Source organism: Pseudokineococcus lusitanus, assembly GCF_003751265.1.
GTDB classification, from domain to species: domain Bacteria; phylum Actinomycetota; class Actinomycetes; order Actinomycetales; family Quadrisphaeraceae; genus Pseudokineococcus; species Pseudokineococcus lusitanus.
In genome coordinates, this window is the sequence record NZ_RJKN01000002.1 from 170,754 (window position 1) to 286,096 (window position 115,343).

The window sequence follows — 115,343 nt, forward strand, 5'->3', positions numbered from 1 at the left end:
CCGGCGCCGCCGGGACGGTCTCGGTCGTGATGGCCATGGCGCCCATCGTGCACCGACCATTCACCCATGTCGATATTGACAGCCACGGATGCCCACTGTCAGGGTCGGCGATCGACACACGTCGATGGAGGAGCTGCCCGCATGAGTGACCTGGTCGCAGAGAACGCCCAGAGGGGACCGCAGGCGCCGGTGCTGGCGCGGCTGTCGACGCTGGACCGGTTCCTGCCGGTGTGGATCGTGCTGGCGATGGTCGCCGGGCTGCTGCTGGGCCGCCTGGTGCCGGGCCTGGACGCCGCGCTCAGCGCGGTCGAGGTGGGCGACGTGAGCCTGCCGATCGCGGTCGGGCTGCTGCTGATGATGTACCCGGTGCTGGCCAAGGTCCGGTACTCCGAGACCGGCCGGGTGACCTCCGACCGGCGGCTGCTGGTGACCTCGCTGGTGCTGAACTGGCTCGTCGGACCGGCGCTGATGTTCGCCCTCGCGTGGCTGCTGCTGCCCGACCAGCCCGAGTACCGCACCGGGCTGATCATCGTCGGCCTGGCGCGGTGCATCGCGATGGTGCTGATCTGGAACGACCTGTCCTGCGGGGACCGCGAGGCCGCGGCCGTCCTGGTCGCGATCAACTCGGTGTTCCAGGTCGTGGCCTTCGCCGCCCTCGGCTGGTTCTACCTGCAGGTCCTGCCCGGCTGGCTCGGGCTGCCGACCACCAGCGCCGACTTCTCCGTGGGCGCCATCGTCGTGTCGGTCCTGGTGTTCCTCGGCATCCCGCTGCTGGCGGGCTTCCTCACCCGCACGTTGGGTGAGCGGGCCAAGGGGCGCGAGTGGTACGAGGAGCGGTTCCTGCCGCGGATCGGGCCGGTGGCCCTGTACGGGCTGCTGTTCACGATCGTGCTGCTGTTCGCCCTGCAGGGCGACGCCATCACCTCCCAGCCCGGCGCCGTCGCCCGGATCGCGCTGCCGCTGCTGGCGTACTTCGTCCTCATGTTCGGCGTCTCCTTCGTCGCCGGCCGGGCGCTGGGCATGTCCTACGCCAAGACCGCGACGCTGTCGTTCACCGCGTCGGGCAACAACTTCGAGCTCGCCATCGCCGTGGCGATCGGCACCTTCGGCGTCACCTCCGGGCAGGCGCTGGCCGGCGTCGTCGGCCCCCTCATCGAGGTCCCCGTCCTGGTCGGGCTGGTCTACGTCTCCCTGTGGGCCTCGCGGCGCTTCTTCCCCGGCGACCCGACCGTCCCCGCCACCCGCACCCGCTGACCCGCGCCCCCCGAGCACGCACGCACCGAGCAGGAGGAGCAGATGACGATCGAGTACCCCGGCCGTCAGCAGCCGGCGCTGCTGGCCCCCGACCGCGTCCTGCACCGCAGGGCCGCGGAGCTGTCCACGAAGTTCGCCGGGACCGTCGGCGCCGAGACCGTCGAGCGGCTGGTGCTCGAGTCCTACGCCGCGCTGCGACGGACCGCGACCGTCGACACCCACCTGCCCGTGCTGGCCGGCCGCTTCGCCGAGGAGCGCCTGACCGCCCTGGCCCAGGCCAAGGGGACCTGGGCCGAGGAGCGCCCCGAGGTGCTGTTCGTCTGCGTCCACAACGCCGGCCGGTCCCAGCTGGCCGCGGCCCTGATGACCGAGCTGTCCGGCGGGCGGGTGCACGTGCGCTCGGCCGGGTCACAGCCCGCCGCCCAGGTCGACCCGGCCGTGGCCGCCGTCATCGCCGAGGACGGCCTGGACCGCCCCGAGGCCCAGGCCTTCCCCAAGCCGCTGACCGACGACGTCGTCCAGGCCGCCGACGTCGTGGTGACGATGGGCTGCGGTGACGCCTGCCCGATCTACCCCGGCAAGCGGTACGAGGACTGGGACGTCGCCGACCCCTTCGGCCTCAACGTCGAAGCCGTGCGCGCCATCCGCGACGACATCGCCACCCACGTCCGGCGCCTGCTCGCCGAGCTGCTGCCCGACCAGACCCCCCACTGACGTACCCACCACCGACGTCACCCACGCCACCACCCACGCCCGCCCACGCCGCGCCGCCACCGGCGCGTCCGTGCGTGCGCCGGCACCACAGGAGGCACCAGCCATGACTGCTCCCACGACCACCGTGCAGACGGCGCCCACGCGGGTCCCCACGACCGAGGGGCGTGGGCTGCCCGTCGTCGTCATCGGGGCGGGACCGGTCGGCCTGGCCGCGGCCGCCCACCTGCTCGAGCGCGGGCTGGAGCCGCTGGTCCTGGAAGCCGGGGACCAGGTCGGCGCCGCGGTCCGGGGCTGGGAGCACATCCGCCTGTTCTCCCCGTGGCGCTACGACGTCGACGCCGCCGCCGCCCGGCTGCTGTCACCCACCGGCTGGCAGCACCCGAAGATGACCGGCCTGCCCACCGGCACCGACCTGGTTCAGGCCTACCTCGCACCGCTGGCCGCGACCGCCGCCCTGGCCCCCCGCATCCGCACCGGCGCACGGGTCGTGGCCGTCAGCCGGGTCGGGCTCGACAAGACCCACGCCGCCGGCCGCCACGAGCAGCCGTTCCTCGTCCGCACCCGCACCCGCGACGACCACGGACACCTGCAGGTCGTCGACCACCACGCCCGCGCCGTCATCGACGCCTCGGGGACGTGGGAGCAGCGCAACCCGTTGGGCGTCTCGGGTCTGGCCGCCCTCGGGGAGGAGCAGGCCGCCGCCGTGATGGCCGGGCCGCTGCCCGACGTCCTCGGCACCGACCGGGCCCGCTTCGCCGGCCGCCGGACCCTGGTCGTGGGCGCGGGGCACTCGGCGACCAACACGCTGCTGCACCTGGTCGCCCTGGCCGACGACGACCCCGCCGACGGGCCCACCACCCGCATCGTGTGGGCGGTCCGGGGCGCGTCGGTGGCCCGCACCTTCGGCGGCGGTGACCTCGACGGACTACCCGCACGCGGGGCACTGGGCGCGCGGCTGCGCCGCGCCGTCGACGACGGCCGCATCGAGCTGCACACGCAGGTCACCATCGACGAGATCTGCACCCGCCCCACCACCACCACCGGCAGCAGCGGCGCCGGTGGGTCCGGTGGGTCCGGTGGGTCCGGCGAGGGCGAGGGGGGCCAGGAGGTCGTCGTGGTCGCCGGCACGCCGAGCGGGCGCCGGGAGCTGGTCGTCGACGTCATCGCCGCCGCCACCGGCTTCCGCCCCGACCTGGGCATGCTGCGTGAGCTGCGGCTGGACCTGGACCCCGGTGTGGAGGCGCCCTCTCTCCTGGCGCCGATGATCGACCCCGAGTTCCACTCCTGCGGCACGGTGCCTCCGCACGGCGCGGACGTGCTGGCCCACCCCGGTGAGCCCGGGTTCTTCGTGGCCGGGATGAAGAGCTACGGGCGTGCGCCCACGTTCCTGCTGGCCACCGGCTACGAGCAGGTCCGCTCGATCGCCGCCCACCTCGCCGGCGACGCCCAGGCCGCCGCCGCCGTCCACCTGGACCTGCCCGAGACGGGCGTGTGCTCGACCGCCCCGCCCACCGTCGCCGCGGACGGCACCGCCGAGGTCGACGACAACGCGACCGGCGGCTCCTGCTGCGGCACTACCGCCCCCACGACTGCCGAGCCGATCACCATCGGGATCGGCGCCGGTGTCGGGGCCCGCCTCGGCGCCAGCACCGGCGTCACCGCCGGCGGTAGCCGAGGGTTCGCGACCGGCTCGGCGCACGGCCGGTCCGGCGAGCTCGACGATGCCTCCGACGATGCCTCCGACGATGCCCGCGACGTCAGCCCCGCCACCACGTCCCACGGGTCGTCCGGCAGCTCGTCCGACGGCTGCTGCTGACCAGCTGCTCCACGAACCGGCACCACGGCCGGTCCGAGCTTCGTTCCCCTCTTCCCCTATCCCCTGCACCCATCCAGCTCTTCGGAGGACGTCGTGACCGAGACCGCCACCAAGCCCAGCGTGATCTTCGTGTGCGTGCACAACGCCGGCCGGTCCCAGATGGCCGCCGGCTTCATGACCGCCCTGTCCGGCGGCGCGGTCGAGGTCCGCTCCGCCGGGTCCATGCCGGCCGACCAGATCAACCCCGTCGCCGTCGAGGCCATGGCCGAGGTCGGCATCGACATCACCGCCGAGCAGCCCAAGGTGCTGACCCCCGAGGCCGTGCAGGCCTCCGACGCCGTCATCACGATGGGCTGCGGCGACGCCTGCCCGTTCTACCCGGGCAAGCGCTACGAGGACTGGGCCCTGACCGACCCCGCCGGCCAGGGCATCGAGGTCGTGCGCCAGGTCCGCGAGGAGATCCGCGGCCGCGTCCAGGCACTGCTGGCCGACCTGGCCCCCACTGCCATCGCCGGGGCCGCCGGGACGGCGCGGGCATGATCCCCACCACCGGCTTCATCACCCTGGCCCCCACCGCCGACCAGACCCCCGACGGCAGTCAGGCGCAGCACCCGGCGCAGGACCCGGCACAGGACCCGGCGCAGGACCGCCCCACGGGCGGCCAGGGCGACGCCGGCGCCCAGCACGACAGCGGCGGTGAGGTCCGAGACGTCGTCATCGTCGGCTCAGGCCCCTCGGGGTACACCGCAGCGGTCTACGCCGCCCGCGCCGCGCTGCGGCCCGTCGTCATCGCCGGGTCGGTCACCGCCGGCGGGGCGCTGGTGCAGACCACCGAAGTGGAGAACTACCCCGGCTTCGCCGACGGGATCATGGGCCCGGACCTGATGAGCGCCATGCAGGCCCAGGCCGAGCGGTTCGGCGCCGAGCTGGTCCTCGACGACGCCACCGAGGTCGACCTCACCGAGCCCATCAAGGTCGTCCGCGACGGCAGCGGCCGCACCTACCGAGCCCGCGCGGTCATCCTGGCCACCGGCTCGGGCTACCGGCGCCTGGACGTGCCCGGCGAGGAGCGCCTCACCGGGCACGGGGTGTCCTGGTGCGCGACCTGCGACGGATTCTTCTTCCGCGACAAGGACGTCGTCGTCGTCGGCGGCGGTGACTCCGCGGTCGAGGAGGCCACCTTCCTGACCCGCTTCGCCAGCTCGGTCACCCTCGTCCACCGCCGCGACGCCCTGCGGGCCTCGAAGATCATGGCCGAGCGGGCCCAGGCCGACCCGAAGATCCGCTTCGCCTGGAACAGCGAGGTCGTCGAGGTCCTCGGTCAGGACACCGTCGAAGCCGTCACGCTGGCCGACACCCGCACCGGGCAGCAGCGCCGGCTGGAGACCGCCGGGGTGTTCATCGCCATCGGCCACGACCCCCGCAGCGAGCTGCTGCGCCGTCAGGTCCGCACCGACTCCGAGGGGTACGTGCTGGTCTCCTCCCCCACCACCCACACGAACCTGCCGGGCGTCTTCGCGTGCGGCGACCTGGTCGACTCCCGCTACCGCCAGGCCATCACAGCCGCCGGCACCGGCTGCTCCGCGGCCCTGGACGCCGAGCACTACCTCGCCGGCCTCGACGACGCTGCCCGCACCGGCGACGCCGTTCAGGCCGCCGTCGTCTGAGCGAGCCCACCCACGCCGCCGCAAGGCCGCACAGCGAGGCCGCCCCCTCGAGACGGGCACGCACGCCCGCGTCCACACCCAGGCCCGGCGCCGGTCATCACCGACCAGCGTCGGGCCTGCGTGCTGCCCACCGGGCCGACACGCGCACTCGTCGACAAGCGCTCCACAACTCGCGTCCGTTGCTCCACTGCTCCTCAACGTCCGGGCTCGTGGCGCACTGTTCCGGACGCCGCCGCAGCGCCGAGGCGACGCCTGCCCCAGAATTCATCGAAATAGAATGGCGGTCCTTCAACTGGAGGGTTCGCACAACTAGGCGGGCATGACTTGCGCCTTGGGTAGGTGGGTCGACCTCCCGCACGGCGGGGCGGTGAGGACGGCTGATACTTCGGTCGTCTTGGTCGCTGCGAGGAGGCTGTCGATGGGCATGAGGTTCGGTGGAGCCGACGACGCTCGTGGTGGTGGGCGGCGCGGCGCCGGGTCTGGTCGGCGGCGACGTTCGACCACGGTGCTGCTGACGGCGGGGCTGCTGGCCTCGGCTGTGGTGGCCTTCGTGTCCCACGAGCTGGGCGCGACGGTGCACTCGGTCATCAGCCTGGCGGTCATCGCGGTGGTGGCGACCCATGTGGTGTCCCAGCGCCGGTGGCTCCGCTCGGCGGTCCGGCGGAGGCTGCACCACCCCGAGCGGGTGCTGGTGGTCTACAACCTGCTGTTCGCGACGACGTTCGTGCTGGTCAACGTCTCCGGGGTGCCGGTGTGGTTCTGGGACGTCGGCGGGCTCGTCGCCGAGGTCCACAACGTGACGGGCTTGCTGTTCCTCGTGCTGGTCTTCGGGCACCTGGCCCTGAACGGGCGCCGGTTGCTGACGCGGCTGCGGGGCCGCCGCCCGCAGGCGCCACCGGTGACTACCGCTGCCTGACGCGAGCACGGACACGGGCACCGCAGACGACAAGGGGCGAGGGGTGACCACCGGCCACCCCTCGCCCCTGCCACACGCCGCCCCTACGGCGCCCTGGCCTCAGCGGCGGGGCAGGGAGTCGATGACCTGGCGGGGGCTGCGGGCGGCGGGGCCACGGTTGTAGGGCAGCAGCGCCAGGCCCCGGGCCATCGGGCAGGTCCCGGACAGCGCGGAAGCGGTCAGGCCGAGGCCGATGCCGCCGGCGACGAAGCGGGTGGCGGGCGCAGCGATGCTGGCGACGATGCTGGCCAGCACGACCGAGCCGGCGGCGAGGCGGACCTGGCGGTCCATGGCCCAGCGCTGGCGGCCGCGGACGACAGGAGCGCCGGCGGCGCCGAGGGCGTCGACGCCGCCGTCGAGGACCTGCACGCGGGCGGCCTCGAGGCCGGCGGCGGTCAGCAGCTTGGCGGCCTGCTGGGCGCGGGCGCCGGACTGGCAGAGCAGGACGACGTCGCCGTCGCCGAGGCGTCCGGCGATCTCGCGGGCGTGGTCGCCGAGCAGGTTCAGCGGGACGTTGTGGGAGCCGGTGACGTGCGCGGTCTCGTGCTCGGCGGGGGTACGCACGTCGATCAGCGTCGGCGCGGTACCGCCCTGCAGGCGGTCGGCGACGTCGGCGACCGGCACGCGGCGCGGCTCACCGCCGGGCACGGGCGCGGCGGCGCTGGTGGCGGCGGCGGGACGGACGGTGGTGGTGCTCACGGGGGTGTCCTCCAGGGGTTGCTGATGACAGGTGGTGCCCCGGCGTCAGGCGCAGGGCAGGGAGAAGGGAACGCCGTCGGGGTGCGACGGCGGGTCGTGCTGATCTGCGGGTCCTGGCAGGCGCCTGGCCACCCGGGCCCGGTGGCCCGGAGGTACGGGTGCGGGACGTCGAGCCCGCGGTGGCGCGGAGGGGCGCGGGGTCAGGCCAGGGAGAGGAACAGCTTCTCGAGCTGGGCCTCGTCGACGCGGCTCTGCTCGCCGTCGGCGCCCTCGACCATGCACTGCCGCAGGCCGGTGGAGATGATCTTGAAGCCGGCGCGGTCCAGGGCCCGGGAGGCGGCGGCGAGCTGGGTGACGACGTCGGAGCAGTCGCGGCCTTCCTCGATCATCCGCACGACGGCGCCGATCTGGCCCTGCACGCGGCGCAGCCGCGTCAGGACGTCACCGAGCTGGTCTGCCTGCACGTCCATGGGTCCTCCTCGTACGGTCTGGTCACGCTAACCCCGGGGGGTATCCACTTCATGCCCTCGCCGTGGGTACGCGCCCCGCCCACGCCCCTCACGCGGCGGCGGCAGCGGCCGGGCCGACCGGGCGTCGGCGCACAGGACAGGGCACCGCGGGGTGGCGGCATACCACGACGGCCAGGGCGACCAGGGCCGCGGCGCCGACCAGCACGGCCCCGGCGGTGGCGGGCAGCTCCTGCACCAGCACCACCAGGCCCATGACGAGGACGAAGACGCCGAAGCCGCGGCGCAGCGCCGCCTCGGGGACCAGCGGGACCAGGCGGGCGCCCAGCAGCGACCCGACGACGGCCACGGCCGTGACCGCGCCGACCAGGGTCCAGTCGAGGCTGACGCCGGTGAGGTAGCCGGCGAGACCGCCGGCGGACTTCATCGCGATGACCAGCAGCGACGTGCCCACGGCCGCCGGCATCCCCAGGCCGCCGAGCAGGACGAGCGCGGGAACGACGAGGAACCCGCCGCCCGCACCGACCAGGCCGGTGACCAGCCCGACGGCCAGGCCGTCCAGGACGACCCGGGCCACCTTGCGCTCGTGGGCGCCCTCGCCGGCGCCGCTGCGGGCACGGCGGCCCCGGAGCATCGCGGCGGCGGTGGCGAGCATCATCACGGCGAAGGCGACCATCAGGACCGCGCCCGGGATCCGTGAGCCGATCACGCCGCCGGCGAAGGCGCCGGCCATGCCCGCGGCCCCGAACAGCAGACCGGTCCCCCACCGCACGTTCCCGCGGCGGGCGTGGCTGAGAGCGGCCACGGCCGAGGTCACACCCACGACCACCAGCGACGAGGCGACGGCCTCGTGGGGCTCCATCCCCGCGACGTAGGTCAGCAGCGGCACGGCCAGGATCGACCCCCCGCCGCCGAGCAGCCCCAGCGACAGGCCGACGACCAGCGCCAGCGGCAGGACCAGCACGACCGACCCCACGGAGACCTCCACAGCTCAGGGGCCGCTCCAGCCCGCACGTCGACGACCGGTCATCCCTCCCGGCCGCCACCACCGTCACACATACCCCCGGGGGTATGCAAGAACGGCGTAGGGCGGCGAGCTCGGCGCCCCCAGCCCGAGGGCGACCGCCCCCGTGGCGCAGCCCCGTTCACCGACAGGGCCTGCCGCGCGCCGTCCTCCTGTCGAGTGGTGGCACCCACGGAACAGATACCCCCGGGGGTATGTTGGACGCATCGACCCCGCCGGTCCCGCTCTCACCGGGACGGGGCCCGGGGACGTCGAGCGCCGGCGGACCGACCGCCGCCCGAACCGCAGGAAGGACCACCCGCATGCTCATCGAGAGGCTCTACGACGAGGACCTCGCCCAGGCGAGCTACGTCATCGGCTGTCAGGCCACCGGCGAGGCGCTGGTGGTCGACCCGCGCCGTGACGTGCAGGACTACCTCGACCTCACCGCGAAGCACGGGATGCGGATCACCGCCGTCACCGAGACCCACGTCCACGCCGACTACCTGTCCGGCACCCGCGAGCTGGCCCGCGCGACCGGCGCGCAGACGTACGTCTCGGGCGAGGGCGGCGCGGACTGGCAGTACGGCTTCGAGGCCACCCGCCTGCACGACGGCGACGCGATCACCATCGGCAACATCACCGTCCGGGCCCGCCACACGCCGGGCCACACCCCCGAGCACCTCGCCTTCCTGGTGACCGACGGCGCCTTCGCCGACGAGCCCGGGTTCCTGCTGTCCGGCGACTTCGTCTTCGCCGGCGACCTCGGCCGCCCCGACCTGCTCGACGAGGCCGCCGGCGGCGTCGACACCCGCTTCGCCGGCGCCCGGCAGATCTTCCGCAGCCTGCGCGAGGTCTTCCTGACCCTGCCCGACCACGTCCAGGTCTTCCCCGGCCACGGCTCGGGCAGCGCCTGCGGCAAGGCCCTCGGCGCGCTGCCGTCGACCACCGTCGGGTACGAGCGCCTGCACGCCTGGTGGGGCCCCTACCTGGCCACCGGCGACGAGGACGGCTTCGTGGCCGAGCTGCTCGACGGCCAGCCCGACGCCCACGCCTACTTCGCCCGCATGAAGCGCGAGAACCTTCAGGGCCCGGCCCTGCTCGGCGACCTGCCCCCGCTGACCCGCCTCGAGGGCGACGACCTCGCCCGCGCCCTGGCCGCCGACGAGGTGACCCTGCTCGACCTGCGCTCCCCCGACCGGGTCCACACCGGCACCGCCGACGGCGCCCTCGTCGTCCCGACCGTCGCCAGGTCGGCCTCCTTCGGCGCCTGGGCCTACGACCCCGAGGCCGACGACATGCCGCTCGTGGCCCTCGTGCCCGACGAGGCCACCGCGCAGGAGGTCCGCGCCCACCTCGTGCGCGTCGGCGTCGACGCCCTCACGGCCTACGCCACCACCCTCGACGGAGTTCCGCTGGTCCGGCCCGCCACCGTCGCACCCGCCGACCTCGACGACCTGGCCCCCACCGCGGTGATCGACGTCCGCGGCAAGGCCGAGCACGCCGCCGGCCACGTCCCCGGATCCACCCACCTCGGCGCCGGCCGCCTCCTCTGGCACCTCGACGAGCTCCCCCAGCAAGGCCCCCTCGTCACCTACTGCCAGTCCGGCCTGCGCAACGCCGTCGCCGCGAGCGTCCTGCGCCGCGCCGGCTACGACGTCGTCGAGCTCGAGGGCAGCTACGCCGGCTGGTCCGCCTGGGCCGCCACCCAGCCCGCGACCGCCTGACCAACTCCCTCCCCGAGAACCACCTCGGCCCACCTCGACAGCCACGACCCAAGGGCGGGGCCGCGACCAGCGGCCCCGCCCTTCGGCGCGCCTGAGGGCCCCTCGCGGCCCCCGACCGGCAACCGGCACGACCGCCACACCGTGATCCCTCTCTCCCTCGTCCTTCGTCCCCGCAACCGCCGGTCGGCGAGCTGTCATGCGGCCACACACACGCCGCGGATCCTGGGCAGCAGGACCGACCAGCGCCCCAGCACGCCACTCGACGCCGGTCACACAGGGGCACCAACCTGTGCGGGTGCGCGGCGATGAAGAGCGAGTGGTGGCGGCGTTCTGCGCCTGGCTGACCGAGCAGGGCTGGACCGTCACCCGCGAGGTCGACTTCTTCGACGTCCTCGCCGAACGCCCGGGCCAGCGTCTGGTGGCCGAGGTCAAGGGCCGCACGGCCAGCACCGGCCTGGACGTCGACACCATGTTCGGCCAGCTCCTGCGCCGCATGGGCGACGCGGACGACCACACCCGCTACGCGGCAGTCGTACCCATCAACGCGCTATCGGCCGTCCAGCGGGTGTCCGGCCACGTCCGCGACCTCCTCCGCATCGACGTCTTCACGGTGGACGACACCGGCGTCGTCCGGAGGGCGTGACCGCGACGCACGCGCCACGCTCCTCAGCCGCGGCGCTGCCCCTCGACACCGACCGCTGCCCGACTACATGGCCGCGACAGGCGCAGCAGTCGACAGCTGTCTCTTGATGGGTGTCCGTCGCTCCACTGCGCAACGACGTCGGGCGTAGTGGGACAGCGTCCTGGACGCCCATCGCGTCGGCCGCCCGCCGGTGTGTCAGAAACCATCGATCAAGGGCGTGTCATTGCCGTTGTCGAGGTATGCCCGCCATCTGTCGACGACGTCACGACCGTCGAACGCGCGCCTACCGCTGAGGGCGGCAGCCGCTCGAGCGCCGAAACCGCTGGCGGTGCGGGACCCGGCCGACGGGTCGGCCCGGACACCCTCGGACCAGGGCGCACCGAGGTCCACCACAGCGACGACGTCGCCGACGAGAGGCGGGGAAGACGTCGTTGCGGGCGCGAGGGCGCAGCCGCCGCCGCTACCTGACGCTCGAGCAGACGCGCTGATCGCCACCTCCAGCACCGCTGAGCACCCCAGATCTGCCGCCTCGGCTCGCGCCCGGGCCCTGCGCCCTCGCAGGACGGCGCACGACGGAGGAGCATGCCCGGGGCCGCGGTCCTCGGGGTCGTCACGGAGCGGAGCAGCGCGCATGGGTGTGGTGGACAACGCCGTCTACGTCGGCGGTCGGCGGGCGGCGGACCCGACGAGCCTGGAGGCGACCTACGAGCTCGTCCGGGAGCACGCAGGGATGGCGTGGATCGGCCTCTACCGGCCCTCGCACGAGGAGATCCGTTCTGTCGCGGACGAGTTCGGGATCCACGAGCTCGCCGTCGAGGACACGGTCCTGGCCCACCAGCGCCCCAAGCTCGAGCGGTACGACGACGTCCTCTTCACCGTGCTGCGGCCCGCCCGGTACCTCGACGTCGAGGAGGAGGTCGAGTTCGGCGAGGTGCACGTCATCACCGGCCCCGACTTCGTCGTCACCGTCCGGCACGCCGAGGCGCCGGACCTCGCCCGGGTCCGCCGTCGGGTGGAGGCGGACCCGCAGCTGCTGGGCTTCGGCCCGCAGGCGGTGCTCTACGCCGTCCTCGACCAGGTCGTCGACGACTACTCCCCGGTGCTCGCTGGCCTCGAGAACGACATCGACGAGATCGAGGACCAGGTCTTCGGCGGGGACCCGGCGGTGTCGCGGCGCATCTACGAGCTGCTGCGGGAGGTCATCGCCTTCCAGCGGGCCACCCACCCCCTCGTGGGGATGCTCGCCGACCTCGACGCCGGCTCGCGCGCGTACGGGGTGTCCGAGGAGCTGCAGCGGTACCTGCGCGACGTGCAGGACCACGCCGTGCGCGTCGTCGAGCGGGCGGACGCCTTCCGCGTCCTCCTCCACAACATCCTCACCGTCAACGCGACGCTCGTCGGTCAGCGGCAGAACGAGGAGACGCAGCGGCTGACGGAGGCGAGCCTCGCCCAGAGCGAGGAGGTGAAGCGCATCTCCTCGTGGGCGGCCATCCTCTTCGCCCCGACCCTCGTGGGGACGATCTACGGGATGAACTTCGAGACGATGCCGGAGCTCGGCTGGCGCTTCGGCTACCCCTTCGCCGTCGCGCTCATGCTGCTGTGCGGCGTCGCGCTGCACGCGGTCTTCAAGCGCCGCGGGTGGCTCTGACGGCCGTCGCGGCTCAGTAGCTCGACGACGCGGTCAGGCCCACGAGCACCGTCCAGCCGAGCGACACCGGCAGGGCGACGACGGCGGCCCACAGCAGCGGGAGCCGCGCCGGGGGCCGCCGCACGGCCACGACCATCGCGACGAGGGCGGCCACCACGAGGACGCCCTGGCCCACGGGCCCGGCGAGCAGCCACCGCTCGGCCGGGGCGCAGAGGGCCTCGACGTCCGGGACGGGCTCGCTCGTGCAGCCGGTGAGGACGCCGAAGGAGGTGAAGAGGTAGCCGACCGTGCCCAGGAGGAGCGCCGCGAGGACGAGCTGCAGCAGCACGAGCACCGGTGCCCACCAGCCGATCCGCGGTGCGGCCACCGGCTCGGCCGTCGCTGCCGCCATCGTCGTCCCCCGCCCGTCGTCCTCGGGGCATCGTGCCGCAGCCGCGACGCCGCTGTCCCGGGTCCCGGCATCTCGGGCGTTTCGGCCCGACGACGCCCGCCCCGGTGCGACGCTGCCGCCGTGCGCCGACGTGCCCTCGTACCGCTGATGGTCGTGACCGCCTCCGCGACGGCTCTTCTCGCGGGCTGCGGGGGCGGCGGGGTGCCGACGCTGGGGCCCGAGGCGTCGCCGGAGGTCGTCGTCGCGACGTACCTGGCGGCGGCGCAGAGCGGGGACGCGGCGACCGCGCGCTCGCTCATGACGCCGGAGCACGCCGAGCAGCACGGCACCGAGGCCACCGGCGGTCGGCTCTCGGACGTCGTCATCGGCGAGCCGCTGAGCATCGGCGACTCCGAGGAGGGCGAGGGGCCCGGCAGCACCACCGGCGGCCGGGCAGAGGTCAGCGTCCCGGTGGACGCCCAGGTCACCGGCAGCGACATCTCGGTGCCCGACGGAAGCCTCACCTGGTTCGTCCGCCTCGTCCGCGAGGGAGGCGGGCCCTGGCTCGTCGCGGGCGAGGGCACCGGCCCCTGACCCGGCGACCGGGCTGGGAGGCTGCCTCGCGTGAGGCCCACCCGATGACCACGACCCGCTGGAGCGGCACCTGCCGCTCACGGGCCCTCCCCGTCGCCCTGCTCGCGGGCGCCGCGCTGGTTCTCGCCGCCGCGGCGGTCGTCCTCGCCGTCGCGCCCGACGCCGTCCCGCCGTCGGCGGGTGCCAGGACGGTCGCCGCCGTCGCGGTGCTCGTCCCGGTCGTCCTCCTGGCCGGGGTCGGCGTCGCCTTCTCCTCCCTGCGCGTCGACGTCGACGACGAGCGCGTGCAGGTTCGCTGCGGCCCCTGGGGCCGGCCGCGGTGGTCGCGGCGGCGCGACGAGCTGGCCGCCGCCGGCGTGGCAGACCTCCGCGCGGGGCGCTGGGGCGGCTGGGGGTGGCGCTGGTCGGGCGCCGGCACCGCCGTGCTCCTGCGCTCGGGTCCCGCCCTGCGGCTGGTGCCGCGCGACGGGCGCCCCTTCTCCGTCAGCCTCGACGACCCGGCGGGCGCCGTCGCGGCGCTGGGCCTGCCGCCGGCCTGATCTCCCGGGGTCGGTGCGTCGATCTGACGGCGGACCGCCACATCGACGCACCGACCCCCCGACGCTCGGGGGACGTGCTCAGCGCGCCGGACGCCGCCGGGACCCATCGCGCGGGAACGCGACCAGCAGGGCGACGACACCGAGGGCCAGCCCGCCGGCCCCCAGCCACCGGGCCGTCGTGTCGCCCTCCGCGGTCGCCGTCGCCCCGTCGTCCGCGACGGGGGTCGTCGTCCCGACCTCGCCGGTCGACGCCGCGACCGTGGTGAACGAGGGGGCGGGGAACTCGGGCTCCTCCTGCCCCTCAGCCACCGGCTCGTCCCAGGCGACGACCTCCCCGTCGGAGTAGGTCTGCGTCGTCGGCAGCACCACGTCGGTGCCCTCGGCGGGCAGCGGCCCGGCCACGACCACGAACCGCTGGAACTCGTCCGGGCCGATCTGGACGCCCTCGTCGGCCGTCCACGTCACCGAGAGGACGGCCCGGGTGACCGTCCCCTCCTCGGACGTCACCGGCTCCGGCAGGTCGCCCCGGACGACCTCGGCGGTCCACCCGGGCACGGGCTCGACGGACACGAAGGTGATCGGGGTGTCGGTGGGCAGCTGGACGGCGACCTCCGTGGTCCCCGCGGTGTCCGACTCGTTGGGCACGCGGAAGGTCATGACGCTGTAGGCGCCGCCGCTCGCGTCGTCGACGCCGACGCGCACGTGCGCCGAGGCCGCGGCCGCGGGCAGGACGACGAGCCCGGCGACGAGGGCGACGGTGAGGGCGGGGCGGTGGGTGGTCGAGGACGTGCGAGGGGTGGGACGGACGGTGGTGCGGGTCATGGGTGCCTCCGGGCACGAGGGGTCGCGGGCAGGGCCGCGCGACGAGGGGGCAGGCCACCGCCGCAGGGCGGACGGCCGTGCCGTCGACGAGGGGCGCCGGCACCGGCGGTGCCGTGGCGCGGGCACCCGACGGCGCGTGCCGTCGGGGTCGGGAGGAGAGGTCGGTCAGGCGGCGAGCAGCGCCGCCGGCGGTCCGCGCCGCGGGCGCGTGCTCAGCACCACGGCGGCGGGCACGACCACCCGGGTGCGGCGCGTGCGGCGGGCGCGCGGCGCGCCGGCGGGCACGAGGGGGCGCAGGGCCACGGCGAGCGCGGGGACCAGGCGGTCGAGCCACGTGAGGGCGGCGGCCCAGGCACGGTCGGCGCTCACGGCGACGAGGGCGGTGACGGCGGCCGCGAGGGCGTGGGCGAGCGTCATGGCCGCGGACGGGGCGACGACGTCGGGGCCGACCTCCCCGACCGCGGGCAGCACCGCGGCGCCGTGGAGGTGGACGCCCCCCACGGGCGCCGCGTCGGCGGCGGGCAGCGGCGCGGCCAGGACGGCGAGGGCGTGGTGCAGCGCCCACTGCCCGGCCACGAGGGCGGGGACGAGCGTGCGGCGACGCAGCCGGCGGCGGCCGACGACCGTGGTGGCGGCGAGCGTGACGGCCGCGAGGGCGACGAGGAGGGCCGGCGCCGGCAGCGCGTCACCGGCGAGGACGTGCGCGCCCGCCGCCAGGGACAGCACGAGCGCGGCGAGGAGACCGGCGCGCACGCGCTGCACCGCCCGGCGGCCGTCGTCCCCCACGTCCCGGAGACTACGCACGGCTCGTGCCGCCGAGGGCGCCCGGGCGCCGACCGCGCCGGGCTCAGCCGGGCGCCGGGCCCCCGTCCTCGACGACGTCGACGAGCGCCTCGACCCCGCTGACGCGCAGGACGTGCCGCACCTGCGGCGGCGGGTCGACGACGGTGAGCCGGACGCCGGCGAGGCGGGCGCCGCCCATCGCGGCGGTGAGGCACCGCAGCCCCGTCGAGTCCATGAAGGTGACGCCGCCCGCCTCGACCACGCGGACGCCGCGGAGCGCCTCCCACAGGCCGGTGCCGGCCGCCTCGACGGCGTGGAGGTCGACGTCGCCGGTGAGCCACAGGCGCTCCGGGTCGGCCGGGTCGACGTGGACGGCGGCCCGGAGGGGCTGCTGCTCGGACCCGGTACCCACGCCGGCCGGGTCTTGACCTGCTGCGCTCATGGCGCAGGGTCCCAGCAGGACCCCTCCCCCGCCCGTCGGACGGGGAGCCGCCCTCAGCCGGCGACGCGGCGCAGCACCGCGGCGGCGACGGCGTCGGCCGCGCCCGGCGTGACGTCGAGGAAGAGGGACGGCTCCGCCAGCTCGAGCTCGAGGAGGACCGGGCCGTCCTCGGAGGGCAGGAGGTCCACGCGGGCGTAGAGCGGCGCCCGGCCGGTGCGCCCGCGGACGACGTCGAGCGCGGCGCGCGCCACCTCGAGCTCGGCCTCCGCCGCCGTGCGGGCGCTGATGTTCTCCTCGGCGAAGAGGCCCTCGACCCGACCGCCGCCGCGCTCGAGGAGCGGACCCTTGCGGACGGCGTGCACCACCTCGCCGTCGGCGCAGACCACCGCGGTCTCGCCGTCGTCGTCCACCGCCGCGAGGTAGGGCTGGACGAGAGCCGTCCGCCCCTCGGCGTGCAGGGCGAGCACGTGGTCGGCCGAGCGGCGGGCGCCCTCGGCGTCCGCGCCGAGGCGCAGCGTGTCCTTGGACCCGGCGGAGACGGTCGGCTTGACGACGTGCTCGACGCCGAGGAAGGGGTGGTCGCCGCCGTCGCCGGGCGCGAGGACCGCCGAGGGCACGACGGGCAGGCCGGCGGCGCGCAGGTCCTCGAGGTAGGCCTTGTCCGTGCTCCACCGCAGGAGGTCGGGCGGGTTCTCCAGCCGGGTGACGGCGGCGACCCGCGCGGCCCACGCGAGGTACTCCTCGCGCCGGGGCACGTAGTCCCAGGTCGAGCGGACGACGACGAGGTCGGCGGCCGCCCAGTCGACCTCGGCGTCCCAGACGGCGGGACGCACGTCCGCACCGCGCGCCCGCAGCGCGTCGGCGAGGGCGCGGCTGTCGGCGTCGAGGTCGGCGACCTCCGCGCAGGTGGCGAGCAGGACGACGGGGGCGGCGGTCACGCGCGCATCCTGCCGGAGCGCGGCCCCTGCCCGCCCTCCCCCTCCCGCCCCCTCATCGCCCCTCCCTCCCCCGGTCTTCGTGCGCTTCCACCGCCCTCGAGGCTCTCCACGGCGGTGAAAGGGCACGAAGACCAGGGAGGGCAGGCGCGGGAAGGGGCGACGGCGGGCGGGCGCGGACGCGACGACGCCCGGGCCCGCCGGGGTGGCGGGGCCGGGCGTCGTCGTCAGCCGGTCAGCGGAGCCGCGACAGGTTCCGGTAGCTCAGCTTGGCCAGCTCGAGCGACTGGGCCGGGGCGGTGGCGCTGGGCGCGGTGTCCTGCTCCCACATGGCGTTGAGGTCGCCGCCGCGGATCTCGCTGCCGATCCGCGAGAAGAAGGTCGCGTAGTCGATGTCGCCGAGCCCGAAGGGGACGATGGCGTAGCCGTTGCCGACGCCCTCGGCCTCGCCCGTCGCGTCGCCGTCCTTCGCGTGGAAGAGCGGGTAGCGCGAGCGGTTGGCCGCGACGAGCGCGGCGGGGTCGAAGACCTTGCGGACGAGCGTGCCGTCCTCGGCCGTGTAGGTCGGGAAGGAGTGCTGGGCCACGTGCGCCCAGAAGACGTCGAGCTCGAGGTACACGAGCGTCGGGTCGGTGATCTGCAGGAAGTACTCCAGCATCCGGGTGCCCGTCGAGCGGGTCGGCAGGCCGGCCTCGTCGAGGGGGCCCGCGTCGAGCAGGAAGTTGTAGGCCTGCTGGTGGTTGTGCGTGTACAGCTTGAGGCCCCGCGCCTTGGCCATCGCGCCCCAGTGCTGCCACACCTCGGCGGCGGCGTCCCAGTCGGCGCGGTAGCGGCTGCGCGTGGGGTCGCTGCCGGTGCCGATGTGCTCCAGGCCGAGCGTCTGCGCGACGTCCATCGTCGTCTCGAAGGCGGCGGTCGTCTCCGGCGTCACCGTCGCGGGCACGGAGCCGTGGTTGCCCTGGGCGTCGAGCCCGTACTCGTCGAGCCAGCTCTTGAGCAGGCGGGCGCCCGCGACGTTGTTGACGTCACCGCCCTCGGCGTTGGCGTTCTGCCGGAAGCCGGCGAACTCGATCTGCTTGTAGCCGATCCTGCTCAGCTCGCGGAGCACCTCGCGGAAGCCGGACGGGAGGTCGCTGGTGAGCGGGTCCCGGGAGATGGCGTCGCGCACCGAGTACAGGATGATGCCGCGCTTGCTCGGGACGACGAGGGGACGGGCCGCCGCCGGCGACGCGGTCGCCGTGGCGAGGACGGGGACGGCGAGGCCGGCCGCGGCGGCCGCCATGACCTGGCGGCGGGACAGGCCCAGCGAGGCGCCGAGGGCGGCGTTGCCCTGGAGCTGCGGGTCACCGGTGGTGCGGAACTTCCTCATGGGAACTCCTCGGTCGAGGGGGCCGGCGGGCCGGCCGTGGTGCTCGGAGGTGCTGGCTGCGTGCGCGGTCCCGGCCGGCGGCGAGGACGTCGCCGCCGGCGGGACCCGGTGCTGCGGGGAGGTCGGCGGGACGGGCACGGGCCCGCCCCGCCGACCGGTGGTCCGCCGGGGTCGGTCAGACCGCGGCGGGCCCGGCGGCGGCCGCCGCCGCCGCGCCGGCCGCCGCGCGCTCGGCGGCGCGGTCGGCCACGGCCGCGACGGCCGCGGACCGGTCCGCCGGCACCGCCACGAGGCGCATGGCCGCCGGCTCGGGCAGCTCGGCGCACTGGCCGGACGCGCTGCCGCGGAAGCGGTTCCCCGTCCCGACCGGTGCCGGCTCGTTGCCGGTGCACCGGACGGCGCCGCGGACGACGGTGTCGGAGACGCGGACGCCGCCGACGTTGTCCCGCAGGACGAGGTCGCCGGTGAGGAAGTTGGCCCCGCACTCCCCGACCGCCGCGTCGCCGAGGGACACGAGCCCCTGGGCGCCGCGCACCGTCGTCGTGCCGTCGACCTCGCTCTCGCACACCGCGGCCCCGGCCAGCGGCCCCGTGACGGACAGGCCCCGCGAGACCCAGCTGTCGTAGAGGTCGGTGAGGGTGCCGCCCGTCGTCGTCACCGCACCGGTGACGACGGAGGACTCGAGGACCGTCTCGCCGTCGGCGGCCCGCAGGTCGCCGCGGTGGTCGGAGCCCGTCGAGTAGACGAAGCCGCCGCCCGTGGCCCGGACGGCCTGGACGTCGGAGCCGTCGAGCGAGGCGCCGAAGGCCCCGTTGAGCCGGACCTCGCCGCCGAGCGTCGTGCCCGACGTCTCGAGGTACCCGTCGGTGGCGACGGTGACCGTGCCCGAGACCGAGCCGCCGTCCATGAGCAGCGTCGCGCCCTGGCGGACGGTGACGGCGCCGCGGACCACGAGACCCGTGGCGTCGCAGGACTGCCCGGCCGGGACGACGAGCGCCCCGTCGACGATGCCCGCGCCCGCCGTGCCGAAGCACGACGTCGTGAGGGCGGCCTGCGCCGGGGTGGCCATCCCGGCCGCGAGGAGGCCCGTGGCCAGGGCCCCGGCGGCCGCCGCCGCGACGCGGCGACGGGTGGGGCTGGTGGTCGCGTGCATGGTCGTGCCCTCCGTGACGGCGGTGCGGGTGGTGGTGCGGCGGCTCATCGCGCGGTCCAGCCGGCGACGAGGGCGTCCGCGTCGCGCTGGAAGAGCGCGCGGAGCTCGGGGTCGGCGACCCAGGCCCGGTTGGACGCAGCAGCCTTGAAGGCCTCCGCGGCCCGGACCGCCTGCGCGGTCCGGCCGGCGTCCTCGTGGCGGACGAGGACGGCGAGGCGCGTCTGGAGCTGGTTCGCGCCGCGGCGGGACAGGAGCCCGTCGTCCTCGAAGCGGGACACGAGGGCGACGAGGTCGTCCGTCGAGGTCTCGAGCGTGATCGTCGAGCTCGCCGTCGCCGTGTTGCCGGCGACGTCGGTGGCCGTGACGACGTACTCGTGCTCGCCGAGCGGGAAGCGCCAGAGCTCGAGCTCCTCGCCCACCGGCACCTCGACCCCGCCGAGCGTGGCCGTCGTCGTGGCGACGCCGGAGGTGGCGTCGGTGACGTCACCGCCCGGCACCAGGACGTCGGAGTCGCCGAAGGTCGCGCCGTCCTCGACGCCGGTGGAGACCACGGGCGCCTCCGAGTCGATCTTCACCTCGAGCGTGCCGACCGCCGAGACGTTGCCGCCCGCGTCGACCGCCCGGTACTGCACCTGCGTGACGCCCTGCGCGGTGACCTGGAAGGGCGCCACGACCCCGCGGGAGAGGACGTTCGTCCACGTCGCCCCGCCGTCGAGCGAGCGCTCGACCCGGGACAGCGTGCCGTTGTCCGTCGCCGCCAGCTGGACGGTGACGGGACCGGTCCACCAGCCGCCCTGACCGCTGGGCGCGGTCGGGGTGGTCGTGGCCGTGACCACCGGGGCCGCGACGTCGGCGACGCCCGGGCCCTCGAAGGTCATCGAGTCGACGTCGAAGCCGCCGGTGCTCGTGACGTAGAGGACGCCGGAGCCGGTGGGGGCGTCGGCCAGCGCGACGGTCGTGTCGGTCCACGCCTCCGCGGCGGCGACGGGGACCGTCATGAAGGGCTCCGCGTCGGCGGCGCCCCAGCGGAGCTCGAGGGCGCCGGCGCCGCCACGGGTGCGGGCCACGACCTCCTCGACGCCGGTGAGGTTGACCGGGTCGTTGGCGATCCAGTCACCGGGCTCGAAGCCGGAGACGTACGCGCGGCCGCTCGCGGAGGCGTCCTCGACGACCTCCACGCCCTGGGTGGCGTCGTGGTGCTCCGCCTCCTGCGTCTTCGGGTTGAGGGTCAGCGACGCCTCGCCCGTCGCGCCGGCCAGGCCGTCCGCACCGCGGTCGGTGTAGGTGACGACGACGACGCCGTAGAGCTTCTCGGTGTCACCGTGCTCGGGGGCGTCGGCCGGCGTGGCCCACGCGCCCTGGCAGCCAGTGCCGAGGATCTCCGGGTGCGCGTGCTCGGCGTGGCCGAGGCCGAAGGTCCAGGAGACCTTCGTGCAGTCGGTCGCGGTGCCGTCCTCCGGGTCGTCGGTGGTGATGCGGAAGGGCACCGAGTCGCCCCAGCTGAAGAAGCCGCCGTCGGGCGGGTCCTGGATCGTCACCGTCGGGGCGACGTTGCCGACCGAGATGCGACGGCTCGTGACGCCGACCTTGCCGGAGGCGTCCGTGACGCGGAGGACCGCGGTGAACAGGCCGCGCTCGGTGTAGGTGTGCGTCGCCGTCGGGCCCTCGGCGTCGACCGTGCCGTCGCCGTCGAAGTCCCAGCCGTAGGTGAGGGCGCTGCCCTCGGGGTCGACCGACGCCGAGCCGTCGAAGGTGACCTCGAGCGGGGCGTCGCTGCCGGAGACCGGCGTGGCGGTGAAGGACGCCTGCGGCGTCTTGTTGCCCGGCGCCCAGTCGACGCGGTAGAGGCCCGCGTCGGGGTTCTGGCGGAAGAAGCCGTCGCCGTAGTCCAGGACGTAGAGCGACCCGTCGGGGCCGAACTCGATGTCCATCGGGTTGTCCCACACCGGCTGCGCCGCGTCGAGGAGGGCGTCGTTCGGCAGGAAGTTCTCGATCTGCGTCACCGGGCCCGCGGGCCAGTCGACGGTGAAGGCCGCCACGTAGTCCTGGGAGAACTCGGCGAAGAAGGACTTCTGGTCCCAGTGCTCGGGGAACTTCGTCTGCGAGGGGTTCTCGGCGTCGTAGTGGTAGACGGGGCCGCCCATGGGGCCCTGGCCACCGGGGCCGAAGTCGGTCAGCTCGGGCCACGGCTGGTCGTCGGTGTCGTCGCCGTACCAGAGCGTCGCCGGCGTGGCCGGGGGCACCTGGTCGAGGCCCGTGTTCCACCGGGAGGTGTTGGTGGGGCCGGCGTCGCAGTCGAACCAGTCGCGCGGGGTCGCGGTGGCGAAGTCCCAGTCGTTGTAGGCCGACTGGTCACCGGTGCAGTACGGCCACCCGGAGTTGCCGGGCTGGTCGACGCCGGTGGTGACCCACTCGACGAGGCCCATGGGCCCGCGGGCCGGGTCGGCCGCACCGGCGTCCGGGCCGTAGTCGCCCCAGCTGACGCTGCCGGTCTCGGCGTCGACGTCCATGCGGAACGGGTTGCGGACGCCCATGTAGAAGATCTCGGGGCGCGTGCTCTCGGTGCCCGGGGCGAAGAGGTTGTCGTCCGGGGTCGTGTACGAGCCGTCCTCGGCCACCCGGAGCTGGAGCACCTTGCCGCGCAGGTCGTTCGTGCTGCCGGCGCCGCGACGGGCGTCCAGGCCGGGGTTCATGCCGGGCGCGTCGTTGTTCGGCGCGTAGCCGTTGGCGCCGGGGGTGCCGGCCGGCGTGTTGTCGCCCGTGGCCAGGTAGACGTCGCCGTCGGCGTCGAAGTCGAAGTCGCCGCCGACGTGGCAGCACTGGCCGCGCTGCACCTCGACCTTGATGATCACCTGCTCGGTGGCCATGTCGAAGGTGCGGGCCTCGGCGTCGTACTTGACCCGGCTCAGCTGGTTGTACCCGAGCCACTGCTGCCAGTAGGTCGCGTCGTCCGCGCCCGGGGGGAGCGTGGTCGGCGCGGAGCCGGCCGCCGTCGTCGACGGGTAGGGCAGGCCGTTGGTGGCCGTCCCCTCCATCTCCCGCGGCGCGTAGTAGACGTAGACCCAGCCGCTCTCCTCGAAGTCCGGCGCCAGACCGATGGTCTGCATCCCGTCCTCGGAGTTGGCGTAGACGTCGAAGCGGGCGATGACGTCCGTCGTCCCGGCGTCGGGGTCGGTCAGCCGCACGTCGCCGTTGCGGGCGGTGTGGAGCACCTCCCCGTCGGGCAGGACGGCGAGGTCGATGGGCTCGCCGGTGTCCTTCGTCAGCAGGACGCGCTCGTAGTTGCCCCAGTCGAGCGCGTCGTCGGCGGCCGCGGCGGGCTGGCCGTGGTCGTGCCCGGGGTGCGCTGCGGCGGGCAGCCCCACGAGCAGCGCGGCGGGCAAGGCGAGCGCTCCGAGCGTCGCCCCCAGCGCCACCCTCGATGACTTCTTCGTCATGGTCCCTCTGGTCTCTCGTGCCGGCCCGCGCCCGGACCGGCGCGGGGTACGACGACCACGGGAGCGGGATCAGGGGCATCTGGGCGTGCGGCATCGCCTCGTGGGCCCACAGGGGCTCACGGGGGGAGGACGGGTGCCTGGGGCTCTGACCACTGCTCTGTGGCCGGGGCATCGGTCGCCCCACGACGGACTTTTGCAGCCTTCGTGCAGAAGAGCAAGGACTTCGGGGAAACGTCTCGGCGACCGGGGGCCGGTGACGCGCCGTCGCGCCCCTGACCCGGCGTCACCCCTCAGGCGCCGGGCAGGTGCCTCTCCGCCGGGCCGTCGTAGGCCGACAGCGGGCGGATGAGGGAGTTGGCCGCACGCTGCTCCATGACGTGGGCGGTCCAGCCGACCACCCGCGACGCCACGAAGAGCGGCGTGAAGGCCTCCGTGTCGAAGCCGAGGAGGCGGTAGGCGGGGCCGCTCGGGTAGTCGAGGTTGGGCTTGATGCCCTTGCGCGCGTCCATCGCCGCGGCGAGCCGGGCGTACAGCTCGGCCGTGCCGGTGGCGTCGTGCTCGGCGACGAGCCGGTCGAGCGACGCCTCCATGGTGGGCACGCGGGAGTCTCCGTCCTTGTACACGCGGTGGCCGAACCCCATGATCTTCCGGCCGTCCGCGAGGGCGCCGTCCAGCCAGGCCTCCGCCGCGTCGGCCGTGCCGACCTCGTCGAGCATGCGGACCACGGCCTCGTTGGCGCCGCCGTGCAGGGGGCCCTTGAGCGCGCCCACGGCGGCGACCACGGCCGAGTGCAGGTCCGCCAGCGTCGAGGTGACGACGCGCGCGGTGAAGGTCGAGGCGTTGAACGAGTGCTCGGCGTACAGCACCATCGACACGCGGAACGCCTCCGCGGCGACGTCCGTCGGCTCCTCGCCGAAGGTCGTCCAGAGGAAGTTGCGGGCGTGGTCGAGGTCGTCGCGCGGCTCGACGACGTCCAGGCCCCGTCGCCGGCGCTGGTCGTAGGCGACCATCCCCGGGACCGCGGCGAGCAGCCGCTCGGCCTTGGCCAGCTCGGCACGCGGGCTGTCGTCGGCGGCGTCGGGGTCGAGGGCGCCGGCACAGCTGATCGCGGTGCGCAGCACGTCCATCGGGTGCGCCGTCGTCGGGCAGCGGTCGACGACCTCGCGCACCTGCGGGTGCAGCGCGCGGCCGGCCCGCTCCCGGGCCTCGAGGGCCGCGAGCTCCTCGGCGGTCGGCAGCTCGCCGTGCCACAGGAGCCACGCGACCTGCTCGAACGAGCACCGCGCCGCCAGCTCCTGCACCGGGTAGCCCCGGTAGAGCAGCGAGCTCGTCGTCGGGTCGACCCGCGAGATCGCCGTCGTGTCGACGACGACCCCCGCCAGCCCCTTGCGGATGCCGTCCGTCACGTCCGTGCCCTCGTCCACCGGTGACCTCCTCGTCAGCTCGTGCGGTTGTCGCGCAGGTCGAAGGACACGACGCCCTCGTCGAAGGCGGCGTAGCCCGCGTAGTCGACGAGCTCGTAGAGCCGCGCCCGCGTCTGCATGGTCGGGACCTGGCCGGCGAGCGTCCCCGTGGCGGCCAGCTCGTCGAGGGCCCGCTCGACCGCGCCCATGGCGACGCGGAGCATGGACACGGGGAAGATCACCATGTCGACGCCGACGTCCTGCAGCTGCTGGACGGTGAAGAGGTCGCTCCTGCCGAACTCGGTCATGTTGGCGAGCAGCGGCACGTCGACGGCGGCCCGCATCGCCGCGAACTCCTCGAGGGAGGCCATGGCCTCGGGGAAGACGGCGTCGGCGCCCGCGTCCACGAGCGCCCTCGCCCGGTCGGTGGCGGCCGCCAGGCCGCTCACGCCCCGGACGTCGGTGCGCGCCATGACGACGAGGTCGGGGTCGCGCCGCGCGCCGACGGCGGCGCGGACGCGCCGCACCGCCGTCGCCTCGTCGACGACCTCCTTGCCGTCGAGGTGGCCGCACCGCTTGGGGTTGACCTGGTCCTCGACGTGCAGCCCGGCCACGCCGGCGTCCTCGAGCGCCTGCACGGTGCGCGCGACGTTCATCGGCTCGCCGAAGCCCGTGTCGGCGTCCACGAGCACGGGCAGGTCCGTCGCCGAGGCGACCTGGGTCGCCCGCAGCGCCACCTCGGTGAGCGTCGTCAGCCCGACGTCGGGCAGCCCCAGCTCGTTGGCCATGACGGCGCCCGAGAGGTAGACGCCCTCGAAGCCCTTCTCCTGCACCAGCCGCGTGGACAGCGGCGTGAAGGCGCCGGGGAACCGCTGGGTCGTGCCGGAGGCCAGCCCGGCGCGGAAGGCGCGCCGCTTCTCGGACGGCGTGCGGGTGGAGGACAGCATCAGAACAGCCCTCCCGGCGCCTCGGGCAGCCCTGCCGCCGTGAGGGTCAGCCCGTCCAGCTCGTCGGGCCGGAGCTCGGGGAGCCGCTCCACGACGGACAGGAAGCGCTCCACCTCCTCGTCGGCGACGACGCCCGCGGCGAGGGTGCGCAGCTTCGCGACGTACTCGGCCCTCCCGAAGGGCCGGGCGCCGAGGGGGTGGGCGTCGGCGACGGCGATCTCCTCGACGACGCGGCGGCCGTCGACGAGGTCGATCTCCACCCGCCCTCCGAAGGCCTTCTCGGACAGGTCGTCCGAGTGGTAGCGGCGGGTCCACTCCGCGTCCTCCACCGTCTCGACGGTGCGCCACAGCGCCACCGTGTCCGGGCGCCCCGCCCGCTCGGGCGTGTAGGAGCCCATGTGGTGCCAGGCGCCGTCCTGCAGCGCCACGGCGAAGATGTAGGGCAGCGAGTGGTCGAGCGTCTCGCGGCTGGCGGCCGGGTCGTACTTCTGCGGGTCGTTCGCGCCGGAGCCGATGACGACGTGCGTGTGGTGGCTCGTGGCCACGAGCACCCGCCGCACGTTCGCGGGGTCGCGCAGCTCCGGGTGGCGGCGGCCGAGGGAGCGGGCGAGGTCGATCCAGGCCTGCGCCTGGTACTCGGCGGAGTGCTCCTTCGTGTACGTGTCGAGGATGGCGCGCCGCGGCTCGCCCGGCTCGGGCAGCGGCACGAGGTACCGCGCGTCCGGCCCGTCGAGGAGCCGCGCGACGACGCCGTCCTCGCCCTCCCAGATCGGGGCGGGGCTGGTCTGGCCGCGCAGGGCCCGGTCGACGGCCTCGACGGCGGCCTTGCCCGCGAAGGCGGGGGCGTAGGCCTTCCACGTCGAGATATCGCCCTTGCGGGACTGCCGCGTCGCGGTCGTCGTGTGCAGGGCCTGGCCGATCGCCTGGTAGGTCACCTCCGGCGGCAGGCCGAGCAGCGTGCCGATGCCGGCCGCGGCGCTCGGGCCGAGGTGCGCCACGTGGTCGATCTTGTGGGCGTGCAGGCTGATGGCCCGGGCCAGGTCCACCTGCACCTCGTAGCCGGTGACGATCCCCGCGAGCAGGGCCGCGCCGTCCCGGCCGGCGTGCTGCGCCACCGCGAGCACGGGCGGGACGTTGTCGGCCGGGTGGGAGTACTCGGCCGCCAGGAAGGTGTCGTGGTAGTCCAGCTCGCGCACCGCGGTGCCGTTGGCCCAGGCCGCCCACTCCGGCGAGAACCGGCCGGGGACACCCATGACCGTCGCTCCCGGCGTGGCCGGGTGCGCCTCCGCCTGCCCGCGGGCGGCGACGACGGGGGCCCGGTGCAGGGCGGCGACCGCGACGGCCGCGTTGTCGACGACGCGGTTGACCACCATGTCGGCCACGTCGTCGTCCACCGGGACCGGCTCGGCCGCCAGCCGCGCCAGGTGCCAGGCGAGGTGCTCCTCCCGGGGGAAGTCCTCCTCGCTGCGCCGTACCCGGACCTCGACCGTCCTCATGCCGTCTCCTCCTGGCCCCGTGCCGCCGCGAGGGTCACGACGATGGTCTCGAGCGACGCCCGCAGGTGGACGACCGTCGCCGCCGCCGCCAGCACGGCGTCGCCGTCGGCGACCGCCCGGCAGATCGCGGCGTGCTCGTGCGCGGCGGCGAGCATCCGCGCCGGGTTGTCGGCGGCGAGCCGCCGGGCCCGGGCGAGGTGCACCCGGGAGCCGTCGAGGGCGGCCTGCAGCGAGCGGCTGCCCACCGCGTCGTCCACCGCCCGGTCGAAGCGCCGGATGACGCCGTAGTAGGCGTCGACGTCCTCGGTGCCGAGCGCCCGCGCCGACGCGTCGAACGCCTCGGCGAGCGCGGCGAAGACCTCCGGCCGGCCGCGCCGGGCCGCCAGCCGCGCCGCGTGCACCTCGAGGGCCTCGCGGAGCTCGAAGAGCTCGCGGACGCTCTCCGCCGACACGTCGGGGACGACGCCCGTGCGGCCGCGGGACGTGTCCACGAGGCCCTCCAGCGCCAGCCGGGCGAGGGCCGCCCGCAGCGGCGTGCGGGACACCCCGAGGCGGCCCGCCAGCTCCACCTCGTTGAGGGCGGTGCCGGCCGGCAGGCGCCACGTGAGGATCTCCTCGCGCAGCTGCGCGTAGACGGCGTCGCTCGTCCGGACCTGCTTCGGCACGGGCGGCACCATAGAAGTCTGTGTACAGAACGCACAACCTCTTGCCATCCGGAGGCCGAGGAGGGAGGTTCTGTACACAGCACCGCCCCACGAGGAGGTCGGCGATGACGCCCGCACCCACGCCCGCCCCGACGCGCCCGCGCCCGGCCGCCCCTGCCCGGCCCCCCGCGACGGCGGTGCCGCGGTGAGGTCCGCCGTCGTCGTCGACGCCGTCCGGACCCCGTCCGGCCGCGGCAAGCCCGGCGGGCAGCTCGCCCACCTGCACCCCGTCGACCTCCTCGCGACGACGCTCGCCGCCCTCGTGGACCGGACGGGCCTGGACCCGGCGCTCGTCGACGACGTCATCGGCGGGTGCCTGTCCCAGGTGGGCACCCAGGCCGTCAACGTCACCCGCCACGCGGTGCTCGCCGCGGGCTTCCCCGAGCACGTGCCCGCGACGACGGTGGACCGCCAGTGCGGCTCGGGCCAGCAGGCGGTCGCCTTCGCGGCCCAGGGCGTCGTCGCCGGCGCCTACGACGTCGTCGTCGCCGGCGGCGTCGAGATGATGAGCTCGCACCCGATCGGCGTCGCGACGCTGGGCGAGGACGTCGCGGGCCCCGCGGTGGCCGCGCGGTACGGCGGCCCGCTCGTGGGCCAGGGCGTCTCGGCCGAGCTCGTCGCGGCCCGGTGGGGCCTGTCGCGGGAGCGGATGGACGAGTTCGCCGCCGCGTCGCACCACCGCGCGGCCGAGGCCGCGGCGGCCGGCGTCTTCGACGACGAGGTCGTGGCCGTGGGGGACGCGGTGCGGGACGAGACCGTCCGGCCGGGCACGACGGTCGAGGCGCTCGCGGGGCTGCGGCCCGCCTTCGTCGACGCCGCGACCGCCGCCCGCTTCCCGGAGATCTCGTGGAGCGTCACCCCCGGCAACTCCTCGCCGCTGACGGACGGCGCGTCGGCGGTGCTCGTCATGGGCGACGACACGGCCCGCGACCTCGGTCTGCGGCCCCGGGCACGGCTGCTCACCTCCGTGGTCGTCGGGTCCGACCCCCTCGAGATGCTCACCGGGGTCGTCCCCGCCACGGAGCGGCTGCTGCGCCGGGCGGGGCTCGGCGTCGACGAGGTGGACGTCTTCGAGGTCAACGAGGCCTTCGCCTCCGTGCCCCTGGCCTGGCTGGCCGCGACGGGCGCCGACCCGGCGCGCGTCAACGTCCACGGCGGGGCCATCGCCCTCGGGCACGCGCTCGGCTCCTCGGGCACGCGCCTGCTCACCACGATGATCACCACGCTCGAGCGCACCGGGGGCCGCTACGGCGTCCAGATCATGTGCGAGGGCGGCGGGATGGCCAACGCGACGCTCGTCGAGAGGATCCCCGCATGAACGTCGAGGGCACCGTCGCGCTGGTGACGGGCGGCGCGTCCGGCCTCGGGCTGGCCACCACCCGTGCCCTGGTGGACGCCGGCGCCCGGGTGGTCGTCGTCGACCTGCCGGGGCAGGCCGCCGCCGTGGCGGACCTGGGGCCGTCGGTGACCTTCGCCGCCGCCGACGTCACCGACGAGGAGCAGGTGGCCGCCGCCGTCGCCGTCGCCACGGACCTCGGCCCGCTGCGGGCGGTCGTGCTGTGCGCCGGGGTGGCCCCGGCGGCCCGCGTCGTCGGCCGCGACGGGCCGCACCCGCTCGACCTCTTCGAGCGGACGGTGCGCGTCAACCTCCTCGGCACCTTCGCCGTGCTGCGGCTGGCGGCCACGGCGATGGCGGCCACGGCCCCGGTCGACGGCGAGCGCGGCGTCGTCGTCATGACGTCCTCGGTGGCCGCCTTCGACGGCCAGGTCGGCCAGGCGGCGTACGCGGCCTCCAAGGGCGCCGTCGCGGCCATGACGCTGCCCGTCGCGCGCGAGCTCGCGGCCCACGCCGTCCGCGTGGTGTCCGTGGCCCCGGGCGTCTTCGAGACGCCCCTCGTCGCCGGCCTGCGCGACGACGTCCGCGCCTCGCTGGGGAGCCAGGTCCCGCACCCGTCGCGGCTCGGGCGCCCCGAGGAGTTCGCGGCGCTCGTCCTCCACGTCGTCGCCAACCCGTACCTGAACGGCGAGGTGGTCCGGCTCGACGGCGCCCTGCGGATGGGCGCGTCGTGACGACGGCGGCGGGCGGTCGCACCCCGTGGACGGACCCGGACGTCCTGTCCTACCGGGACCTGCTGCCGGGCCCGGACCGCGCCCGGCTCGACGCCGCCCGCGAGGTCTTCGACCGCTGCCTGCGCCCCCTCGTCCCGGCGCACTGGGACGCCGGCACCTTCCCGGACGCCGCCGTCGCCGCGCTGGCCCCCCTCGACCTCGTCGCGCTCGCGGCCGAGCCGGGCCGGGCCCTGCTGCACGGCCTCGTGCACGTCGAGCTCGCCCGCGTCGACCTGTCGCTGTCGGTCTTCCTCGGCGTGCAGGGCGTCCTCGTGGCCGAGGCCTTGCGGCGCCTGGGGTCCGACGAGCAGCGGGCGCGCTACCTGCCGGACCTCCGCGCCCTGCGGCGCGTGGGCGCCTTCGCGCTCACCGAGCCCGAGCACGGCTCGGACATCTCGCGGCACATGGCCACCACCGCCGTGCGGAGCGGCGGCTCGTGGACGCTGCGCGGGACCAAGCGCTGGATCGGGAACGGCACCCACGCCGACCACCTGCTCGTCTGGGCCCGGGACACCGCCGACGGGGAGATCAAGGGCTTCCTCGTCGACCGCGGCACGCCGGGGCTCCGCACCTCCCCGGTGGGGCCCAAGATCGGCCTGCGCATCGTGCAGAACGCGGACGTCGTGCTCGACGACGTCGTCGTCGGCGACGACCGCCTGCTCGAGGGCGCGACGGGCTTCGCCGCCACGAACGACCTGCTGACGAGCTCGCGCCTGTGGGTCGCCTGGCAGACGGTCGGCCTGCAGTTCGCGGCGTACGACCAGGCGCTCGCCTACACGCTGGGACGGGTGCAGTTCGGGCGGCCCGTCGCGGCGACGCAGCTGGTGCAGGAGAAGCTCGTCCGCATCCTCGAGAACGCCACGACGACCCTCGGCCTCCTCGTGCGCCTCGCCCAGCTGCAGGACGAGGGGCGGCTCCGCGCGGAGCACGCGGCCCTGGCCAAGGCGTCGGGGAGCGCGCGCATGCGCGAGTCGGTGGCCGCCGCCCGCGCCCTCCTCGGCGGCAACGGCCTCGCGACGGCGCACGGCGTCGGACGCACCTTCTGCGACGCCGAGGCCCTGTACAGCTACGAGGGCAGCCACGAGATCAACACCCTCGTGGTCGGACGGGCCGTCACCGGCCTGTCCGCCTTCTGAGCCGGCCGCCCCGCCGTCCGGCAGGATCGCCACGGTGACGACCGAGCAGCCCCCCTCCCGCTCCGTCGAGGTCGAGCGGCGCGGCCGGGCGGGGTGGGTCCGGCTCTCGCGGCCCGAGGCGCTCAACGCCCTCGACGGGGCGCTCGTCGGGGAGCTGGTCGCCGCCGTGCGGGAGCTCGACGCGGACGACGACGTGGCCGTCGTCGTGCTCACCGGCGCCGGACGGGCCTTCGCCGCGGGCGCCGACATCACGGCCCTCGCGGACCGGACCTACCTCGACATGCACCTGCACGACCCGCTGCGGGCGCTGGAGGAGGTCGGCCGCCTGCGGACGCCCGTCGTCGCCGGCGTCTCCGGCTACGCGCTGGGCGGCGGCTGCGAGCTGGCGATGATGTGCGACGTCGTCGTGGCCGCGGAGGGCTCGCGCTTCGGGCTGCCCGAGCTCGGGCTCGGCGTCGTGCCCGGCCTCGGCGGCACGCAACGTCTGCCCCGCGCGGTCGGCAAGGCGCTCGCCGCCGACATGGTCCTCACCGGCCGGCTCCTCGACGCCGAGGAGGCGCGGCAGGCGGGGCTGGTCTCCCGCGTCGTCCCCGCCGAGGAGCTGCTCGCCGAGGTGGCCCGCGTCGCCGACGCCGTCGCGGCGCGGTCGCTGCCCGTCCTCGTCTCCGCGAAGGAGGCGCTGCAGGCCGCGCAGGAGACGCCGCTCGCCGAGGGACTGCGCCTCGAGCGGCTCGCCTTCGCCGCCACCTTCGCCCTCGCCGACCGGGCGGAGGGGATGGCGGCCTTCCGCGACAGGCGCCCGCCACGGTTCGAGGACCGCTGAGCCGGGCGCCCGGCCGGGGTCGACGCCCGTCGCGGGGTCACGGCAGCGGCCGGGTCGCGATCTCGAGCAGCTCCAGCACGTGCTGGTACGGACGCCCGGTCGCCCGCGTCATCCCCAGCTCGCAGGTGCGGTTCGCCGAGACGTGCGCGTCGTACGCGCGCCCGACGACCTCGGCCGCCTCCCGCGCGGTCGCGCTGGCGGTGAGCTCCGGGTGCAGCAGCCCGCGGTCCCCGGCGTAGGCGCAGCAGCCCCAGGCGTCCGGGACGACGACCTCGTCGGCCACGGCGCGGGCCAGGGCGACCATGGCGCCGGTGGTGCCGAGCGCCGTCGTCGAGCAGGTGGGGTGCACGACCACCGAGCCCAGCCGGCGGGTGACGACGAGGCGGTCGAGCAGGTGGTCGGCCACGAACTGCGTGGCGTCCACGACCGTGAGGGCCGGCTCCGCGCCGGCGGCCGTCCCCGTGAGGCCCTCGGTGCAGGAGGCGGCGTCGCAGACCACGGGCAGGACGCCGCCGCGGGTGGCCCGCTGCAGCGCGGGCAGCACGCGGGACGCCATCGCGGCGTGCCCCGTCGCGAGCCCCTTGGACTTCCACGGGGTGCCGCAGCAGAGGGAGCCGAGGCCCTCGGGCGTCACCAGGGCCACGCCCGCGCGCTCGGCGAGGGCGACGAGCGCCGCGGTCGCCCCGGGCGCCCCGGCCTCGTCGGGGCCGAACATCGTGCCGATGCAGGCGGCGAAGAGCACCGCCGCGGGCTCGGTGGCGGGCGTCAGCGTCGGTCGGCGCCGTCCTCCCCCGGGCAGCTCCGCCGCGTAGGAGGGCACGCGGTCGGCGCCGAGCACCGCGCGGGCCGCCGTCGTCGTCGCCCGCACGATGGGCGCGGGCAGCACCTTGGCCGCGGACAGGGCCGCGCCGCCGGCGCGGGAGGCCGCGCCCCAGTGCCGTGCCGCCACGGCCCAGCCCGCGTCGAGCGCCGCGGGCGCCGCCTCCGCGCGCAGGCGGCGGACGAGGTCCCCGGTGTTGATGTCCACCGGGCAGGCCTGCGCGCACAGCCCGTCGACCGCGCAGGTCTGCAGGCCGGCGTACTCGTAGTCGCGCTCCAGCGACGCCGCCAGCCCCTCGTCGCCGGCGGCCCGGGCCGCGGCGGCGTCGCGGCGCAGCACGATCCGCTGCCGCGGGGTGAGGGTGAGGTCCTTGCTGGGGCAGGCGGGCTCGCAGTACCCGCACTCCACGCAGCGGTCGACCTCCGCCTCGACCGGGGGCACCGACTTGAGGTGGTGCAGCCACGCGTCGGCGTCGGGCTCGATGACGACGCCCGGGTTGAGCAGCCCGCCCGGGTCGAGCAGGCGCTTGACCTCGACCATGAGCGCGTAGAGGACGTCGCCGTACTGGAGGCGGACGAACGGCGCCATGATCCGGCCGGTGCCGTGCTCCGCCTTGAGCGAGCCGCCCGCGGCGAGGACGAGGTCCACGAGGTCGGCGGTGAAGCGCTGGTAGCGGGCCAGGCTGGCCGGGTCGTCGAAGCGCTCGTTGACGAGGAAGTGCAGGTTGCCGTCCTTGGCGTGGCCGAAGATCACCGACCCCTCGTAGCCGTGCTCGTCGAGCAGGCGGGTCAGGCGCTCGCAGGTGGGCAGCAGGGCGTCGACGGGGACGACGACGTCCTCCAGCAGCGCGGTCGTCCCGGACGGTCGCGCCCCGGCGACCGCGGTGTAGAGCCCCTTGCGGACGTGCCACAGCGCGGCGCGGCCGGCGGGGTCGCTCGTCAGCACCGCGCCGACGGTGAGGGGCAGCGACGCGAGCAGCGGGGCCGCCGCCTCCCGCGCGGCGGCCAGCCCGTCGGCGGTGGCGGCCTGGAGCTCGACGAGCAGCGCCGCGTGGCCGTCGACGTCGACCGCCGCGATCTCGGGCGGGACGTCCGACAGGCCCTGGGCGACGACGAGGGCGGCGGCGTCGAGCAGCTCGGCGGTGGCCACCCCCTGCGCCACGAGGGCGGGGAGGGCCCCCGTGGCGGCGGCGAGGCTCGGGAAGACGAGCAGCCCCGTCGCGACGTGCGGGTGCACGGGCACGGTGTCGAAGGTCGCCTCGGCGACGAAGGCGAGCGTGCCCTCGCTGCCCACGAGCAGGTGGGCGAGGACCTCGACCGCGCTCGTGTGGTCGAGGAACGCGTTGATGCCGTAGCCCATGGTGTTCTTCATCGAGAACTGCCGACGCACCTCCGCCACGGCGGCCGGGTCGGCGAGCAGCCGCTCCCGCAGCGCCAGCAGGCCGGCGTGGACGTCGGGACGGTCGGCGCGCAGCCGCTCGTCGGCGTCGGGGGCGCCCGTGTCGACGACGGTGCCGTCGGCCAGCACCGCGACGAGGGACCGCAGCGTCCGGTAGGTGTTCTCGGTGGTCCCGCAGGCCATCCCGCTGGAGTTGTTGGCGACGACACCGCCGACGGTGCAGGCGACCTCGCTGGCCGGGTCCGGCCCGAGCCGGCGACCGTGCCGCGCGAGCCGGGCGTTGACGTCGCGCACGGTGGCCCCCGGCTGGGCGGTGACGACGAGGCCGCCGGGGCCGACGTCGACGCGCCGGAAGCCCGCACGCGTGTCGAGCAGCAGGCCGTCGGACTGGGCCTGCCCGGACAGGCTCGTGCCGCCCGAGCGGAAGGTGACGGGCAGCCCGCGGGCGCTCGCCCCCGCCAGCGCCGCGGCCACGCCCGCCGCGTCGCGCGCGGTGGCCACCACCTGCGGCAGGAGGAGGTAGTGCGACGCGTCGTGCGCCCGGGCGTGCCGGTCGAGGTCGCGGCGGCTGGCGGTGACGCCGTCGGCCCACACCTCCGCCCGGTCCCGCGGCAGGGCCTCGAGGGGGGTCGTCGGGGCGCTGGGGGCGTCGGTGCCGGTCACGCGTCACCTCGGGGGGCGGGAGGCAGCAGGGGCAGGGAGAGGACGGTCACGGCGACGGTGTGCTCGCGCCGCCCACCAGGGTCCAGGACGGGGGCGCCGGCGTGCGCACCGGCCCCCGGCCCGTCGCGGTCCGGGCCGAAGAGCGGCGCGGTGGCCGGCTCGAGCGCCAGCGCCCAGCGGCCGCGCGTCGGCAGGACCCACTGGTGGAGGCGGGGCAGCGTCGCGGCGCTCCAGCCGACGCGCACGCGGAAGCCGTCCGGGCTGGTGACGACGGCGCTCGCCGTCCCCGCCGCGGCCCGCACGCCGCGGTGCTCGGCGACGGCCTCGACCAGCTCGTCGCAGGGCTCGGGGAGGACGCCGACGTCGGGCACCTGCGGGCACGGCTCCCGCAGGACCACCTCGTCCGCCGCGACCTCGACCGTGGTGCCGGGCACGACGAGCGGGGCGCCGAGGTTGACGTGGTAGAGCACGGCGACCGGGCAGGGCACGGACCCGGTGTTGACCACCGTGTCGTGCACGACGACGCGCGGGCGGCCGTCGTCGTCGAGGTCGACGGTGACGCGCCGCTCGGTGCGCAGCGACGGGCCGAAGAGGCCCGCGCGCTCCACGTCGGCCTCCAGCACCGCCCGCGCGGCGCCGCGCGACGGCTGGACGCGCACCCGCCGGGCGGGGGTGTGGTGGTGGTCGCCGTGCAGCCCGTGCCCCGCCCGCGGCGGGCCGGTGCTCAGCGGCCCGCAGGTGGTGAGGAGCCCGCCGAGGAAGCGGTCCGCCCAGGCGGTGCCGCTCGGGACGTCGAGGGAGCGCGCGTCGGAGGAGGCGGAGCGCCACGACAGCGGCAGCCCGCCCACCCACGCGTCCCCGAGGTCGAAGCCGCGGGCCGGCAGGACGTCGAGCGCGAGGGCTCCCCCGACGCGCGCGTGCAGCACGCGGGGGTGGCCCTCGCCCGGCACGCCGTGGTGCTCGACCACCTCGGCCACCGGGTCGTCGCTCGCCAGGAGGCCGCGCGCGCGCAGGCCCGCGAGGCCTCCCGGCACCGGGGCCGGGGTCGTCACGGCCGCGGCGGGCGGGCGACGAGCACCCGGCCGCGGCCCGTGAGGGCGACGCGGCCGGCCGCGGCGGCGACCAGCGCCGTCGCCCCGCGCGCGAGCGTGGTCGACCCGCCCGCCCCGGTGGCCCGCACGGCACCCTCGACGCCGAGGAGCACGGCGAGACCCGCGTCGAGCGCCACGGCGTCGGCCCCGGCGCCTCCCACGGGGGTGTCCACCACCACCTCCTCGAGGCGGAAGAAGGGCTCGGTGCCGGGCGCCAGACCCCGGAGGGCGCCGCCGGACGGCGCGCCGCGGTCCGTGGCGCGCACCACGAGCCGTGCCACGTCGTCGGGGGTCAGCGCCCGGCGGTCCACCGCCGCCAGCGCCGTGCCGAAGCCCAGCCCCAGGTGGCCGTCGGCCGCGCCGTCGAGCGCGAAGTCGCGCCACTCCAGGAGGATCGACAGGTCCTCGGGCTGCTGGACCTCCAGGAGCAGCACCCCCTCGCCGACCGCGTGCAGGGTGCCGGCCGGCACCGAGACGGAGTCGCCGGCGGCCACGGGGACGGCGTGCAGCAGGTCCAGCAGCGCCTCGCAGTCCTGCTCCGCGACGAGGGAGTCCAGCTCGTCGGCCGTCACGTCGCGGCGCAGGCCCACGTGCACCACCCCCGGCTCGAGGACGTGCCACGCCTCCGCCTTGCCGTGGGCTGCCCCGAGGTGGTGCGCGGCGAAGGCGTCGTCGGGGTGGGCGTGCACGGGCAGCCGCTGCCCGGCGTCGAGCAGCTTGACGAGCAGCATCGGGTCGGCGCCCCACCGGTCGACGTGCTCCTGCCCGAGCCAGGCGACGGGGTCCGCGGCGAGCGCGTCGCGCAGGAGCCGGCCGTCCGGCAGCGTCGTCAGCCCGGTGGCCGGCTCCCCGCGCACCGTCGTGGCCGAGGCCACCCAGTCCTCGGGGGTGCGGGGGGCCGCGACGCCGTCGCCGCGCAGGTCGGCGATGCGCTGCCCGCCGCGGTAGAAGCGGTCGGCCGGCTGGTTGGCCGGCAGGAGCAGGGGCGAGTCCGGGGCACCCTGCGGCGCAGGCTGTCCCGCGAGGAGCCCGGCGAGCGACGGGTCGAGCTCCACGACCCGCGCCGGCGTCGGGCGCGTCCCCGCGACGACCGCCGCGGCGCACGCGGAGGCCAGGCGGACGGCCTGCTCGGGCGTCGCCCCCCGGGCGAGCGCGTGCAGCAGCCCGGCGGTGGAGGCGTCCCCGGCGCCGTTGGTCGTGGTCGCCTGCGGCACCGGCAGGGCCGGCAGCCGCACCCGCCGGTCCGCCCACGTCCCGGCGAGCGGGGCCAGCGCCCGGCCGCCGGCCCGGAGCCGGTCGGCCCCGGCCGTGCGCAGCAGGGCCCCGCGCTCGCCGTCGGAGAGCAGGACGACGGCGGCGCCCCAGCCCAGGAGCCGGTCCGCCAGCTCCTCGGCCAGCGCGGCGGCGTCCGCGGCGGTGGCGGGCGTCGGCAGCCCCAGCGCGCTCGTGAGGTCGTCGAGGCTCGGCGACAGCACGTCCGTCTCGGCGGTCGTCCGTGCCAGCAGCGCGTGCCAGTCGAGCCGGCCGACGTCGGTGCCGGGGTCGACGACGACGAGGTCGACCGAGGTCGTCGTCCCCTGCGCCCGGGCCGCGGCCAGCAGCGCCGCGAGCGGGGCACCGCCGTCGACGAGCAGCGCCGGCAGGAGCGCCGGGTAGCCCACGTGGAGGAGGTCGACCGGCCCCGCGGGGCCGGTGAGGTCGAGGCCGCTGCCGTCGAAGGCGGCGTTGGCCCCGGTGTGGTGCCAGAAGACCCGGTCGACGCCGGGCGGCTGCACGACGACGGAGTAGGAGGTGGCGGCGTCGAGCACCTGCAGCCGCGGGGTGACGAGCGGCCCCCGCAGGCCGGCCTGGACGAGGCGCCCCAGCTCGTCGTCGCCGACGCCGGCGTGCACGGTCACGGGGTGCCCCAGGTCGACGAGGGCGCCGGCCGTGTTGGCGACGCACCCGCCCAGGGAGAAGGCCAGCGGGCCGACCTCGACGAGGGCTCCCGGGTCGAGGCGGGGGGTCCCGCCGAGGGCCGGCGTGAGGTCCGCGCAGACGTGGCCGGCGAGGGCGGTGGTGAGCACGGTGGCGACCTCCCCTGCCAGAGCGGCAGGCATAGACAACGTTGTCCCGACGTGCGTACTGTCGCACACGCAGCGCTGCGGTGACCAGCCCCGGCGCGATGGGACCCCGAGGGCCGACGACGGCCAGCAAGGCAGGAGCGATGACGCTGTTCCGGCTCAACCGCCTCTTCAACCCGCGCTCGGGGAGGGCCCTCGACGTCGCCGTCGACCACGGCTTCTTCGGCGAGCGCTCCTTCCTCACCGGCATCGAGGACATGCGCTCGGTGGTCGCCACGCTCGTCGAGGCGAACCCCGACGCGGTCCAGCTGACGCTCGGCCAGGCCCGCCACCTGCAGTCCGTGCCGGGCCGCGCGAAGCCCGCGCTCGTGCTGCGGACCGACGTCGCCAACGTCTACGGCAACCCCCTGGACCCGCACGTCTTCAGCCACCACGTCCCGCACGCGATCGAGGAGGCCGTCCGCCTCGACGCCGTCGCGGTCTGCGTCAACCTCATGCAGCTGCCCGGGCGCCCCGAGATCCGCGAGGCGTGCATCCGCTCCATCACCGCGCTGCGGGCCGAGGCCACGCGCTACGGCATGCCGCTCATGGTCGAGCCGCTCGTCATGGCGGACAACGCCACCTCCGGCGGGTACATGGTCGACGGCGACGTCGACAAGATCATGACGCTGGTGCGCCAGGCCGTGGAGCTCGGCGCCGACCTCGTCAAGGCCGACCCGTGCGACGACGTCGAGGAGTACCACCGGGTCGTCGAGGTGGCCGGCGACGTGCCGGTGCTCGTCCGCGGCGGCGGCCGGGTGCCCGACGGCGAGCTGCTCGAGCGGACCGCCGCCGTGCTGCGCGCCGGCGCCTCCGGGATCGTCTACGGCCGCAACGTCGTCCAGCACCCCGACCCGGCCGGCATCACCGCCGCCCTCATGTCCGTGCTCCACGACGGCGTCGCCCCCGCCGACGCCCTCGCCACCCTGCAGGCGCGCACGGCGGGGGGCGACCGATGAGCACCACCGCCGAGCAGGCCCCCGGGCAGGCCGGGCGGCAGGAGCCGCAGCAGGTCGGCGTCGCCATCGTCGGCGGCGGGCTCATGGGCCGGGAGATCGCCGCGGCGCTCGCGCGCTGGCCCGCGCTCGTCGACCACCCGGTCCGTCCGCGGCTCGTCGGCGTCGCCGACGTCAACCCGGCGGCGCTGGAGTGGTTCTCGGAGATCGGCACCGTCGAGATCCTCACGGCCGACTACCGCGAGCTGCTCGCCGACGACCGCGTCGACGTCGTCTACGTGGCCGTGCGCCACGACCTGCACGAGCAGATCTACGTCGACGTCGTCGAGGCCGGGAAGTCGCTGCTGGCCGAGAAGCCGTTCGGCATCGACGGCGACGCCGCCCGCGCCGTCCTCGCCGCCGTGGAGGCCCACCCGGAGAGCTTCGTGCGGTGCTCCTCGGAGATGCCGTACTTCCCCGGGGCGCAGATGGCGGTGCGCTACATCGAGTCCGGCGCGCTGGGCGAGGTCGTCAGCGCCCGGTGCTCCTTCCTCCACGCGAGCGACCTCGACCGCGCGAAGCCGTCGAGCTGGAAGCGGGTCGCGAAGTTCTGCGGCGAGGCCGGCGTCCTCAACGACCTCGGCATGCACACGTGGCACGTGCCGCTGCGGCTCGGCTGGCGCCCCGAGCGGGTCTACGGGGTGCTGCAGGACGTCGTCACCGAGCGCCCGGGCCCCGACGGCACCCCCGTGCCCTGCGACACCTGGGACAACGCCACCATCCACAGCTGGGTCGCCCAGCCGGGCGCCAAGGCCTTCCCGCTGACGACCGAGACCCGGCGCATCGACCCGGGGCAGAAGAACACGTGGGAGCTCGAGGCGATCGGGATGGACGGCAGCGTCCGGTTCTCCACGAAGAACCCCAAGCTCGTCGAGGTCTTCGGCCTCCTCGACGTCCCGGGCACGGGCCGCGAGCAGGTGTGGCACCACCTGGACGCCGGCAGCCAGGCGAGCTGGCCGACGGTCACCGGGCCCAACTTCGAGAGCGGCTTCTCCGACGCCATCCTCCAGATGTGGGCCGTGTTCCTCGCCGAGCGCGCCGGCGCGCTCGGGGACCGCTTCGGGGCGGTGCGCCCGGAGGAGGCGGCCCTGACGCACGAGATCTTCCGCGCCGCCGTCGCGTCGCACGAGGAGCAGCGGGCGGTCGCCCTCTGAGGACCCGCCCGGGACCACCGATGTCACCCGCGGGGGGCGCGCGCCGTCCGGGAAGGGGTATGCAGTGACCGTGCTCCCCCGCCCGGCCGCCCGCGCGCGCCCCACGATGAACGACGTCGCCCGCGAGGCCGACGTCGCGCTGAAGACGGTCTCGCGGTACGTCAACGGCGAGCAGAACATCAACGCGGCGATGGCCGAGCGCATCGCCGACGCCATCGCGCGGCTCGGCTACCGCCGCAACCTGTCCGCGGCGAGCCTGCGCCCCGGGCGGTCCAGCCGGACCGTCGGCCTCGTCATCAGCGACCTGGCCAACCCGCACTGGGCGGCGCTGGCACGGGGGGCGGAGCGCGCCGCGACCGACCGCGGCTACCTCCTCGTCACCGGCAGCTCGGAGGAGGACGGCGCCCGCCACGACGCCCTCGTGGACCGGATGCTCGACCAGCGCCTCGACGGCCTCGTCGTCGTGCCGCCCCGCGAGCCGGGGCGGCCGTGGAGCGCCCTGGTGCCCCCCGTGCCCCCGGTCGTCTTCGTCGACCGGCCGCTCGACACCCCCGGGGCCCACGCCATCCTCGCCGACGACCGCGACGGCGCCCGCGCCGCCGTCGCGTCCCTCGTGCGGGCGGGGGCCCGGCGCGTGGCCCTCGTCGGGGACTCCTGGCTCATCCCCGCGATGGCCGCCCGGCGGGAGGGGTACCGCGACGCCCTGGCCGACGCGGGCCTGCCCGACGACCCCGCCCTCCAGCACGACGGCGCCCACTCCCTCACGCAGGCGCAAGAGCTCGTGGCCGGCCTCCTCGGCACGCCCGCGGGCGGCGCCCCGCCCGTCGACGCCGTCTTCGCCGCGAACAACCGCGCCTCGCTCGGCGCGCTCCACGCCTTCCGCGACGCCGGCCGCCGCCTGCCCCTCGTCGGCTTCGACGACTTCGAGGCCGCCACCCTGCTGGACCCGCCGGTCTCGGTGGTCGCCCAGGACGTCGGCGGCATGGGCGCCGCGGCCGTCCACCTGCTGCTGGACCTCCTGGGCGGCACCGCCGACGTCCCCTCCCGCGTCGTGGTGCCGACGACCCTGCACCTGCGGGGCTCGGAGCGGCCCTGAGCGCCGGCGTCAGCCCTCGAGCAGGTCCGCCGCGGCGCTGAGGGCGCCGACGACGCCGGAGGCGTCGCCCAGCCCGACCGGCACGACGAGCCGCCCGGCGTCGTCGGCCAGCGGGGACGGCCCGTACCCGGCGGCGAGACGGCCGACCTGCCGGCGGACCTCGTGGAGGAGGCCCGGCGTCTTGAGCACGCCGCCGCCGAGGACCATGCGCTGGGTCCCGACGAAGAGTGCTGTCGCGCAGACGAGCTGGGCGACGTAGAAGCCGAGGACGGGGACCGCGGCGGCGCGGGCGGCGTCGTCCATCGACGAGGCGTCCCGGCCCCACCGGCCGATGACGGCGGGCCCGGCCGCGAGCCCCTCGAGGCAGTCGCCGTGGAAGGGGCAGCTGCCGGCGAAGTCGTCGTCGGGATGACGGCGCACGAGCAGGTGACCGGCCTCCGGCCAGCCCGAGCCCCCCACGACCCGGCCGTCGACGACGAGACCCACCCCGATGCCCGTGCCGACCGTCGCGTAGGCGGCGTGGCGCGCGCCGCGGGCCGCGCCCCACCGCTGCTCGCCGAGGGCCGCGGCGGCGACGTCGTGGAGGAAGGCCACGGGGACGTCGCCGGCGGCGTCGACCGCCCGCAGGACGTCGATGTCGCTCCACCCGGCCTTGGGGGTGCTCGTGATCCACCCGTAGCGGCCGCTCCGGCGGTCGGTGTCGACCGGCCCGAACGAGGCGATGCCGAGCGCCTCCACGGGCTCCCGCTCGGCGCAGCGCCGGACGAAGGCGTTGATGCGGGCGAAGGTCTCCTCCGGCCCGGTCGTGGGGAAGCGGTCGACCTCCTCGACGACGTCCGGGGACGTCCGGGACGCGACCCCGCAGACGATCTTCGTGCCCCCGGTCTCGACGCCGATGACGCTCAACAGCCGCTCCTCGTCGTGGCCCGCCCGGTGCGGCGACCGGTGCGCGGACCGCCGCCGCGGAGTGTGGGACGGCGTCGGCCCCGGCGTCAAGGACACGGCCCACGCCCGACGGCGCGCGTGACGAGCCCCTCGACCGCGGCGGACCGGTCCACGGCAGAACCCACCCTTGACAGCCGTGACACCGATGTCATAGACAGTCACCGCGCCATGGCACCGGTGTCACGACGCGAAGCCCCTCCCACCGACCGTGGGGAGCGCGGTGCCGCGCGGGCCGACCAGGTGAGCCGTCCCCGGACGGAGGAGGGAGCGCCCGTGGTGACCGGCAGCGTGCACGTGGGCCTGGACGTGGGCTCGACCCGGACCAAGGCCGTCGCCTACGACGGGGCGGGCCGGCCGGTGGCCGAGCACCACGTGGCGACGCCGTGGACGACGAGCGCGCAGGGGCGCACCGAGACCTCGGGAGCGGCCCTGCTGGCCGGCGCCCTCGCCGCCGTCCACGGCCTGCTCCCCCGGCTGGGCGACCCCTCGCGGCGCGTGGCCTCGCTCGGGGTGACCGGGATGGCCGAGTCCGGGGTGCTCCTGGACGCGACGGGCGCGGAGTCCGCCCCGGTGGTCGCCTGGTACGACCCCCGCGGCGCCGAGGAGATGGCGGCGCTGCCGGGCTGCGTCGCCGCCGCCTTCACCGCCACGACGGGGTTGCGCGCCGACGCGCAGCCCAGCGCCGCCACGCTCGCGTGGGGCCTGCGCCACGGCTGGCGCGTCACCCCGGCGTCGACCTGGCTGACGGTGCCCGAGCACGTCGTCGCGGCGCTCGGCGGCGACCGGGTGGCCGAGCCCTCGCTGGCCTCGCGCACGGGGCTGCTCGACACCACCCGCCTCGTCCCCGCCGACGACCTGGCCGACGCCCTCGGCCTGCCCCGCACCCTCCTGCCGCCGCTGCGCCGGGCCGGGACGAGCGCCGGCCGGGTCACGCTCGCGGACGCCGACCCCCGCCTCCGCGGCGCCGTGCTCACCGTCGCGGGCCACGACCACCCGGTGGGGGCCGTCGGGGCGGGCGCCACCGGCGCCGCGCACCTCTTCAACGGCGCCGGCACCGCCGACGTGCTGCTGCGCTCCGCGGCCGGCCCGGTCGCCGCGGCCGACCGCGCCCGGCTGGCCGCCGCGGGGGTCTCCGTCGGCGCGCACGTGCTCGAGGACCTGTCGGCGGTGGTGGGCGGCGTCAGCGCCGGCGTGGTGCTGCGCCGGGTCCTGTCGCTCGTGGGGGCCGTCGACGGCGCGCGCCGCGACGCCGTCGACGCGGCCGCGGCGCTGGTCCCCCGGCCGGTGCCGGGCGTCACCGTGCGCGCCGGCGGCCGCGGCGGGGACGACGTGCAGGTCGTCGTCACGCGCGAGGCCGAGCCGGCCGAGCTGCTGGCCGCCGCGCTCCACCACGTCGGGGAGCAGACGTCCGCCCTCGTCGACCTCATGACCTCCGCCGTCGGCCCCCACACGGCCGCGCTGTGCGTGGGCGGGTGGACGCGGATGGCGAGCGTGCGCGCCCTCAAGCAGGACGTGCTGCCGGGCGTCGAGCTCGCCGACGTCGCGCTGCCCGGCTGCCGCGGCGCCGCCGCCCTCGGGGCCCTCGCCGCGATGGGCGCGCACGACCAGCACGACCTCACCGACCTGCTGGCCGCTTGGGGCACCCCCCTGCCGGCCGGCGTCCGACCACCCCACCCCGCCCCCTCCGGAGGAGCACTGTGAACGAGCTCACGACCCTCGAGAAGCGCGCCCTGGCGCGCGTCAGCACCGCGGACGGCCACATGCTCATCGTGGCCGCCGACCAGCGCAACGGCATGAAGGCCGTCATGAAGGACGGCCCCGGCGGGCCCGACGCGGTGACCCGCGAGCAGCTCGCGGACGCCAAGGGCGACCTCGTGCGCCACCTGGCCTCGCACGCCCCGGCGATCCTCCTCGACCCCGAGGTCGCGCTCCCGCAGCTCGTCGACGAGGGGGTGCTCGACGCCGGGGGCACCGCGCTCGTCGTCGGCATGGACGCCTCGGGCTTCGACACCGTCGACGGGCTGCGGCACACCCGCTTCAGCGCCGGCGTCACCCCGCGCACCGTCCGCGACCTGGGCGGCGACGCCGCGAAGATGCTCTGGTACCTGCGGCCCGACCGCCAGGACGCCGGCTCCGACGTGGTCCGCCAGATCCACGAGCTCGTCGAGGCGTGCACCGCCGAGGGCGTGCTCCTCATCGTCGAGATCCTCACCTACCGGCTCGAGGACGAGACCGAGGAGCAGTACGCGGAGCGCTTCCCGCAGCTCGTCGTCGACGCCACGCGCCTGTCGGTGGAGGCCGGCGCGAAGGTGCTCAAGCTCCCCTACCCGGGCTCGGCGGAGGCGTGCGCCGCCGTCACCGAGGCCGCGGCCGGCGTGCCGTGGGCGGTCCTGTCGGCCGGCGTCGACCACACGACCTTCATCGAGCAGGTCCGCACCGCGGTGGCGCACGGCGCCGGCGGCGCCATGGCCGGGCGCTCGCTGTGGAAGGACGCGCTGTCGGTCTCCCCGGCGGTCCGCGAGGAGCTGCTCACCACGCGCGCCCTCCCGCGGCTGCGCGAGCTCCGGGCGGCCGTCGACCGCGCCGACGTGCCCGTCGGCGCCTGAGCACCCCGCCCCCGGGCCGCGCAGGGCGGGTCGGGGGCGGGGCCACCACCCCGGACGGCGTCAGCCGCGCAGCGCCGCCGCGAGGCCCTCGAGGTCGAGCGGCGCCGACGTGTCGACGGCGACGTGCGGGGCCACCGGCGGCGTGAGGTCCAGCCGGGACAGGTGGGCGTCGAGGTCGGCCAGCTTGGCGGCGTCACGACCCGCTCCGCGCCGGACGAGCCTCTCGCGCAGCACCTCCCGCGGGGCGTGGGCCCACACGAGCGTGGGGCGGCCGCCCGCCCCGGCCAGGCGCCCGCCCAGGCCCGCCCACGCCGGCCCCGACGCCCGCTCCGCGGTGAAGGGGGCGACGAGGACGACGGGCGTCCCGCAGCGGAGGCAGTCCTCCGCGACGGCGAGCAGGACCTCGTAGCGGGCCGCACGGGTGGCGCCGGCGAGCGCGGCGCCGTCGAGGTCGTCGCTGCCGAGCAGGCCCGCCACGACCTCCACCAGCGGTGCGGTGGCCGTGTCGAGGTCGAGGAGCGCCGCCCCCAGGCGGGCGGCGAGCGTCGCGGCGAGGGTGGTCTTGCCGACGCCCGCGGGCCCGGCCACCACGGCGGCGGTCGGGACGACGCCCCCGCTCGACTGATCGCGTGTCATCGGTGTCATGGTGCCGTGCCGGCCTCCGTGACGCCACCCCCGGCGCCGGGCGGACCGGCGCTGTGGCAGGTTCGGGGGTCGAGCAGCAGGAGGAGGGTCACCGGTGGCGACCATGCGCGAGGTGGCGCTCCGTGCCGGGGTGAGCGTCAAGACCGTCTCCCGGGTCTTCAACGACGACCCCCACGTGCTCCCGGACACGCGCCGTCGGGTGCAGGAGGCCCTCGCGGGCCTCAACTACACCCCCAACTCGCTGGCGCGGACCTTCCGCGACGGGCGCGCGCCCGTGGTGGGCGTGGCCGTGCCGAGCATCTCCGACCCCTTCTTCGCCGCCATCGCCGGCGGCGTGGAGGAGGTGGCCTCGCGGCACGACATGTCGGTCGTCGTCACGAGCCTCGGGGAGGACGGCGACCGCGAGCGGGAGCTGGTGGAGTCCCTCCTGCAGCGCCAGGTGGGCGCCCTCGTCATGACCCCGGTGGCGGCCGACCAGTCCTACCTGGCGCGGTGGGCGGCGAGGACGCCGGTCGTCGTCGTCGACCGCCCGGCGCGGGGCGTGGACGTCGACTGCTTCGTCGAGGACGACCTCGGCGGCGCCCGCGCCGCGACGGCGCACCTGCTGGCCCGCGGGCACCGACGGGTCGCCTTCGCGGGCGACCGCGAGTCGGTGCCGACCACGGCCAACCGCCTCGCCGGCTACCGCGCCGCCCTGGAGGAGGCGGGCCTCGAGGTCGACCCACGCCTCGTGCAGCTCGGCGCCTCGGACCCCGACGGGGCCGCCGCGGCCGCACGCCGCCTGGCCGCCCTCGACCCGGCCCCCACGGCGCTGTTCTCCTCGGACGCGCGGACCACCATGGTCCTCGTCCCCGCACTGGCGTCCCGCCGGATGGCCGTCACCGGCTTCGGCGACTTCCCCATGGCCTCAATGCTGTCGCCGGCGCTCACCGTCGTGGACCAGGACCCGGCCGCGCTGGGCCGCCGGGCCGCCGAGCGCGCCATGCGGCGGCTGGACGGCTCGGTCGAGGGAGCGGGCGAGCACGTTGTCCTCCCGGTGCGCCTGCTCGAGCGCTCGTCGTGCCGCCCGCCGGACCGGCTGCTCGAGCTGTTCCCCTGGACCGTGCCCGCCGGCGCCGAGCGCGTCGTGTGGTCGTCCGCGCCGTCCGGCGCCCCCACGGCGCCCGCCCGCGGCTGAGACGCGCGTCACGGGGCGTCCACCACGGACGGCCCTTGACACCGGTGTCAGGGGCTGGTTCTCTCCTCTCATCAGCGTGACACCGATGTCACGGGCGTGACGGCCGCCCCCGCGAGGACGGCTCAGCGCCCGCGCCGCACCACCACCACCCGCACGAGGTCCTTGACAGCCCCGACGCTGCGACGGACCCTTGCGGACGGAACAACGTTGTTTCCGACCTGAGGAGCGTCATGTCAGAGCCTCTGCTGAGGGCCACCGGCCTCACGAAGCAGTACGGCCAGGTCAAGGCCCTGCAGGGGGCGGACTTCGACGTCCACGCCGGCGAGGTCGTCGCCCTCATCGGCGACAACGGCGCCGGGAAGTCGACCCTCGTGCGGATGCTGTCGGGCAGCGAGCAGGCCGACGAGGGCACCGTCGAGTTCGACGGCCGGACGGTCGAGCTCACCGACCCCATCGCCGCCCGCCGCCTGGGGATCGAGACGGTCTTCCAGGACCTCGCCCTGGCCCCCCACCTCGACCCCATCCAGAACCTCTTCCTGGGGCGGGAGGTGATGCGCAAGGGCCTGCTCGGCCGGCTCGGCTTCATGGACACCGCGGCGATGCGGGCGTCCGGCCGGAAGAGCTTCGACAGCCTCGGCTCGACGGTGCGCAGCTTCAGCACCCCGATCGGCGCGATGTCCGGCGGCCAGAAGCAGTCCATCGCCGTCGCCCGGGCCGCCGCCTGGGCCAGCAAGGTGATCTTCCTCGACGAGCCCACCGCGGCCCTCGGCGTCGTCCAGACCAAGGGCGTCCTCGACCTCATCCGCCGCGTGCGCGACGAGGGCATCGGGGTGGTCTTCATCAGCCACTCGATGCCGCACGTCCTCGAGGTCAGCGACCGGGTGCAGGTGATGCGCCACGGGCGCCGGGTGGCCACGTACGCCGCCCGCGACAGCAGCGTCGAGCAGCTCGTCGGCGCCATGACCGGCGCCCTCGACGTCCGCGAGCCGGCGGCGTGAGCGCCCCGGTGCGGCACCCGGCCCCCCCGACCGCGACCCCGCGATCCGCGAAGGACCCCTCCGTGACCACGACCTCCCCCGCGGCGGCGCCCGCCCCGGCCGCTGCCGCCGGCGGGCCGAACCGCCTCCAGCGGGTGCTCGGCCTCCAGGCGCTGCAGATCGTCCTCATCCTGGCGGTGATCGTGGCCATCTTCGGCACGCTCGCGCCGGAGTCGTTCCTCTCGGCCTTCAACATCCGCAGCATCGTCATCAACACGTCGATCCTCGCCGTGCTGGGCGTCGGCATGACCTTCGTCATCATCACCGGCGGCATCGACCTCTCGGTCGGCAGCGTGCTGGTGTTCTCCGGCGTCGTCGCCAGCAAGGTCATGGTCGCCGTCGGCGGCGAGGGCTGGGGCGTCGCGCTCGTCGGGCTGCTGGCCGCCTGCCTCAGCGGGCTCGGGTGGGGGCTCGTCAACGGGCTGGTCATCTCGCGGCTGAAGGTGCCGCCGCTCATCGCCACCCTCGGCACCTTCGGCGCGGCCCTCGGCTTCGCGCAGATCATCACCGGCGGCATCGACCTCCGCGACGCGCCCCAGGTGCTCGTCGACACCGTCGGCTTCGGCAACGTCGTCGGCCAGGTGCCGGTGCTCTCCGTCGTCGCCGCCCTCGTGGTGGTGCTCGGCATGGTGCTGCTGCACCGGACGCGCTTCGGCCTCTACACCTACGCCATCGGCTCCAACATCGAGGCCGGCCGCCGCACGGGCGTCAAGGTCGACCGGCAGACCCTCAAGGTCTACGCCTTCGCCGGCCTGCTGTCCGGCTTCGCGGGCCTGCTCAACCTGGCCTTCTTCCAGTCCACCACCATCGGTGGCCAGTCGAACACCAACCTCAACGTCATCGCCGGCGTCGTCATCGGCGGGACCAGCCTCTTCGGCGGGTTCGGCACCGTGTTCGGCACCGTCATCGGCCTCTTCATCCCCACCACCCTGCAGAGCGGCTTCGTGATCATCGGGGTCCAGCCGTTCTGGCAGCAGGTCGTGGTCGGGGTGGTCCTCATCGCCGCTGTCTGGCTCGACCAGCAGCGAAGGGCGAGCGCCCAGTCGGGCAAGCCTCGTCGATCGCTCCTCGCCCGCCGTGGGCGCGGCTCCTCGAAGGGAATCTGAGATGCGCAGGAACAACGTCGTCCTGACCGTCGGCATGGCTGCCGCCCTCGTCATGACCATGAGCGCCTGCGGGGCGGCGGAGGGCAACGCGCCCGCCGGCTCCACGGGGGCCTCCGCCGGGGGCGACGACGGCGAGGCGAAGAGCATCACGTTCATCCAGGGCGTGGCGGGTGACAACTTCTACATCTCCATGCAGTGCGCCGCCGAGGCCGCGGCCGAGGCCGCCGGCGCCGAGCTGGACACCCAGGGCCCGCAGAAGTTCGACCCGACGCTGCAGACGCCCATCCTCACCTCGGCCATCGCGGCCGGCCCCGACGCGATCATGATCGCGCCGACCGACGTGACGGCCATGCAGCAGCCGCTGCAGCAGGCCGCCGACGCCGGCATCAAGGTGGTCCTCGTCGACACCACCGTCAGCGACCCGTCGATGGCGGTCTCGCAGATCTCCTCCGACAACGTGGGCGGCGGCGAGGCGGCGTTCGACGCGATCAAGCAGCTGGCGCCCGACGGCGGCAAGGTGCTCGTCATCGACAACCAGCCGGGCATCAGCACCACCGAGGCGCGCACGAAGGGCTTCACGGAGGCGGCCGCGGCGGACGGGAGCTACCCGAGCGTCGGCGTGCAGTACTCCAAGAACGAGCCCGCCGTCGCCGCCCAGCTCGTGACCGCCGCGCTGGCCAAGGACCCCGACATCGTCGGCATCTTCGCCACCAACCTCTTCTCCGCGGAGGGCGCCGCCACCGGCGTGCGCCAGGCCGGCAAGGACGGCGAGGTGAAGATCGTCGGCTTCGACGCCGGGCCCGACCAGGTCGAGGCGCTCGAGGCGGGCACCGTCCAGGCGCTCATCGCCCAGCAGCCGGGCACCATCGGCGAGGACGGCGTCGAGCAGGCCCTCGCGGCGATCGACGGCGAGCCGACCGAGGCCGAGATCCAGACGGGCTTCACCATCATCACCGCCGACAACCTGGACTCCCCGGAGAGCCAGGCCGCCGTCTACAAGGCGAGCTGCTGACCCGGCAGCCCCCGCCCGACGCCTGAGCAGGCCCCCCGCGCCCGTGCACCACGGGTGCGGGGGGCCTGCCGCGTCACCCGGGTCGCCGGCCTTGCCCGCGACCTGCTGACCCACCGCCACCCGTCACCGACGCCCGCCCGAGGGGCGGGCACCACCGAGGAGCCCTCATGAGCACGCCCACCACCACCGTCGGCGCCGGACTCGCCGGCCGCACCGTCCTCGTCACGGGGGCCGCCGGGGGCATCGGCGGCGCGATCGTGCGGCGGCTGGTCGCCGCCGGGGCCGACGTCGTCGCCGCCGGCCGGGACGAGGCCGGGCTGGCGGCGATCGTGGCCGAGACCGGCGCCCGCCCCCTCGCCTTCGACGTCGAGCACGAGGAGAGCGTCCGCGGCGCCCTCGAGGGCCTCGACCTCTACGGCGTCGTCAACTGCGCCGGCTTCGGCGGCGAGATCGCCACGCCCATGGACACCGACATCGACGTCTTCGACCGGGTGGTCCGCATCAACGCGCGCGGCGCCCTGCTCGTCCTCAAGTACGCCTCGCGGTCGATGGTCCGCCTGGGCCGCGGCGGCGCCGTCGTCAACGTCTCGAGCCAGGCGAGCCTCGTGGCCCTGCCCGGCCACATCTCCTACGGCTCGTCCAAGGCGGCGCTGGACAACATCACGCGCGTCGGCGCCCTGGAGCTCGGGGGCCACGGCATCCGCGTCAACGGCGTCAACCCGACGGTCGTCATGACGCCCATGTCCGCCTGGTACTGGGGCCGGGAGGACGTCGAGACGCCCTTCCTCGAGGCGATGCCGCTCCACCGCTGGGCCACCGAGGACGAGATCGCCGCCCCGGTCGTCTTCCTGCTCAGCGACGACGCCTCGATGATCACCGGCGTCTCGCTCGCGGTCGACGGCGGGTACAGCTGCCGCTGAGCCCGCCGGGCCCACGACGGACGAAGCCCCCGACCCGCGCGTCCGCGGGTCGAGGGCTTCGTCCGTCGCTGTCTCAACGAGCGCGCCCGGAGGGACTCGAACCCCCAACCTTCTGATCCGTAGTCAGATGCTCTATCCGTTGAGCTACGGGCGCAGCGGCCTGGCGAGCAGGCCGGGAGGAACAGTACCTGCAACCGGCCGAGGGCCGAAATCGAGATCCGTGGACCGGCGGCGGACGCAACGACCCGAACGCAAGCCCTTGCTCGCTATCTGCAAGAACACGTCATCGAGCCTGTGACCTGCGTCTCGACCGGCCCTCGACCGGCCCTCAGCGGTACCTCCGGACGCGCCGCGGTCCCTAGCGTCCCGCCGCATGACGACCACCGAGCACCGCCCGACGGCCGCCACCCCCTCCTCCCTGCACGGCACCTCGCACGCCCCCCTCGCGGCGTGGGTCGCGGAGGTCGCCGAGCTGACGCAGCCGGACGCCGTGCGCTGGGCCGACGGCTCCGAGACGGAGTGGCGCGGGATCACCGACGCCCTCGTCGCCGACGGCACCGCCCTGCGCCTCGACCCGGCCCGCAAGCCCGACAGCTTCCTCGTCCGGTCCGACCCGGACGACGTCGCCCGCGTCGAGGACCGGACCTTCATCTGCTCGCGGGACGAGCGGGACGCCGGCCCCACGAACAACTGGGTCGACCCCGACGTCATGCGCGCCGAGCTCACCGGGCTGTTCCGGGGCTCGATGCGCGGCCGGACGATGTACGTCGTCCCCTTCGTCATGGGGTCGCTGCAGGCCGACCCGCCGATGTTCGGCGTCGAGATCACCGACTCCCCCTACGTCGTCGCCTCGATGCACGTCATGGCGACGGTGGGCGCGGACGTGCTCGCCGAGCTCGAGCGCCGCGAGGCGGACTTCGTCCCGTGCCTGCACTCCGTCGGCGCGCCGCTCGAGCCGGGCCAGGAGGACGTCCCGTGGCCGTGCAACGAGACCAAGCGGATCGTCCACTTCCCCGAGGAGCGCTCGATCTGGAGCTTCGGCTCGGGCTACGGCGGCAACGCCCTGCTGGGCAAGAAGTGCTACGCGCTGCGGATCGCCTCGGTCATCGGGCGGGACGAGGGCTGGCTCGCCGAGCACATGCTCGTCCTGCGCCTCACCAGCCCCCGGCAGGAGGTCCACCACCTCGCCGCCGCCTTCCCCAGCGCCTGCGGCAAGACGAACCTCGCCATGCTGCAGACGACGCTGCCCGGCTGGACGGCGGAGACGGTCGGCGACGACATCGCGTGGATCCGGCCGGACGGCGAGGGCGGCCTCACGGCGGTCAACCCCGAGGCGGGCCTCTTCGGCGTCGCCCCCGGCACCGGGTGGTCGACCAACCCGACGGCGATGCGCGCCGTCTCGGCCGGGCGGTCGATCTTCACCAACGTCGCGCTGACCGACGACGGCGACGTGTGGTGGGAGGGGATGACCGACGAGCCGCCGGCGCACCTCGTCGACTGGCGCGGCGAGAGCTGGACGCCGGACGCGGGCCGGCCGGCCGCGCACCCGAACTCGCGGTTCTGCACGCCGATCCACCAGCTGCCGGGCCTGGCCGCCGAGTACGACGACCCGCGCGGCGTGCCGCTGTCCGCGGTGCTCGTCGGCGGTCGTCGGCGAACGACCGTGCCGCTCGTCGTCGAGGCGCGGGACTGGCGCCACGGCACCTTCCTCGCCGCCACGCTGTCGTCCGAGACGACGGCCGCCGCGACCGGGGAGGTCGGCGTGGTCCGCCGCGACCCCGTGGCGATGCTCCCGTTCATCGGCTACGACGCGGGCGACTACCTCTCGCACTGGCTCGCCGTCGGCGAGGGCACCGACCCGGCCCGGAGGCCGCGCGTGTTCTGCGTCAACTGGTTCCGCCGCGGCGACGACGGCCGCTTCCTGTGGCCGGGCTTCGGGGAGAACACCCGGGTGCTGGCCTGGGTCGTCGACCGGCTCGAGGGCCGCGGCGAGGCCGTCGAGACACCCGTCGGCCTCGTCCCGCCGGCCGGGGCGCTCGACCTCTCGGGCCTCGACGTGGACCCGGCCGACGTCACGGCCGCCCTGGCGGTCGACGTCGAGGAGTGGCGGGCCGAGCTGCCGGAGATCGAGGCGTGGCTCGACCTGCTGGGCCCGACCGTGCCGCAGGCCCTCCACGACGAGCTGGACGGCCTCCGGCGCCGCCTGCGCTGACACCGCCCCGACGACGACGCGGCGCCGCCCCTCGACAGGGGCGGCGCCGCGTCGTCGTCAGGGGCGGCGCCGCGTCGTCGTCAGGGACCGCGGTCAGCGGCGCCCCGCGAAGGCGTGGGCCATGTGCGCCTGCTCCTGCAGGACCGCGCCGATCCGCTCCTGCACCGAGCCGAGCCGGCTGATGAGCTCGCTCGTCTCGAGGATCCCGGCCGAGACCTCGCGGCTCGAGTCCTGGATGGTGCGGACCTGCTCGGAGACGCGGTCGGTGGCGGTCGCCGTCTCGCGGGCCAGCTGCTTGACCTCGCCGGCCACGACGGCGAACCCGCGGCCGACGTCGCCGGCACGGGCCGCCTCGATGGTGGCGTTGAGCGCGAGGAGGTTGGTCTGCGCCGCGATTGAGGAGATGACGTCGATGACGTCGCTGACGGCCGTCGACGCGCTGCCGAGCGCCTCCACGTCGGCGGTGAGGGTGGTGGCGCGGGCGACGGCCGCCTCGGCCGCCTCCCACGCCTCGGCCGTCGCCTGGCGCACCCGGTCGACCGTGCCCATGAGCTCGGAGGCGCTGCGGACGTCCTGCTCGGCCCGCCGGATCAGCGCGAGGTGCTGGGAGACGAGCTGGCCGACGCTGCGGAGCGCCTCCACGCGGGACGCGCTCAGCGCGCGGACGTCGTCGTGCGTGAAGAAGTCCATGGTGCCGACGACCTCGTGGTCGACGACGAGCGGCAGGCAGACGCCGGAGCGGACCCCGGCGCGGACGGCGGCAGGCGCCCGGACGCAGTCGGTGTCGCCGAGGTCGCGCACGAAGACGAGGTCCCGGTCGCGCCAGACCTGCCCGGCCAGCCCCTCCCCCCGGCGGAAGACCGCGGCCCGGGTGACGCGGCGGAACTCCTCGGCCTCCGACCCGGCCTCGACGCCGAAGCGGAGGACGTCGTCGTCGACGACGAAGTGCGAGGCGTAGACCCACCCGAAGGCCGAGCGCACCGACTCGAGGGCCCGGCGGACCGCCGTCTCCTCGTCGCGGGCGTCGCCGACGGCCTCGACGACCGTCGTCACGGCGTGCCGGTCGCTGGCCGTCGCGGTCAGCTCGGCCGAGGCGACGGCGCCGCGCCGGGCCTGGGAGGCGATGCGCCACAGCGCCGCCCACTTCTCGCCGCGGGCGCCCGCGAAGGGCATGGCGCCGTCGGTGTAGTACTCCTGCAGCGCCACGACGCGGCCGTCCTCGACGACCGGCACGCAGCACCCCGAGGTCATCCCGGCGGCCTCGGCGGCGCGCCAGCGCGGGCACAGGACGGGGTCCTCGGTGGAGGACAGGACGGTGCGGTGGGCCACGAGCGCCCGCTGCAGCAGGCCCTCCGGGGCCGTCTCGAGCGGGCCGGCCAGGACGCCGACGAGGTCGCCGGCCTCGGCGGCACGGCGCCAGCGGCCCTCGGCGGCGGGCAGCCAGAGCGCGCCGTAGCGCAGCGACAGGGCGGGGACGAGCGTCGTGACGACCCGCGCGTGGGCGTCGACGTCGTCGCGCACCCCCGCGTCGAGCGCGACGATGACCTCCTCGAGGGCCTCGACGTCGCGCGGCGGCGTGAAGGGGCGACCGGCGGGCGCGGCGCTCCCGGGCGCCGGGGAGGGCGCACCGGGGGCCGTGGCCGTCCCCGGGGTCGCGGGCACGGCGCCCGGACGGTGCTTCCTCGAGCGGTGGCGCAGCACGGTTCCCCTTCCCGGGCCGACGGCAGGGGACCACCGACCTCCGCGGGAGGCATCGGCACACGGGGCCACGACCTGCAGCCCTGCGGGAGGCGTATTGCGGGGCGCCGCCGGGCGTCTGTACCCTCGCCCGCGGAGGCGTCGCCTAGTCAGGTCTATGGCGCCCGCCTGCTAAGCGGGTTTGGGGCCAAAACCCCATCGCGGGTTCAAATCCCGCCGCCTCCGCCACGGCCCCCAGCGCCCGCCCCCGAGGCGGGGCTGGGGGTTCCTCGCGTCGGGGGCCGGGCGTCCGGAGCGTCCCGGCCGGAGGGGCCTCAGCTGGCGGCGCAGATGTCCTCGGCGCCGGAGCGCGCCTCGATGGTGGCGGCCGCGGTGGGCTCCGCCTCGGCCCGGTCCGGCAACGGCTGGTCGCCGAGGCGGTTGGGGACCTCGACGACGGCGGGCGCCCCCGTGCCGAGCGTGACGACGAGGGTGCCGGTCAGGCTCGGGTCCTCGACGACGTTCGCCCCGGGGAAGGCGGCGGCCACGGTCTCGGCCGCGGCCTCGGCCCCCGTCGGGTAGGTGACGCGGACGCCGTCGAACGCGCCCGCCTCGGCGTTGCCGAGCGCGCCGATGCCGAAGCCCTGCAGCGCCAGGTCCTCGGCCGCCTCGCCGGCCTTCCCCCCGAGACCCGTGCCGTTGAGGACGTCGACGACGACGTCGGCCGGGGAGACGGTGAGCGGCTCGGGCGTCGCCGCGGGCGTCGGCTCCGGCTCGGGCTCCGAGCCGGGCAGCGGGGAGTCGGTACGGATGGCGGCCCAGAGGTCCGCGGCCGCGGGCGCCCACTGGAGGCGGTTGGGGTCCGGCGCGTACTCCTCGAAGGGCACGGTGACGAAGGAGACGTCGTCGGGCCGCAGCGAGGACATGCTCTGCGCCAGCCCGGTGAGGTCGCCGATGCTCGCGAGCCCGGGGTCGGTTGTCAGGGAGCTCGTCGCGGCGTCGAGGAAGCGGAAGAGACGGTCCGGCCGCAGGAGGATGCCCGCGCTCGTGACCTCCTGGACCATCGAGGAGAGGAACTGCTGCTGGCGGCCGATGCGGCTCACGTCGCTGCCGTCGCTGCCCGCGAAGTTGTAGCGGGCGCGCACGTACGCCAGCGCCTGGTCGCCGGACACCCGGCTGATCCCGGCGGGCAGGTCGAGGTGGCTCTTCTCGTCCTGGACGGCCTCGGGCAGGCACACGTCCACGCCGCCGAGGGCGTCGACCATGTCCTGGAAGCCGTCGAAGTCGACGACGGCGAAGTGGTCGATCCGGATGCCGGTGTTGTCCTCGACGGTCTGGATGGCGCACGCCGGCCCGCCGCCCGCGAGGGCCGAGTTGAACATCGCCGTCCGCGGCTCGCCGTCGGGGTTGCCCCGGGCGCAGCCGGGGACCTCCACCATCGAGTCGCGGGGGATGCTCACGGCCACGGCGCTCTTCCGGTCGCCCGCGACGTGGACGAGGAGCGTCGTGTCCGACCCGCCGCCGCCGATGTCCCCGCCGAAGGACCCGCTGTCGCGCAGGCCCGACCGGTCGTCCGACCCCATGACGAGGATCTGCAGCGGCTCGTACGTGGTGTCGCCCGCCGCCTCGTCGACCGGGCGGTCGCCGCCCAGCTGGGCGTCGACGTCGACCGACGTGATGTTGCTCCCGAGCCGGGAGACCACGGCCGCGCCGGCCGCACCGCCGACCACCGTGACCCCGACGACCGCGGCGGCGGCACCGGCGACGACGCGTCGCGCGGTGGACCGGGGACGGACGTGGCGGCCGGCGGCCGTGCGGGCGGCGGGACTCATGCGGGGCGACCTCTTCCGCTGGGGGGCAGGACGGCGGTGCGTCGGTGCGGGGGTGCGGCGCCGGCGGTCACGGGCGGGGCCGGTGGCACGCGCGGGCGCGCCGATGGTACGACCGGACCCTGCGAGGACGCTGTGCCGGACGAGGAGCCGGGCCCGGTGCTCGCCCGTCCGGCGGCCGCGGCGGCCCCGCAGCGCCCGCGCTCCGCACGGGACCGGCTGCGCACGACGGCCTCCCGCCGCGTCCTGCCCCGCGACCGGCCGCGGGGTGGCACTCTCGCCCCGTGCCGTCTCCCTCGCGCCGGACCGTCGCCGTCGCCGTCAGCGCCCTCCTCGTCGTCGGCCTCGGGGTCGGCGGCGCCGTCGCCCTCGCCGGCCGCGCCGACCGCGAGCGCGACGACGCCGCGCGGGCCGCGGCCGAGGCCGTCGTGGCCGCCTGGACCGCCGACGACCTGTCGGCCGCGCCCGTGCGGCCGGCGGGGGGCGGGGGCGGCGCCGACGAGGTCGCCGCCGCCTACGCCGCGACCGTCGAGGGCGTGGGCGACCTGCGGCCCGAGGTGACGCTCGTCGACGTCGTCCGCCCCGAGGGCTCCGAGGGCACGGGGGCCACCGCGACGGCGACCCTGCGGCTCTCGTGGGCGGTCGGCCCCGGCCGCACGACGGAGACCGAGCTACCGCTGACCGCCACGGGCGACGACCGCGAGACGTCGGGGTGGACGGCGGAGTGGTCCGCCGGCGTCGTCGACCCGGCGCTCGCCGAGGGCGACGCGCTCGGCCTCGACCGCACGCCCGCGGTGCGCGGCGACGTCGTCGACCGGAAGGGCGAGCCGCTCGTCGAGGAGCGCCCGGTCGTCGACGTGCAGGTGAACCCGGCGCTCGTCGAGGACGTCGACGCACTGGTCGCCCGGCTGTCGGCCGAGCTCGGCGTCGACGGCGCGTCCCTCGCCGAGCGCATCGCCGCGGCGCCGGAGGGGCAGGCGGTCGAGGTCATCACGCTGCGGCAGGCCGCCTGGGAGGAGGTCCGCGACCGCGTCCGCCTCCCCGGGGTGCAGACGCTCGCGGGCACGCGCCCCCTCGCGCCGACGGCCGCCTTCGCCCGCGGCCTCCTCGGCACCGTCGGCGAGGCGACCGCCGAGGTCGTCGAGCAGTCGGAGGGGCGGGTGGCGGCGGGCGACGTCGCCGGGCTGTCCGGCGTGCAGCGGCAGTACGACGAGCGGCTCGCCGGCACGGCCGGCACCGCGCTGGTCCGGGTGCCCGGCGGCGCGCTGCCCGTCGAGGAGGGCGCCGACGCCCCCGCGGGCGAGCCGTCGGTGCTCGTGGAGTCCGCGCCGGTGGACGGGCAGGACGTGCAGCTGTCCCTCGACGTCGACGTGCAGCTGGCGGCCGACGCCGCCCTCGCCGCGGCGGGCGCGAGCGGGGCCCTCGTCGTCGTCGACGTGGAGAGCGGGGACCTGCTCGCCGTCTCGAGCGCCCCGTCCACGGGCGCCGACCTCGCGCTGACGGGTCAGTACGCGCCCGGCTCCACCTTCAAGGTCGTGACGACGCAGGCGCTGCTCGCGGCGGGCCTCTCCCCCGACGAGACCGTCGACTGCCCCGCGACGGCGACCGTGGACGGCCGCTCCTACGGCAACGCCGAGGGCGGCGAGCTGGGCGCGGTGCCCTTCTCGCTCGACTTCGCGCGCTCGTGCAACACGGCCTTCGTGTCGCTGCGGGACCGGCTGGGGCCCACGTCGCTCGCCGAGGCGGCGGCGCCGCTCGGCCTCGGCGGCGACTGGGAGGTCGGCGTGCCGCTCTTCACGGGCGACGTCCCGACGACGGAGGGCGAGACCGACCTGGCGAGCTCGATGATCGGCCAGGGCCGCGTGCTCGCGAGCCCGGCGGCCATGGCCGTCGCGACGTCGACCGTGGCCCGCGGCTCCTGGCTCGCGCCCCGCGTCGTCCTCGACCCGGCGCCGGCGGAGGCCGCCGCACCGCCGGGGCCGGTGGCGGACCTCGCCGTCGTGCGCGACCTCATGCGCCTCGTCGTCACCGACGGGACGGCGTCCGCCCTCGCCGACGTCCCGGGCGAGCCCGTCGTCGCGAAGACCGGCACCGCCGAGACGGGCGAGCCGGGCCCCGACGGCACCCTCCCGACGAACGCCTGGACGGTGGCCGCCCAGCCCGGCGCCGGGCCCGGCGCGGACGGCGTGGCCGTCGCCGCGCTCGTCGAGGGCGGTCGGGCGGGCGGCGCCGTCGCGGCCCCCGTCGTCGCGGACCTGCTCACGCAGCTGTCCGGCGCCGAGCAGGGCTGACCGGGGCCGTCGCCCCGCCGCCGGGCTCGGGGCCCCTCGGCGAGCGCGGCCCGGCCCCCGACGTGCGACCTCGTCGGGCCCCGTGATCGCTCACGGGGCCCGAGGAGGTCGCACGTCGGGGGGGGTTGTCAGGCCGAGCGGAGCAGCGTGAGGGAGCGGTCGCGGACGAAGAGCTCCTTGACCTCCTTGCCCACCTCCTGCTCCGGGTCGCTCGACAGCGCGAGCCGCCAGCGGCCCTCCGGCGCGTCCGGGACGACGAAGTCCACCGGCCCGTCCGCCGCGTTGAGGAGCAGGAGGAAGGCGGCGCCCCCCTCGGAGCCCTCGCCCGGCGTCAGCTGCACGCCGAGCGAGCGGCCGTTCGCGTCGGCCCAGTCCTCGGGCGTCATGTCGACGCCGTCGGCGCGCAGCATCCGCACCGAGCGGGTGCCGGCGCCCTCGTCGCCGTACCAGCGCGGGCGCAGGACGGGGTTCTCGCGGCGCAGCCGGACGAGCTCGGTGGCGAAGGCGAGGAGGTCGGTGTCCGCCCCCTCCCAGTCGAACCACGAGATCTCGTCGTCCTGGCAGTAGGCGTTGTTGTTGCCGCCCTGCGTGCGGGCGATCTCGTCGCCGCCGAGGATCATCGGGACGCCGGCCGACAGCAGCAGCGTGCCGAGGAGGTTGCGGCGCTGGCGGTCCCGGCGCTCGGTGACCTCCCCGTCCGCGGTCGGGCCCTCCGCGCCGTTGTTGTCGGAGCGGTTGTCGCTCTCCCCGTCCTCGCCCGCCTCGCCGTTCGCCTCGTTGCGCTTCTGCTCGTACATCGTGAGGTCGGCGAGCGTGAAGCCGTCGTGGGCGGTGACGAAGTTGATGCTGCAGAGCGCGGAGCGGCCCGCGCCCTCGTAGATGTCGGGGCTGCCCGTGAGGCGCTGCGCGAGGGCGCCGGTCGCGCCGGCCTCCCCGCGCCAGAAGTCGCGGACGTCGTCGCGGAACTTGCCGTTCCACTCCGACCAGCGGGCCGGGAAGCCGCCCACCTGGTAGCCGGCCACGTCCCACGGCTCGGCGATCAGCTTGACCCGCGCGAGCACCGGGTCCTGGTGCACGAGGGACAGGAACGCGCTGTGCACCTCGGCGTCGCCGTCCTGGCGGGTCAGCGTCGTGGCGAGGTCGAAGCGGAAGCCGTCGACGTGCATCTCGGTGACCCAGTAGCGCAGCGAGTCCATGATCAGCTGCAGGGCCGCCGGGTGGCCGACGTTGAGGCTGTTGCCCGTGCCGGTCGTGTCGAAGTAGTGCGCCTCGTCCTCCTCGACCAGCCGGTACGAGGAGCCGTTGTCGATGCCCTTGAGCGACAGCGTCGGCCCGAGGTGGTTGCCCTCGGCCGTGTGGTTGTAGACGACGTCGAGGATCACCTCGAGGCCCGCGGCGTGCAGCGCCTTGACGAGGGCCTTGAACTCGGCGACCTGCCCGCCGCCGTCGCCGGCCGAGGAGTAGTCGCCGTGGGGGGCGAGGAAGCCGATGGAGTTGTAGCCCCAGTAGTTGCGCAGCCCCTTCTCGAGGAGGTGGCTGTCCTGCGCGAACTGGTGCACGGGCAGCAGCTCGACCGCGGTGACGCCGAGGTCCACGAGGTGCTGGACCGCCGCCGGGTGGGCGAGCCCCGCGTAGGTGCCGCGGATCTCCGCCGGGACGTCGGGGTGGGTCTGCGTGAAGCCCTTGACGTGGACCTCGTAGACGACGGTCTCGTCCATCGGCGTCCGCGGTGCGCGGTCGTCGCCCCAGTCGAAGTCGTCGTCGACGACGACGCAGCGCGGGCTGGACGCCGCCGAGTCGGCCGCGTTGAGGGTCTCCGGCTCCTCGTGGAGGTGACCGAAGACGTCCTCGGACCAGTCCCACTCCCCCTCGACCGCCTTGGCGTAGGGGTCGAGCAGCAGCTTGTGGGGGTTGTGGCGCAGCCCCTCGGCCGGGGCCCAGGGGCCCTCGACGCGCAGCCCGTACCGGGTGCCCGGGCCGGCGCCGTCGACGAGGCCGTGGAAGACGTGGCCCGTGCGCTCGGTGAGCCGGACGCGCCGCTCCTCGGTCGGCTCGTCGCCGGTGCCGAAGAGGCACACGTCGACGGCGTCGGCGGTCTCGGAGTAGACGGCGACGTCGAGGACGCCGTCGCGCCACGTGGCGCCGAGCGGGTACGGGAGGGAGCGCGGGGAGGTCACAGGCGTCGATCCTGCGTGGTCGCGCCCGCCCCCGCGATCCGGCGCCGTGCGGGGGCGGGGCGGGACGCCCTCAGCGGAAGGCGAAGACGGGCGGGAGGACCACGACGACGACCGCGGCCCACACCACCAGCACGGGCAGGTAGGCCGTCTGCCAGCGCGCCGGGCGGTCCGCGCCCGCCCGGCCCGCGAGGAAGCGGACGGCCAGCACCGCGGCCACGACGAGGTCCACGAGCAGCACGGCGTTGAGCCCCAGCGCCGCGACCCGGTTGGGCGTGGGCCCCAGCTCCCCGAGCCGTCCGAGCAGCGACGCCAGCACGAGGGCGTCGAGCACGAGCGCGCTGACGACGGCGACGAGCTGCACCCGGTCCATGACGCCGGGCCGGCGCGTCGGCTCCTGGGCGGAGAGGGCGTAGAGGACCAGGCCGAGCACGACGAGCAGCAGCAGGTCGAAGCCGAGGAGGAGGTCGCGGTCGAAGTCGGCCGCGAGGCCCGTCGTCGCGTAGACGACCGCCGAGGCGGCCAGCACGAGCGCCACGAGCGGCGTGAAGACCGCCGTCAGCACCGGTGCCATGTTCTCGACGACCTGCTGCTTGGCCTCGACGAGCCAGGCGGCCACGACGACGGCGCCCGCCGCGCCGGAGGGCACGAGCCACAGCAGGACCTGCTCGAGGACGGGCTCCCCGGCGGGCTGGAGCAGCAGCACGGTGAGGCCGACGACCACACCGCCGCCCAGCGCGACGAGGGCGTAGTAGACGACCCACTCGCCGGTGAAGCGGACGACGTCCATCCGCGCCTCGTGCGAGCGCCACCGCCCCCCGGCGTGCGCGTGGCCGACGGCCGCCCACAGCAGCACGGGCAGGTGGAGGACGACGAGCACCTCGGTCGACGAGCCCTCCGCCCAGGGCGGCGCGAGGACGGCGACCGCCCCGACGACGAAGGGCACCGCCGCGACGAGCCACCCGCGCGGGCCGAGGGCCGCGCCGGCCCGCGTGCCGACGAGCACGACGAGGAACGGCAGGACGAGCAGCACGAGGAGACCGAGGTCGGCCGGCCGCTCGACCCCCGCGCCGAGCAGCCGCGGCACCTGGACGGCGAGCCCCGCCCCGACCGCCAGCAGGAGGGCCTGCCGGAGCCGGCCGCGCGAGCGGCGGTCCTCCGCCGGCGGCGCCAGCACCAGCTGCTTCCACAGCCGGTCGCCGTGCTCGCGGGCGTACTCGGCGGACAGCCCGTCGACGGCGCCGAGGCGCCGCACCGCCACGAGGAAGGCCTCGTCGTCGTCGAGCCCCACGCGCCGGAGGTCCTCGACCTGGTCGCGCAGGTGGCTCTCGAGCTCCTCGACGTCGACGCCCGCCACGGCCGGCGACCGGCCGACGTGGGTGCGCCACTCCGCGAGCCGCTGCTCGAGGACGTCCATCACGCACCCCCGGGGGCGGGCAGCGCCGCCGACGGGAGCGAGGGCCAGACGCCCTCGAGCGCCCGGACGACGGCGCCCCACTGCCGCCGCTGCTCGGCGAGCGCGGCCCGCCCCTCGGGCGTGATCGCGTAGTACTTGCGCCGTCGACCGCCGGGCGGGGTGCGCCAGTCCGCCGTCACCCAGCGCTGCCGCTCGAGCCGGTGGAGCAGCGGGTAGAGCATGCCGTCCGCCCACTCCATGTCCCCGCCGCTCACCTCGCGGACTCGCTGCAGGAGGGCGTACCCGTAGGTCTCGCCCTCGCAGAGGATCGCCAGCACGAGCGGCGACGCCGAGGCCGCCACGAGGTCCTTGTCGATGCGCACCGCGCCCTCCTCCGTCCCTGACACCTGGTAGCGCTATGCATAGCACCGCGAGGTGCCGGTGTCGCCGACCCGAGGAGGTCTCCCAGGGACTTCCCGGGGAGCGGGCGGGGCGCCACCATCGGGCCATGGCCGACGACGCCCTCGCCGCCCGGGTCCGCGCGCTGCTCGCCGACGGGCCGGACGCGGCCGACGTCGACGAGCGCCGCATGTTCGGCGGCGTGGCCTTCCTCGTCGGCGGACGGATGGCCGTGGCGGCGAGCGGGCAGGGCGGGCTCATGGTCCGCGGCGCGCCGGAGGACGCCCGGATCTGGCAGGCCGAGCCGGGCGTCGGACCGCTGCTCATGCGCGGGAGCCCTTCCCGCGGCTGGGTCCTCGTCGACGTCGACCCCCTCGACGACGACGCGCTCGAGGCGTGGGTGGCCCGCGGCGTCGCCCACGTCCGGGTGCTGGCGGCCGAGGGCGCGCCCCGTGGGTCGAGGGGCCGTCGCGCGGCGGGACGCGCAGGCTGATCCCGTGCCTCCCCGCGCCGAGCCCGACGAGACCCGCCACGGCGTCGCGCTCCACCACCTCGACGACGCGCTCTTCGACGGCGCCGGCGCGACGAAGCGCGACCTCGTCGACCACGTCGAGGCCTTCGGCGACCGCCTCCTGCCCGCGCTGGCCGGACGGCCGCTCACGGTCGTGCGCGTCCGCCCGGGGCAGCGCCCCTTCGTCCAGAAGAACGCGCCGGCGTCGGCCCCGTCGTGGCTGCGGGTGCAGGAGGTCTGGTCGCCGGCGTCCCGCCGCACCGTCCGCTACCCCGTCGTCGAGCACGTGCGGGACCTCGTGTGGCTGGCCGGCCAGCGCGCCGTCGAGCTGCCCCCCACGGTCCTCGACGGCGAGGGACGGGTGACCCACCTCGTCCTCGACCTCGACCCGCCGGAGGGCGCAGCGGTCGGGGCCGTCGTCCACGCGGCCCGGCTCGTGCGCGCGGCGCTCGACGCGGCGGGCCTCGACGCGGCCGTGAAGACGAGCGGGGCGAAGGGCCTGCACGTCGTCGTGCCCGTCCGCGACGTCGAGCCGGGCGACGCCGCGGCCGCCACCCGGGCGCTGGCGGCCCGGGCCGAGCGGCTGGACCCGGACGCGGCCACGACGGCGTTCGTCGTCGCCGACCGCGGCGGCCGCGTCTACCTCGACCCGACCCGCGCCGGCGGGGCCACGCTCGCCTGCGTCTGGTCGCCGCGCGCCCGCCCCGGCACGCCCGTCGGCGTGCCGGTGGCGTGGGACGCGCTCGACGACGTCGTGCCCGGCACTCCGACCGTCCGCACCGCGGCGTCCGTGGTCGGCGACGGCGACCCGTGGCGCGCCGCGCTGCCGGCGCCGCAGGCGGTACCGGCCGGGCTCGTCGCCGAGGGGCACGATCTCCCGCCGCCCCGGGTGGCGGCGATGCACGAGGGGCGGCGGCGCGCGAGGGAGGCCGGGAGGTCCTGAGCCGCCCCTGGCCCGGCGCGCGCCGGCGCGGGGGCGGCCGCCCCTCAGGCGTCCATGACGACGGGGATGATGAGCGGGCTACGCCGGTGCGTGCGGTGCGCCCAGGTGCTGATGGCCCTGGCGACCAGCTGCTCGAGCTGCTCCTGGTCGTCGACGCCGTCGCGGGCGGCCTTGGCGAGGACCTTCTCGATCGCCGGGACGACGGCGTCGAAGGTGGTCTCGTCCTGCACGAGCCCGCGGGTGAGGAACTCCGGCCGCTCGACCGACAGCCCCGTGTCGGGGTCGACGGTGACGAGGACCGTGATGACACCCTCGGCGGCGAGGGTCCGCCGCTCGGCCAGGGAGTCCTCGGTGGCCCCGCCGACGGTGTTGCCGTCGACGTAGACGTGGTGCGACGGGACCTTGCCGGTCGCGGCGACCCGGCCGCCCACGAGGTCGATGACGACGCCGTCCTCGGCGACGACGACCCGGTCGGGCTCGACGCCCGTCTTGATCGCCAGGTCGGCGTTGGCCCGCAGGTGCCGCCACTCGCCGTGGACGGGCATGACGTTGCGCGGCCTCACGAGGTTGTAGCAGTACACGAGCTCGCCGGCGCTGGCGTGGCCGGAGACGTGGACCTTGGCGTTGCCCTTGTGGACGACGTTGGCGCCCCACTTGGTGAGCCCGTTGATGACGCGGTAGATCGCGTTCTCGTTGCCCGGGATGAGCGAGCTGGCGAGCAGCACCGTGTCGCCCTCGCCGATGCGGATCACGTGGTCACGGGTGGCCATCCGCGAGAGCGCGGCCATGGGCTCGCCCTGGGAGCCGGTGCAGACGAGCGCCACCTTGCGGTCGGGCAGCTTGTCGAGGTCCTTGAGGTCGACCACGAGGCCGTCCGGCACCGTGAGGTAGCCGAGGTCCCGGGCGATGCCCATGTTGCGGACCATCGAGCGGCCGACGAAGGCGACCTTGCGGCCGTGCGCGTGGGCCGCGTCGAGCACCTGCTGGATGCGGTGCACGTGGCTGGCGAAGCTCGAGACGACCACCCGTCGCGGCGCGGTGCGGAACACCGTCTCGATGGCCGGCGTGAGCTCCTGCTCGGACAGCGTGAAGCCCGGGACCTCGGCGTTGGTCGAGTCGGTGAGGAAGAGGTCGACCCCCTCCTCGCCCCAGCGCGCGAAGGCGCGCAGGTCGGTGATCCGGCCGTCGAGGGGGAACTGGTCCATCTTGAAGTCGCCCGTGTGCACGACGAGGCCCGCCGCGGTGCGGATGCCCACCGCCAGGCTGTCGGGGATGGAGTGGTTGACGGCGGCGAACTCGAGGTCGAAGGGCCCCAGGTCGCGCCGCTCGCCCTCGCGGACCTCGACGGTGACCGGGCGGATGCCGTGCTCCTGGAGCTTCGCCGAGACGAAGGCCAGCGTCAGCCTCGACCCCACCAGGGGGATGTCACGCCGCTCGCGCAGCAGGTAGGGCACGCCGCCGATGTGGTCCTCGTGGCCGTGCGTCAGCACGAGGCCGACGACGTCGTCGAGGCGGTCCCGGAGGAAGGAGAAGTCCGGGAGGATCACGTCGACGCCGGGCTGGTGCTCCTCGGGGAACAGCACCCCGCAGTCGACGACGAGCAGCTTCCCGGCGTGCTCGAAGACGGTCATGTTGCGGCCGATCTCGCCGAGCCCGCCCAGCGCGACGACGCGCAGGCCGTCGCGGGGCAGGGGCGGCGGGGTGCCGAGGCGGGAGTGGGGCTGGGTCTGGGGGAAGGCCTGGCGGCCGCCTCGTCGGGAACGGGTCATCCCGTGATCGTCCCGGTCCGGGGTCCCACCGTCCACGTCGGGGGGCGCGCCCAGGCCGTCCGGACCTCGACGCGTCCCCGTCCGCGGTCGTCAGCCGCGGCTGACGACGACCTTCCCGACGACCCGCGAGGACTCCACCAGCAGGTGCGCCGCGCGCAGCGCGTCGGCGTCCAGGGGCGTCAGGTGCTCGGTCATCGTGGTGCGCACGCGGCCGGCGTCCACGAGGCGGGCGACCTCCTCCAGCAGGTGGTGCTGGTAAGGGTCGTCGGGCAGGGACAGCGGCCGGGTGAACATCAGCTCCCAGTGCCAGGTCTGGCTCTTGGCCTTGAGCGGGAGCAGGTCCAGCCCGACGGGGTCGTCGACGGCCACCACCGCGCCGTGGACGGGGAGCAGCTCGGCGTAGGCCTCGACGTTCCCGTCGGAGAAGGCGCTGACGACGTGGTCGACGCCGCCGGGCGCGACCTCCCGCACGGACGCGACGAGGTCGCGGTGGTCGACGACGTGGTGCGCGCCCATCTCGGTCGCCCAGCGCTCCGACTCCGGGCGGGCAGCGGTGGCGACGACGGTGAGCCCGGTGAGGGCACGGGCCAGCTGGACGACCATGGACCCCACGCCACCGGCACCACCGACGACGAGGAGCGTCCCCGTGCTCCCCGCGGTCAGGCGGAGGCGGTCGAAGAGGACCTCCCAGGCCGTGATCGACGTCAGCGGCATCGCGGCGGCCTCCGCGAAGGACAGCGTCGACGGCTTCGGCCCGACGACCCGCTCGTCGACCAGGTGCAGCGCCGCGTTCGTCCCCGACCGGGCGACGGAGCCGGCGTACCAGACCTCGTCACCGACGGCGAAGGAGTCGACCTCCGCGCCCACGGCGACGACGACGCCGGCCGCGTCGTAGCCCAGGACCTTGGGGGCGTCCGCGACGTCGAAGGAGGTCCGCACCTTGTGGTCGACGGGGTTGACCGACACGGCCCGGACCTCGACGAGCAGGTCGTGCGGTCCCGGCGGGTCGAGGGCCACCTCCACCGGCACGAAGGAGTCGGGGTCCTGCGCCCGTCCGGGCCGCAGGCTGGCGATGGCGGTCGTGGTGCGGGGGGTGGTCACGGAGACTCCCCAGCGGCGATCGGGTGGGCGCTATTCCTGGTCCGGCGTCAGGCCCGCCAGAGCGGCCGTGTCCGCCACACCTGCTGCAGCGGCAGCACCAGGACCCCGCGCGCGGCGAGGTCCCGCCGCGCCTGCCGCCGGGTCCGCACGACCATGACGAGCCCCAGCGCCCACCCGACGTACTGGACGGCGAAGGCCCAGCGGAAGTCGGCGAGGGTCGGCGTCGACGTCCCCGCGAGCAGGTCGAGCACGACGCCGACCGCGAGCACCGTCAGCAGCGACGCCGTGAAGCCGCCCGTGTTGACGAGGCCGGTGGCGCTGCCGAGGCGGTCCGGCGGGTTGTAGGTGCGGGCGAGGTCGAAGCCGACCATCGAGCCCGGGCCGCCGGCCGACAGGACGAGCACGAGGACGACGAGCAGCACCGGCGGGACGCCGCCCGGCCACAGGAGGACGAGCGTCCACACGACGACGGTGACGCCGACGATGCCGAGGACGAGGTTCGAGCGGCGGAGCGGGTGCAGCGCCGTCAGTCGACCGAGCACCGGACCGGCCGCCACGGCCCCGCCGACGAGGACGGTGAGCATCGAGCCGGCCGCCACCGTCGACAGGCCGAGCCCCTGCGTCATGAACGGGAATCCCCACAGCAGGGCGAAGACCATGCCCGCGAACTGCGAGGAGAAGTGGCACCAGAAGCCGAGCCGCGTCCCGGGCTCGCGCCACGCCGACGCCAGCTCGCCGCGGACCTGACGGACGGTGCGGTGCGTGCGGACGACGACGGCGTCCGGCGGCGAGTCCCGCAGCGCCACGAGGACGAGGACGGCCACGAGCGCGCCCACCGCGGCGGCGCCGCCGAAGGCCACCGACCACCCGGGGCCGGCGAGGACGGCGGCCAGCGGCACGGCCGAGAGCACCTGCCCCAGCTGGCCGACCATCCCCGTCACCTGCGTGAGGACGGGCACGCGCTGCGGCGGGAACCACGCCGGCACGAGGCGGAGCACGCTGATGAAGGTCATGGCGTCGCCGAGGCCGACGAGCACGCGGCCGGCGAAGGCGCCGGGCACCGCGGTCGTCACGGCGAGGACGGTCTGCCCCGCCACCATGACCAGCGCGCCCGCGAGGAGGAGGCGCTTGGTGCCGAAGCGGTCGAGCAGCACCCCGACGGGGATCTGCATCGCCGCGTAGACGACCAGCTGGACGACGGCGAAGGTCGACAGGACCGCGGCGCCCGTCGAGAAGCGCTCCAGCGCGGACGGTCCCGCGACCCCGAGCGACGTCCGGTTGAAGATCGCGATGATGTAGGCCAGCAGCCCGACGCCCCACACGAGGTACGCCCGGCCCGACGCGCGCCGGCCGACGGCGACGGCCGCGCTCACCGGGCGTCCCGCAGGACGTCGCGCGCGCTGCGGACGTGCTCGCGCGTCAGCCGCCGGAAGGCCGGGCCGTCACCGGCCGCGAGCGCGGCGAGCAGGCCCTCGTGCTCGCGCACCGCCCGCTCGCGGCGGGGCGGGTCCATGTCCATCGCCGCGGCGCCCATGCACAGCTGGCGGTCGCGCAGCGAGGCGTAGAGGCGGGACAGGACGGCGTTGCCGGCGGCCTCGACGACGGCCTCGTGGAAGGCGCGGTCCGCCTCGACGAGCGCGGCGGCGTCGTCGGCCGCCAGCGCCGCGCGCATCGCCGCCAGGTGCTCCTCCAGCGCGGGCACGAGCCGGGCGGACCGCTCGAGCGCCCGCGGGGCCGCCCACTCCTCGACGAGCTCCCGGGCCTCGAGGACGTCGCGGGCCTCGGCGTCGGTGACCGCGAGGACCAGCGCGCCCCGCTTGGGGAAGAGCTCGACGAGGCGCTCGGCCTGCAGCCGCAGCAGCGCCTCGCGGACCGGGGTGCGGGAGACGCCGACCCGCTCGGCCACCTCGCCCTCGGTGACGAGGGTGCCGCCCGGGTACGTGCGGTCGAGGACGCCGCGCTTGAGGTGGGCGTAGGCCCGCTCGGAGGCCGGCGCGCCCTCCGCGGTCTCGGCGGGGTCGGCGACGGCGGGGCTGGGGCGCATGATGCATCCATGGTGCGTCCCGGACGTGTCCCGGTGGGGCGCCGTCTCAGCGCGCGGGACACCCGACGCCGCCCCTAGCGTCCGGCGCCATGACGGTCGTCGGCTTCCACGCCTCGCACGAGCAGATACCCCCCAGCCGCCTCCTCGAGGACGTCGTGCACGCCGAGGAGGTCGGGTTCTCGGCGGCGATGTGCTCCGACCACATCACCCCCTGGGGCACCGACCAGGGCCAGTCCGGCTTCGCCTGGAGCTGGCTGGGCGCCGCGCTCGCCCGCACCGACCTCACCTTCGGCGTCGTCCACGCCCCCGGGCAGCGCTACCACCCGGCCGTCTCCGCGCAGATGGTCGCGACGCTCGCCGAGATGTTCCCGCAGCGCTTCTGGGCCGCGCTCGGCACCGGCCAGTACATGAACGAGCACGTCACCGGGCAGGGCTGGCCGGAGAAGACCGAGCGCGACGCCCGGCTCGCCGAGACCGTCGACGTGATGCGCCGGCTGCTGGCCGGCGAGGAGGTCACCCACGTCGGCCGGGTCGTCGTCGACCGCGCGAAGGTCTGGAGCCGCCCGCCCGCCGCGGCGGCGCCGGGCCTGCTCGCCGCCGCCATCACCCCCCGCACCGCGGGCTGGGCCGGCTCGTGGGCCGACGGGCTCATCACGGTCAACTCCTCGCCCGACGTCCTGCGCGAGGTCCTCGGCGCCTACCGCGAGGGCGGCGGCACGGGCCCGGCCTGCCTGCAGGTCCACGTCGCGTGGGCGCCCACCCACGACGAGGCGCTGGCGACGGCGCACCACCAGTGGCGCACCAACGTCTTCGGCTCCCACGTGCTCGCCGACCTGGCGACGCCGGACCAGTTCGACGACGTCGGCCGCCAGGTGCAGCCGCCGGGCGTCGACGGGCCCGTCGTCGTCGAGCACGACCTGGGCCGGCTCGCCGAGCGGCTCGTCGAGATGCGCGACGTCGGCTTCGACCGGCTCTACCTCCACCACGTCGGCCAGGACCAGCGCGCCTGGCTCGACGCCGCGGGGACGCACCTGCTGCCGCAGCTCGACGTCACGGCCCCCGAGCCGCTCGTCGGCCGGGTCGGCCCGGGCACGACGGCGCGGGCGCTCGCCGGGCGCAGCCGGACCTCGCGCCTCGACGTGCCGGTGGGGGGCTGACGTGCGGCTCACGACGACCGCGGACCAGTGGTGGACGACGGGCATCGGCTACTGCCTCGACGTCGCCCGCTTCGCCTGCTCCACCGGGGACGGGCACGGGGACCTCGTCGGCCTCGGCCGCCGGATCGACCACCTCGAGCGGCTGGGGGTCGGCTTCGTCTGGCTCCAGCCCTTCTACCCCTCCCCCGAGGGCGACGACGGCTACGACATCAGCGACTACTACGCCGTCGCCGAGGACGTCGGGACGCTCGGGGACCTCGTCGAGGTGGTGCGGGCGCTGCGCGAGCGCGGCATCCGCGTCCTCGTCGACCTCGTCGTCAACCACACCTCCGACACGCACCCGTGGTTCCGGGCCGCCCGCGCCGACAAGGGCTCGCGCTACCGCGACTGGTACGTCTGGCGCGACGAGCCGGACCCCGCCGACGCCGACGCGCAGAACGTGTTCCCCGACGCCGAGGACTCGGTCTGGTCCTACGACGAGGAGGCCGGCCAGCACTACCGGCACCGCTTCTACGGCCACCAGCCGGACCTCAACACCTCGAACGCCGAGGTCCGGGACGAGATCCTCAAGATCATGGGCTTCTGGCTCCAGCTGGGCGTCGCCGGCTTCCGCGTCGACGCCGTCCCCTTCTTCGTCGAGACCGCGGCCCGCGACGGCGACGCCGACGACGCGGGCGCGCCCGACGGCGAGGACGAGGCCGACGGCGGGCAGGGCGGCGAGGGCGGCGAGCACCTCGGCGAGTCGATGCAGATGCTCGACGTCATGCGGGAGTTCCTCGCACGCCGCAGCAGCGAGGCGCTCATGCTCGGCGAGGTCAACCTGCCGTACGAGCAGCAGCAGGAGTTCTTCGGCGACCTCGGCGACCGCATGACCATCAACTTCGACTTCCCCCTCAACCAGGCGCTGTACCTGTCGCTGGCGCGCGGCTCGAGCGCGCCGCTGCGGGGGACGCTGGAGAGCCGGCCGGTCCTCCCGGAGGGCAAGGCGTACGGCGTCTTCGCCCGCAACCACGACGAGCTGACGCTCGACCAGCTGTCGGACGACGAGCGCGCCGAGGTCATGGCCGCCTTCGGGCCGCGAGAGGACCAGCAGCTCTTCGGACGGGGCCTGCGGCTGCGGCTGCCGACGATGCTCGACGGCGACCTCGACCGGCTCGAGATGGTCTACAGCCTCGTCTTCTCCGTGCCGGGCACGCCCGTCCTCTACTACGGCGAGGAGGTCGCCCAGCGCGAGGACCTCTCGGCGCCCGGGCGGGTCGCCGTCCGGACGCCGCTGGACTGGGGCGACGGCGAGGCCGGCGTCGCGGCGCAGGACGCCGACCCGGCGTCGATGCTCCACCGGATGCGCCGGCTGACGACGCTCTACAAGCAGCGGCCCGAGCTCGGCCGCGGTGCGCTGCGGCTCGTCGACGTCGGCGACGAGCGCGTCCTCGCCCACACGTGCACGTGGGACGGCCGGACGACCCTGGCGCTGGCCAACCTCGGCGACGAGCCCGTCGAGGTGCGCGTGCCGGGCGGGCTGCTCGCCGGCCGCGTCACCGAGCTGTTCTCGGCCGAGCCCGTAGCGGCGCCGGAGGAGGGGATCGCCGTCACGCTGCCGCGCTACGGGCGGGCCTGGTACGCCGAGCACCGCTGACGGACGACGACGCCCCGCCCGGTCGGTGGACCGGGCGGGGCGTCGTCGTGCGGCGGGCGGGGTGGTCAGGGGGCGTCGCCTCCGCGGGCCCGCTCCTGCTCCACGAGGGCCTCGAGGTCCTTGAGCCGGTGCCGCCCGTCGAGGGCCCGCTTCATGCGGAAGTTGCCCTCGAGCCGCTCGGCGTTGCGGTCGAGGAACCACCAGTAGCCGGCCGTGAAGGGGCAGGCGTCGTCGCCGACGCGGACGGTGGGCTTGTACCGGCAGCCGCCGCAGTGGTCGGTCATCCGGTTGATGTAGGCACCGCCGGACGCGTACGGCTTCGTGGCCATGAGGCCGCCGTCGGCGTGCTGGCTCATGCCGACGACGTTGGCGGCCATGACCCAGTCGTAGCCGTCCACGAAGCTGCGCTGGAACCACGCCGTCAGCTCGCCCGGGTCCCAACCGCGCTGGAGCGCGTAGTTGCCGAGCACCATGAGGCGCGGGATGTGGTGGACCCACCCGCGGTCGCGGACCCCGCGCAGCGCCCACGACAGGCACCGGGCCTCGACGGCGTCGGCGTCCAGCTCGGAGAACCACTCCGGGATCGGCTCGTGCGCCTCGAGGGCGTTGCGCCTCGTGTAGTCCGCGCCCGCGTACCAGTACACGTGCCAGATGTAGTCGCGCCAGCCGATGAGCTGCCGCACGTAGCCCTCGACCGAGGCGAGCGGGGCGTCGCCGTCGCGGTAGGCCTGCTCGGCGCGCTCGACGCACTCGAGCGGGTCGAGCAGCCCGAGGTTCATCGGTGCGGAGAGCATCGAGTGCGCCATCCACTCGTCCTCCTCGAGGACGGCGTCCTCGTGCGGCCCGAAGGTCGGCAGCCGCCGGGTGACGAAGTCGTCGAGCGCCGCGAGCGCCTCCGTCCGCGACGCGGCGAAGACCCGCGGGCCGTCGGTGCCGACGAAGGAGACGTCGCCGTCGGCCTCCCAGCGGTCGAGGTCCGCGCGCACCTCCTCGTCGATCTCGTCCTCCTCCGCCAGCCACGGCGTCGGCAGCCCGAGGGTCTTCTGCTTCTTGGGCGGGGGCTCGCGGTTCTCGTGGTCGAAGTTCCACCGGCCGCCGACGGGGTCCGCGCCCTCCATGAGGACGCCGTGCGCCCGCCGGGCGCGGCGGTAGAACTCCTCCATGAGCAGCTGCTTGGTGCCGTCGGCCCAGCGGCGGAAGTCCTCCCGCGGCGTCGCGTAGCCGCGGGCGGGCAGCACCTCGACGGCCGGCAGGTCGCCCGAGCCGTCGAGCCCGCGGACGAAGTCCTCGGCGGGCCGCGACGTCGGCGAGCAGACGCTCAGCGGCAGCGCCTTCTTCGGCAGCCTCGCCAGCCCCTCGCCGTAGGTGCCGGTGCGGTAGTAGGTGCACCGGTCCCCCAGCTCGGCGGCGCGGTGGCGCATCGCCGAGACGATGAGGTGGGCCTTCTGGCGGTGGAAGCGACGCCGCCCGAACACCTTCCGCGACTCGATGATGACGACGGGCTGCTCGCCGTCGTCGGCGTGGTGCCCGGGCTCGCCGAGGAAGTGCGGGCCCAGCTGGTCCCCGAAGAGCCAGCGGGTGGGGCCGGGTGCGGTCGCCATGGGCCGATGCTGCGCGAGGCGGCGGGCGGGCGCCCGTCGACCGACGGACCTGCGCCGCCGTGCTGCAGGAGATGGTCGACCCACCGGGTGGCGTCGGGCCGCTGACCAGGGAGAACACGGAGGCCGCAGGAGCAACTCCTGTCGCCGTGCGGGAACGGCGTCGGCGGTCAGCTCTCGACGACGAGGCGGACGTCGTCCGCGCCCCGCGCGCGGGCGACGACGAGTGCCTCCTCCGCGACGGCGCCCGCCTCGGCGTCGGCCCACGGCGCCCACGGCGTCACGACGACGTCGTCGCGGCGACCCGCCGACCGGCGCGGCCCGGCCTTCGCGCGCCACGTCCCGACGGCCTCGCCGGCCGCCAGGACGACGCCGGGGCTGCCGAGCGGCCGCCACACCTGCTTCCGGCGGCCCGGGTCGGGGACGGTGAGGGCGCGGTCCCGCGACTGCAGCCACGGGTCGCCCGGAGGCAGGAGGCGCACCGAGCCGGCGGCGCGCTCCTCGACGCCCGGGTCCTCGAGGAGGGCGACGAACCAGGGCGTCGCGAGGGCTGCACGGCCGTCGACCTCGACGGGCACGAGGTCGGCGGGCAGCAGGCCGTGGACGACGCGCGCCGAGGTGCCGACGAGCGCCGCCAGGTCGCCGGGTGCGACCGGCCCGTGGAGGTCGACGAGGCGGCGCAGCAGCGCGCCGACCGCGGCCGGGTCCGGGACGCCGAGGTCGTCCGGCCAGCCGGGCAGCGACCGCAGGACGAGCGCCCGCGCCGTCGTGTCGAGCACGAGGCCCGCCTGGAGCCCGGCGGGCTGGAACGTCAGGGCGCTGACGTGCTGGGCGTCGCACGGGTCGCACCGGTGGGTGAGCGACGCCGGGACCCGGTCGCTGACCTCGCGGCTGAGGTCGCCCTTCGCGACGACGCCCCCGTGCGCGGCGGCCACCGCCCGCACGGCCGCCGTGACGAGCCGCCACGCCTCGAGCCCGAGCTCCCGCGCCCCTGCGGCCTGCGGGGACACGAGGCGGGCGCGGACGTCGTCGTCCGAGACGGGGTGGACGGCACGGCCGACCGTCGGCAGGTCGACGGCGCGGTGCACGTGCGGGGCCCCGCGGACGGTCCACGCGGTGGGCAGGGGCCCGTCGTGGCGGCCGACGTCGTCGACGGGACCGGTCGTCCGCGCCGCGGCGGCGACCCGGGCCGCGCCGTAGGGGCTGTCGGCGAGCCCGACGTCGAGGACGGCGAGCGCCGCGACGTCGGGCCCGCGCGCGTCCAGCCCCTGCGCCACGAGCCGCGCCGCGAGCGCGCGACGGCGGGAGACCCGGAGCACCGCGCCGCCGACCACGGCGGCGACGCTAGACCTGCCGTGGACGTCCGCGGCCGGACCTGCACAGCTCCTCGGCGCCCGGCGTCGTCCCAGGTCAGCGCCCCGCCGGTCGACGCCGCCACGAGTTGTGCAGGTCCGTGCGCGCCGCACCACGCCGTCGGCCCCGCCGGGGACGCCCGCGGCCTAGCGTCACGGCATGCGCTTCGGTCTCTTCGTCCCCCAGGGCTGGCGGCTCGACCTCGTGGGCGTCGAGCCCGCCGACCAGTGGTCGGTGATGAAGGGCATCGCGCAGCGGGCGGACGCCGGGCCGTGGGAGTCGCTGTGGGTCTACGACCACGTCCACACCGTGCCGGTGCCGACCGAGGAGGCGACCCACGAGGCGTGGACGCTCATGGCGGCCTTCGCGGCCGTCACCGAGCGGGTCCGGCTCGGGCAGATGTGCACGTGCATGGGCTACCGCAACCCCGCGTACCTCGCGAAGGTCGCCGCCACCGTCGACGTCGTCTCCGGCGGCCGGGTCGAGATGGGCATCGGCGCCGGCTGGTACGAGCACGAGTGGCGCGCCTACGGGTACGGCTTCCCCCGCGCGGGCGAGCGGCTGGCGATGCTCGAGGAGGGCGTCGAGATCATGCGGCAGCTGTGGACCCAGGGCGTCGCGACGCTCGACGGCGAGCACTACCGGGTCGACGGCGCCCTCTGCCGGCCGCTGCCGCTGCAGGAGGGCGGCATCCCCCTCTGGGTCGCCGGCGGCGGCGAGAAGAAGACGCTGCGGACGGCCGCGCGTTACGCGGCGTGCACGAACTTCGACGGGTCGGCCGAGGGCTTCGCGCACAAGTCGTCGGTGCTCGAGGGGCACTGCCGCGACCTCGGGCGCGACTACGACGCCATCACCCGCAGCGCCAACTACAACGTCGTCGTCGGGCGGGACGAGGCCGAGGTGGCCGACCGCCTCGAGCAGGTCCGCGCCCGGGTGGCGTCCGTCGCGCCGGACAGGGCCGACGAGGTCGTCGAGGGCCTGCGCTCGGGGCCGGCCGTCGGCACGCCCGAGCAGGTGGTCGAGGCGCTGCGCGCCGTCGGCGACCTCGGGATGACCTACGCCATCACGTACTTCGCCGAGGCGGCGTACGACACCTCCGGGATAGAGCTCTTCGAGCGCGAGGTCGTCCCGGCGCTCGCCTGAGACGCCCGCCCGGGGCCGGGTGCGGTCAGGGGACGAGCGCCCGCGCGACGACCCGTCGCAGCGTGCCGCGCCGCCGCTCGTGGTCGGCCTCGTCGTCGTCGGGCGTCGCGACGTGCACGCCGCTCACGGGCGACCACGCGCCGGCCAGCGCGATGACGAGCGCGTACACGTCCTCCGGGCGGACGTCGTCGACGACGAGCCCGGCCTCCTGGGCCCGGACGACGCCGTCGAGCTTCGGGCCCGTCCACACCTCGGTGCCCGTGCGGAGGAGGGGGCCCGACCGGACCCGCTCCAGCCGGTGCCAGCTCGTGAGCCGGATGAGGTCCGGCGCGGCGAGGTAGCTGTCGTAGAGGCGTACGGCGTAGCCGGGCAGGTCCTCGGGGGTGAAGGGCACCGTGTCGACGATGCGGTGCAGCTGGTCGTCGAAGACGGCGTCGAAGAGCCCGTCCTTCGAGCCGAACCACCCGTACATCTGCGCCTTGTTGACCCCGGACGCCGCGGCGATGCGGTCCACGCGCCCGCCGGCCAGGCCGTGCTCGCCGAACTCGGCCGTGGCGGCGTCGAGCAGCCGCCGCCGGCTCGCCTCCCCGTCCCTCGCCACGGCGCCACCCTACGCACCTCTTGCGGAGTAACCAACTGGTTGGTTACCTACTCTCATGACACGGATCACGAGCCCCTTCGGCAGCACCTCCACCGCGCTCGAGGTGGTCGACGGCGCCGACCTCACCGGGCGCCGCGCCGTCGTCACCGGCGCCTCCTCCGGCATCGGCGTGGAGACCGCCCGTGCCCTCGTCCACGCGGGCGCCGACGTGACGCTCGCCGTCCGCGACACGGCGGCCGGCGAGCGCACGGCCGCGGACCTGCGCCGCACGAGCGGCCGGGACGACGCCGTGCACGTGGCCGCCCTCGACCTCGCCGACCTCGCCTCCGTCGACGCCTTCACCGCCGCGTGGGAGGGCCCGCTCCACGTCCTCGTCGCGAACGCCGGCGTCATGGACACCCCGCGGGGCACGACCGCGCAGGGCTGGGAGACCCAGCTCGGCACCAACCACCTCGGGCACTTCGCCCTCGCGACCGGGCTCCACGACGCGCTGGCCGCGGCCGGCGACGCCCGGGTCGTCGTCGTCTCGTCCAGCGGCCACGCGGCCTCCCCCGTCGTCCTCGACGACCTCATGTTCGAGCACCGCGCGTACGACGGGGGCCTCGCCTACGGGCAGTCGAAGACGGCGAACGTCCTCTTCGCCGTGGAGGCGACGCGGCGCTGGGCGGGCGACGGGATCACCGCCAACGCCCTCATGCCCGGCGGCATCTGGACGCCGCTGCAGCGGCACTGGAGCGCCGAGCAGCGCGCGGCGGCCGAGCGGCAGTCGGAGCAGGCCGAGGCCGCCGGCCTCTTCCGCATGAAGTCGACGGAGCAGGGCGCCGCGACGTCCGTCTTCCTCGCCACCTCCCCGCTCGTGGCGGGGGTCGGCGGCCGCTACTTCGAGGACTGCCACGAGGCCGAGGTGGTCGAGCAGCTCGACGGGCTCCACGGCGTGCTGCCGCACGCGCTCGACGCCGACGACGCCCGCCTGCTCTGGGACGTCAGCGAGGAGCTGCTCGCCGCCGCCCGCGCGCAGGGCTGACGGCGACCTCCGCCGGCGCCGCGGGCGGTACCGCCGCGGCGCCGGGCAGCACCACGCGGAAGGCCGTGCGCCCGGGCCGTGACGCGACCCCGACGGTCCCGCCGTGCGCCTCGACGACGGCCCGCGCGATCGCGAGCCCGAGCCCCGTGCTGCCGGCCGCCCGCGAGCGCGAGGTGTCGGCCCGGGCGAAGCGCTCGAACACCGTGGGCAGCACGGCCGGGTCCACGCCGGGCCCGTCGTCCTCGACGACGACCTCGGCCCCGCCGTCCACCGCGCGCAGCCGCGTCGTCACCGTCGTGCCGGGCGGCGTGTGGGTCCGCGCGTTGGCCAGCAGCCCCGCGAGCACCTGGTGCAGCCGGGCCGCGTCGCCCGGGACGACGAGCGCCTCGCCGTCGTCCTCGTCGTCCCCGCCCTCGGGCAGGTCGAGCACCCAGCGGTGGTCGGGCCCCGTCACCTGCGCGTCGCTGACGGCCTCGACGACGAGCAGCGGCAGCTCGACCTCCTCGCGCTCGAGCGGCCGCCCGGCGTCCAGCCGGGCGAGGAGCAGGAGGTCCTCGACGAGCCCGGTCATCCGGGTGGCCTGCGACTCGACGCGCTCGACGGCGTGCGCCACCTCGGGCGGGAGGTCGTCGCGCCGGCGCAGCGCCAGCTCGGCGTACCCGCGCACCGACGCGAGCGGCGTCCTCAGCTCGTGGCTCGCGTCGGCGACGAACTGGCGCACCTGCGTCTCGCTGCGGTGCCGCGCGTCGAGCGCGGAGCCGACGTGGACGATGAGCCGGTCCAGCGCGGCGCCGACCTGCCCCACCTCGGTGGACGGGTCGGTGTCCCGCGGCGGCACCCGCACCGGGAGGTCCACCGCGCCGCGGTCGAGGGGCAGGCGCGAGACCGCCGTCGCCGTCGCGGCGACGCGGCGCAGCGGCCGGAGGCCCCGGGCGAGGACGGCGTTGGTCGCCAGGACCGCGGCGAGGATGCCGAGCGCGGCGAGCAGCAGGACGGCCACCGCGAGCTCGCGCACGACGGTGGTCGTCGGCTCCAGCGGCTGCCCGACGAGCACGCTGCCCGCGTCCGTGGCCGTCGCCGCCACGCGGTACTCGCCGAGCCCGGGGACGTCCACGGTGACCGGCTCGTCGAGGGGGACGGCCGCGAGCGGGGCGGCCTGGTCGGCGTCGAGGTACTGCTGCTGCGGAGGCCCCGCGCGGTTCCCGACGAGCGTCGCGGCGACGATCTGCCCGTCCTCGACGCGCGCGCCGAGGGACCCGACCCCGAGCCCACGCAGCAGGAAGTCCGGCTGGTCCTGATCCCGAGCCGGACCGCCCGGTCCCGGGGGCCCGTCGCCGACCCCCGCCTGCGCCACCTCCGACCGCACCTGCTGGTCGACCTGCCCGACGAGCACCCGGTCGACGACGAGCAGCGTGACGCCGCCCGTCAGCAGGAGGACGCCCACGAGGACGGCGCTCAGCCCGGCGAGGAGGCGCGCGCGCAGCGTCCACGGCCGCCGGCCGGCCCGGCGCCCGCGGCGGCTCATGCGCCGTCGTCGGGGGCGGCCCCCGGCTTGATGACGTAGCCCGCCCCCCGGAGCGTGTGGATCATCGGCGCCCGGCCCTTGTCGACCTTGCGGCGCAGGTAGGAGATGTAGAGCTCGACGACGTTGGCCTGGCCGCCGAAGTCGTAGCTCCAGACGCGGTCGAGGATCTGCGCCTTCGACAGGACACGGCGCGGGTTGCGCATGAGGTAGCGCAGCAGCTCGAACTCCGTGGCGGTGAGCCGGACCTCCTCGCCGCCGCGGCGCACCTCGTGGCTGTCCTCGTCGAGCTCGAGGTCGCCGACGACGAGGACGCTGTCGGGGGCCGAGCCGGTCGCGCCCGTCCGGCGCAGGAGGGCACGGACCCGCGCGACGACCTCCTCGAGGCTGAAGGGCTTGGTGACGTAGTCGTCGCCGCCGGCGGTGAGGCCGGCCACCCGGTCCTCCACCGCGTCGCGCGCGGTGAGGAAGAGCACGGGGACGTCGACGCCGTCGGCCCGCACCCGTCGCAGGACCTCGAGGCCGTCGAGGTCGGGAAGCATGACGTCGAGGACGACGGCGTCCGGCCGCCACGTCCGGGTCTCGCGGACGGCGCTGCCGCCGTCGGGCGCCGTCCGGACGTCCCAGCCCTCGTAGCGCAGCGCCATCTGCAGCAGGTCCCGCAGGTTGGCCTCGTCGTCGACGACGAGGACCCGCAGGGGGCTGCCGTCGCGGCGCACGAGGCCGCTGCGCGCGGACGCGGTGGGGGTCGTCATGGCGGCAAGGGTGCCCCCGCCCGCCGTCCGCCGCCCGTGCGTCGGCTGTGCGCCGCCTGTGCGGGTCGTGGGGCGGGTCCGGTGGGAGCGCCCGCGCCCGGCCGTCGTGGCAGGCTGGCCGCCGCAGCTGCCGCCCCGGGTCCTCCCGGCCGGACCCAGGAGGCCCCTCGTGCGTCGCCACGCCGCCACGCTCGTCACCGCCGTCGTCGGCGGGCTGCTCACCCTCACGGGCATCGCGCTGCTCGTGCTGCCGGGCCCGGGCATGGTGCTCGTGGCCCTCGGCCTCGCGCTGCTCGCCACGGAGTTCGCCTGGGCGCGCAAGCCGCTCGGCTACGCCCGCAACCGCGCCGAGGCCGGGGTCCGCCAGGTCGGACGCCACCGCACGTCGGCGCTCATGGCCCTCACGTGCGCGGCCGCCCTCGCCGGCACCGGGGTCGTGCGCCTGTCCGGGGTGTCGGTCCCCTTCGTCTCGGAGCTGACGGCCGTGCTCCTCGTCGTGAGCGGCATCTTCCTCGTCGGCACCCTGCTGTACGCCCGGAGCGTCGTGCGCCGGGCGCCGGTCTGAGGAGGCGGCGATGACGGGCACCGACGCAGGGCTGCAGCGTTTCGTCGACGCGCAGGGGGGCGGTACCTACGAGGGCGCGCTCGCCGAGCTGCGCGCGGGCCGCAAGCGCGGCCACTGGATCTGGTACGTCCTGCCGCAGCTCGCCGGGCTCGGCTCCTCCCCGACCTCGCAGCACTACGGCGTCCACGGCCTCGCGGAGGCGCGGGACTACCTCGCCCACCCCGTCCTCGGTCCGCGGCTGCGGGAGTGCGCGGCCGCCCTCGCCGACCTCCCCGGCCGGGACGGGACGCCGACCGGTCCCGTCGACGCCGTCGCCGCGCTGGGGTCCGTCGACGCCCTCAAGCTCCGCTCCTCCGTGACGCTCTTCGCGCTCGCCGCCGAGGACGCCGGGGAGAGCTCCCAGGTCTTCCGCACGGTGCTGGACCGCTGCTGCGACGGCGTCGAGGACCCGCGGACGCTGGCGCTGCTCGGGCGCTGACCGGGGACCGGCCGGTCGCGCCGCCCCTCCCGTCCCGGTCCGACCACTTCTGACGCGGACGCGGCGGAACCTTCCGGGACGTCCCTCCTGCCGCGTACGGTGCCCCCGTGGACGTCGGGCACGCAGGGGTGCTGCAGCAGCTGCGTGCTGCCGTCCTCGGCTCCCTCGTGCTCGCGCTCGCCGCAGGGGCGCACGTCCTCGGCGGCGGCGCCCTGCCCGCGCCGGCCCTCCTCCTCCTCGTCGCCGTCCTCGTGACGGCCGCCTCCGCGGCGCTGGCCCGGGCGCGGCCCGCCGCCCGCGGGCGGCTGCGCCACCGCGAGGTCGTCCCCGTGCTCGCCGTCGGCCAGGCGGCGCTCCACGGCCTCCTCACCGGGCTGAGCGCGCCGGTCGCCACGGCGTCCGCCGCCCCGCTGGCCCCCGGCGGCCACGTCCACGGCCTGCTGCCCCGGATGCCGCGCCCCGGCGGCGCCGCGGCGGAGGGCCCGCTCGCGGCGGTGCTGGACCAGGCGACGTCGCCGATGCTCCTCGCCCACGTCGTCGCCACGCTCGTCACCTCGGCGGCCGTCGTGGCCGCGGACCGGGCCTGGGCGTCCGCCGTCGCGTGGGCGACCCGGGTGCTGCCGGCCCTCCTCGTGCTGCTGCGCGGCCCCCTCGCCGGCCCGACGCCGCGGGTGCGGCCCGGTCCGGCCCGGCGCCGCACGGTGCCGACGGGCGTCGTCGTCGCCGCGCTGCCCCACCGCGGGCCGCCGCGGGTGCTCGCGGCCGTCTGACGGCGCCCCTCCCTCCCCACCCGTCCGGGACCCGTGGTCCCGGACGGCACCGCCGACGTCTCTCCGGACGTGCGGTCGTGCCGCCGTGGGCCGGGACGGGTCCCGCGGGTCCGGCCGCCGACGCCGACCACCCGCCCCCCGGGGCGGCGCACCGTCGCGCCGCCCGTGGAAGGACCCGCCATGACCACCACCACGCCCCCGCGCCCCGCCCCGCCCGCCGACCCCGCCGACCGGCCCGAGCCGGCCCCGCGCGGACGCACGGCCGACCTGCTGCGCCCCCTGCTCCTGCGCCTGCACTTCCTCGCGGGGCTCTTCGTCGCCCCCTTCGTCCTCGTCGCCGCGGTCAGCGGTGGCCTCTACGCCCTCACGCCCGTCATCGAGCGGCCGATCTACGCCGACCTCCTCACCGTCGACCCCGTGACGGCCCCCCTCCCGCTCGCCGACCAGGTGCTCGCGGCCACCGCGGCCGCCGCCGACGGCACCGTGCCGGGCGTCGACGCCGACGCCCCCGGCATGGGCGGCGACGTCGTCGCCGTGCGGCCCGCGCCGGACGTCGAGGGCACGACCCGCGTCATGCTCGACGACGGCACGCTGCCGGAGTCCACGACGCGGGCCGTCTTCGTCCACCCCGGCACCGGCGTCGTCCTCGGCAGCGAGTACGTCTACGGCACGAGCGGCGCCATGCCGGTGCACACGTGGGTCGGGCTCCTCCACCGCCAGCTGCACCTCGGCGAGGCGGGCCGCCTCTACAGCGAGCTCGCGGCGTCCTGGCTGTGGGTCGTCGCCCTCGGCGGCCTGGCGCTGTGGGTCGGGCGGGCGCGGCGCAGGCGCAGTGCGAAGGCGCTCGTCGTCCCGCAGACGTCGGGCCCGCGCCGCGCGCGGCTGCGCTCGTGGCACGGCGTGGTCGGCCTCGGGCTGGTGCTCGGGATGCTCATGCTCTCCGCGACCGGCCTCACCTGGTCGCGCTTCGCCGGCACGAACATCACCGACCTGCGCGCCGCCGCGGGCTGGTCCAACCCCGCGCTCGAGACGGGCCTCACGGCCGGCGCCGGCGCCGAGGTCGTCCCGGAGGACAGCCCGGACGCCGCGTCCGGCGCGGCCGACGAGCACGCCGACCACGGCGGCGCGGGCGAGGACATGACGGCGGACGAGCACGCGGCGCACTCCGACGAGGAGCACGCGGCGATCACCGGCGAGGACGACGGCCACGCGGGCCACGGCAGCGCCCTGCCGACGACGACGGCCGACTGGTCCGGTGTGGACGACGTCCTCGCCTCCGCCCGCGGCGCCGACATCACGGCCGGCAAGCTGGAGATCAAGCCGCCGGCCGACGTCGACGAGGCGTGGGCCGTCACCGAGATCGACCGCGGGTTCCCCACGCAGGTCGACGCGGTCGCCGTCGACGGCAGCACCGGGGAGGTCGTCTCCGACACCCGCTTCGCCGACTACCCCTTCATGGCGAAGATGGCCCGCTGGGGCGTCGACGTCCACATGGGCTCGATGTTCGGCCTCGTCAACCAGGTCGCCCTCGCGCTCCTGGCCGCCGGCGTCGCCGCGGTGACGGTGCTCGGCTACCGCATGTGGTGGTCGCGCCGTCCCCCGCGCGGCCCGTGGTGGCGGCTGCCCGCCGCCCCGGCGCGCGGCGGCCTGCGCCGCCTCCCGCTGCCGGTGCTCGTGCCGCTGGTCCTCGTGGTCGTCGCCGTGGGCTACGCGCTGCCGATGCTGGCGGCGTCGCTCGTCGTCTTCCTCGTGGCCGACGCCGCGGTGGGCGTCGTCCGGCGCCGGCGGCCGCAGGCACCGGCGACCACGTGACGGGCGCGGACGTCCCGTCCTGCGCCCCCGCGCTCCCGGGGCACGCGGGGGTGGGTCACCCTGGAGGCACCATGCGCAGCGCACAGAGCACCCGGACCGCCACCCGCCACGCCGCCCGCGCCCGGGCCGCCGCCCGTGTCGGCGCCGTCCCGGCGCGGCGGGCGGCGGCCGCCGTCGGCGCGCTCGGCCTGTCGGCGGGGCTCCTGCTCGTCGGCGCGCCGGGCGCGGCCGCCCACGACCGGCTCGTCTCCTCCACCCCCGCGGCGGACGAGACGCTCGACGCCGTCCCCGCCGAGGTCGTGCTGACCTTCTCGGCGGAGGTGCAGGAGCTCGGGACGGTGGCCGAGCTGCACGAGGGCGGCGACGCCGTCGTCGCGGCGGACGCCTCGCGGGTCGACGGCCGCGACGTCGTCCTCGACCTCCCCGACGACCTCCCGGCCGGCGCGTACGACGTCGTCTACCGCGTGACGTCGTCCGACGGGCACCCCATCAGCGGCGAGATCCCCTTCACCCTCGACGTCGCCGCGGCGCCCACGACGGCCGCGCCGACGCCGTCCGCGAGCCCGGCGCCGTCGCCCACCAGCGCGGCGCCGACGACGTCCGAGCCCGACGTCGCGCCGAGCCCGACCGCCGACGCGACGGAGCCCGCGGCCGGCACCGACGGCGGCGTCCCGTGGGCGCCCGTCGTCGCGGTCCTCGTCGTCGTGGCGCTGGGCGCGGCGGCGGCCGTGGTCCTCGGCCGGAGGCGCCGCCCCACCCGCTGACCCGCACCACCACGAGCAGGCGCCTGTTCGCGCTCCGAGGGCCTTCCCCGGTGACGAACAGGCGCCTGTTCGTGCGCGGACGGCGTCTCACGGCACGAACGGGCGCCTGCTCGCGCTCCGGAGGCCTGCCCGACGACGAAGAGGCGCCTGCTCGCGACGTCCGCGGGTGGGACCACGCACGACGACGCCCCCCACCCGAGCGGGTGGGGGGCGTCGTCGTCAGCGAGGCCGTGCCGGGACGGTCAGTCCCAGGTGAGGCCGCCGCCGGTCTGGTACTCGATGACCCGGGTCTCGAAGAAGTTCTTCTCCTTGCCGAGGTCCATCACCTCGCTCATCCACGGGAAGGGGTTCTCCGCGGGCGGGTACACCGGCGCCAGGCCGAGCTGGCCGCAGCGACGGTTGGTGATGAAGTGCATGTACTCCTCGCACAGCTCGGCGTTGAGGCCGAGCAGGCCGCGGGGCATCGTGGAGCGCCCGTAGGCCACCTCGAGCTCGCACGCCTGGCGGAGCATGCCGCGGACCTCCTCCTGGAAGTCCTCGCTCCACAGGTGCGGGTTCTCCGCCTTGATCTGGTTGATCGTGTCGATGCCGAAGTTCAGGTGGATCGACTCGTCGCGGAGGATGTACTGGTACTGCTCGGCGATGCCGACCATCTTGTTGCGGCGGCCCAGCGACAGGATCTGCGCGAAGCCCGTGTAGAACCACATGCCCTCGAAGATCACGTAGAAGGCGATGAGGTCGCGCAGGAACTGCGTGTCCGTCTCCGGCGTGCCGGTGCGGAACTCCGGGTCCTCGAGCGCCTGGGTGTACTGCAGCGCCCAGGCGTCCTTCTCCGTGATGGACGGCACCTCGCGGTACATGTTGAAGAGCTCGCCCTCGTCCAGGCCGAGGCTCTCGCAGATGTACTGGAAGGTGTGCGTGTGCACGGCCTCCTCGAAGGCCTGGCGCAGCAGGTACTGGCGGCACTCGGGGTTGGTGAGGTGCCGGTACACCGCGAGCACGATGTTGTTGGCGACGAGCGACTCGGCCGTGGCGAAGAAGCCGAGGTTGCGCTTGAGCATGAGGCGCTCGTCGTCGGTGAGGCCGCCCGGGGAGTTCCACAGGGCGATGTCCGCCTGCATGGAGACCTCGGTCGGCATCCAGTGGTTGCCGCAGCCGGAGAGGTACTTGTCCCACGCCCACGTGTACTTCATGGGCAGGAGCTGGTTGACGTCGGCGCGGCCGTTGATCATCCGCTTCTCGCTGACGTCGACCCGGCCGGCCCCGGCCTCGACGCTGCCGAGGCCGGTGGCCGTGCCCGCCGAGTCGAGCTCGGCGGCGTGGGGGTCCACGCCGGTCCCCGCGTCGGGGGCCGTCTCGGAGAAGGGGCGGCGTGCGCCGGGGACACCGGCGGTGGGCTGGGGGGCGGGAGCGTCGTCCCAGTCGAGAGTCACTGGCAGGCCTCGCATTCCGGGTCCTCGATGGCGCACGCCTGCGGCGCGCGGTAGACGTCCGGCACCACCGGGGCGATGCCCGCGGCGATGACGGGGGTGGTGCGCACCTGGGCGGCGGGTGCCGCCTGCGGCGCGACGGCCACCGGCGCGGGCGCCGGGGCGGGAGCAGCGGCCGGCTGGACCGCGACGGCGTTGAGACGGCCGTCGGTGCCCTGCAGCGTGGACTTCTCCACGTGCGTGCGGCTGGAGCTGCGCAGGTAGTAGGTCGTCTTGAGGCCGTGGCGCCACGCGGACCGGTAGAGGCGGTCGAGCGTCCGGCCGTTGGGCTCCATGACGTACAGGTTGAGCGACTGGGCCTGGTCGATCCACACCTGGCGGCGCGAGCCGGCCTTCACCAGCCACTCCGGGTCCACCTCGAAGGCGGTCGCGTAGAGCGCCTTGAGGTCGGCGGGCACCCGGTCGATCTCGCCGAGGCTGCCGTCGTAGTACTTGAGGTCGCTGACCATGACGTCGTCCCAGAGCCCGCGCTCCTTCAGGGCGCGCACGAGCGAGGTCGAGACGACCGTGAAGTCACCGCTCATGTTCGCCTTGACGTACAGGTTGCGGTACTGCGGCTCGATCGACTGGCTGACGCCGACGATGTTGCTGATCGTCGCCGTCGGCGCGATGGCCATGATGTTGCTGTTGCGGACGCCGACCTTCATGACGCGCTCGCGCAGCGAGCTCCAGTCGAGGCGCTCGACGACCGGCTGCTCGAGGTCGCCGTCGCGGGCGGCGGCGACGCGGGCCACGGAGTCGTGGGGCAGGACGCCCTGGCTCCACAGCGAGCCCGGGAACGACGCATAGGCGCCGCGCTCCTCGGCCAGGTCGGCCGACGCGCTGATGGCCGCGTGGCTGATGGCCTCCATGCTCGTGTCGGCGAAGTCGACCGCCGCCTCGCTGGCGTAGGGCAGGCCCAGCGTGAACAGCGCGTCCTGGAAGCCCATGAGGCCCAGGCCGACCGGACGGTGCTTGCGGTTGGAGTTCTCCGCCTGCGGGATCGTGTAGAGGTTGATGTCGATGACGTCGTCGAGCATCCGCACCGCGGTGCGGACGGTCCGACGCAGCTTCTCGACGTCGAGGCCGTCGGCCGTGACGTGCTGCGCGAGGTTGATCGAGGCGAGGTTGCAGACCGCGACCTCGTCCTTGCTCGTGTTGAGCGTGATCTCCGTGCAGAGGTTCGAGGAGTGCACGACGCCGGCGTGCTGCTGCGGCGACCGGAGGTTGCAGGCGTCCTTGAAGGTGATCCAGGGGTGCCCGGTCTCGAAGAGCATCGTCAGCATGCGGCGCCAGAGGTCGACCGCGCGGACCGTGCGGAAGACGCTGATGCGCCCGGCGGCGGCCTCGGCCTCGTAGTGCTCGTAGCGCTCCTTGAACGCGGTGCCGTAGAGGTCGTGGAGGTCCGGCACCTCGTTCGGGGAGAACAGCGTCCACTGCCCGTCGGCCTCGACCCGCTGGAGGAAGAGGTCCGGCACCCAGTTGGCCGTGTTCATGTCGTGCGTGCGGCGGCGGTCGTCGCCGGTGTTCTTGCGCAGGTCGAGGAACTGCTCGACGTCGATGTGCCACGTCTCGAGGTACGCGCAGACGGCGCCCTTGCGCTTGCCGCCCTGGTTGACGGCGATGGCCGTGTCGTTGGCGACCTTGAGGAACGGGACGATGCCGGACGACGAGCCGTTGGTGCCCTTGATGTAGGAGCCCGTGCCGCGCACCGGCGTCCAGTCGTTGCCGAGGCCGCCGGAGAACTTGGCGAGCAGCGCGTTGTCGCGGATGCCGGAGTAGATGGCGTCGAGGTCGTCGTCGACGGTCGTGAGGAAGCAGGAGCTGAGCTGCGGCCGCACGGTGCCGGCGTTGAAGAGCGTCGGCGTCGACGTCATGACGTCGAAGCTGGACAGCGCCTCGTAGAACTGGATGGCCCGCGCCTCGCGGTCGTCCTCCTCGAGCGCGAGGCCCATGGCCACGCGGAGGAAGAAGGCCTGCGGCATCTCGAAGCGCACGTTCTTCGTGTGCAGGAAGTACCGGTCGTACAGCGTCTGCAACCCGAGGTACGTGAAGTCGAGGTCCCGCTCGGGGTGGATCGCCGCACCGAGCCGCTCGAGGTCGAACTCGAGCAGGCGCGGGTCGAGCCGCTCGTCGGCGACGCCGTGACGCACGTAGTCGGCGAAGTACGCGGGGTAGCGGACGGCCATCTCGGCCTGGCTGGCCTGCTGCGGCTCGCCGGCGAGGAGGGTGAGGACCTCGGCGCGCAGGACGTCGAGGAGCAGCCGGGCGCTGACCTGGCTGTAGTCGGGCTCGGTCTCGACCATGGAGCGGGCCGCGAGGACGGGAGCCTGGGCCAGCTCGGCGGCGGTGATGCCGTCGTAGAGGCTGCGGGCCGTCTCGGCGAGCACGGCGGAGGCGTCCACCGCGGCGTCGAGCCCGGCGGCGGCCTCGCCGACGACGAGGCGGAGGCGGTCGACGTCGAGCGGGGCGCGCGAGCCGTCGGGCGCCGTGACCGAGAAGGCGGCGACGCGGGCGGCGCCGGGCAGCTCGGGGAGCTCGACGAGGCCGGAGGCGGCCGCGGCCCGCTCGGCCGGCGTGGCGCTCTCCCGGGCGTCCGGGTCCTCGAGGGTGGCGGCCGCGGCGCGCAGCCGGGCGTGCTCCTCGCGGTAGAGGACGTAGGAGCGGGCCACGCGGTGCTCGCCGGAGCGCATGAGCGCCAGCTCGACCTGGTCCTGGATCTCCTCGACGTCGACGGACCGCCCGGCGCCGTAGCGGCGCTCGAGGGCGGTGACGACCTGCTGCGTGAGGCCGTCGACGAGGTCGCGCACGCGGCTGCTGCCGCCCGCGCCCTGGCCCTCGACGGCGAGGAAGGCGGCGCGCATGGCCGCGCCGATCTTGGCGGGCTCGAACGGCGCGACGCCGCCGTCCCGCTTGAGCACGGCGATGCGGGCACGGGCCGGCGACGTGCCGCCCGACCCGTCCGTCGTGGCCGCTGACGGCCTCTCTGCGGTCTGGGTCATCGAGCCCTCTTCCCTCGTGCTTCGTCTGCGTCAGGCTTCGTGCGACGTCCTGGTCGGCGGTCGGCGTGGTCAGCGCCCCGCGTCACCACGACACTACATCTGGGGGCCGACATCGGCACAAGGCCCTGCATGTCGTGGTCGGCGTGTCGCGCCGCCGTCCACAGGCGGTCCCCCGTCGTGCACCCGCCGTCCCCCGCTCGTCCCCCGTCGGTCCACCGCTCGTCCCCAGGCGAGGGGCCGGCGAGGCCTCACGACGAGTGTGGCGAGGGGGTCCGACACCGGGCCGTCGCCGGCCGCCGGGGCGGGCCGGGACGGCTCGCCCCCGGGCGTCAGGCGGTCGCGCGGAACCGCCGCAGCCGCAGGCTGTTGGTGACGACGAAGACCGACGACAGGGCCATCGCCGCGCCGGCGACCATGGGCGTCAGCAGCCCCGCCATCGCCAGCGGGATCGCGGCGACGTTGTAGGCGAAGGCCCACACGAGGTTGCCGCGGATGGTCCGCAGCGTCGCCCGCGAGAGCCGGACCGCGTCCGCCGCCGACCGCAGGTCCGCCCGCACGAGGGTGAGGTCCGAGGCCTCGACGGCCACGTCCGTGCCCGTCCCCATCGCGATGCCGAGGTCGGCCTGCGCCAGCGCGGCGGCGTCGTTGACGCCGTCGCCGACGACCGCGACGACGTGCCCCTCCGCCTGCAGCCGCCGGACGACGTCGAGCTTGCCGGCGGGCAGCACGCCCGCGACGACCTCCTCGACACCGACCTCCGCGGCGACGGCGCGGGCCGCCGCCTCGTGGTCGCCCGTGACGAGGACCGGTCGCAGCCCGAGCGCGCGCAGCCGCCGCACCGCCTCCGCCGACGTCGGGCGGACGGTGTCGGAGACGACGAGCAGCCCCCGCGCCGCGCCGTCCCAGCCGACCGCGACGACGGTGCGCCCGTCCGCCCCGGCGGTCGCCAGGGCGTCCTCGAGGGCGGGCGTGAGCGCCAGCCCGCGCCCGGCGAGCAGGCGCGGGCGCCCGACGACGACCCGCCGCCCCTCGACGTCGCCCTCCACGCCGAGGCCGTCGAGCGACGCGAAGCCCGTCACGTCCGGCAGCCGCCCCCGGTCGGCGGCGGCCGCGGCGACGGCGCGGGCCACGGGGTGGTCCGAGGCCGCCTCCAGCGCCCCCGCCGTCCGCAGCACCGCGGCGGCGTCCTCGCCGGCGGCGGGCACGACGTCGCGCAGGGACATCCGCCCGGTCGTCACCGTGCCGGTCTTGTCGAGCACGACGACGTCGGCCCGCCGCGTCTGCTCGAGCACCTCGGGCCCGCGCACGACGACGCCCATCCGGGCGCCCCGGCCGGTGCCGACCATGAGCGCGGTCGGCGTCGCGAGCCCCAGCGCGCAGGGGCAGGCGATGATGAGGACGGCCACGGCGGCCGTGGCGGCGGTGGCCCACCCGGCGCCGGCGCCGAGCCAGAAGCCGAGCGTCGCGACGGCGAGCGCGACGACGACCGGGACGAAGACGGCGGAGACGCGGTCGGCCAGCCGCTGGACCGACGCCTTGCCCTCCTGCGCCCGCTCGACGAGCGCGGCGACCTGCGCCACCTGCGTGTCGGCGCCCACTCGGTCCGCGCGCACCACGAGGCGCCCGCCGGCGTTGACGCCGCCGCCCATGACGACGTCGCCCGGACCCACCTCGGCGGGCACCGGCTCGCCCGTGAGCGCCGCGACGTCGACGGCCGAGGCGCCCTCGAGGACGAGGCCGTCGGCGGCGACCTTCTCGCCGGGCCGGACGACGAAGACGTCGCCGACGGCGAGGTCGGCCACGGGCACGCGCACCTCCACGGTGCCGTCGCCGTCGGGCGCGGGACGGCGGACCGCGACGTCCTTGGCACCGCTCTCCAGCAGGGCCCGGAGGGCGTCGCCGGCCCGCCGCTTCGAGCGCCCCTCGAGGTAGCGCCCGGCGAGGACGAAGGTCGTGACGCCGGCCGCCGCCTCGAGGTAGACGGACCCCAGGCCGTCGGCCTCTCCGGCGAGCCACGTGAAGTCGTGGGTCATGCCGATCTCGCCCGCCGTCCCGAGGACCAGGGCGTACAGCGACCACACGAGGGCGGCGAGGGTGCCGACCGAGACGAGCGTGTCCATCGTCGCCGCGCCGTGCCGGAGGTTCGTCCAGGCAGCGCGGTGGAAGGGCCACCCGCCCCAGGCGACGACGGGCAGCGCGAGGGCGAGGGACAGCCACTGCCACCCGGGGAGCTGCCACGCCGGGACCATCGCGAGCACGACGACCGGCACCGAGAGCAGCGCCGACACGACGACACGGCGCCGGAGCCGGAGCCGGCGGAGCGCCTCCTCGGCCGCGCCGTCGGACGCCGCGGCGGCCTCGTGCTCGCGGGCGGTGTACCCCGCGGACTCGACGGCGGCGACGAGCACGTCGGTCGACGTCCCGGCCGGCGCCGTCACCCGCGCGCGCTCGGTGGCGTAGTTGACCGTGGCGCTCACGCCGTCGAGCTTCCCCAGCTTCCGCTCCACCCGGGCCGCGCACGAGGCGCACGTCATGCCGCCGACCTCGAGGTCGACGCTGCGGACGGCGATGCTGCCGGGGCGGTCCATGGGTGCCTCCGAGAGGTGCGGGGTGGGGCGGGCGGTGCGGGGCGGCGTCAGCCGTGGTCGGGCGCCGGGTGGTCGCCGTCGTGGGCCGCGGGGGCGGCGGGCGCGCCCGGCGGCGTCACCGGGCCGACGAGCGCGCCGACGCCCAGGCCCGCGCCGAGGACGGCGACGAGGAGGAGCCCGAAGGCCCCTAGCCGGCGGGCCGGGCGGTCGGGCGCGTCGGCGGCCGCGCCGCGGACCTCGAGGGCGCTCACGCCGGGGCGAGCGCGTAGCCCGCCTCGGCGACGGCCGCGGCGACGGCGGCGTCGTCCACGGGGCCGGCGCCCTCGGCCGGGGTGACGACGAGGCGGCCCGACGCGAGGTCGACGTCGACGCCGGCCACGCCCGGCACCTCGCCGACCTCCTCGGTGACGGACCGGACGCAGTGCTCGCAGGTCATGCCGGTGACGACGTAGGTGCTCGAGCTCACGGGGTGCCTCCTGGCGGTGGTCGTGGGGTGCTTCAGCTGCGGACGAGGCGGGCGATGGCCTCGGACGCCTCGCGGACCTTGGCGTCCGCCTCGGGGCCGCCCGTCGCGACGGCGTCGGCGACGCAGTGCGCGAGGTGCTCCTCGACGAGGCCGAGCGCGACGTTCTGCAGCGCCCGGGTCGTCGCGGAGACCTGCGTGAGGATGTCGATGCAGTACGCCTCCTCCTCGACCATGCGCTGCAGCCCGCGGGCCTGCCCCTCGATGCGCCGCAGCCGTCGGAGGTAGTCGTCCTTGCGCTGCATGTAGCCGACGTGGGCGCCGGCGCCGTGCCCGCCGTCGTCCGCCGCGGCGTCCTCGGTGGTCGTCATGCGTCCCCTCTCGTCGACCGACACCCTACCCCCGTGGGGTATCGGCACAACGTCCGGCGACCTCAGGGGCTTCCCGGGGGCCGCACGACGACGGCCCGCCCCGGCGCGCTGCCGGGACGGGCCGTCGTCGTGCGGGGCGGTCAGGCGTCGGTGAGGTCGCGCACCTGCGCGTAGCGCGCGCGGACGGCGCGGCCGGGCGCCGGGTCCTCCGGCGCGTCGTAGGTGACGCTCTCGCCGTCCAGGGCCTCGTCGCCCCACTCGGGCGCCTCGGCGGCCCCCGTCGCGGCCCACGCGGCCTGGCGGGCGGCGCCGTCGGCGACGGACTCCCCCGGCGGCGGCACGACGACGGGACGGCCCAGGACGACCGGCGCCACGCGCCGCACGGCCTCGGAGCGGGCGCCGCCGCCGACGAGGACGACGCGGTCCACGCGGGTGCCCTGCTCGACGAGCGCGTCGATGCCGTCGGCGAGCCCGCAGAGCAGGCCCTCGACGGCGGCGCGCGCCAGGTGGGCCGGCGTCGACGTCGAGAGGGTCAGCCCGTGCACGGCACCGGTGGCGCCGGGGCGGTCCGGCGTCCGCTCGCCCTCGAGGTAGGGCACGAGCACGAGACCGCCCGCACCGGACGGCCCCTCGAGCGCGAGGTCGGAGAGGCGGCCGACGTCGACGCCGAGCAGGTCGGCCGTGGCCGTGAGGACGCGCGCCGCGTTGAGCGTGCAGACGAGCGGGAGCTGGCGGCCGGTGGCGTCGGCGAAGCCCGCGACGATGCCGGTCGGGTCGACCGGCGCGGTGTCCGAGGGCCCCGAGACGACCCCCGAGGTGCCCACGGAGACGACGACGTCGCCGGGCCGCGCCTGGACGCCGAGCGCCGCGGCGGCGTTGTCACCCGTGCCCGCGCCGAGCAGCACGCCCGGGGCCGGGCCGTCGGCGCTGCCGCGGCCGGCGCTCTCGGCCGGGCCGAGCACGCGCGGCAGGTGCGGCAGCTCCTCGTCCGGGCCGCGGCGCAGCGCGCGGCGCAGGACCTCGGGGAGGTAGGAGTTCGTGCGGGCGTTGAAGTAGCCGGTGCCGCTGGCGTCGCCGCGGTCGGTGGCCAGCGCCTCGAGGCCGGCGGCCGGCCCGCCCGCGAGCATCCACGTCAGCCAGTCGTGCGGGAGCGCGACGGCCGCGGTGCGCGCGGCGTTCTCGGGCTCGGCGTCGGCGAGCCAGCGCAGCTTGGTGACCGTGAAGGAGGCCACGGGGACGACGCCGACCTGCTCGGCCCACGCCTGCCGCCCGGCGGCCTCGTCGCCGTCGCCGAGCTCGCGGATGAGGTCGGCGGCGGCCTGCGCGGAGCGGGTGTCGTTCCACAGCAGGGCGGGTCGCACGACCCGGCCGTCCGCGTCGAGGCAGACCATGCCGTGCTGCTGCGCGCCGACGGACACCGCCTCGACGTCGTCGAGACCGCCGGCGTCGGTGACGGCCTCCTGGAGGGCCGCCCACCAGGCGGCCGGGTCGACCTCGGTGCCTGCCGGGTGCGCGGCGCGGCCGGAGCGCACGAGCGCCCCGGTGGCGGCGTCGCGGACGACGACCTTGCAGGACTGGGTCGACGAGTCGATGCCGGCGACGAGCATGCGGGGGTGCCTCCTGGGCGGGTCTCCGGCGCGGCTGCGCGTCCGGGGCGCCGGCGGCAGCGCCACGTCCCAGCCTGCCACGACCGCCTCCCTCCCCGGGCGGGGAGGGAGGCGGTCGCGGGACGGCGGGCGGTGCCGGTCAGTCGATCTCGACCGGGTCGGCGGCGAGGGCGGTGGCGCGGCCCTCCGGCGTCGCCGTGATGCTGCCGGGCAGGCTGTCGTAGGTCGACGGGTCGATCCGGTCGACGGCGCCCGTGGCGGCGTCGCGCAGCATCTGCTGGACCCCGGCCACCGTCGCCCGGGTGAAGCGCTCCCGGCCGCGCTGGCCGAGGGTCTGCGTCTGGCCGCGGATCTCGAAGAGGACCGTGCTCGTGCCGTTGAGCGCGAAGGCCGACCGGGCCTGGCCGGGCAGGTCGCGCTCGGGCGCGTGGCCGTAGCGGACGCCGAGGTAGCCCGCCGCCTCGATGCCGTTGAACGCCGAGATGGCCAGCTGCCGCGACGGGTCCTGGGCGTTCTCGTAGGGCGCGTACTTGCCGCCCTCCTCGAACTCCCAGTCGGGCAGCGGCGGGTAGTCGACGGCGACGTCGATGAGCTCGCCGGTGTCGTCGCGGGCCACGCAGGCGCCCTGGTGGTGGATGTCGAGGAAGCCGTCGACGCCGTCGAACTGCTCGTCGAGCTCGACGTAGAGGTCGCGCAGCGCCTGCGACTCCGGGCTGATGAAGAAGCCGAACTGCGAGCCGTCGCCGGGGAGGTCGGCCGGGTCGGGCACGTAGTCGAGGTCCGCGTGGAAGTCGCGGTTGAGGTCGAAGCCGGGGCGGCTCGTGTAGTCGTCGCCCTGCTGGACGCGGGTGATGTAGTTCCACGCCGGCGCCGCGGTGGCGAGCTGCGGGAAGTCCTCGACGACCTCGGCCCAGGTGCGGTCGTTCCCGCGACGGTCCAGCTCGGCGCCGTCCGCGTTGAGCTTGGGGACGGCGACGACGGTCACGCGGTCGCGGATCAGCTGGGCCTCGCGGCTCGAGGACGTCCCGAGCCACTCGAGCACCCGCAGCAGCGCGTCCGGGCCGACCTTCTCGTTGCCGTGGATCTCGGCGTTGAGCAGCATCACCTGGTCACCGGTGCCGACGGTGGCGGCCCAGATCTCCCGGTCCCGGTTGCTGCGCCCGACCTCGCGGTAGGTGACCCGCCCCTCGCTGACCCGCACGAGCCGGTCGAGCTCGCGGCCGAGCTCGGCGTGGTCGGTGAACTGGGTGATGGGGTTGTCACGGACCTGCGTCACGCAGGGCGGCGACGACGACGCCGCCGCGGTGGCCGCGGGGGCGGTCGCCCCGACGGCGACGACGGTCCCGAGGACGAGCGGCAGCCCCGCGAGTGCGTCGGTGGCGCGACGACGGGCGGGACGGGGGCGGGCGGCGTGGCGCACGGCGGCTCCAGGGCTCGGGGCACGGCGCCGCCCCCGGGCCGGTCCCGGGCGTCTGCGCCATGTGTCCGCTTTGTCTAAACCCTTGGTCCAGTCGCGGTCAACGGCCCTCGGGCACTTCGGGGCACATCGGGGCAGAAGTGGCCGACCTCACACGGGAGGCGGCGTCGCCTCACGCGCCGACGGGCGGGACGCCGCGGCGTCCCGCCCGTCGGCGGCGGTCGTGGGCGGCGGAGCAGCGCCCGCCCGGGTGGTCAGAGCAGCTCGACCCGGTCCGCCTGCGGCCCGCGGTCGCTCTGCCGCACGCCGAAGCGCACGTGGTCGCCCTCGGCGAGCGCGACGACGCCGCGCAGCACCGAGACGTGGACGAAGAGGTCGTCCCCGCCGGCGTCGGGCCGGATGAAGCCGAAGCCGCGCTCGGCGTCGAAGCGGGCGACGACGCCCTCCCCGCCGCGGACGGGGGCACCGCCCCGCGAGGAGCTGCCACGCGCCGGCGCTCCGCCCCGGCCCTCACCGCGAGGACCGGCGTCGCGCGGCGCCCGGTCGCGACCGGCCGGGGCACGGCGCGGCTCGCCGCCGACGAGACGCACGTCCTGCGCCGCGGGGCCGCGGTCGCCCTGGACGACGTCGAAGGCGATGCGGTCGCCCTCGGCGAGCGACGTCAGCCCGCCCGTGAGAGCCCGGGCGTGGACGAAGACGTCGCCGCGGCCGGAGTCGGGGGCGACGAAGCCGAAGCCCTTCTCCTCGTCGAAGAACTGGACGGTGCCGTCGGCGCCGTCCGCGGCCGCGGCGGCCGGGCCCGCGGTGCCCTCGCCGTCGGCGAGCGGCAGCACGTGCTCGGCCTGCGGGCCCTTCTCCCCCTCGCCGACGAGGAAGGCGACGCGCTGGCCCTCGGCGAGCACCGCGCCGCCGAGGACGGCGGAGCCGTGGACGAAGACCTGGGGACCCCCGCCGTCGAGGATGAGGAACCCGTAGCCCTTGGTCGGCTCGAACCAGGCGACGGTGCCGAGCACGCCGAGGGCGACGTCGGGCGCGGTGTCGCCCGTGACGCGGACGCGGAGGGCCACGGGGCCCCGGGGGCCCTCGCCCTCCTCGAAGTCGACGACCTGGCCCTCGCGGAGGGTGCGCTCGCCGTCGCCGCCGAGCACGTCGGAGGCGTGGACGAAGACGTCGTCGGAGCCGTCCTCCGGGGCCAGGAAGCCGAAGCCCCGGTCGACGTCGAACCAGCGGACGGTGGCGGCGGGCACGAGCGGCTCCAGGGCAGGGCGGTGGGTGGGGGTCCAGTGTCGCGGACGCGGACGGGTCCGCCCGACCGCGCCCGGGGGCCGCGGGGGGCCGCGGGGGCCCGTGGCACCGCCCCCGGCGGGGTGCGCGGAGGGCGTGGGATTCGAACCCACGGGACGGTCGCCCGCCCAGCAGTTTTCAAGACTGCCGCCTTCGGCCGCTCGGCCAGCCCTCCTCGCGCCCCCTCGGGAGCGCCCCGCCATCCTGCCGGACCCGGCCCGGGGCCACGGCCGGGACGACGGAGGGGCGCCTCCCGCGCGTGCGGGAGGCGCCCCTCCGTGCCGGGCCGGGGTCGGTCGGGTCAGGCGTGCGCGCGGGCCTCGGCGGCCACGAGCGCGCGCGGCTGCACCACGAGCGAGAGCAGGACCAGGGCCACGACCGCCGCGGCGACCATGACGGTGGCCATGCCGAGCGCGCCGCCGCCGATGAGGCCGACGACCGGCGCCGCGAGGGCGCCGACGCCGAACTGCGCGCAGCCGAGCAGCGCCGCCGCGGTGCCGGCGGAGCGGCCGTGGCGGGTGAGGGCCAGCGCGGGGCCGTTCGGCAGGACGAAGCCGACCGCGCCGAGCGTCAGCCACACGGGCACGAGGAGGCCGACGACGCCGCCGGTGCCCGTGGCCACGAGCACCAGCAGGGCGGCGGTGAAGACGACGGCGGCGACGAGGGCGACCTGCATGACGCGGGCCGGGTGGACGCGCTCGACGAGCCACGGGTTGACCTGCGTCGCGCCGATGAGCGAGACCGCCCCGGCGCCGAAGGCCAGCGCGTACTGCTGCTGGCTCAGCCCGAACTCCTGCTGGAGGACGAACGAGGAGCCGGAGACGTAGGAGAAGAGGATGGAGAAGGCGAAGCCGGCCACGAGCACGAGGCCGACGAAGCGCCGGTCGCGCAGGAGGCCGCCGTAGGTGCGGGCCACCTCGAGCGCGCCGCCCCGACGACGCCGCTCGACGGGCAGCGTCTCCGGCAGCATCGTCGCGGCGACGACGACGAGGACGACCGCGAGGCCGGCGAGGACGACGAACACGCCGCGCCAGCTCGTGTGGACGAGGAGGAAGCCGCCGAGGGCCGGTGCGATGATCGGCGCCGCGCCCATGACGAGCGTGAGCCGGGACAGCGTGCGGGCCGCGGCCACGCCGCTGAAGAGGTCGCGGACGACGGCGAGCGCCACGACGGCGCTGGCCGCGGCCGCGGCGCCCTGCAGCACGCGGGCGGCGGTGAGCAGCTCGATCGACGGCGCCAGGGCGCACAGCACCGACGCGAGGCCGTGGACGGCGACGCCCGTGATGAGGACGGGGCGGCGTCCGAGGCGGTCGGTCAGCGGGCCGAGCACCAGCTGCCCCAGCGCGAGACCCGCGAGGAGCCCGGTGAGGGTGAGCTGGACCTGCGCCTCGGTGGCGAGCAGCTGCTCGGAGATGGCCGGCAGCGCGGGGAGGTAGAGGTCGATCGTCAGCGGGCCGAGGGCCACGAGGACGCCGAGCACGACGACGAGCCGGACGCGCTGCGCCGTCGACCACGACGCGCCGGCGTCGGGGAGGACCTCGTCGGCGTGGCCGTCGACCTCGGCGGGGACACCGGTCGGCACGCCCTCGGGCACGCCCGCCGGGTCGGTGGCGACGTCACCCGGCCGGGAGGGGCCGGGCGGGGCGGTGCGGGCGCTGGGCACGTGGGGCGGTGCGGACTGGCGGGGGGTGGCGGTCACGTCTCGGCTCTCGGTCGGGGCGTGCGAGCACACACCCGGGATGGCAGGTCCTGGTGTGGTGGCGTCGCTGCGCACCTGTGAGGCGGCAAGCAGGTGCCCTCGGCATCTGTTCCCGTCCCGCCGGAAGGGTCGCATCGTGGACGGGGGTCGGTCACGTCCGTTCTGCGTGCTGCGGGAGCGCCGCGGCTGCGCGCGCCGACGGCCGACGGCGGGTGACAGCCGTCAGGCGACAGGCGTTGCTCGCCCCTGCTCGGGAGCGCGACCCCGTGACCTGCGACGACGCCGGAGCGCCCCGACCATCACCTGTCGCACGACGGCGGCAGCCGCCTCAGACCGAGGTGCGGTGGAAGTTCAGCGAGGAGCGGCTGGCCGTCGGGCCGCGCTGGCCCTGGTACCGCGAGCCGTGGACGCCCGAGCCGTACGGGTTCTCGGCCGCCGACGAGAGCCGGAAGAAGCAGAGCTGCCCGATCTTCATGCCCGGCCACAGCGTGATGGGGAGGGTCGCGACGTTGGAGAGCTCGAGCGTCACGTGCCCGGAGAAGCCCGGGTCGATGAAGCCGGCGGTCGAGTGCGTCAGCAGGCCGAGGCGGCCGAGGCTGGACTTGCCCTCGAGGCGGGCGGCGACGTCGTCGGGCAGCGTGACGACCTCGTACGTCGACGCGAGGACGAACTCGCCGGGGTGCAGGACGAAGGCCTCGTCGGGGTCGACCTCGACGAGCCGGGTGAGGTCGGGCTGCTCCTCGGACGGGTCGATGACCGCGTACTTGTGGTTGTCGAAGAGCCGGAAGAAGCGGTCGAGCCGCACGTCGACGCTGGACGGCTGCACCATCGCCTCGTCCAGCGGCTCCAGCACCACGCGGCCGGCGGCGAGCTCGGCGCGGATGTCCCGGTCGGAGAGCAGCACCGGCGCACCGTAGCGGTCGGCCGCGGGCGGGTCGCCCGTGCGGGAGGCGGCACGGGCGCCGCGCACGTCCGGGTATGCTCGCCGCGCTCCCCGGGATCTCGCCGTCCCGGAGGGCGCTGCGGGTGTAGTTCAGTGGCAGAACTTCAGCTTCCCAAGCTGATAGCGCGGGTTCGATTCCCGTCACCCGCTCCACGACGAGAGCCCGGGCCCGGCAGGGTCCGGGCTCTCGTGCGTCCGGGGCCGGCCGGGCGTTAGGCCGCGGGTGAGGCCGTCACCCGGGCGGCCAGCACCGCGACGTCGTCGGTGTGCTCGTCGCCGACCATCCGAGCCAGCACCTCGTCGACGAGGGCGTCCGTGGTCGGGACGGCCGCGGCCACCTCGCCGAGCGTGCGGGCCAGGAGGTCGAGGCCCTCCGCCAGCGGCCGGTCGCGCCGCTCGGTGAGCCCGTCGCTCGACATCAGGAGAGTCCCGCCCGCGGGGAGGACGGTCGTGTGGTCGCTGCGCCGGGTCTCCGGGAAGACGCCCAGCAGCAGCTCGCCCTTCGCCTGCAGCCGCTCGACCGCAGGGGCACCGGCGGCGTCGGTCCTCACGAGCATCGGCGGCGGGTGGCCGGCGCTCGACCACACGAGGCTGCGCTCCCCCGCCGGCCCGGCGCCCCGCTCGACCCGCACGACGACGACCGTCGCCAGCACGTCGAGCCCCAAGCCGGCCAGCGACTCGTCGACCCGCGCGAGCAGCCGCGCCGGACCCTGGCCGCCCTCGACGGCGTAGGCGCGCAGCAGCCCCCGGACCTGCCCCATGTCCGCGGCCGCGCGGACGTCGTGCCCGACGACGTCGCCGAGCACGAGCACCGTCGCGCCGTCCGCGGCGACGACGGCGTCGTACCAGTCGCCGCCCACCTGGTCGCCCGCGCTGGCCGGCAGGTAGCGGCTGACGAGCTCCAGCCCCTCGGTCGCGGGGAGGTGGGTGAGCAGGGCCGCCTGGAGGGTGCGCGCGGCCTGGCGCCGGTCCTGCAGCTGCGCGAGCTGGCGGGTCCGGGCGGCGGCGACCGTGCCCGCCACCCCGGCGCCCACGGCGACGACGGCGGTCTGGACGAGCCAGGAGCCCGTCGGGAGGCCGTCGGCGAGCCCCAGCCCCAGGGCGAGCAGCGTCGCGACGGCCCCGACGAAGGCCACCTGGCGCGGCGACCCGCCGATGCCCGTGAGGGCCGGGGCGAGCGCGAAGGCGCCGGAGAGGTTGGCCGCCACCGTGGCCTCCGTGGCCGCCCCGCCACCCACGTCGAGCACGGTGAGCAGCAGCGAGGTCAGCAGCCCCAGCCACACCCAGCGCCGGCTCCGGCGCACGCCCGCGTGGACGGGGACGTCGCGCTCGTGCGGGGACAGGGGCGCCACCCCCCGCATCATGCCGGGGCCGACGCCCGCGCGCGGGCCGTCGGGCAGGACGTCCTCGGCGGCAGGCGGACCCGACGTGGCCACGCGTCGCGGTCCGCGTCCGGCCGAAGACCCCGACACGGCCACACGTCGGGGCTCCGGGGCTGGGCACGCCCGACGAGGTCACACGTCGGAGGGTGGGAGGGCCGACGTCGCGCGTCCGTGCCGACGGCCCCCGGGGCGGCGGGTGCTGGACCGCCGGGCCCGGGTGTCGGCGGTCTCTCCTAGCCTGCGCAGGGCCGCTGGCGGACGACGTCGGCGACGGGGGCGGAGGGGGACGCGCGTGCTCGTGGTGCACCGCAGCGAGAGCGCCGAGGCGCTCGTGCGGGGGCTGGCGGCGGTGCTCGCCGTGCCGCCGGAGGACCCCTTCGCGCGCGACGTCGTCGCCGTGCCCGCGCAGGGCGTCGAGCGGTGGATCGCCCAGCGCCTGTCCCACGAGCTCGGGGCGTCGGGGGGCGGGGCGCCCGACGGCGTCTGCGCGCGCGTCGACATGCCGCGGCCCGGGCGGGTGCTCGACGACGCCGTGTCGGCCGTGTCCGAGGAGCACGCCGTGGCGGTCGAGGCGTGGTCCGCCGGCCGGTCCGCGTGGCCGCTGCTGGAGGTGCTCGAGGAGGGCGGCACGCCCCTGGACCGGGCGCTCGCCGAGGACGGCCGACGGATGGCCGCCGTCCAGCAGCTCGCCCGCCGCCTCGCGGGCTACGGGCGCGCCCGCCCGGGGATGCTCGTCGACTGGGCCGCCGGCGGGTGGTCCGACGGCGACGACGGCACCGTCCCCGAGGACCTCCGGTGGCAGATCGACGTCTGGCGGCGGCTGCGCGCCCGGCTCGGCCCGTCGCCCGCCGAGCTCCTCGAGGACGCCTGCACCCGGCTGCGCCTCGCGCCCGAGCAGGTCGACCTGCCCGCGCGGCTGTCGGTCTACGGACCCACCCGCCTGTCGCCCGCGCGCCTCGCCGTCCTCGGCGCCCTGGCCGCGCACCGCGAGGTGCACCTGTGGCTCCACCACGCCAGCCCGGCGCTGTGGGCGGCCGCCGCCGCCGCGCCCGCCCCGCGCCGTCGTCGGGACGACGCCGTGCGGCGTGCCCTGCGCGAGCCCCTGCTCGGCTCCCTCGGCCGCGACCTCCTCGAGCTGCAGCAGCTGCTGCGCCTCACGGGGCTGGTCGGCGAGGGCGCCTCCGCGGGCTCCCACGACGAGCACCTGCCCGGTGGCGCCCCGGCGGCGGTCACGGCGGGCACGCCTCTGCTGCAGCGGCTCCAGCACGCCCTCGCCCGGGACGAGGTGCCGACCGACCCGCCGCCCCCGCCGCCCGGCGACACGAGCGTGCGGCTGCACTCCTGCCACGGCCGGGTCCGGCAGGTCGAGGTGCTGCGCGAGGCGGTGCTGGGCCTGCTCGCCGACGACCCCACGCTCGAGCCGCGCGACGTCCTCGTGCTGTGCCCCGACGTCGAGGCCTTCGCCCCGCTCGTCGCCGCGGCCTTCGGCGCGGGGGCCGTGGACGTCCTCGACGGGGACGGGTCGGCCGGTGCGCCGGGCGGGCCCGACCACCCCGTCCGGCACCTGCGCGTGCGCGTGGCCGACCGCGCGCCGCGCCGCGAGAACCCGCTGCTGCAGGTCCTCGCCCAGGTCCTCGACCTCGCGGGGTCCCGGGTGCCGGCCACCGCGGTGCTCGACCTCGCGGGCCACCCGGCCGTGCGGCGGCGGTTCCGCCTCGACGACGACGCGCTCGAGCGGCTCCGCGGCTGGGTCGTCGCCGCGGGCGTGCGCTGGGGCCTCGACGAGGACCACCGCGGCGCCTGGGGCCTCGGCGGCCTGACGCAGGGCACGTGGCGCGCGGGGCTCGACCGCCTGCTGCTGGGCGCCGCCGTCGAGGGGCTGCCGACCGCGGCCGACCCCGCCGCGACCGACCCCGACGGCCCGGGCGGGGCGGGGCTCCTGCTCGGCGGCGTCGTGCCGCTGGACGACGTCGACAGCTCCGACGTCACGCTCGCCGGCCACCTCGCCGAGCTCGTGGACCGGCTCGACGCCGCGGCGGCCCACCTGGCCGGGCGGCGGGACGCCGCCGCGTGGGCGGCGGGGCTCGAGGACGTCGTCCTCGGCCTCGCGGCGCCCGAGCCCGACGGGCCGTGGCAGACCGCCCAGCTGCACCGCGAGCTCGCGGCCGCGGCGGAGGGCGCCTCGGGGGCGCTCCTCGGCGTCGCCGACGTGCGGGTCCTCCTCGCGGACCTGCTCGTGGGCCGCCCGACCCGTGCCGGCTTCCGCACCGGCGCCCTCACCGTCTGCACCCTCGTGCCCATGCGCTCGGTGCCCAGCCGGGTCGTGTGCCTCCTCGGCCTCGACGACGGCGCCTTCCCGCGCCGCAGCGCCGTCGACGGCGACGACCTCCTCACCCGCGACCCGTGGACGGGCGAGCACGACCCGCGCAGCGAGGACCGCCAGCTGCTCCTCGACGCCGTCGCCGCCGCGGGCGAGCACCTCCTCGTCGTCGTCACCGGCGCCGACGAGCGCACCGGCGCGCCCGTGCCCCCCGCCGTCCCGGTGGACGAGCTGCTCGACGCCCTCGACCGGACCGCCACGGTGCCGGGCGGGCGGGTCCGGGACGTCGTCACGACGTCGCACCCGCTCCAGCCCTTCGACCCGCGCGCGTTCCGCCGCCCGCCGACCGGCGAGGGCACGGCGGCGAGCGGGGGACGGCCCTTCAGCTTCGACGGCGGTGCCCTCGCGGCGGCGCGGGCGGCCGCGGGCGAACGGCACCTGCCCGCCCCGCTGCTCGACGGCCCCCTGCCGCCGCGCCCGCCCGCGGCGGAGGTCTCGCTCTCGGACCTGCGGGCCTTCCTCCTCCACCCGGTCCGCGCCTTCTGGCGCCAGCGGCTCGAGGTCTCCGTCGTCCGTCCCGACGAGGAGCCGGACGACGCCCTGCCGCTCGACCCCGACGGCCTGGAGCGGTGGGCGCTGGCGCAGCGGCTGCTCGACCGGCGGGTGGCCGGCGACGACGTCGCCGGGCTGCTCGAGGTGGAGCTCCACCGCGGCGACCTGCCGCCCGGACCGCTCGGCGAGCGCTACCTGCGGGGCGTGGGCCGCGAGGTGGAGGACGTCGTCCGCGCCTCCGAGGCCGAGCGGGCGCTCCCGCCGGGGGCGGTCGACGTCGACGCCGACCTCGGCGTGCTGCCCGGCGGCGGCCCGCCCGTCCGCCTCGTCGGGACGGTCGGCGGCGTGCGCGGGGACGTCGCGCTGCAGCTCACCGCGTCCCGCCTCGGCCCGAAGCACCGGCTGCTCGCGTGGCTCGACCTCCTGGCGCTCTCCGCGGGCGCCCCGACGGGGACGGACGGCACGGCGGCGTGGCGCGCGGTCGCCGTCGGCCGGGCCGGCGGCGACGGCGGGGCGGCGCGCTGCGTCCTCGGCCCGCTGGCCCCCGACGACGCACGGACCGCGCTCGCCGAGCTGGTCGCCCTGCACCGGGCGGGACTCGACGAGCCGCTCCCCCTGGCGCTCAAGGCGTCCGAGGCCTACGCCGCCCGCCGGCGGGGCGGCGGCAGCGTGCTCGCCGCGCAGGACGCCGCGACGCGGAGGTGGGAGAGCGACCGCTTCCCCGGCGAGGCGGCCGACCGCGAGCACGTGCTGCTCCACGGGCGCGAGCTGCCGGCGGCCGGGCTGTGGGCGGCCCCCCGCACCGCGGCCGAGCAGGGCCCGGGCTGGGCGCCCGACGAGACGACCCGCTTCGGGGCGCTGGCCCGGCGGGTGTGGGACCGGCTCCTCGACGTGGAGGCCGGCGGGACGGGAGGGGCGGCGTGAGCGACGCGACCACGACGGGGACGCCGCCGGCGGAGGACCCGGGCGCGCCCCTGCCCTTCCGGCTGGCCGACCCCCTGCCGCGCGGCACGACCCTCCTCGAGGCGAGCGCCGGGACCGGCAAGACGTGGACGATCGCCGCGCTCGTCGCCCGCTACGTCGCCGAGGCCGGCCTGCCCGTGGACCGGCTGCTCGTCATGACCTTCAGCCGCGAGTCGACCCGCGAGCTGCGCGAGCGCGTCCGGGCCCGCCTCGTCGAGGCGCGGGACGTCCTCGCGCACGACCTCGGCGGCACCGCCGCGACGGCCCGCCCGGCCCCGGAGGACGACCCCGACGAGCTGCTGCGGATGCTGCGGGTCGGGGGACCCGACGCCGTCGCCCTGCGCCACCGGCGGCTCGCCGACGCGCTGGCGTCCTTCGACGCCGCCACGGTGACGACGACGCACGGCTTCTGCCAGCGCGTGCTCCTCACCCTGGGCGCCGGGGCCGACCACGACCCGCGGACCGAGCTCGTCGAGGACGTCCGCGACGTCGTCGACGAGGTGGCGCACGACTTCTACCTGCGGCGCTGGGGCGTGCCGGGCGCTGACGAGCCCGCCCTCACCCCCGAGGCCTTCCGCGACCTCGCCGTCGTCGCGGCGTCCGACCCGGCGACCGAGCTGCTCCCCCGCGAGGACGAGGCGGACGTGCCCGCCCTCCCGGCGCTGCGGGCGCGGGTGGGCCGCGCGGTGCGCGCCGAGGTCCAGCGGCGGCTGCGGGCGGCCGGGCAGATGGGCTACGACGACCTGCTGCTGCGGCTCGCGCAGGTGCTCGAGGACCCGGACGGCGGGCCCCGTGCGCGGGCCCGGCTGCGGGCGCAGCACCGCGTCGTCCTCGTCGACGAGTTCCAGGACACCGACCCCGTGCAGTGGCGGGTCCTGCGCGCGGCCTTCCACGACGCGGACTCCGCCGCCGCGCCCGAGACCGGGGTGGCCCGCGCCCTCGTCCTCGTCGGCGACCCCAAGCAGGCGGTGTACGGCTTCCGCGGCGCCGACGTGCGCGCCTACCTCGAGGCGCGCGACGCGGCGGGCGACCTCCGGACGCTGGCCACCAACCAGCGCAGCGACGAGCCGGTCCTGCGCGGCCTCGACGCCGTCCTCGCCGGCGCGGCGCTCGGGGACGCGCGCATCCGGGTCCGGCCGCTGGCCGCCCGCCTCGTCGGGCGGCGCCTGCACGGCGTCCCGCCGGTGCGCCTACGGGTGGTCCCCCGCGACGCGCTGCCGCTGACGCGCGACGGGCTCGCACGCGTCCCGGGCATGCGGCAGCGGGTCGTGGCGGACGTCGCCGCCCAGGTCGTGGAACTCGTGGGTGGCGAGGTGACGACGACGATGCCGGAGCGCCGGCGCCGCGCCGACCACCCGTCGTCCGCCCCGGACGGCCCGCCTCCCCCCACCGAGGTCGGGCAGCGTCCGCTCGCGCCGGGGGACGTCGCCGTGCTCGTCCGCACCAACGCGCAGGCGCAGATGGTCCGCGAGGCGCTCGAGCGGGTCCGGGTGCCGGTCGTCGTCGGGGGCCGCACGAGCGTCTTCACCACCCCGGCCGCCCACGACTGGGCGGTCCTCCTCGAGGCGCTCGAGCAGCCGCAGCGGGGCGCCCGCGTGCGGCTGCTCGCGCTCGGCGCCTTCGGCGGCCACGACGCGGCGTCGCTCGACGCGGGGGGCGACGCGCTCGTCGACGACCTCGGGCTGCGGGTGCGCGCGTGGGCGCGGCTCCTCGACGGCCGCGGCGTCGGCGCGCTGCTCGAGGCGGTCCAGCGGCCGCGGCCGGACCGGCCGGCGGGCCTCGCCGAGCGGCTGCTGGGGCAGGTCGGCGGCGAACGGCGGCTCACCGACCTCCGCCACGTCGGGCAGGTGCTCCACGAGACGGCGGTGCGCGACGGCCTCGGCGTCTCCGCGCTCCTCGCGTGGCTGCGCGAGCAGGTGGAGGAGGCCGGCCGCGACGGGGTCGTCGAGCGCAGCAGGCGCCTGGAGTCCGACGCCGCCGCCGTCCAGGTCCTCACCGTCCACTCGAGCAAGGGGCTCGAGTTCCCCGCCGTCCTCGTGCCCTTCGCGTGGGACATGTGGCAGAACAGCAAGCCGTCGACGGCCCTCGTGCACGACGCCGACGGGCGGCGCTGCCGCGACGTCGGTGGCGTCGGTGGCCCGCGCTGGGCCGAGCACGTCCGTGAGCACCACCGGGCGGAGTCCGACGAGGAGCTGCGGCTGGCCTACGTGGCCCTCACCCGGGCCGCGGGGCACCTCACCGCCTGGTGGGCCGGCACGACGAACACCGGGAGGGGACCGCTGCACCGGCTGCTGCTGCACCGCCCCCCGGGCACGTCCGCCGTCCTGCCCGGCGCGCCCGGCGACGACGGGGTCCCGCCGACCGTGGTGCCCGTGCCGTCCGACGACGACGTCCTCGCCGCGCTCGGGGCCCGCGCCGCCGCGGGCGACGGCTCCCTCGTCGTCGAGCGGGTCGCCGGCCCGCCGGCGCGCACGCCCTGGGTGCCGCCCGAGCGCGCCACCGCCGGGCTGTCCGCCGCGACGTGGCGCCGCGACCTCGACACGTCCTGGCGGCGGACCTCCTACAGCGCGCTGACGGCGGCGGCCCACGACGCCGGCCCGGCGGGGCCCGTGCCGACCGGGAGCACGGCGCTCGGGGAGCCCGAGGGCGCTGTCGAGGACGACGAGCGGCTGCCCGCCGGCCCCGGCACGCCCGGGACGGGGGCGCCGGGCGACGAGGTCCCCGCCGTCCCGTCCGCGTGGGACGCGCTCGCGGGCAGCGCGCGCTTCGGCGTCCTCGTGCACGCGGTCCTCGAGGAGCTGGACCCCTCGACCCTGCCGCCGGCCGACGGGACGGGGCCCGACCGCGCCCTGCGGGACCTCGTGGCCGAGCACACGGCGGCGCAGGGGCTCGTGCTCGACGTCGACGTGCTGACGTCGGGCCTCGACCTCGCCCTGCGGACCCCGCTCGGGCCGCTCGCCGGCGGCCGGTGCCTCGTCGACGTGCCGGCGCGGGACCGGTTGCCCGAGTTGGACTTCGAGCTGCCGCTCGCGGGCGGCGACGACCCCGGCACCGCGGCGGGGCGCCCGACGCTGGCCGGGCTCGTCCCGCTGTGGCGCCGGCACTGCCCCGACGGCCCCCTGGCCGGGTACGCCGACGCCCTGGCCGACCTCACGGCCGGGGGCCCCGGCGGTCACGGGACGGGCGGCGACGGCACCGACCTGCGCGGCTACCTCACCGGCAGCGTGGACGCCGTCCTCCGGCTGCCCGTGGAGGACGGCGACGGCGAGCGCTACGTCGTCGTCGACTACAAGACCAACCGGCTCGGCACGCCCGAGCAGCCGCTCACGGCGCGGGACTACCGCCCGACGGCGATGGAGGACGCGATGGTCGCCGCGCACTACCCGTTGCAGGCGCTGCTGTACCAGGTGGCGCTGCACCGCTTCCTCCGCTGGCGCCTGCCCGGGTACGACCCGGGCCGGCACCTCGGCGGGGCGCTGTACCTCTTCGTCCGCGGGATGGTCGGGCCGGACGTGACGCCCGCCGCGGACGGCACGGTCCCCGGCGTCATGGCGTGGGCGACGCCGCCGGCGCTCGTCGTCGCGGCCTCCGACCACCTCGCCGGTCGGTCGGGGGGCACCCCGTGACGGGCGACCCGCGGGCGGGCGACGTGGCGCTGCGGGCGACGGGCCTGCTCCGCGACTTCAACCGCGCGGGGCTCCTCCAGGCCGCCGACGTCCACGTCGCGCAGCGCCTCGGCGTGCTCGGGGGCGAGGACGACGAGGCCGTGCTGCTCGCCGCGGCCCTCGTCGTCCGCTCGACCCGGCAGGGGTCGGTCGTCGTCGACCTGCGGACGGCGCAGGAGACGACCGCCGCCGACGACGTCGACGAGGACGACGCCCCCGACGCCGGGGCCGGCACCGACGTCCCCGACGACGGCCCCGCCTGGCCGGGCGCGGACTGGGCGGCCCGCGTGGCCGCCAGCCCGCTGGCGGGCGGGCCGCTGCGCGTGGAGGGCAGCCGCGTGTGGCTCGGGCGCTACCGCGACCAGGAGGAGCTCGTCGCGCGGGAGCTCGCCGCCCGGGCCGCCGACGTCCCGGACGACCTCGACCCGGCCGTGCTCGGGCGGGCGCTCGACCGTCTGTTCGCGCCGCAGGACGCCGACCAGCGCGAGGCGGCCGCCGGCTGCGCGCTCGCCCGCGTGTCCGTGCTCGCCGGCGGGCCCGGCACCGGCAAGACGACGACGGTCTCCAAGGTCGTCGCCCTGCTGCGCGAGCAGCACCCGACGTGGCGGGTGGCCCTCGCCGCCCCCACCGGGCGGGCGGCCGCACGCCTGGCCGAGGCCGTCCGCGACTCGACGGCGCGGCTGCCCGAGGAGGACCGCGAGCGGCTGGGGGAGCTGCCCGCGACGACGCTGCACCGGCTGCTCGGCTGGCGGCCCGGCGCGCGCCACCGCTTCCGGCACGACCGCTCGGACCGCCTGGCGCTCGAGGTCCTCGTCGTCGACGAGAGCTCGATGGTCTCCCTCACGCTCATGGCCCGGCTGCTCGAGGCGTTGCGCCCGCAGACCCGGCTCGTGCTCGTCGGCGACCCCGACCAGCTGGCCTCCGTCGAGGCGGGGACCGTGCTCGGCGACCTCGTGGACGCCGACGCCGGGCCGCAGGACCGTCACCCGCGGCTGGCGGACGCCCTCGCCCGCGCCGGCGCGCTGCCCGTGGGGCAGACCTCCGGCCGCCCCGACGCCGCGCACCGCCCCGTCACGGTCCGCGACGGCGTGGGCGTGCTGCGGACGACCCGCCGCTTCGGCGGCGTCGTGGGCTCGCTCGCCGCCGCCGTCCGCGAGGGTCGCGGCGAGGAGGCCCTCGCCGTGCTGACGGCCGGCGAGCCGGGGGCGACCCTGGTCCTCACGACGGCGGACGCCGTGCCGGAGAGCGCCCTCGACGCGGTGCGCGACGACGTCGTCGCCTCGGCCACCGCGCTCGGGGCGGCGGCGAGGGCGGGCGACGGCGGGGCCGCCCTCGCCGCGCTCGACCGCCACCGCCTGCTCACCGCCCACCGCGCCGGGCCCCGCGGCCTGCGTCGCTGGGGCGAGCTGGCCGAGCGCTGGACCCGCGCCGCCGAGGTCGCCGCCGGGCTGCCCCGCGTCCGCCGGGCCGACGGCCACCACGTCGGCGAGCCGCTCATCGTCACGGTCAACGACCCGGCCACGGGCCTCGCCAACGGGGACGTCGCGGTGCTCGTCGACGACGGCGAGGGCGGTCTCGCCGCCGCCGTCGGCGTGGGGGGCGCACCCCGGCTCCTCCCGCTGGGCCGGCTGCCGAGCACCCGCCCCCTGCACGCCATGACGGTCCACCGCAGCCAGGGGAGCCAGTTCGACGCCGTGACCCTCGTCCTCCCGCCCGCGGGCTCGCCCCTGCTGACGCGGGAGACCCTCTACACGGCCCTGACCCGCGCCCGGGAGCGCGTGCGCGTCGTCGGTGACGCCGAGGCGCTGCTCGCCGCCGTGGCGCGCCCGGCCGCCCGGGCGTCCGGCCTGCGGGAACGCCTCAGGGGCGGCTGACGGGCGGCCCGACCACCGGGGATGCCATGACGGCCCTACTGTCACCCACGAGGGCCGTGCTCGGTCGCCACGTACCGACGCCCGGGTGAGGACGTATGGAGTCCTACCGCTCGCGGCAGATCCTCCACCGCCTCCTCGACGAGGAGGTCACCTCGCCGACGCCCTCGGCCGACCGCCTCGTCGCCTGGTGCGCCCGCTCCCTGCCCGTCACGGGCGCGGCCGTCCTGCTCATGGCGCGGGGCCAGCCGGCCGGCACGGTCGCCGCCTCGGACGAGGTGGCGACGGGGCTCGAGGAGCTGCAGTTCACCCTCGGCGAGGGGCCGTGCGTCGAGAGCAGCGCGACGGGGCGGGCCGTGCTCGTGCCGGACCTCGCAGAGGCCGGGCGCCGGCGCTGGCCGACCTTCGCGGGGCGGGCCATGGCCCTGGGCGCGTGCGCCGTCTTCGCCCTGCCGCTGCGCGTCGGCGAGATCCGGCTGGGCGTGCTCGACCTGTACCGCGACGCCCCCGGCCCGCTCGTCGACGGCGACCTCGCGGAGTCGCTCGCCTTCGCCGACGCCGCCACCGCCCTCCTCCTGCACCTCCAGGACCAGGCCACGGCGGGCGTCGCACCCGGTGACGCACCCACGGCGCTCGGCCTCGAACACGGCCGGGCCGTCGTGCACCAGGCGACGGGCGTCCTGGCCGTCCAGACCGGCCTCGGGCTGCAGTCGGCGCTCGTCCTCCTGAGGGCCCGCGCGCACACCCTCGGCGTGCCCGTCGCCGACGTCGCCCGCGGTGTCGTCGACGGCACGCTCGACGTCCGGGACCCCTTCCCGTGACCGCCACGGACGAGACCGGACCTCCCGACCACGACCGCAAGGGGACGACGATGAACGCGCAGCAGCGCCTGGCCGAGGTCTTCGTCGAGCTGGCGGACACCCTCGTCGACGACTTCGACGTGACGGACTTCCTCACCACCCTCACCGAGCGGTGCGTCGAGCTGCTCGGGGCCGACGCCGCCGGTCTCATGCTCGCGGACGAGCGCGGCAGCCTCCAGCTCGTCGCCTCGACGACCGAGCGGGCGCGCCTCCTCGAGGTGTTCGAGCTCCAGACGGACGAGGGGCCCTGCCTCGACTGCTTCGCCAGCGGCGAGGCGCTGACGAACGTCGACCTCGAGGAGTCGGCGCGGCGCTGGCCGCGCTTCACCGAGGCCGCGGAGGCCACGGGCTTCGGCAACACCCACGCCCTGCCGCTGCGCCTGCGAGGACGGGTCATCGGGGCGCTCAACCTCTTCACCGACCGCCGTCGGCCCCTCGACGACCACGACGTCGTCGTCGGCCAGGCCATGGCGGACGTCGCGACCATCGGTCTTCTCCAGGAGCGCTCGCTCCGGGAGCAGACCGTGCTGTCGGAGCAGCTGCAGGCCGCCCTCCACAGCCGGATCGCCGTCGAGCAGGCCAAGGGCGTCCTCGCCGCCCGTTCCGGCGTCTCGGTCGGCGACGCCTTCACCGCCATGAGGCGCTACGCCCGCGGCCACGGGCTCGCGCTGGCCGCGGTGTCCGCCGACGTCATCGACGGCACGCTCGCGGCCGACGTCGTCATGGCCCCCGCCGCCCCCGCCGCCCCCGGCGCCCGGGCTGCCGACCGGCGGCGCTGAGCGGCCGCACGCCCGCCCGGCTGGCCCCCTCGCCGGGAGACCGCCAGGCTGAGGACGACATCCCGCCGCCCCGGACCCGGCTGCGCCTCCACCTCACGCCCAGGGGTCCGCCATGAGCGACGTCGTCCACCTCCTCCCGGCCGCGGCCACCGCCGCGCCGCCACGCCCCGCGGGCCGGGCCCGCGCGCACCGCCAGACCAGTTCCTACACCGAGCTCGCCCGCGAGGTCCGCGCCGCAGGGCTGCTCGCCCGGCGGCGCGGCTGGTACCTGGGCCGCATGGGTGCCGCCGTCGGTGCCCTCGCCGTCGTCGTCGCCGCCGCGGTGCTGCTGCGGGACAGCTGGCTCGTGCTCCTGCCGGCCGCCGCGCTGGCGCTCGTGCTCACGCAGTGCGCCTTCCTCGGCCACGACGGCGCGCACCGTCAGATGTTCACCTCGGCCCGGGCCAACGAGTGGGCCGGCCGGACCTTCGCGAGCCTGTGCTGCGGGCTCAGCCACGGCTGGTGGCTCGGCAAGCACACGCGCCACCACCAGGGGCCGAACCAGCGCGGCCTCGACGGCGACGTCGAGTCGAAGGTGCTGTCGTTCACGCCGGAGGCGGCGCGCGACCGCCGCGGCGCCCTCGCCTGGCTGACCCGCCGCCAGGGCTACGCCTTCTTCCCGCTCCTGCTGCTGCAGGGCCTGAACCTCCACGTCGACAGCACGAGCCGCCTCCTCGACCGGGCGCCGCTGCGCCGTCGCCCCCTGGACGCCGCACTCGTCGCCACCCACTGGGTCGTCTACCTCGCCCTGCTGCTCCTGCTCCTCGGACCCGGCCGGGGCGCCGCCTTCCTCGGCGTGCACCTCGCCGTCTTCGGCGTCTGCATGGGCCTCGCCTTCGCCCCCAACCACGTGGGGATGCCCGTCGTCCCGCGCGGCGGCGACGTCGACTTCCTGCGCCGGCAGGTCCTCGTGTCCCGCGACGTGCGCGGGGGCGCGCTCGTCGACCTCGTCATGGGCGGTCTGAACTTCCAGGCCGAGCACCACCTGTTCCCGAGCATGCCCCGCCCGCACCTGCGGCGGGCCCAGGAGCTCGTGCGCGCCCACTGCGCCCGGGAGCAGGTGCCCTACACGGAGACGTCCTTCCTCGGCGCCTACCGCGCGGTCGTCGGCCACCTCCACGAGGTGGGCCTGCAGGCCCGGCCGACCTTCTCCTGCCCCGTGGCCGCCGGGCTCCGGTAGGCCGCGGCCGCACGCGCCGACGCCCCGACGCCCGAGGGCGGCGGGGCGTCGGCGCGGAGGTGCCGGCGTGCGGTCAGCGACGCGGCGGCGGGAGGTCGCCGCGGCGGTCCTCCACGTACTCGACGCGGTCGACCCGGCGCTGCCGCTGGGCACCCTGGACGGCGCCCAGGACGATCGCGAGCACGCCGGCCGCGAGGCAGACGTAGCCGACGACGGTGAGGTCGACGGCGTCGATCGAGTCGCGGACGGCGAAGGCGAGGACGCCGCCGACGACGAGGAGGAAGATCCCGAGCCCGAAGCGCATGTGGAGCTCCGTCCTGCCGCCGGGTCGGCGACCGGTGGAGGCACCGCCCTGGCGGCGGCACCGGTGGGCGCGATGGTCGCGCCGACGACGCCCGGGCGCCATCCGGGACGGGGCCGGGAGGGTCGTCCCGGCCCCACGGCCTCCCCACAGCGACCGCACAGCGCCGCGGTCGACGGTCGTCGTCGACGGGGCGGAGCAGCCGTCCCGCCGGGCCGCGGGAGCGCGGCGTCGACGACGGGACGAGGACATGGACGAGACCAGGCGCAGCACGCCCGCGACGGGCACCGGCCCGGCGGACGGCAGGACGGACGTCCCCCCGCCGCCGGCGCCCCCTGCCGCCGCCGCGGCGACCGGCCGGGCCCGTCGACGACGCCCCGGTGCCACGACCGTGGTGACGGCGGCCGGCGCACTGGTCGTCGGCCTCCTGGGCGGCGCGGGCATCGGGGCCGCCGTGGCCGCGCCCGCGCCCGTGACGTCGGTCCCGGCGGGCGCGACCACCGGCACCGTCGGCGAGCTGCCGCCCCCGCCACCGGGGGACGACGGGTCGCTCCCCCCGGGCGGCCCGGCCGTGCCCGGCACGGACGCGGGGACCGCCGACGGCGCGACCGGCCTCCCCGACGACGCCGGGACCCCGGCCGCCGAGGACGTCACGTACACCGTCGGGTGGCGGGCGACCGACGGGTCCCCCGCCGAGCTCCCCCCGCCGCCGGCCACGACGGCCGACGACGAGGTGGCCGTCCTCACGACACGCGACGACCTCGTCACCGCCTGACGTCGCTCCTGCGCGCGACGGGCGGGCGGCGCGGCGGGTCAGCGCACCCAGGCCGAGCAGTCGGGAGCCAGCACCCCGCGGCCCTGCGCCACGGCGGCCGGGTCGAGGTCCGTGTCGCTCGCGAGGAGCAGCTCGCCCACCGGCAGCGGCACGGCCGCCCCGGAGAGGTTGGTGATGCTGCGCCACCCGCCCGGCCGGACGAGGTGCAGCACGCCGGGGGCGTCGTCGACCCACTCCAGCCCGTCGTCGACCGTCGTGAGCACCCGCCGCACGCGCAGGGCGGACCGGTAGAGCTCGAGGGTCGAGCCGGCGACGCCGTCCTGCGCCGCCACGGAGACGGGGCCGAACCACGCCGGCTGCCGCATCCCCGGCAGCGCGCCGCCCTCGGGACCGAAGCCGAAGGTCGTGCCGTCGGGCGTCCACGGCAGGGCGACCCGGCAGCCGTCGCGGCCCTTCTCGCCCCCGCCGGAGCGCACGGCGATCGGGTCCTCGACGGCGTCCCAGGGGATGTCGGCGACCTCGTGCAGCCCCAGCTCCTCGCCCTGGTACAGGTAGACGGCGCCGGGCAGCGCGAGCTCGAGGAGCAGGGCCGCGCGGGCCCGGCGGAGCCCGAGGTCGAGGTCGACCGGGTCGCGGCCGTCCGTCGTCACCCACGCCTTGGCGGCCTCCTGCGAGCCCACGCCGGACCGCCGCGGCACGCCGAACCGGGTCGTGTGCCGCACGGAGTCGTGGTTGGACAGCGTCCACGTCGCCGAGGAGCCGGCCGCCATCTGGGCCAGCCCGCCGGCGATCGCCGTCCGCATCTCCCCGGCGTCCCACGCGCAGGCGAAGAGGTCGAAGTTGAAGGCCTGGCCGAGGCCGAGGGGGTCGGCGTAGCGCGCCCGGCGGTGCGGGTGCACCGACGCCTCGGCGACGGCCGAGCGGGGCGGGTCGTAGGCGTCGAGGACGTCGCGGCGCCACTGCGCGTAGACGTCCTGCACCTCGTCGCGGTCCCAGAGCGGGTGGTTGCCGCCCTCCCGGCCCGTGTCGAGGATCTCGACGTGGACGTCGAGGTGGCCGTCGACGTCCTTGACGAGCCCGTGCGCGACGTCGACCCGGAAGCCGTCCACGCCCCGGTCGGCCCAGAAGCGCAGCGTCTCGAGCATGTCCTCGCGCACCTCCTCGTCCGACCAGTCGAGGTCCGGCTGCTCCGGCGCGAAGATGTGGAGGAACCACTGCCCCGGCGTGCCGTCGGGCTCGGTGACGCGCTGCCAGGCCGACCCGCCGAAGATCGACCGCCACGAGCTGGGCGGCTCGTGGCCGCCGGGCCCGCGCCCGTCGCGGAAGACGTAGCGGCCGCGGGCCCGCGAGCCCGGCGGGGAGGCGAGCGCCTCGCGGAACCACGCGTGCCGGTCCGAGGTGTGGTTGGGCACGACGTCGACGACGACGCGGATGCCCGCGGCGTGCAGGGCCCGGACCATCTCGTCGAAGTCCTCGAGCGTGCCGAGGCGGGGGTCGACGGCACGGTGGTCGTCCACGTCGTAGCCGCCGTCGGCGAGCGCCGACGGGTAGAAGGGGCTGAGCCACACGGCGTCCACGCCGAGCGAGGCGAGGTGGCCGACGCGCGAGGTGATGCCCCGCAGGTCGCCGAGGCCGTCGCCGTCCGCGTCGGCGAAGCTGCGCGGGTACACCTGGTAGACGACGGCGCGCCGCCACCAGTCGCGGGCCTCGGGGGCGGCGGGCGTGGGGGCGGCCACCGGGGCGCTCGCGGGGACGCGGCGGGCCGGGGTGGTCGTGCTGGTCACGGGATCTCCTGGGTGGTGGGTGGAGCAGGGAGCGGAGGTGCGGCCGGGCCGGGGCGTCAGCCCTCGAGCGCCCAGGCCGAGGC

The 115,343-nt window shown here is 76.4% G+C and carries 94 protein-coding genes and 4 tRNA genes (1 of these 98 only partly in view); 47 read left to right on the forward strand and 51 right to left on the reverse strand.

The genetic code is table 11. The features are described from left to right. The first annotated feature begins 141 nt into the window (after positions 1-141). The 6 genes from arsB to EDC03_RS04085 all read left to right on the forward strand — a co-directional run bounded on the left by arsB (position 142) and on the right by EDC03_RS04085 (position 6,367). Complete coding sequence (gene arsB, locus EDC03_RS04060) at positions 142-1,254, forward strand: ACR3 family arsenite efflux transporter (protein WP_123378936.1); 1,113 nt, start codon at positions 142-144, stop codon at positions 1,252-1,254. Between the two features lie 42 nt (positions 1,255-1,296). After that, on the forward strand, positions 1,297-1,968 hold the full coding sequence (locus EDC03_RS04065) for an arsenate reductase/protein-tyrosine-phosphatase family protein (protein ID WP_123378937.1): 672 nt from the start codon (positions 1,297-1,299) through the stop codon (positions 1,966-1,968). A 103-nt stretch (positions 1,969-2,071) separates the two neighbouring features. Further along, positions 2,072-3,784, forward strand: a complete 1,713-nt coding sequence (locus EDC03_RS04070; protein WP_123378938.1) for an FAD-dependent oxidoreductase — start codon at positions 2,072-2,074, stop codon at positions 3,782-3,784. 93 nt (positions 3,785-3,877) lie between these two features. Then, entirely contained in the window at positions 3,878-4,324 is a 447-nt protein-coding gene (locus tag EDC03_RS04075) for an arsenate reductase ArsC (protein ID WP_123378939.1), read from the forward strand. Further along, positions 4,321-5,451, forward strand: coding sequence for a thioredoxin-disulfide reductase (trxB, locus tag EDC03_RS04080; protein WP_123378940.1), 1,131 nt, complete (start codon positions 4,321-4,323; stop codon positions 5,449-5,451). The genes EDC03_RS04075 and trxB overlap by 4 nt, the downstream gene beginning before the upstream one ends. 505 nt (positions 5,452-5,956) lie before the next feature. Beyond that, complete coding sequence (locus EDC03_RS04085; protein WP_123378941.1) at positions 5,957-6,367, forward strand: hypothetical protein; 411 nt, start codon at positions 5,957-5,959, stop codon at positions 6,365-6,367. A 99-nt stretch (positions 6,368-6,466) separates the two neighbouring features. Here the strand turns inward: EDC03_RS04085 and EDC03_RS04090 are convergent, their stop codons facing one another. The 3 genes from EDC03_RS04090 to EDC03_RS04100 form a co-directional block, all read right to left on the reverse strand. Beyond that, complete coding sequence (locus tag EDC03_RS04090; RefSeq protein WP_199719929.1) at positions 6,467-7,105, reverse strand: rhodanese-like domain-containing protein; 639 nt, start codon at positions 7,103-7,105, stop codon at positions 6,467-6,469. 200 nt (positions 7,106-7,305) lie between these two features. Further along, a complete protein-coding gene (locus EDC03_RS04095) occupies positions 7,306-7,575 on the reverse strand; it encodes a metal-sensitive transcriptional regulator (protein ID WP_123378942.1) in 270 nt (89 codons plus the stop codon). Positions 7,576-7,663: 88 nt separating this feature from the next. Then, the gene (locus tag EDC03_RS04100; protein ID WP_123379273.1) at positions 7,664-8,548 is read right to left on the reverse strand and encodes a sulfite exporter TauE/SafE family protein; all 885 of its coding nucleotides are present in this window, start codon (positions 8,546-8,548) and stop codon (positions 7,664-7,666) included. 350 nt (positions 8,549-8,898) lie between these two features. On the opposite strand from EDC03_RS04100, the gene EDC03_RS18365 reads away from it, so the two are divergent. From EDC03_RS18365 to EDC03_RS04120, 3 genes are all read left to right on the forward strand, one after another. Beyond that, positions 8,899-10,302, forward strand: a complete 1,404-nt coding sequence (locus tag EDC03_RS18365) for an MBL fold metallo-hydrolase (RefSeq protein WP_123378943.1) — start codon at positions 8,899-8,901, stop codon at positions 10,300-10,302. 319 nt (positions 10,303-10,621) lie between these two features. Continuing rightward, positions 10,622-10,945, forward strand: coding sequence for a hypothetical protein (locus EDC03_RS04110; protein WP_123378944.1), 324 nt, complete (start codon positions 10,622-10,624; stop codon positions 10,943-10,945). A 631-nt stretch (positions 10,946-11,576) separates the two neighbouring features. Beyond that, positions 11,577-12,593, forward strand: a complete 1,017-nt coding sequence (locus tag EDC03_RS04120; RefSeq protein WP_123378946.1) for a magnesium and cobalt transport protein CorA — start codon at positions 11,577-11,579, stop codon at positions 12,591-12,593. Between the two features lie 13 nt (positions 12,594-12,606). On the opposite strand, the gene EDC03_RS04125 is transcribed toward EDC03_RS04120, so the two are convergent. Beyond that, positions 12,607-12,984 carry a hypothetical protein gene (locus EDC03_RS04125; protein WP_123378947.1) on the reverse strand — a complete coding sequence of 126 codons (378 nt, stop codon included), beginning with the start codon at positions 12,982-12,984 and terminating at the stop codon, positions 12,607-12,609. Between the two features lie 120 nt (positions 12,985-13,104). Here EDC03_RS04125 and EDC03_RS04130 point away from each other — a divergent pair, with 120 nt between their 5' ends. Together EDC03_RS04130 and EDC03_RS04135 are read left to right on the forward strand one after the other, a co-directional pair. Next, positions 13,105-13,557 (forward strand): hypothetical protein, encoded by a 453-nt coding sequence (locus EDC03_RS04130; RefSeq protein WP_148058007.1) that lies wholly within the window; start codon positions 13,105-13,107, stop codon positions 13,555-13,557. A gap of 44 nt (positions 13,558-13,601) precedes the next feature. Then, complete coding sequence (locus tag EDC03_RS04135; protein WP_123378949.1) at positions 13,602-14,096, forward strand: hypothetical protein; 495 nt, start codon at positions 13,602-13,604, stop codon at positions 14,094-14,096. A gap of 78 nt (positions 14,097-14,174) precedes the next feature. Here EDC03_RS04135 and EDC03_RS04140 read toward each other — a convergent pair whose 3' ends face one another. From EDC03_RS04140 to EDC03_RS04190, 11 genes are all read right to left on the reverse strand, one after another. Continuing rightward, a complete protein-coding gene (locus EDC03_RS04140) occupies positions 14,175-14,918 on the reverse strand; it encodes a YcnI family copper-binding membrane protein (RefSeq protein ID WP_123378950.1) in 744 nt (247 codons plus the stop codon). A 165-nt stretch (positions 14,919-15,083) separates the two neighbouring features. Next, positions 15,084-15,704 (reverse strand): hypothetical protein, encoded by a 621-nt coding sequence (locus EDC03_RS04145; RefSeq protein ID WP_123378951.1) that lies wholly within the window; start codon positions 15,702-15,704, stop codon positions 15,084-15,086. A gap of 61 nt (positions 15,705-15,765) precedes the next feature. After that, a complete protein-coding gene (locus tag EDC03_RS04150; protein ID WP_158674196.1) occupies positions 15,766-16,113 on the reverse strand; it encodes an STAS domain-containing protein in 348 nt (115 codons plus the stop codon). A gap of 83 nt (positions 16,114-16,196) precedes the next feature. Further along, positions 16,197-17,081, reverse strand: a complete 885-nt coding sequence (locus EDC03_RS04155) for an ATP-grasp domain-containing protein (protein WP_123378953.1) — start codon at positions 17,079-17,081, stop codon at positions 16,197-16,199. Positions 17,082-17,313: 232 nt separating this feature from the next. Then, positions 17,314-18,447, reverse strand: coding sequence for a sugar phosphate isomerase/epimerase family protein (locus EDC03_RS04160; protein ID WP_123378954.1), 1,134 nt, complete (start codon positions 18,445-18,447; stop codon positions 17,314-17,316). A gap of 175 nt (positions 18,448-18,622) precedes the next feature. Then, complete coding sequence (locus tag EDC03_RS04165; RefSeq protein WP_123378955.1) at positions 18,623-19,648, reverse strand: hypothetical protein; 1,026 nt, start codon at positions 19,646-19,648, stop codon at positions 18,623-18,625. Continuing rightward, positions 19,645-23,037, reverse strand: coding sequence for a PQQ-dependent sugar dehydrogenase (locus tag EDC03_RS04170; RefSeq protein WP_123378956.1), 3,393 nt, complete (start codon positions 23,035-23,037; stop codon positions 19,645-19,647). The genes EDC03_RS04165 and EDC03_RS04170 overlap by 4 nt, the downstream gene beginning before the upstream one ends. A 290-nt stretch (positions 23,038-23,327) precedes the next feature. Beyond that, positions 23,328-24,461 carry a bifunctional 2-methylcitrate synthase/citrate synthase gene (locus EDC03_RS04175; RefSeq protein ID WP_241967024.1) on the reverse strand — a complete coding sequence of 378 codons (1,134 nt, stop codon included), beginning with the start codon at positions 24,459-24,461 and terminating at the stop codon, positions 23,328-23,330. A gap of 14 nt (positions 24,462-24,475) precedes the next feature. Beyond that, complete coding sequence (gene prpB / locus EDC03_RS04180; RefSeq protein WP_123378957.1) at positions 24,476-25,387, reverse strand: methylisocitrate lyase; 912 nt, start codon at positions 25,385-25,387, stop codon at positions 24,476-24,478. Further along, entirely contained in the window at positions 25,387-26,883 is a 1,497-nt protein-coding gene (locus EDC03_RS04185; RefSeq protein ID WP_123378958.1) for an MmgE/PrpD family protein, read from the reverse strand. The genes prpB and EDC03_RS04185 overlap by 1 nt, the downstream gene beginning before the upstream one ends. Beyond that, entirely contained in the window at positions 26,880-27,548 is a 669-nt protein-coding gene (locus tag EDC03_RS04190) for a GntR family transcriptional regulator (protein WP_199719930.1), read from the reverse strand. The genes EDC03_RS04185 and EDC03_RS04190 overlap by 4 nt, the downstream gene beginning before the upstream one ends. 184 nt (positions 27,549-27,732) lie before the next feature. Between EDC03_RS04190 and EDC03_RS04195 the strand changes: the two genes are divergently transcribed. The 4 genes from EDC03_RS04195 to EDC03_RS04210 are packed head-to-tail and all read left to right on the forward strand — an operon-like array spanning position 27,733 to position 31,655. Then, entirely contained in the window at positions 27,733-28,905 is a 1,173-nt protein-coding gene (locus EDC03_RS04195; protein WP_123378960.1) for a thiolase family protein, read from the forward strand. Beyond that, positions 28,902-29,657 (forward strand): SDR family NAD(P)-dependent oxidoreductase, encoded by a 756-nt coding sequence (locus tag EDC03_RS04200; RefSeq protein WP_123378961.1) that lies wholly within the window; start codon positions 28,902-28,904, stop codon positions 29,655-29,657. The genes EDC03_RS04195 and EDC03_RS04200 overlap by 4 nt, the downstream gene beginning before the upstream one ends. Next, positions 29,654-30,832 carry an acyl-CoA dehydrogenase family protein gene (locus EDC03_RS04205; protein WP_123378962.1) on the forward strand — a complete coding sequence of 393 codons (1,179 nt, stop codon included), beginning with the start codon at positions 29,654-29,656 and terminating at the stop codon, positions 30,830-30,832. The genes EDC03_RS04200 and EDC03_RS04205 overlap by 4 nt, the downstream gene beginning before the upstream one ends. 34 nt (positions 30,833-30,866) lie before the next feature. Further along, positions 30,867-31,655, forward strand: coding sequence for an enoyl-CoA hydratase-related protein (locus EDC03_RS04210; RefSeq protein ID WP_123378963.1), 789 nt, complete (start codon positions 30,867-30,869; stop codon positions 31,653-31,655). A gap of 37 nt (positions 31,656-31,692) precedes the next feature. Here EDC03_RS04210 and EDC03_RS18370 read toward each other — a convergent pair whose 3' ends face one another. Genes EDC03_RS18370 through EDC03_RS04225 form a run of 3 tightly spaced genes read right to left on the reverse strand, consistent with a single transcriptional unit; the run spans position 31,693 to position 37,693 of the window. After that, complete coding sequence (locus EDC03_RS18370) at positions 31,693-34,536, reverse strand: FAD-binding and (Fe-S)-binding domain-containing protein (protein WP_123378964.1); 2,844 nt, start codon at positions 34,534-34,536, stop codon at positions 31,693-31,695. Further along, the gene (locus EDC03_RS04220) at positions 34,533-35,570 is read right to left on the reverse strand and encodes a DUF4432 family protein (protein ID WP_158674197.1); all 1,038 of its coding nucleotides are present in this window, start codon (positions 35,568-35,570) and stop codon (positions 34,533-34,535) included. The genes EDC03_RS18370 and EDC03_RS04220 overlap by 4 nt, the downstream gene beginning before the upstream one ends. Before the next feature lie 14 nt (positions 35,571-35,584). Beyond that, the gene (locus tag EDC03_RS04225; protein ID WP_158674198.1) at positions 35,585-37,693 is read right to left on the reverse strand and encodes a PfkB family carbohydrate kinase; all 2,109 of its coding nucleotides are present in this window, start codon (positions 37,691-37,693) and stop codon (positions 35,585-35,587) included. A gap of 140 nt (positions 37,694-37,833) precedes the next feature. On the opposite strand from EDC03_RS04225, the gene EDC03_RS04230 reads away from it, so the two are divergent. The 3 genes from EDC03_RS04230 (at position 37,834) to EDC03_RS04240 (ending at position 40,974) form a co-directional block, all read left to right on the forward strand. Continuing rightward, the gene (locus EDC03_RS04230) at positions 37,834-38,688 is read left to right on the forward strand and encodes a class I fructose-bisphosphate aldolase (RefSeq protein WP_123378967.1); all 855 of its coding nucleotides are present in this window, start codon (positions 37,834-37,836) and stop codon (positions 38,686-38,688) included. Continuing rightward, the gene (locus tag EDC03_RS04235) at positions 38,685-39,878 is read left to right on the forward strand and encodes a Gfo/Idh/MocA family protein (RefSeq protein ID WP_123378968.1); all 1,194 of its coding nucleotides are present in this window, start codon (positions 38,685-38,687) and stop codon (positions 39,876-39,878) included. The genes EDC03_RS04230 and EDC03_RS04235 overlap by 4 nt, the downstream gene beginning before the upstream one ends. Positions 39,879-39,948: 70 nt before the next feature. Next, a complete protein-coding gene (locus tag EDC03_RS04240) occupies positions 39,949-40,974 on the forward strand; it encodes a LacI family DNA-binding transcriptional regulator (RefSeq protein WP_199719931.1) in 1,026 nt (341 codons plus the stop codon). A gap of 9 nt (positions 40,975-40,983) precedes the next feature. On the opposite strand, the gene EDC03_RS04245 is transcribed toward EDC03_RS04240, so the two are convergent. Next, complete coding sequence (locus EDC03_RS04245; protein WP_199719932.1) at positions 40,984-41,880, reverse strand: ROK family protein; 897 nt, start codon at positions 41,878-41,880, stop codon at positions 40,984-40,986. Between the two features lie 312 nt (positions 41,881-42,192). Here EDC03_RS04245 and EDC03_RS04250 point away from each other — a divergent pair, with 312 nt between their 5' ends. Next, positions 42,193-43,620 (forward strand): FGGY family carbohydrate kinase, encoded by a 1,428-nt coding sequence (locus tag EDC03_RS04250; RefSeq protein ID WP_158674199.1) that lies wholly within the window; start codon positions 42,193-42,195, stop codon positions 43,618-43,620. Continuing rightward, a complete protein-coding gene (locus tag EDC03_RS04255) occupies positions 43,617-44,525 on the forward strand; it encodes a tagatose-bisphosphate aldolase (protein ID WP_123378970.1) in 909 nt (302 codons plus the stop codon). The genes EDC03_RS04250 and EDC03_RS04255 overlap by 4 nt, the downstream gene beginning before the upstream one ends. 60 nt (positions 44,526-44,585) lie before the next feature. Here the strand turns inward: EDC03_RS04255 and EDC03_RS04260 are convergent, their stop codons facing one another. Further along, positions 44,586-45,161: an AAA family ATPase gene (locus EDC03_RS04260; RefSeq protein WP_158674200.1), complete on the reverse strand. Its 576-nt coding sequence runs from the start codon at positions 45,159-45,161 to the stop codon at positions 44,586-44,588. Between the two features lie 112 nt (positions 45,162-45,273). Between EDC03_RS04260 and EDC03_RS04265 the strand changes: the two genes are divergently transcribed. The 5 genes from EDC03_RS04265 (at position 45,274) to EDC03_RS04285 (ending at position 50,422) form a co-directional block, all read left to right on the forward strand. Beyond that, positions 45,274-46,347, forward strand: a complete 1,074-nt coding sequence (locus EDC03_RS04265; RefSeq protein WP_241967047.1) for a LacI family DNA-binding transcriptional regulator — start codon at positions 45,274-45,276, stop codon at positions 46,345-46,347. A 230-nt stretch (positions 46,348-46,577) separates the two neighbouring features. Next, positions 46,578-47,345, forward strand: coding sequence for an ATP-binding cassette domain-containing protein (locus EDC03_RS04270; RefSeq protein WP_123378972.1), 768 nt, complete (start codon positions 46,578-46,580; stop codon positions 47,343-47,345). Between the two features lie 62 nt (positions 47,346-47,407). Then, complete coding sequence (locus tag EDC03_RS04275; RefSeq protein WP_123379278.1) at positions 47,408-48,490, forward strand: ABC transporter permease; 1,083 nt, start codon at positions 47,408-47,410, stop codon at positions 48,488-48,490. Between the two features lie 34 nt (positions 48,491-48,524). Then, complete coding sequence (locus tag EDC03_RS04280; RefSeq protein WP_199719933.1) at positions 48,525-49,502, forward strand: ABC transporter substrate-binding protein; 978 nt, start codon at positions 48,525-48,527, stop codon at positions 49,500-49,502. A gap of 167 nt (positions 49,503-49,669) precedes the next feature. Further along, on the forward strand, positions 49,670-50,422 hold the full coding sequence (locus EDC03_RS04285) for an SDR family oxidoreductase (protein ID WP_123378974.1): 753 nt from the start codon (positions 49,670-49,672) through the stop codon (positions 50,420-50,422). A gap of 81 nt (positions 50,423-50,503) precedes the next feature. Here the strand turns inward: EDC03_RS04285 and EDC03_RS04290 are convergent. Next, positions 50,504-50,576, reverse strand: a tRNA-Arg gene (locus tag EDC03_RS04290). A gap of 219 nt (positions 50,577-50,795) precedes the next feature. On the opposite strand from EDC03_RS04290, the gene EDC03_RS04295 reads away from it, so the two are divergent. Next, on the forward strand, positions 50,796-52,634 hold the full coding sequence (locus EDC03_RS04295) for a phosphoenolpyruvate carboxykinase (GTP) (RefSeq protein WP_123378975.1): 1,839 nt from the start codon (positions 50,796-50,798) through the stop codon (positions 52,632-52,634). A 93-nt stretch (positions 52,635-52,727) separates the two neighbouring features. Here the strand turns inward: EDC03_RS04295 and EDC03_RS18100 are convergent, their stop codons facing one another. Further along, positions 52,728-54,296 (reverse strand): methyl-accepting chemotaxis protein, encoded by a 1,569-nt coding sequence (locus EDC03_RS18100; protein ID WP_241967025.1) that lies wholly within the window; start codon positions 54,294-54,296, stop codon positions 52,728-52,730. A gap of 170 nt (positions 54,297-54,466) precedes the next feature. Between EDC03_RS18100 and EDC03_RS04305 the strand changes: the two genes are divergently transcribed. Next, positions 54,467-54,560, forward strand: a tRNA-Ser gene (locus EDC03_RS04305). 86 nt (positions 54,561-54,646) lie between these two features. Here EDC03_RS04305 and EDC03_RS04310 read toward each other — a convergent pair. After that, positions 54,647-56,143 (reverse strand): LCP family protein, encoded by a 1,497-nt coding sequence (locus EDC03_RS04310; RefSeq protein WP_123378976.1) that lies wholly within the window; start codon positions 56,141-56,143, stop codon positions 54,647-54,649. Positions 56,144-56,424: 281 nt separating this feature from the next. Between EDC03_RS04310 and EDC03_RS04315 the strand changes: the two genes are divergently transcribed. After that, positions 56,425-58,431, forward strand: a complete 2,007-nt coding sequence (locus tag EDC03_RS04315) for a penicillin-binding transpeptidase domain-containing protein (protein ID WP_123378977.1) — start codon at positions 56,425-56,427, stop codon at positions 58,429-58,431. Positions 58,432-58,559: 128 nt separating this feature from the next. Here the strand turns inward: EDC03_RS04315 and glgX are convergent, their stop codons facing one another. The 3 genes from glgX to EDC03_RS04330 all read right to left on the reverse strand — a co-directional run bounded on the left by glgX (position 58,560) and on the right by EDC03_RS04330 (position 62,384). Further along, positions 58,560-60,608, reverse strand: coding sequence for a glycogen debranching protein GlgX (glgX, locus tag EDC03_RS04320; protein ID WP_123378978.1), 2,049 nt, complete (start codon positions 60,606-60,608; stop codon positions 58,560-58,562). 70 nt (positions 60,609-60,678) lie between these two features. Next, entirely contained in the window at positions 60,679-62,022 is a 1,344-nt protein-coding gene (locus EDC03_RS04325; protein WP_123378979.1) for a permease prefix domain 1-containing protein, read from the reverse strand. Continuing rightward, the gene (locus tag EDC03_RS04330) at positions 62,022-62,384 is read right to left on the reverse strand and encodes a PadR family transcriptional regulator (RefSeq protein ID WP_123378980.1); all 363 of its coding nucleotides are present in this window, start codon (positions 62,382-62,384) and stop codon (positions 62,022-62,024) included. Before EDC03_RS04330 ends, EDC03_RS04325 begins: the two co-directional genes overlap by 1 nt. A 125-nt stretch (positions 62,385-62,509) precedes the next feature. On the opposite strand from EDC03_RS04330, the gene EDC03_RS04335 reads away from it, so the two are divergent. Then, complete coding sequence (locus EDC03_RS04335) at positions 62,510-62,893, forward strand: TfoX/Sxy family protein (RefSeq protein ID WP_123378981.1); 384 nt, start codon at positions 62,510-62,512, stop codon at positions 62,891-62,893. A gap of 4 nt (positions 62,894-62,897) precedes the next feature. Beyond that, positions 62,898-63,854: a non-homologous end-joining DNA ligase LigD gene (ligD, locus tag EDC03_RS04340; protein ID WP_123378982.1), complete on the forward strand. Its 957-nt coding sequence runs from the start codon at positions 62,898-62,900 to the stop codon at positions 63,852-63,854. 44 nt (positions 63,855-63,898) lie between these two features. On the opposite strand, the gene EDC03_RS04345 is transcribed toward ligD, so the two are convergent. From EDC03_RS04345 to EDC03_RS04360, 4 genes are all read right to left on the reverse strand, one after another. After that, a complete protein-coding gene (locus EDC03_RS04345) occupies positions 63,899-65,485 on the reverse strand; it encodes a ribonuclease J (RefSeq protein ID WP_422393791.1) in 1,587 nt (528 codons plus the stop codon). Between the two features lie 228 nt (positions 65,486-65,713). Next, positions 65,714-66,724 (reverse strand): zinc-binding alcohol dehydrogenase family protein, encoded by a 1,011-nt coding sequence (locus EDC03_RS04350; RefSeq protein ID WP_241967026.1) that lies wholly within the window; start codon positions 66,722-66,724, stop codon positions 65,714-65,716. A 47-nt stretch (positions 66,725-66,771) separates the two neighbouring features. Continuing rightward, positions 66,772-68,097: an MFS transporter gene (locus EDC03_RS04355; protein WP_199719934.1), complete on the reverse strand. Its 1,326-nt coding sequence runs from the start codon at positions 68,095-68,097 to the stop codon at positions 66,772-66,774. Further along, complete coding sequence (locus EDC03_RS04360; protein ID WP_123378984.1) at positions 68,094-68,768, reverse strand: GntR family transcriptional regulator; 675 nt, start codon at positions 68,766-68,768, stop codon at positions 68,094-68,096. The genes EDC03_RS04355 and EDC03_RS04360 overlap by 4 nt, the downstream gene beginning before the upstream one ends. Positions 68,769-68,857: 89 nt before the next feature. Between EDC03_RS04360 and EDC03_RS04365 the strand changes: the two genes are divergently transcribed. Together EDC03_RS04365 and EDC03_RS04370 are read left to right on the forward strand one after the other, a co-directional pair. Further along, the gene (locus EDC03_RS04365) at positions 68,858-69,925 is read left to right on the forward strand and encodes a TIGR03885 family FMN-dependent LLM class oxidoreductase (protein WP_123378985.1); all 1,068 of its coding nucleotides are present in this window, start codon (positions 68,858-68,860) and stop codon (positions 69,923-69,925) included. 1 nt (position 69,926) lies between these two features. After that, on the forward strand, positions 69,927-71,561 hold the full coding sequence (locus EDC03_RS04370) for an alpha-amylase family glycosyl hydrolase (RefSeq protein ID WP_123378986.1): 1,635 nt from the start codon (positions 69,927-69,929) through the stop codon (positions 71,559-71,561). Between the two features lie 65 nt (positions 71,562-71,626). Here EDC03_RS04370 and EDC03_RS04375 read toward each other — a convergent pair whose 3' ends face one another. Both EDC03_RS04375 and EDC03_RS04380 read right to left on the reverse strand, forming a co-directional pair. Beyond that, complete coding sequence (locus tag EDC03_RS04375) at positions 71,627-73,162, reverse strand: cryptochrome/photolyase family protein (protein WP_123378987.1); 1,536 nt, start codon at positions 73,160-73,162, stop codon at positions 71,627-71,629. 167 nt (positions 73,163-73,329) lie between these two features. Then, entirely contained in the window at positions 73,330-74,493 is a 1,164-nt protein-coding gene (locus tag EDC03_RS04380) for a DNA glycosylase AlkZ-like family protein (RefSeq protein ID WP_158674201.1), read from the reverse strand. A 178-nt stretch (positions 74,494-74,671) separates the two neighbouring features. On the opposite strand from EDC03_RS04380, the gene EDC03_RS04385 reads away from it, so the two are divergent. Then, complete coding sequence (locus EDC03_RS04385; protein ID WP_123378989.1) at positions 74,672-75,655, forward strand: LLM class F420-dependent oxidoreductase; 984 nt, start codon at positions 74,672-74,674, stop codon at positions 75,653-75,655. Positions 75,656-75,680: 25 nt separating this feature from the next. On the opposite strand, the gene EDC03_RS04390 is transcribed toward EDC03_RS04385, so the two are convergent. Next, complete coding sequence (locus tag EDC03_RS04390) at positions 75,681-76,256, reverse strand: TetR/AcrR family transcriptional regulator (RefSeq protein WP_123378990.1); 576 nt, start codon at positions 76,254-76,256, stop codon at positions 75,681-75,683. Between the two features lie 55 nt (positions 76,257-76,311). Here EDC03_RS04390 and EDC03_RS04395 point away from each other — a divergent pair, with 55 nt between their 5' ends. Then, a complete protein-coding gene (locus EDC03_RS04395; protein WP_123378991.1) occupies positions 76,312-77,280 on the forward strand; it encodes an SDR family NAD(P)-dependent oxidoreductase in 969 nt (322 codons plus the stop codon). On the opposite strand, the gene EDC03_RS04400 is transcribed toward EDC03_RS04395, so the two are convergent. Continuing rightward, the gene (locus tag EDC03_RS04400) at positions 77,240-78,805 is read right to left on the reverse strand and encodes a sensor histidine kinase (protein WP_123378992.1); all 1,566 of its coding nucleotides are present in this window, start codon (positions 78,803-78,805) and stop codon (positions 77,240-77,242) included. The genes EDC03_RS04395 and EDC03_RS04400 overlap by 41 nt on opposite strands. After that, positions 78,802-79,557 carry a response regulator transcription factor gene (locus EDC03_RS04405; RefSeq protein ID WP_123378993.1) on the reverse strand — a complete coding sequence of 252 codons (756 nt, stop codon included), beginning with the start codon at positions 79,555-79,557 and terminating at the stop codon, positions 78,802-78,804. The genes EDC03_RS04400 and EDC03_RS04405 overlap by 4 nt, the downstream gene beginning before the upstream one ends. Positions 79,558-79,726: 169 nt before the next feature. Here EDC03_RS04405 and EDC03_RS04410 point away from each other — a divergent pair, with 169 nt between their 5' ends. The 5 genes from EDC03_RS04410 (at position 79,727) to EDC03_RS04430 (ending at position 83,946) form a co-directional block, all read left to right on the forward strand. Further along, positions 79,727-80,122 (forward strand): PGPGW domain-containing protein, encoded by a 396-nt coding sequence (locus EDC03_RS04410; protein ID WP_199719935.1) that lies wholly within the window; start codon positions 79,727-79,729, stop codon positions 80,120-80,122. Positions 80,123-80,132: 10 nt separating this feature from the next. Continuing rightward, complete coding sequence (locus tag EDC03_RS04415; protein ID WP_123378994.1) at positions 80,133-80,600, forward strand: DUF1810 domain-containing protein; 468 nt, start codon at positions 80,133-80,135, stop codon at positions 80,598-80,600. 107 nt (positions 80,601-80,707) lie between these two features. Next, the gene (locus tag EDC03_RS04420) at positions 80,708-81,370 is read left to right on the forward strand and encodes a hypothetical protein (RefSeq protein WP_123378995.1); all 663 of its coding nucleotides are present in this window, start codon (positions 80,708-80,710) and stop codon (positions 81,368-81,370) included. Positions 81,371-81,550: 180 nt separating this feature from the next. Beyond that, positions 81,551-83,182 carry a PepSY-associated TM helix domain-containing protein gene (locus EDC03_RS04425; RefSeq protein ID WP_123378996.1) on the forward strand — a complete coding sequence of 544 codons (1,632 nt, stop codon included), beginning with the start codon at positions 81,551-81,553 and terminating at the stop codon, positions 83,180-83,182. A 71-nt stretch (positions 83,183-83,253) separates the two neighbouring features. After that, positions 83,254-83,946 carry a copper resistance CopC family protein gene (locus EDC03_RS04430; protein WP_123378997.1) on the forward strand — a complete coding sequence of 231 codons (693 nt, stop codon included), beginning with the start codon at positions 83,254-83,256 and terminating at the stop codon, positions 83,944-83,946. Positions 83,947-84,188: 242 nt separating this feature from the next. Here the strand turns inward: EDC03_RS04430 and EDC03_RS04435 are convergent, their stop codons facing one another. The 12 genes from EDC03_RS04435 to dcd all read right to left on the reverse strand — a co-directional run bounded on the left by EDC03_RS04435 (position 84,189) and on the right by dcd (position 98,750). Further along, positions 84,189-85,394 (reverse strand): ribonucleotide-diphosphate reductase subunit beta, encoded by a 1,206-nt coding sequence (locus tag EDC03_RS04435; protein ID WP_123378998.1) that lies wholly within the window; start codon positions 85,392-85,394, stop codon positions 84,189-84,191. Next, positions 85,376-88,417, reverse strand: coding sequence for a ribonucleoside-diphosphate reductase subunit alpha (locus EDC03_RS04440; protein ID WP_123378999.1), 3,042 nt, complete (start codon positions 88,415-88,417; stop codon positions 85,376-85,378). Before EDC03_RS04440 ends, EDC03_RS04435 begins: the two co-directional genes overlap by 19 nt. Positions 88,418-88,746: 329 nt before the next feature. Then, positions 88,747-91,005 (reverse strand): heavy metal translocating P-type ATPase, encoded by a 2,259-nt coding sequence (locus EDC03_RS04445; protein ID WP_123379000.1) that lies wholly within the window; start codon positions 91,003-91,005, stop codon positions 88,747-88,749. A gap of 47 nt (positions 91,006-91,052) precedes the next feature. Continuing rightward, positions 91,053-91,256, reverse strand: a complete 204-nt coding sequence (locus tag EDC03_RS04450; protein ID WP_123379001.1) for a hypothetical protein — start codon at positions 91,254-91,256, stop codon at positions 91,053-91,055. Further along, the gene (locus EDC03_RS04455) at positions 91,253-91,471 is read right to left on the reverse strand and encodes a heavy-metal-associated domain-containing protein (RefSeq protein WP_241967028.1); all 219 of its coding nucleotides are present in this window, start codon (positions 91,469-91,471) and stop codon (positions 91,253-91,255) included. The genes EDC03_RS04450 and EDC03_RS04455 overlap by 4 nt, the downstream gene beginning before the upstream one ends. Positions 91,472-91,503: 32 nt before the next feature. After that, complete coding sequence (locus EDC03_RS04460; RefSeq protein WP_123379002.1) at positions 91,504-91,839, reverse strand: metal-sensitive transcriptional regulator; 336 nt, start codon at positions 91,837-91,839, stop codon at positions 91,504-91,506. A 140-nt stretch (positions 91,840-91,979) separates the two neighbouring features. Beyond that, complete coding sequence (xylB, locus tag EDC03_RS04465; protein ID WP_123379003.1) at positions 91,980-93,446, reverse strand: xylulokinase; 1,467 nt, start codon at positions 93,444-93,446, stop codon at positions 91,980-91,982. 139 nt (positions 93,447-93,585) lie between these two features. Further along, entirely contained in the window at positions 93,586-94,866 is a 1,281-nt protein-coding gene (locus tag EDC03_RS04470) for a M14 family zinc carboxypeptidase (protein WP_123379004.1), read from the reverse strand. 251 nt (positions 94,867-95,117) lie between these two features. After that, positions 95,118-96,110: a cold-shock protein gene (locus tag EDC03_RS18550; protein WP_123379005.1), complete on the reverse strand. Its 993-nt coding sequence runs from the start codon at positions 96,108-96,110 to the stop codon at positions 95,118-95,120. A gap of 125 nt (positions 96,111-96,235) precedes the next feature. Next, a tRNA-Ser gene (locus tag EDC03_RS04480) sits at positions 96,236-96,322 on the reverse strand. A 126-nt stretch (positions 96,323-96,448) separates the two neighbouring features. Then, positions 96,449-97,741 carry a multidrug effflux MFS transporter gene (locus tag EDC03_RS04485; protein ID WP_422393792.1) on the reverse strand — a complete coding sequence of 431 codons (1,293 nt, stop codon included), beginning with the start codon at positions 97,739-97,741 and terminating at the stop codon, positions 96,449-96,451. Positions 97,742-98,174: 433 nt separating this feature from the next. Then, positions 98,175-98,750 (reverse strand): dCTP deaminase, encoded by a 576-nt coding sequence (dcd, locus tag EDC03_RS04490; RefSeq protein ID WP_123379284.1) that lies wholly within the window; start codon positions 98,748-98,750, stop codon positions 98,175-98,177. A gap of 118 nt (positions 98,751-98,868) precedes the next feature. Between dcd and EDC03_RS04495 the strand changes: the two genes are divergently transcribed. Beyond that, positions 98,869-98,942 (forward strand) — tRNA-Gly (locus EDC03_RS04495). 59 nt (positions 98,943-99,001) lie between these two features. On the opposite strand, the gene EDC03_RS04500 is transcribed toward EDC03_RS04495, so the two are convergent. Continuing rightward, entirely contained in the window at positions 99,002-100,141 is a 1,140-nt protein-coding gene (locus tag EDC03_RS04500) for a PP2C family protein-serine/threonine phosphatase (RefSeq protein ID WP_158674202.1), read from the reverse strand. Between the two features lie 322 nt (positions 100,142-100,463). On the opposite strand from EDC03_RS04500, the gene recC reads away from it, so the two are divergent. From recC to EDC03_RS04530, 6 genes are all read left to right on the forward strand, one after another. Next, positions 100,464-103,967, forward strand: a complete 3,504-nt coding sequence (recC, locus tag EDC03_RS04505) for an exodeoxyribonuclease V subunit gamma (RefSeq protein ID WP_123379008.1) — start codon at positions 100,464-100,466, stop codon at positions 103,965-103,967. Next, positions 103,964-107,632, forward strand: a complete 3,669-nt coding sequence (locus EDC03_RS04510) for a UvrD-helicase domain-containing protein (protein WP_199719937.1) — start codon at positions 103,964-103,966, stop codon at positions 107,630-107,632. Before recC ends, EDC03_RS04510 begins: the two co-directional genes overlap by 4 nt. Beyond that, entirely contained in the window at positions 107,629-109,545 is a 1,917-nt protein-coding gene (recD, locus tag EDC03_RS04515) for an exodeoxyribonuclease V subunit alpha (protein WP_123379286.1), read from the forward strand. The genes EDC03_RS04510 and recD overlap by 4 nt, the downstream gene beginning before the upstream one ends. Before the next feature lie 95 nt (positions 109,546-109,640). Continuing rightward, positions 109,641-110,363 carry a GAF and ANTAR domain-containing protein gene (locus EDC03_RS04520; RefSeq protein ID WP_123379009.1) on the forward strand — a complete coding sequence of 241 codons (723 nt, stop codon included), beginning with the start codon at positions 109,641-109,643 and terminating at the stop codon, positions 110,361-110,363. Continuing rightward, complete coding sequence (locus EDC03_RS04525; protein WP_241967029.1) at positions 110,360-111,181, forward strand: GAF and ANTAR domain-containing protein; 822 nt, start codon at positions 110,360-110,362, stop codon at positions 111,179-111,181. Before EDC03_RS04520 ends, EDC03_RS04525 begins: the two co-directional genes overlap by 4 nt. A gap of 112 nt (positions 111,182-111,293) precedes the next feature. Next, the gene (locus EDC03_RS04530) at positions 111,294-112,400 is read left to right on the forward strand and encodes an acyl-CoA desaturase (protein WP_123379010.1); all 1,107 of its coding nucleotides are present in this window, start codon (positions 111,294-111,296) and stop codon (positions 112,398-112,400) included. 73 nt (positions 112,401-112,473) lie between these two features. Here the strand turns inward: EDC03_RS04530 and EDC03_RS04535 are convergent, their stop codons facing one another. Next, entirely contained in the window at positions 112,474-112,704 is a 231-nt protein-coding gene (locus tag EDC03_RS04535; protein ID WP_123379011.1) for a DUF6458 family protein, read from the reverse strand. A gap of 247 nt (positions 112,705-112,951) precedes the next feature. Here EDC03_RS04535 and EDC03_RS04540 point away from each other — a divergent pair, with 247 nt between their 5' ends. Further along, complete coding sequence (locus tag EDC03_RS04540) at positions 112,952-113,476, forward strand: hypothetical protein (RefSeq protein WP_123379012.1); 525 nt, start codon at positions 112,952-112,954, stop codon at positions 113,474-113,476. 38 nt (positions 113,477-113,514) lie between these two features. Here EDC03_RS04540 and EDC03_RS04545 read toward each other — a convergent pair whose 3' ends face one another. Together EDC03_RS04545 and EDC03_RS04550 are read right to left on the reverse strand one after the other, a co-directional pair. Continuing rightward, a complete protein-coding gene (locus EDC03_RS04545; protein WP_123379288.1) occupies positions 113,515-115,212 on the reverse strand; it encodes a glycoside hydrolase family 13 protein in 1,698 nt (565 codons plus the stop codon). Between the two features lie 104 nt (positions 115,213-115,316). Continuing rightward, positions 115,317-115,343, reverse strand: the final stretch of a protein-coding gene (locus EDC03_RS04550; RefSeq protein WP_123379013.1) for a glycoside hydrolase family 13 protein. The gene runs 1,884 nt beyond the window's last position; only the last 27 of its 1,911 coding nucleotides appear in the window; the start codon falls outside the window, past its right edge; the stop codon is at positions 115,317-115,319.

Coding starts and splice junctions, on each gene's coding strand:
- arsB (WP_123378936.1), top strand. CDS start 142: ATGAGTGACCTGGTCGCAGAGAACGCCCAGAGGGGACCGCAGGCGCCG.
- EDC03_RS04065 (WP_123378937.1), top strand. CDS start 1,297: ATGACGATCGAGTACCCCGGCCGTCAGCAGCCGGCGCTGCTGGCCCCC.
- EDC03_RS04070 (WP_123378938.1), top strand. CDS start 2,072: ATGACTGCTCCCACGACCACCGTGCAGACGGCGCCCACGCGGGTCCCC.
- trxB (WP_123378940.1), top strand. CDS start 4,321: ATGATCCCCACCACCGGCTTCATCACCCTGGCCCCCACCGCCGACCAG.
- EDC03_RS04095 (WP_123378942.1), bottom strand. CDS start 7,575: ATGGACGTGCAGGCAGACCAGCTCGGTGACGTCCTGACGCGGCTGCGC.
- EDC03_RS18365 (WP_123378943.1), top strand. CDS start 8,899: ATGCTCATCGAGAGGCTCTACGACGAGGACCTCGCCCAGGCGAGCTAC.
- EDC03_RS04120 (WP_123378946.1), top strand. CDS start 11,577: ATGGGTGTGGTGGACAACGCCGTCTACGTCGGCGGTCGGCGGGCGGCG.
- EDC03_RS04125 (WP_123378947.1), bottom strand. CDS start 12,984: ATGGCGGCAGCGACGGCCGAGCCGGTGGCCGCACCGCGGATCGGCTGG.
- EDC03_RS04135 (WP_123378949.1), top strand. CDS start 13,602: ATGACCACGACCCGCTGGAGCGGCACCTGCCGCTCACGGGCCCTCCCC.
- EDC03_RS04140 (WP_123378950.1), bottom strand. CDS start 14,918: ATGACCCGCACCACCGTCCGTCCCACCCCTCGCACGTCCTCGACCACC.
- EDC03_RS04160 (WP_123378954.1), bottom strand. CDS start 18,447: ATGAGGAAGTTCCGCACCACCGGTGACCCGCAGCTCCAGGGCAACGCC.
- EDC03_RS04165 (WP_123378955.1), bottom strand. CDS start 19,648: ATGAGCCGCCGCACCACCACCCGCACCGCCGTCACGGAGGGCACGACC.
- EDC03_RS04170 (WP_123378956.1), bottom strand. CDS start 23,037: ATGACGAAGAAGTCATCGAGGGTGGCGCTGGGGGCGACGCTCGGAGCG.
- prpB (WP_123378957.1), bottom strand. CDS start 25,387: ATGCTGTCCTCCACCCGCACGCCGTCCGAGAAGCGGCGCGCCTTCCGC.
- EDC03_RS04185 (WP_123378958.1), bottom strand. CDS start 26,883: ATGAGGACGGTCGAGGTCCGGGTACGGCGCAGCGAGGAGGACTTCCCC.
- EDC03_RS04200 (WP_123378961.1), top strand. CDS start 28,902: ATGAACGTCGAGGGCACCGTCGCGCTGGTGACGGGCGGCGCGTCCGGC.
- EDC03_RS04230 (WP_123378967.1), top strand. CDS start 37,834: ATGACGCTGTTCCGGCTCAACCGCCTCTTCAACCCGCGCTCGGGGAGG.
- EDC03_RS04235 (WP_123378968.1), top strand. CDS start 38,685: ATGAGCACCACCGCCGAGCAGGCCCCCGGGCAGGCCGGGCGGCAGGAG.
- EDC03_RS04260 (WP_158674200.1), bottom strand. CDS start 45,161: ATGACACGCGATCAGTCGAGCGGGGGCGTCGTCCCGACCGCCGCCGTG.
- EDC03_RS04265 (WP_241967047.1), top strand. CDS start 45,274: ATGCGCGAGGTGGCGCTCCGTGCCGGGGTGAGCGTCAAGACCGTCTCC.
- EDC03_RS04270 (WP_123378972.1), top strand. CDS start 46,578: ATGTCAGAGCCTCTGCTGAGGGCCACCGGCCTCACGAAGCAGTACGGC.
- EDC03_RS04280 (WP_199719933.1), top strand. CDS start 48,525: ATGGCTGCCGCCCTCGTCATGACCATGAGCGCCTGCGGGGCGGCGGAG.
- EDC03_RS04285 (WP_123378974.1), top strand. CDS start 49,670: ATGAGCACGCCCACCACCACCGTCGGCGCCGGACTCGCCGGCCGCACC.
- EDC03_RS04295 (WP_123378975.1), top strand. CDS start 50,796: ATGACGACCACCGAGCACCGCCCGACGGCCGCCACCCCCTCCTCCCTG.
- EDC03_RS04310 (WP_123378976.1), bottom strand. CDS start 56,143: ATGAGTCCCGCCGCCCGCACGGCCGCCGGCCGCCACGTCCGTCCCCGG.
- EDC03_RS04325 (WP_123378979.1), bottom strand. CDS start 62,022: ATGGACGTCCTCGAGCAGCGGCTCGCGGAGTGGCGCACCCACGTCGGC.
- EDC03_RS04335 (WP_123378981.1), top strand. CDS start 62,510: ATGGCCGACGACGCCCTCGCCGCCCGGGTCCGCGCGCTGCTCGCCGAC.
- EDC03_RS04345 (WP_422393791.1), bottom strand. CDS start 65,485: ATGACCGTCTTCGAGCACGCCGGGAAGCTGCTCGTCGTCGACTGCGGG.
- EDC03_RS04360 (WP_123378984.1), bottom strand. CDS start 68,768: ATGCGCCCCAGCCCCGCCGTCGCCGACCCCGCCGAGACCGCGGAGGGC.
- EDC03_RS04365 (WP_123378985.1), top strand. CDS start 68,858: ATGACGGTCGTCGGCTTCCACGCCTCGCACGAGCAGATACCCCCCAGC.
- EDC03_RS04375 (WP_123378987.1), bottom strand. CDS start 73,162: ATGGCGACCGCACCCGGCCCCACCCGCTGGCTCTTCGGGGACCAGCTG.
- EDC03_RS04385 (WP_123378989.1), top strand. CDS start 74,672: ATGCGCTTCGGTCTCTTCGTCCCCCAGGGCTGGCGGCTCGACCTCGTG.
- EDC03_RS04395 (WP_123378991.1), top strand. CDS start 76,312: ATGACACGGATCACGAGCCCCTTCGGCAGCACCTCCACCGCGCTCGAG.
- EDC03_RS04400 (WP_123378992.1), bottom strand. CDS start 78,805: ATGAGCCGCCGCGGGCGCCGGGCCGGCCGGCGGCCGTGGACGCTGCGC.
- EDC03_RS04405 (WP_123378993.1), bottom strand. CDS start 79,557: ATGACGACCCCCACCGCGTCCGCGCGCAGCGGCCTCGTGCGCCGCGAC.
- EDC03_RS04415 (WP_123378994.1), top strand. CDS start 80,133: ATGACGGGCACCGACGCAGGGCTGCAGCGTTTCGTCGACGCGCAGGGG.
- EDC03_RS04425 (WP_123378996.1), top strand. CDS start 81,551: ATGACCACCACCACGCCCCCGCGCCCCGCCCCGCCCGCCGACCCCGCC.
- EDC03_RS04430 (WP_123378997.1), top strand. CDS start 83,254: ATGCGCAGCGCACAGAGCACCCGGACCGCCACCCGCCACGCCGCCCGC.
- EDC03_RS04435 (WP_123378998.1), bottom strand. CDS start 85,394: ATGCGAGGCCTGCCAGTGACTCTCGACTGGGACGACGCTCCCGCCCCC.
- EDC03_RS04440 (WP_123378999.1), bottom strand. CDS start 88,417: ATGACCCAGACCGCAGAGAGGCCGTCAGCGGCCACGACGGACGGGTCG.
- EDC03_RS04445 (WP_123379000.1), bottom strand. CDS start 91,005: ATGGACCGCCCCGGCAGCATCGCCGTCCGCAGCGTCGACCTCGAGGTC.
- EDC03_RS04460 (WP_123379002.1), bottom strand. CDS start 91,839: ATGACGACCACCGAGGACGCCGCGGCGGACGACGGCGGGCACGGCGCC.
- xylB (WP_123379003.1), bottom strand. CDS start 93,446: ATGCTCGTCGCCGGCATCGACTCGTCGACCCAGTCCTGCAAGGTCGTC.
- EDC03_RS04520 (WP_123379009.1), top strand. CDS start 109,641: ATGGAGTCCTACCGCTCGCGGCAGATCCTCCACCGCCTCCTCGACGAG.
- EDC03_RS04530 (WP_123379010.1), top strand. CDS start 111,294: ATGAGCGACGTCGTCCACCTCCTCCCGGCCGCGGCCACCGCCGCGCCG.
- EDC03_RS04535 (WP_123379011.1), bottom strand. CDS start 112,704: ATGCGCTTCGGGCTCGGGATCTTCCTCCTCGTCGTCGGCGGCGTCCTC.
- EDC03_RS04540 (WP_123379012.1), top strand. CDS start 112,952: ATGGACGAGACCAGGCGCAGCACGCCCGCGACGGGCACCGGCCCGGCG.